We start from the raw sequence: 95,921 nt of genomic DNA, 5'->3' as shown, positions 1-95,921 counted from the left end.
TCCCTCTCAAGAGGGGAATTTGTCCCTACTAACAGAAGTCTATTAGGATTTAGAAAAGTATTTAGTATAAATAATTCATAAATCACACAACCCTAATCCCTCTCAAGAGGGGAATTTGTCCCTACTAACAGAAGTCTATTAGGATTTAGAAAAGTATTTAGTATAAATAATTCATAAATCACACAACCCTAGTCCCTCTCAAGAGGGGAATTTGTCCCTACTAACAGAAGTCTATTAGGATTTAGAAAAGTATTTAGTATAAATAATTCATAAATCACACAACCCTAGTCCCTCTCAAGAGGGGAATTTGTCCCTACTAACAGAAGTCTATTAGGATTTAGAAAAGTATTTAGTATAAATAATTCATAAATCACACAACCCTAGTCCCTCTCAAGAGGGGAATTTGTCCCTACTAACAGAAGTCTATTAGCATTTAGAAAAGTATTTAGTATAAATAATTCATAAATCACTCAACCCTAATCCCTCTCAAGAGGGGAATTTGTCCCTACTAACAGAAGTCTATTAGGATTTAGAAAAGTATTTAGTATAAATAATTCATAAATCACACAACCCTAGTCCCTCTCAAGAGGGGAATTTGTCCCTACTAACAGAAGTCTATTAGCATTTAGAAAAGTATTTAGTATAAATAATTCATAAATCACTCAACCCTAGCTCCTCTCAAGAGGGGAATTTGTCCCTACTAACAGAAGTCTATTAGGATTTAGAAATCAATTTCAGATATACTTTCGTAATTATTCCCCTCCTAACTCCCCTCTTGAGAGGGGTTGGGGGTGTGTCAAGAATTACAATCCTCCCAACTCAATTGTTCATCATTTGCGATATCCCTGATAGCCACTTTACCCAAAATAGTTTCAAAATGTTCTGCTAATATCGCTCCAGTTCCAGGACGCTTTACCCAGATATTTTCTTTAGTAAACTCTTCCCCTTTTTTGATTGGCGCAATCGTACAAACCGTGGCAAAAGCAAAATCTATGGTAACCTGCTCTTCTTTGGCGGGTTGTTTAGTACCACCGCGCATTTGCCAAATTTCATTCGAGTTTTGAATTAATTCCTTAGTAGCTTGTTCATCCATACTACACACAATATCAGGACCCGTTCGCTGCATATGGTCTGTAAAATGACGCTCTAAAATACTCGCACCAAGAGCTACAGCTCCCAAACAGGCATTATTATTCAGGGTATGATCTGATAAACCAAAAACTTTATCAGAAAAGGCATTGTGCATTTCCATCATGGCTCCCAAACGCACCAAAGGAATAGGGGTTGGGTATAAATTAGTAGTATGCAACAGCGCCACAGGTACTTTATGTTTATCAAATATGGCTACCGCTTTGCGAATGCTTTCTATGGTATTCATTCCCGTGCTCAAAATAACAGGTTTGCCAAAAGAAGCAATGTGTTCCAATAAAGGATAGTTATTGCATTCTCCCGAACCAATTTTGTAAGCTGGAATATCAAATTTTCGTAATCTTTCGGCAGCAGCACGAGAAAAAGGAGTCGATATAAATAGTATCCCTTTACTTTCGACATAATTTTTGAGTTCCAATTCATCGGCCTCATTGAGGGCACAACGCTCCATGATTTCATAAATAGAAACATCAGAATTGCCAGGGATTACTTTTTTGGCAGCACCACTCATCTCGTCTGCTACAATATGAGTTTGATGTTTGACTATTTCAACGCCTGCTCGATGAGCAGCATCGACCATTTCTTTGGCCACTTGCAAAGAGCCTTCGTGGTTAATACCAATTTCGACAATGACCAATGGTGGGTAATCGAGTCCTATTTTTCTGCCTGCTATTTCTATGTATGGGTTCATAAAAAAGTTATGAGTTATGAGTTATGAGCTTCCTTAATAAATACTCTGTATACTCCAAATCCTCCTGAGTATCGATATCAACATTAGCAAAAATAGAATTAACTTCATATGGAAAAGCTTTTTCTGAAATAATAATTTCTTGCAAAATCAAAGAGGCTTTAGTGATATACAGCAATCCATTTTCAAAAAATAAGGGTTCCAAATCTTGACTACGTTGTCCTATCGAATAATTAAAAGGATGAAACTTATTTTCTACTATTTTACCCAATTTTTGATGGTTTCTAGAAACCGTAAACAAACTATCATAGTTTCCTTTTTGATACATTTCAAAAGCTTGTTCCAACAAATTTTGTGGACGCAATGGATTGGTAGCTTGCAATAAAATCACATTTTCCACATCCGCTTCAATCGATTCTAAAACGTGCTTCAAAGCCGAAACGGTAGGCTCAAAATCTCCGGATAAATTTTCGGGTCTATCGATTACTTTTACTCCATATTGTAGAGCTATTTCTTTTATTTTTTCATCATCAGTCGATACATAAATTTCGTCAATAATAGTACTATCTTTCTGGGCATACAAAATACTATGAACAATCAATGGAATACCATGCAAGGGTAAAATATTCTTATTCGGTAATCTTTTCGAACCACCTCGAGCGGGAATAATAGCTATATTTTTCATATCAAAAAGTAAGATTTAAAAACTCCGACAATCCGCAAACGGTTACATTGGGCGCAATTTCATAAGAAACGGGAGCTGGAATTATCACATACGTTTTTTGCGGTTTTATAACTTCCAAAGCACGGTAAAAACCTTTGGTCAATTTGGGTGCTGTCGAAGCTTTACATTCAATAGCAATGCGTTGATTCCCTTTTTCAAGAATTAAATCCATTTCATCGCCAGTGGCGGTGCGATAAAAATAATAATTCCAATCGGGTTTGTTTACAATAATATTTTCAACCACTACACCTTCCCAAGAAGAGCCAAATACAGGATTCCCTAATAAGGAATTGAAATCTGGAATGGACAATAATTGATGCAACAAGCCTGAATCCCTAACAAATACTTTTGGCGACTTAACCAATCGTTTCTTCACATTAGTTTCATACGGAAGTACCGTTCGCAAAATAAAAGTTTGCTCCAACAAATCGATATATCTTCGAATGGTAGGATGTGTCAAGCCTAATGATTCACCCAATTTGGAATAATTAATCAGCTGCCCTTGATTGTGGGCGCACATTACCAATAACCGCTTGAGTTGCAAAGCTGGAATTTGAAAACCCAATTGCGGAATATCACGTTCGATGAAAGTTTTGATAAAATTAGTGCGCCAAATTTCGCTAAACCCATCATTATCGGACAAATAACTATCCGGAAAACCACCTCGAAGCCAAAATGTATTCAAACAAAACCCTTCTAATTGATTCAATTCGTTTATGGTAAAAGGCGCTAAATACACCAACCCGATTCTACCCGCCAAGCTTTCAGAGGTTTGCTGAATCAAATCTCGAGAGGCAGAACCCAGCAAAATAAATTTTCCGTTTTGGCGATTTCTGTCCACCACGCTTCTCAAAACTGAAAATAATTGAGGCACCAATTGAATTTCGTCTAAGCATATTATTTTATCGGCATTGGATTCAAAGAAAAAACTGGGCTGATCTAATTTACTCAAATCTATATCGTACTGCAAGTCCAAAAACAAGGAATCGCCCCAATTTTGACACAATCGTTTTACCAAAGTCGATTTTCCGCACTGCCTAGGTCCCAAAACCGCAACAACCGGAAATATTTTAAGATACTGTTTTATAGTATCCTCTATCGTTCTTTGAATAAAATCGTGCATATTGTAAATTACATTTTCAATTTGCATCAAAATTACAAATAATAAGTCAAAAAAAACAATATTTTAGCGAATATTTGTGATATAAATGCACTTTTAAAAAAAAAATATTCTTTAAATTTAATATAATACATTTAAAATAAGCACTTTATATGGTATAAAATCAAAAAACGTGCAAATTGAAAATCTAATTTTCAATTTGCACGTTTTTTTAAATCGATATGCCTATTTGTCAGGCTGCCAATACAATTTGGTTTCTGGTAGTTGATTGTAGCTTTAGTGTTCTCTTTCCGTTATATGGTTGCTGCTTTTTTTTTTAAAATTCGTAACCATATACTAACAAACCAAAAATAATAGACATAAATATTTATTCTTTTACTTTCCATTTACAATCCATTTCCCACCAACTCTCTTCTACTTCTATATATTCACCATCTTTTAATACACCCCAACCTTTTGCAGCCAAATAATAATTTTCATCCAACAATTCTTTAAATCCTGACTCGCTATTATCTCCAAGTTCATATATGTTTTGATAACTATCTTTTGAAGTTTCACAAGTTATACTTCCTATTTTTTTATTTTTAATCCAATAAGATAACGTTTTAAGAACAGTCAAGTCATTACCTTGAATATCGGAACAATAAGTGTCAATAAAATCAATCTTTCTTTCATCCAAAAAATCAGAAAGTCTTACAGCTGGTACTTCTATAGTATATAACATTTTTATATCATTTGGCCAATTTTGTTTAAATTCACCTATAGATGACGAGCGACCATTATTGCTGCTAATATTAAACTTAATTACTCCATTATAATCAGTTACAGCAGCATTAATTATATGTACATTTCTATAGAATCTATACTTTTTTATTAAATTTTTGTACAATTCAGGATTAGCTTCAAATCCATAACAAAATTTATGTGAACTAATTAACTGATCAAAACTTGAGCCTTTATGTAAACCTAAATAGATTAATATTCTATTTTCTTTTGGTAAAAAACAGTGTTTTAAAGGTTGTAGTAATTTTAAATTGAGCGCATTCCAAATGCGGCATACTAATTTTTTCATTGTTAAATATTAAATTAATTTAGTTTTTTAGAAAATTTAAAGAAAAATATTCATTTTTCAGGCTTCCAATACAACTTAGTTTCCGGAAGTGCATTGTAGGTTTCATACTCTTTTTGAGTCAATCGGTTGCTGTTTTTTATAATTCGAGGTATATTCCCAACCAAATCTAACAACGCCAAACCTATGGCCAGCAAAGTTTTGAAATCACCTTGAAATACTTTGAGTTTGAATTGCATCCAAAGCGAATACGCCATTTTTCTGGGTATTTCGCGATAAGGGTAAAACAAGAAAAACAAATACCAACCCGAACGCAACGAACGACGCTGTCTTTCTATATAATCCTTGTGTTGTTTCCTCGCTTTGATATCGACCCGATGATGCACCAAAACCTCAGCCAAATAGTGAATTTCCCAATTCTTTTTGAATAATTGATAGGAAGCAAAATTTTCCTCGCCATAAAAAATAAACCAAGCTGGATAATCAGGAATATCACGCCAAGTCTGCATTCGCCAAACATGAGCACAGCCTACAAATCCTTGTACTTGATGCGGTTTTTCTGTTGAAATAATAGACCTCGGCTCTTCCAATCCCCAAAAAATGCGAAAACCAAGCAAGCCGCAATTCTTATTATCTTCAAAATAGTTGCGTATAGATTCTAACGGGTTTTCCGAAAGAAAATGTGCATCGTCATCAATAGAAATAGCAAACTCGGTGGTGACTAAACCCATCAATCGATTCCTGCTGTAAATCAAGCCCTGACTTTTGGGGTTCTGAATCAAACGGATTTCAGGATAATTGGTTTGTAAATACAGTGCTGTCCCATCAGTAGAGCCATCATCACAAATAAGGCAAACCACATTCTTATTGTCTAATAAATATTGAATTTTATCCAACGTAAAAGCCAAATCAGTTAGGCGGTTTTTGGTGGTGATGAGGATGGAGAAAGTGGGGTTTGACATTTTGGAAGATTGCTTTTACACTAGCCTTTTAGAATAGATTCTTTTACTAAAAACAGCTGAAATTGACGAACAGTTTTTATAAAAAAAGGAGCTAATTCTAGGGCTTCCTGATACAATTCTTGAAAAGCAACAGCCGAATATTCATGAACAGCTTGGTTTCTAAAACTTTTTAGAACCATCAATTGATCTACATTATCAATAACTCCCATTTTTTCTAACATATTCAAACGATCAATGAACATTAGTCCATCTTCTCCTTTCAATTTAAAATAAGCCTTTACTATTTGTTGAAAAAAAACATCTGAATTTCGGGTAAGCTTTATAATCAATGCGTCAAAAGCTTCTGTTTCCTCAAAAGCATAGTTACTTTTTATACCAATACTGGTACAATGTTCCAGCGATTTGGTTAATCCATTCATCGCTGTTTCAAAATTCGAAAACGATTCTATATAGGCTTCTAAAAATAATTTATTCATGGTCTAAAAGTGTAGCATAACTCATTATATATCTTTTAAAAGCAGTATCTTGGGATTTTTCAAAATTTACAATATCCATTTTTTGCTTGCCAAATTTTGAAAAGAACAATTGTTTCATTTTATACAAATCGCTATGATGAAGCTTATTTTCAGTCAAAACTAAAATATCTATATCGCCTCCTCGAAGGGTATCGTTTACCCTTGAACCAAACAAATAAACTTGGTTAAAAGGTGATTTCGATTTCCAATACTCATAAATAAATTTTTTTTGTTCTGTTGCTAATCTCATCGTAAATCGGTTTAAAACAGCTTAGATAAGCTACTATCTAGACAAAAATACTACTTAAAAAATGATTTTTTAGAAAATAGCATCTAAAATTAAATAAAATGGTAAAAAACCATCATAGAAAAAAACCACAAAAATGATGGTTAACCCGTAAATTGTTCAGGCGGTTTTTGGTGGTGATACCGATGGAGAAAGTGGCTTGTGTCATTGCCTAATTATTTTTTTATACGCTGTCGTTGTAGGATTCGTTTTCGACATACCCCTTTGGGTTTTCCAAAAAATTAATGATTTCAATCCCAGTTTTAGTTCTTGTTTGAGGGGCAACTTGGCTTGCCTTTTGTATTTAGCCAGAAGATATTCAAAATACATTGAGGGCGAATAACGCTTTTTTTTCAAAAAACATTTTCGTAAAACATCGGCTTCTAAATCGATGAGATACTGATTGAACTTTTTAGATTCAAAAAAACCAGAAGCATTGGCTATTTCTAATTTCTTTTGTATTTGTTTGAAAATCTTGAGGTCATTGAATGATAGAACTTCGGTTTTGCCAAATTGCCGCTCCAGAAATTCAAATTCACTATTATTCCATTGCACCTCTAAATACTGCAACAGTTGAAATTTTGTTGCAATGTCATTCTTTTTCTGCTCATCGGCTCTTTTTCGTGACACTTGATTGGAGTACAATCGGTATTCCAATAGCACTTCTTGTAGGTTGTGCAGCTTTCCTAAGGATAGTATTCGAACCCACATATCATAATCTTCGGCGGGTTCTTTGGAGGTGTCGTATTGAATTGAATATTGGTCTAGTACTTTTTTTCTAATCATTACTGATGGATGTGAAATACAATTCCCCCATAATAAACTTATTTTTATAGCCTCGTGATGTTCTGGAAGCGTAATTCGTTTGTCGTTGCCCATAATTTTATAAGTTGTACCACAAACCACCACCTCGGGATGAGTTTCTAAATAGGCTATTTGTTTAGCAAATCGCTCGGGATAGCTGATGTCGTCGCCGTCCATCCGAGCAATGTAATCCCCCTTGGCTAATTTTATTCCTGAATTCAAACTATTGGTATAGCCTGAATTTACTGGCTTTTGTATCAATTGAATCCGTGAATCTTCAATTTTTTGGATAATAGCAACCGTAGCATCTGTCGAAGCATCGTCAATAATCAAGAGTTCAAAATCAGTAAATGTTTGATTCAGGATACTTTCAACCGCCGTTTGTATGTACAATTCGCAATTGTACACGGGTAATATAACGGTGATTTTTGGAGTAGAAACCATAAAAATATTGAAATGTTTATTCTGTTTTAGAATTCAAAGCTATAAACTCAAATGTGTAAAAACTCGTTTCTGTATTTTAGAGCAAAACAAATTAAAGCCGTGTAAATACCGAAGCCATCGAACTGCCATTGGCTTTTTATTTTCTTCAACAATTTTACTAATTATTTCTAAAACTTGCTGGTGTTCTTCATTATGGGTCATTTTGGCGGGACTAAAAGGGGGTTGCTGAATCATATCAATTGCCGAATCCTCATTTTGATTTATTTCCAAAATTTTTTCAATCAAATCTTCTTCTGATTTAAATTGATTGTAATCTAAAAATCGCTGCGAATTAAAATCCCGGTCTACGAGTTTATTCCCCCAATAAATAGGAATACAATCTTTAAGAATAGGCTCCATTATTTTTTCGGTTGTATAACCATCTTGGTCACTATTTTCAAAGGAAATAACAAATTTATACTCCTTGATAAAGGCTGCTTTATCAGCCACTCTGCCTCCAACATTATTCAAAACACTTCCTCCTGAATCTACTAGTTTGTATTTTGACAAATGCTTGAAAAATTCAATTCTTTTGGCGCAATTTGGGTTTGAAACAACCATGCAACAAAACTTGGTTTTTCCCTTCCAAATTTGTGTTGCCTCTTCTCTTGTTTTTTTATATTCCAATTGGGGCAACATATTGTGATGGTCAATATATATAGAATACAGAGGCAATCTAAAATGCTTCTTATTTGAAATAAAATCAAAGCTAAAAGCAAAATCACAGGCTGAAAAATCAGGTCGTTTATTTTCACCCGTATAAAATATGCGAGTACATTTATAGTTCAAATAGTCGTGACCAAAACTAGAATAAAACAACAAATCTGGGTTTTCATCAATAACTAAATCATAATGAGAACTCAACAAATTATAAAAATAATTGTCCGTCTTGTCAAAATTAGGCCAAAAATCGGTAAAATTAATTTTAAGTTCTTTCATCCTATTACTTATTCAACATTCAAACAGAATATATTCCCATACAAATATCATCTCATTAACTTTTTTACGAATCGCAAAGGACGCAATATAGCTGTTCCGATTTTAAATTCCAGTTTATTTTTAACTTTTAAATACTCTCTTTTTTCTGATACAATGGAATCTAAAAAGTGATTAACCATATCTTCATAATGAGGCAAATATAAATCTTTATGTTTGGTGTAAATAAATGCCATATTATCTTTATACTGCCTATTCATTGTTGTTCTTCTAGAAACTAAATGTTGTCGATAAAAAAACAAAAACTCTTCAATAATCTTAACTTTCCAACCTAATTTACAAACACCAAGATAGAACTCCCAATCTTCATACCCATTCCTTGGATCAGTATCATACCCCCCTGATTTTTCCCAACATTCTCTTCTAAAAAGTGAAGACCCCATATGAAGTCCATTACCAAACAAAAAATCGGAAACAGAATGAGCTTTAGATTTAAATTCTTGCAAGGGTTTACCGTTTGTTAAATACCTTCTTCCCCAACTGCTTACAATTCCTATCTCTGCATTATTCACTAACACGGCCAAAGCCTTTTCTAGAAAAGTGGCTTCGTACTTATCATCGGCATCCAAAGTTAGAATAAATTCTGCCTTAGCATGTTCAATACCACAATTTCTGGCTCTACTCACACCTCCATTATTTTTATAAACATAAACAAAACGAGCATCTTTAGCTACCCATCCATTGGCAACTGCCTCAGTATGATCTGAACTTCCATCATTTACAATAATACATTCCCAATTAGTGTGTGTTTGATTATAGATACATTGTAATGCTTCGTCCAAGAATTGGGCTTGGTTATAACAGGGAACAACTATAGAGACAAATGATTTCATATGTATTTATATCTTTCTATAAGCATAAATGATACCTGTAATAGGGGTTAAAGTCCTTGAAAAATAGTCAAATCCCGATGTATTCAGTATTTCAGTTAGACGTTCAGAGCCTTTGTCATGCCATTCGAGCATAAACACATCTACTTTATGGATCACTCCAGATTCAAAAATATTTTCAAAAATTTCATATTCAGCGCCTTCACAATCCATCTTGACAATGATTTTCTTGTCTTTATTTTCATCGATGATTTTAGTAAACTCTTGGGATGCCTCCCTGATTTGAACTTGTATTTCCGTAACATTTTGATTATCCATATAACTTGGACTCAATGTCCCACGAATTCCTGTATTGCCTTTAACGAGCTTATTGAAGATAAAAGTTTCCTTTCTGTCATTTTTTCCGAGTCCAAAATTTTGGAAGCTATGCACTTTATGTCTTTTCTTGTTTAACGACAAATTATACTTTGCTTGGTCAAAAGTGTCGTTTACAGGCTCGAAAGCATATATTTTATCAACATAGTCTAAGGTAGAGAAATACAGCGAGGATATGCCAATATTAGCACCAATGTCAATGATAACCGCTTTTGAATTGGAGCTAAAATTATAATCTCCCTCACAAAACACCTCATGTAGGATAAAAAACTCATCGTAACTTTCGACATAAAATGTCAAATTTGAAAAACTAACCAAAAAGCCATCCTTATGACTCTCTATTTTTAGATTTTCAAATTTGTTGTCTAAAGCTAAAATATACTTTCTTGAACTAAAAAGTAATTCAAAATTATTCTTGACGTTGAACTTCTTTAAATAATTAATTTCCTTTTCGTTTATCTTTCTTTTATTTTCTATCCTAAAACCTAATTTATTAATTAGTAAGTGGACTATTTTTTTCATATGTAGATAATATTTTTTTTAAGGAATATGTAATTCGCATATATCTTTATAGGTATTTGCATCACATTCCCGTTATGCTCATTTCATATCCTATTTTTATTAAAATCTTTGTCAATCTAGTTCTGCAACTTTATTCTATAAATCTAATAACGCATTCAAGAATCTCTTATGAATGGCCACTTGAGTCAAACAAAACAGCATCTAACAGTTTTTTAAAATTTTCCTCACTAAAATAATCCCCAAAAGGAAATACTGCTGCATCAGAATTCAATCGATCAACTATCAAGATTTCCAGTTTTTGTTTTATTTCTTCCTTATCATTGCAATTGGCAATATATTTAGGGTCCGTAATTATCCTTTGCATTTCACTTCTTTCAGGAGAAATGGAGAGAATTGGTTTCTGCGTTGCTGCCAGAAAGGGTGCTTTACCAACCAAAACATTACAATACAAAGGGCCATTCTCCAAAATGATGTTAATATCGGCTTGATGCATTTGCTCATTACAAGAATCAGAAAAACTGGCAAAATCCAAGATTTTAATGTTGGAACATTTTGAATATTTGACTACCAATTTCTTCTTATCTATCCCTTTTAATCGCAAAACAAACTCCGTATTTTCAATGTACAGCAGATTATTTTCTAACAATTCTTGATAAGCGTCTAAAAGAATTTCCACATTTCTACCAAACTGAATCGCCCCTTGATAAGAAATCATGATTTTTTTATTCTTTTTATAAACATTTTCCATCTTCGATAAATCAAAAACACTCTCGTCGTATTGATGGGGCAAATTGTAAAATTTCTTTCTCGAACCATATAAATATTGCAAATCTTCAGACAAAATTTCAGTAGCCATACAAGATTTTGCTTGATTGACCACTTCAAACATTTCCTTTACTTTAAAAAGCTCTAAATTTGTCAATGGACTGATTGAACCTGTACACCAAAATGTAGGATAAGGCTCATTGAAAGTAATAATAGATTTTTTAAGGATGGATAAATCTTTAGCGCCCAAGATGGTTTCACAATCCAATCCTGCACTTCGAATAAAAATATGGTCGTATTGCTGATAGTCAATCTTCGTAATATAGGATCCGAATACTTTGTGAATGTTATTTCTAATCAATGAAACATGAAAAAAACGCCAATAAAATTTATTGAACAACTTGGTATAAAAAGGAATTTTCAAATCTAAAACATACGTCTTAATAGAATTAACTGGCAATAAATCCAGACAGTCTTCACTTTCACTTTGCTTTAAATACACTACGTCAATAATCGATTGGGGATAGGCTTTTCTTAATTTTGCCAAAAAAGAACGGGATATAATCCCTTGACTGGTCCCCCAAACTCTTAAATCCTGTTCAATTACTAAAAATTTCATTATAATCTATTTGTTTTGAATATGCAATCATTCAATTTGCTTATGAAAATTCGAAATAGTTTGAAGCTAAAAATACCATTTATAACTTCAAAACCGCAACCAAAATTAGGCATTCTTTTTATTTTCTAACCAAGTTTCTTCTAGTTTAATAATTTTAAAGTCTCAAGAATTAGTTAAATTTACGACTTATACTTTTAAAAATTTTTTGAAGATTTATTATTACAGTTAAAATTCTTGAATTCTGATACGGTAATAATTGTTCCAATAAACGAAAGTCTGTCATCAAATTTGGCAGTAACTCGTTTTCTATTCTTTGATACTCTTGTCCCCAAGTACTTGTTTGTGAAATTCCATTCAATTGAAAAATCGCAATTGGAGTCGTATAACTTTTTGAAGTTGTAGTGGAGTTTAGAAAACTACGAATCCAAAACTCATGATCGCCGGCAATCATATAGCTTTCATTGTAAAGTCCAACTTTTTGGAATAAACTTCGTTTTATATATGTACTTTGGTGTTTAAACCCCTTTTTGTACACATAAAATAATGTGGGATTTTCGATATGGGTTCTTCTTCCGGTAATCGCATTGTCTTTTTCTAAAAAACAGTCAAAAGCAACAATATCTTCTTTTAATTTTTCGCTACAAATTTTCAAAATAGTGGCATCGTCAACTAGTACATCCCCACTATTCATAAACAATAAATAGTCCCCAATAGCACTATTTATTCCTTTATTCATCGCATTATAAATCCCTTTATCAGGTTCACTAACCCAATAAGTCAATTGATCTTGATATTTTAGGATTACTTCTTTACTTCCATCAGTAGAATTACCATCTATGACAATATATTCAAAATCGGAATAGGTCTGATTTAATACCGACACAATGGTTTTTTCTAAACCAATAGCATCGTTATAATTTACCGTTATGATGGATATTTTAGGCACAGTTACTTCTTTATATTTTTTAAATTCATAGAATATCCAAATTTTTCTATAATAGGCTTGTAGAATTTTAAATCATATTTCCACCAAGCATGACTTCCAAATGGCAATTGATTATTATTCAAATTATATAATTTTTTTGGTTGCATTTCAAACGAAAAAGAAGCAGCAAGTGGTGCATCAGGAATAGTAAATCCCTTAATTCTTTTACCAGCTAAACAAAACATTTTATCTTCATTGTCCAATCGGTTTCTATGCAAATTTTTAAATGAATAAGATCTATAATATTGCTTAAATGCGTCAAGCCAATATAATGTAACTTTTGTTTTTTTACATTGCAAAATAAATTCTTTGAAACTTCTTATTTTTTTTCTGCTTTTTAAAACCCTAATGCTGTCTTTAATATTTCGCAATGAGAACCCTCCGTTACCCACTCCAAAAAATTCATTTACGGAATCATCATTTGAATTACCAAGAAACCATGGAGCACCTACATAAGAGTATCCTTTGTTTACCCAAAACATCAATTCATCCTTGAATACAAAACTATCTAATTGATAAATTAAAATATAATTATAATTAATAAAATGAGAATAAAACCAAACTGATAACATCATTTGATTATAAGTAATTAAAGACTCAAAATTATCATCATCAAAAAAAAGAAATTTAGCCTTATTAGAGTAATCCTGATGAAATGAACCCAACTCCATTTTTTTTGGACAAATAAAAACAATCGGGTAATTCCCTAAAACAGCAAAACATTGTTGCAATGAAATGGTTTCAAATGGAGACATTTCGTTTTTATAAACCGGAATCACTATGGCAACTGTTGACATTATCTTTTTACGATTTTATTTTAAAAAAGTTGGAAACCTAAAAGTACTTTGAAAAGATTTTCACTTTGAGTACATTTTTTAATATTTTTTTTGACATTTTCAATACCCCTAATTTATACAAACTTTTTTTTATCATATTTCCAACCCTATATCTATTCGATTTTTGAATATTAATAAGACTAAATTTTAAATAACTCGTATAATTAATATACCTAACAAATAAAATTTCAGACAATTTATTAAATTCTTCTTCTGAAAGAATTAATCTAAAAATATTATGTGCTTTAATTATATCCTGTGTCATATCTTTATGAGTTAGACCATCAATATTTATCCTATATAATGCTAATACTTCATTAATATGAACAGCTTTACAATCTTTATAAAACAAACTTACCCACATAATCCAGTCTTCTTTTGCCCCTAACTCTTCAGGAAATTTAAAATTTTGAAATAATGTTTTTTCAAATAAACCACAATGAATTGGTATTGTAAAAGTATCATCCCATTTATAAAGTATGCTGTCAAAATTAAAGAATTCGTCTTTTAAGATTCCAGAATTAAGCATAGGCTCTTCAACTTTATTAATAAACCTTCTAAAATTAGATATTGCTATTTTTACATTATTATCAAATGCTTCCTGAAGCATATTTATCGATAATTCTAATTTGGTATTAGCAATCCAATCATCCGAATCCAAAAACTGGATATACTCCCCTTTTACTGCTTCTAAACCCGCATTCCTAGCACTACTCAACCCGCCATTTTCTTTTTTCAAACAAACAAATCGACTGTCTTTTGATACCCATCTTTGGGCCACCTCTTCCGTATGGTCTGTACTGCCGTCATTGACGATGATGCATTCCCAATCAATGTAGGTCTGGTCTAAAACCGATTGCAAAGCCTCATCCAAAAATTGAGCTTGGTTATAGCAGGGAACGATGATGGAGACTTTAGGCATTTAACAAATGATTTAAAAACTTCTTGGTTATTTTCGTTCCAAGAAAATAGTTGATAATTTTATAAAAAGGGGCATAGAATCGCTTATCCAAATAACGACAATTTTCATTTATAACAAAATAAAAATCTGATTTTGTATAAATTCTTCCATTATACTGTTTTCTGAATACTTTCTTTATAGCGCTTAAAAGTATTGGTTTTGCTTCAGAATTATTTTGTAGCAAATCAAAAAAGACCTCAGGGAGTTGTTTATTGGCTAATTTATCTTGACTAGTAGAAGATTCTCCGTGAACTCTATAAGAAGCTAATATTTTACCAGAACCGTAAAAAACGAAACCACTAATTAACATCTTTAACCACAAATGATAGTCTTCGGCAAGAGGAATTTCTTTTTTTTCAGTAAAGCCATTAACAAATTTTATCCTTTCCTTTTTAACTAATACAGTAAGGGTAGGAATTCTATTGCCATCAAGAAAATGTTTCAATGCTTCCTCACCTCTAAAAATTTGGTTAAGAGTATTCATCTTTCTACTTCTATCGAAAACATTATCATTATTAAAAATATAAGAATCTGAAAAAACTAAATCTACATTTTCCTCTTTGATTTCTTGCAATTGAATTTCTAATTTTTCTGGTAACCATAAATCATCAGCATCCAAAAATGCTATATACGAACCACTTGCTTTAGTGATTCCTAAATTTCTTGCTTTACCTTGTTTTCCGTTTTCTTGGTAAAAACTCTTTATACGACCCTCTTGATTGCTATTGTTTGCTATTATGGATGAAGTTGCATCAGTAGAACCATCATCAACAATAATCAATTCCCAGTCAGTATATGTTTGTGCAATTACAGAATTGATAGCCTCCTGAATGTAATTCGAAGCATTGTAAGCAGGCATAATGACCGAAACTACTGGTGCATTTATAATTTTATCCATTCTTCAGGCAATAATGTTTGAGTGTTCAAATCTTTTGTTTCAAACCATTTTTTTGGTGCAATTACTGTTTTATCAGAATTTATATTCAACCAAGCTGACCACCAACTAAATGAACTATTGGCAATGATATTATGATGGCAAGAACTCATCAACAGCATATCTTTCCAACTATCTTCTCCTTTATTATGTTCAACAACTATTTTTGGATAAGGCAAATCATTAAATTGTTCTTTGACCCAATCGCTATCGTCCGAGAAGAACACTAAAGTAAAATCTTTGTTTTTTGAAGCCATTAGTTTTATAGCTTCCAAATAATAGTCTAAACCACAACTTCCGTGATATTCTGCAGTCATTTTATCATTCACATAATCACCTCTTCTAATGTGAATTGCAATTGAATTGAAGTTCTTAATTTTTATTAGTAATTCTTTATTAATTTCGTCTAATGTATCAACAGGAAAAGAAAATAGTTCCCTTATAAAATTCTCATAACCTATAAGGTATTTACAACTCTGAAAATATCCTTTTAGATAAACAGGAGATTTAATTGACAAAGCATCCGTTTGAAAACCAAACGAAGGTTCATTATATATTTTAGGATAATTTAAACCTATTTTTTTTTTTGCCTTATTTATTTTAGATAAATGATGGAACGAAATAACATCTGATTCTGAAACCCTATCATACTGATTATCAAAAATGAACAATTCAAATTTTCTAGGTGTAAATCCAGGAGTTTTTTCAACCCGTTCAAAGATACTACCCTCTATTACAACCTTTGTTTTATTCTTTTGGGCAAGAATACTTGCAAATGCATATTGAAACATTTGATTGCCTAGACCTCCTTGTAATTTTATAATCAGCATTATATATCTTTTCGCTCGGCCAAATAATTTGTAGTAGTAAAGGCCTCGTACATCTCTCTATAATTATTGATTTTATGTAAACCATCTTTTACAATTCGATAGATATAAAAATCTTTACTTAATAAATAATAAAAGTCTTGAAAGTAGGTTCTGGAATCTATGTTGCAGCCTCCAAATTCAAATTGTATAAAATCTATTTTATGGCTATTTAGCATTTTTACAGCACCATTTAAAACACTTAATTCGTGACCCTCAACATCAAGTTTTAAAAAATTAATATGAACAATATTATTTTCTTCACAAAATGAATCGATAGTCTTGATTTCAATTTCTTCCTTTAAATCCATTTTAATATTAAAATGATCTAATCTTCTTTCGTAAACACTTGCCAAACCAGATTCTTCTTGGTTGTAATAAAGTGTTAAAAAAGTGTTTGAATTTCCAAATCCAAAATTATACAAATTTGTTTTTTTAATATGACTTGTGTTTATACTTAACTTGTTAAATGTTTTTTTTGAAGGTTCAAATGAAAGAATTTTTGAATGTTCACTAAACACTTCATTTAACAAAATCGTATATAACCCAATATTTGAGCCAACATCAAAAATCACTAATTGATTCGATTTTTTCAACTTATTTTTTATATAAAACAAGGCGTTTTTTTCACCAGAAGTATCTGTTTCAGAACCTCCTCCAATATTCATGCCATGCAAAGAGATGGAATAAAAACTTTCAAACAAATTTTGATATTGTTTTTGACCAATTCTTTTTTTTAAAATTGTTTTAGTAAGTTTTATAATAAATCTTTCAATAAATCTTTTAAGTCTCATCAGAAGTTTTTATTTGGATAATAATTAAATTAAAAATAGTTTACTTTATTTTTTTAAATAAAATTGAAGTCGTCTGTTAAAAAGTGAGATGATTTTGTAATATTTTTTATTTAAATAAAACTGATCCCCAACCTGACAATCAATTTCTGATTTCACCAGATTAAATCCATTTGAATCCATGAAGTTTTCAATATCCTTCCTCAAAGGTTGATTTTTGTATAGTTCAATATCTGCAACTTCCAACCAAATTGCTTTAGTTTCTTTAATAAAATCATTAGCTCCTGTTAAAACTTTTAATTCCGCTCCTTGAACATCCATATGAATAAAATCTACATTATTAATTTTATTATTAGCCAAAAATGAATTCAATGTAATTGTTTTAACATTAATTGTGTCATTAAAATTAAGCCATTTGTGGGGATTAAATTCTGGAGTAAGAAGAGAACTAGATTTGTTCCCAAAATCCCAGTCCAAATCCTTGGGTTGATTTTCTGGATGACCAGATGAAACATAAAATTGAGAAATCCCTTCTTCATCAGAAACTGCAAATGGGATAAGTGCCACATTTTCAACTTTATATTTTATTATGTTTTCCGCAACGAGTTTTTGATTATCAGGCAATGGCTCAAAAACATAGATAGAAGAAAAAGGAAAAATTCTAGAATATCGGATAGACTCTTCACCTTCACAACCACCAATATCTAAAATAGTCAATTTATCATTCTTCTTAAATAATTTTAAAAGATCTTTTTTTAATGGTGAATCGGTTAAAATATAATTATCCCTGTTGTAAATAGTCATACTTAGTAAATTTGTTCAATTTTTGTTTTCATTTGATCAACTATTAATCCACTTTTATTATTGACAATAGACTCCTCTTGTTCATAAACTACATCGGAGATAGTTAAAACAATGTCTTTATCTATATAATCAATCGACTCTGAACCTCTTGAAATCCCTACAATCAATTTATATTGCCCACTATTAAATTTAATTTTTTCTTCTGTAAATGAGGCAAAATAATTCCCTGGATCATAATCAGTGGGCATCGCCCAAGAGGTTCTGATAGGTGTATCTATCATATCTGCCATTCCAAGTCCAATAACTAAATTTTTTGTTTTTTCACTTACCGTGAAATGAATTTTAACTCTCCAAGGTTTACCTATTGGTATTTCATTCATTAAATTCCCATAACTATCTTCAATAGTTAACTTGGTGGCATAAGCTAATTTTGATCCAGACAATTTAGTATTAAATACATATTCAGAATCATTTAAAACAGACTGGCTCAAATAGAAGTTTATAACATCCTCTGTCTTTCCTTCCATAATAAATTTTCCGTTCTGTAACAAAATACATTTGGTACATAACTTTTGAATTGCCGCCATATTATGACTCACAAATAAAACTGTTCTCCCTCCTTGTTTGGAAATATCCTGCATCTTGCCAATGGCTTTTTTCTGGAACTCGGCATCGCCCACAGCAAGAACCTCATCGATCACCAAAATCTCTGGTTCCAGAAAAGCAGCAACAGCAAAAGCCAATCGTACCGTCATTCCGCTGCTGTAGCGTTTTACAGGTGTGTCAATGTAGCGTTGGCAACCCGAGAATTCAATTATTTCGTCTAGCTTGGAGTCAATTTCTTTTTTGGTCATTCCCAAAATGGCTCCGTTCAGGAAGATGTTTTCACGTCCCGTCATTTCTCCATTAAATCCTGTTCCTACTTCGAGCAAAGAAGCAATACGCCCTCTACATTTGATACTCCCAGTGGTAGGTGCAGTAACCTTAGATAATATTTTCAGCAAGGTCGATTTTCCCGCTCCGTTCTTGCCTATAATACCCAATACTTCGCCTCGTTTTACTTCAAAATTGATGTCTTGCAGTGCCCAAACATAATCGCTTTCGCCTTTGGTACTTCGGTCATTGGTATCACCAATCTTGAGGTATGGATCTTCTTTGCCCCGCAACTGATGCCACCAACGATTCAGGTCGTGACTGAGCGTGCCAGTCCCCACCTGCCCAAGGCGGTATTGTTTAGAGATGTTTTCGGCTTTGAGGATAATGTCTTTCAAGGGTAGAAGTGGGAGATTAGAAGTTAGAAGTTGGGAGTTAGAAGTTGTTTAAGAGTTTAATATTAGGAATTGAAAGTGCCATTGAAAGTGTTTTTTCTCAGTGAAACAATTAACCGATTAAACTATATACTTAAGGTTTTATTCTTACGATTTTATCTTCTTTAAGAATCACTAATTCACTATTCATTTTCTTTTTGAATTCAATCAGCTTTTCATAAACTTTATCCATTCCTTCAATTATTTTAGTTTGATTGGGCGTTCTTTTATACGTACTCATGGTATTGTTTTTTTAATTTATTGAATTTCAATTCATTCACAATAGTAATTTCCGATTCTAAGGTTTTCTCTGCAATTAATTCTGGTTTTCCTCCTGAATTATCATAAATCAGTACTTCATCAACCACCGAAAGATAAATTGCAAAGAGATTCCTTATTCCGTTTATATATCTTCGCCTTATAACTTCTGTTTCAATATTGTGACCCCCTTCATTCACTCTTGTTTTGACCCTTTCAATAGCTAAATCCACATTTTGCAACCAAAAAAATAATAAAGTTACAGTATAATTTTTCTTTTGAGCAACTATCACTTTAGATTTATAACTTTTGGTAGCTAAAGTAGTTTCAAAAGCAAAATTCTTATTAATTTCTAGGAGTTCATTTATCCTATTAATCATTATTCGCCCCGCTTCAAAGGAAACTTTTTCGGGCTGAAAGGGAGACAATCCTTTTGCAATCTCATCAGCATTTACAAATTCTTTGCAATTTAAAATTTCTGGCAATATAGTGAAAGAGGCCGTTGTCTTTCCTGCTCCATTACATCCTGCAATTATGTAAAGATTTTTATTCATTGTGACAAAGATAACAAAATCTTTTTTTTTATAAATGGTATGGTGCCAGAGCTATTTTCGGCTTTGAGGATAATATCTTTCAAGGGTAGAAGTGGGAGGTTAGAAGTTAGAAGTTGGGAGTTAGAAGTTGGGAGTTAGAGGTTGTTTAAGAGTTTAAAGGTTTAATGTTAGGGATTGATATTTAATTTTTTGATTCTCGTTTAGATTATGTGATTAACCATTTTAAACTTTAAACATTTCACCACAACGTACAAAGTTATTTATTTTTCTCAAATGAACTAATATGTGATTAGATGGTTTGCTGTTTTTTAATGGAAAGTAGGGTTTTACATTTTTAATTAATAGGTTAATAGAAAACTTCGTAAATCGGTAGCTAGTATTCCCTCATTTGTATTGCCATCAAATTTATCAAGGGTTATGACCACTTTTGGGAAATTATCATTAATCTTTTTTAAATTACCAAATTCTCTTTCCATTGTTTGGGGTTCGTTAATGGATAATGCCACTTGCACATACAGTTTTTCGCCTGCACGTTGGGCAACAAAATCAATTTCTAAAGCCCCTAAATTGCCTACCTGAACCTGATAGCCTCGAAATAGTAAATGATTATACACCACATTCTCCATGATTTTAGCCCGGTCTTCCAGACGATATCCCCACAAAGAATTGCGAATACCCAGATTCTCAAAATAATATTTTTCTCCTGTTTCAAAAATTCGCTTTCCTATTAAATCGTATCTACTGACTCGGTGTATCAAAAAAGCATTGACCAAATAGTCACTATAGGTTTGCACCTGATTAGAAGCCATATTGATATGCTGGGATTTTAAGAAATCACTGATTTTTTTTGCCGAAAAAAGACTCCCTATATTGCTAGCCAAAAACAAAACCAATTGTTCTAAGAACAAAACATTACGAATAGGAAACCGATTTATTATGTCCCGATACACAATGGTGTTGTAAATATTTTTGAGATATTCAAAAACTACAGCCTCCTCTAATACTAAATTTTTCAAATAAGGAAGTCCACCGTATTTGAAGTACATTTCCAACGTTTGCACACTCTCTTTCAAAGAATGAAAAACTAAAAACTCGGGATAAGACAAACTATACACCACAATTTCGATAGCTCTACCACTCAAATATCCCGCAATATCTCCTGACAATAAATTGGCATTGCTACCTGTACAATACAAATCTAAATCGTCGTGAAGCAACAAAGAACGCAAAGCGGTTTCAAAATTTTCAATATCTTGAATCTCGTCTATAAAAACATAGGTCATAGCGGAATTTGACTTTTGCTGCAAAACATAATCGTGTAAATCTTGGGCTGTTTTTAGTGCAGAAAAAGCAATATCTTCTTTATTCACATAAACAATGGCTGCTTGACTATCTTGCTCCAATAAATAATTCATAATTTGAAACAACAAATAGCTCTTTCCCACACGGCGTTGCCCTGTAAAAACCTTTATCAAATTCTTGCCAATATAAGGAAGCACCCTCTTGATGTAGTCCTCTCTTTTTACAATAGTACTTGGTATTTTAAAAGGCATTAGTTTTCGTTACGTTTAAATTATTTACAAATATAATAAAAGTTTTAAATATATATTAAATTTTATTGATATTAAAAAAAGATTAAAGTATGTCTAAAACTTTATGTTTATTACTGGAAAGGAAGCTGGGAGTTGGGAGTAATTGTTAAAAAGTTCAATGTTAGGGTTTGAAATTGATATTGATATTGATTTTTTTCTCAGTTAAACGATTATCCTTTACTACTGACAAACAACAAACCCTTCATACACCCCCTTCGGGGGCTGGGGGGACTAAACCGTATCAATAAAACTCTTCTCGGTCTTGTTAAAAACTAGTAAACCTACAAAAAACACAATAACGGTAATGCAAACGGTATAAACCAATCCCCAAACAGAAACCATTCCGACTCCTAAGAGGATATAACGGGTCGTTTCTATAATATAAGCCAAGGGGTTGTACTGCACCAACCAAGCGTAGTCGGGCATTTTGTCTCCTATCAAAGCCATAGGATACATCACTGCCGAAAGGTACATTAGTAATTGTACACCAAAACTAATTAAATAGCTCAAATCCCTATATTTAGTGACCATAGAAGAAATCAACATCCCTAAACCCAATCCGAGTATGCCCATCAAAAGGATTAAAAAAGGAAAAAATAAAACGTGTACATTTAGGCTCAAAGGAGCGCCTTGGATAAAATAGAAAAGGTAAAAAGCAACAAAAATAAAAAATTGAATGCCAAATTTGATTAAATTGGAGATTACGACGGACAATGGTGTAATGATTCTAGGAAAGTAAACCTTTCCAAAAATACTAGCATTAGCTTTGAACGTATCAGAAGTGCCACTGAGACAGGCTGTAAAATAATTCCAGACCATAATACCCGCCAAATTGAATAAAAAAGGGGGAATGGTTCCCGTATCGATTCCCGCTACTGTATTAAAAATAATAGTAAAAGTCACCGAGGTAAACAAAGGCTGAATTAAATACCACAATGGTCCCAATACGGTTTGTTTGTAAACCGTCACCACGTCTCGTTTGACGAATAGCATCAGCAAATCGCGATATTGCCAAACTTCTTTGAGATTGAGCGTGAAAAACTTATTCTTGGGTGTTATTTCAAACAACCACTCTTTTTCGATATTTTCTGTACTGTTCATGGGTAAGTATAAATTCAATCTATGGAACAAAAAAGGAATTCTTATCACCATCAAAACCTATAATCCCTAGCACTGTTCGAAAGCAAATATAATACTTTATAGATTAGAAGTAAAGTAAGGCATTCGCTTTTACAATAAAATCCAGCTGTAAAGAATAAATGCCACAGATTATAAACAATAAAAATTGGTTTTAACACTATAGTTTTAAGAGTTTTTAAACCCAAGTATCCATTTCATAAATTGATTTCTCTTTAAAATCTGTGAATCTGTGGCTTACTTTTTAAAAGCGAATGCTATGAAGTAAAGGACAAAAAATGGATCTATGAAAATTAAGATACAATACAACCCACTTCACCATTTAGGGGGTCAACTTATTTTGAAATTGCCATAGATATTGATATTGCCTTTTTTTTCTGAATTAACCGATTAACCAGTTATACCATTTTGAAATTGCCATTGCCATTGCCATTGATGTTGCTGTTTTTTTGTTTCTATTAAACTTTAAACATTTAAACTCTAACCAAAAAACAAATTTAAACTCAAAAACAATAAACCACAAACAACAAACCATAATCAACATTTTTCGTAACTTTACAAAATGCTATCATTTTTCAAATCAAAACCGCTTCTTAAAGATCTAATTCCTGATAATTATATCGATATTCATTCCCATCTTTTACCCGGAATTGACGATGGTGCCCAAACGTTTGAGGATAGCTTGCACCTCATAAATGCGCTTCAAGGACTTGGAACTACACAAATCATTACCACTCCTCATATCTTCCAAAACTTTTGGGAAAACAACAGCCAAAATATTAAAGCAAATGAAGAAGTGACTCGTAAGGAATTGAATAAAAACAACATTCACATTCCTTTTCGCGCTGCTGCAGAATATATGATGGACGATTCTTTTGTAAAGCTATTTCAATCAGTGGAATTGTTAACACTCAAAGACAATTATGTTTTAGTCGAAATGTCCTATATCAATGCACCGATTCAGTTGTATTCTATTCTGTTTGATTTGCAAGTAGCGGGCTATATTCCCGTTTTGGCTCACCCGGAACGGTATGTATTTTATCACAATAATTTTGAAGAATATAAAAAACTAATCAATGCAGGCTGTCTTTTGCAATTGAACCTACTGTCTGTAGTAGGATATTATGGCGAAGGAATTGCTAAAATTGCAGAAAAATTACTCCAAAAAGGAATGTATAGCTTCGTAGGCTCTGATGTGCATCACAACAATCATATGGCAGCATTCCAACAAAAAATTAGGATAAAAGAGACAATACCTCTAAAAGAGGTGATTGCCAACAATCAGTTTTTTAGAATAGATTAAAAAAAAATCCAAATCCCAATTTAAATAGAAAGAATCAATTATTGTCGTATTTAAACAGTTACACATTTAATCTTACCATATAAGGCATATAAGTTCACATAAGCGATTCAATCAAAAACTTAAATGTTCCTATATGCCTTATATGGTAAAAAAAAAGACACTATTTTGTTCTCATTACTTACATTGGAATTTGGATTTTTTGTATTGATTTTAAATTATTATTTATCCAATACCTGAAAAGTAGAATTCATACTGATAAATTCAGGCACTATCTTTTTCATTTTAGCAACAATATCATCATTGTCAAAGAAGGCTGCAATACCTATAAGTTCTTCAATACTGACGTGCAAGTCTGAAAATTCATCTTGAATTTCCTGAGCAATCATGATTTTATCGTGATAGGTAGGTAACGTTTTAGAGGTATCGTTGAGTAACTCTTCGTATAATTTTTCGCCAGGTCGCAACCCTACAATTTTAATTTTGACATCTCGATCTGGAACATAACCCGCCAACTTAATCATCTTTTTGGCCAAATCGATAATCTTAACTGGTTTTCCCATATCAAAAATATAAATCTCACCTCCATTACCCATAGAACCCGCTTCTAAAACCAATTGGCAAGCCTCAGGTATGGTCATAAAATACCGAATAATATCGGGATGCGTAATGGTAATAGGACCGCCTTCGGCAATTTGTTTCGAAAATAAAGGTACCACTGAACCATTAGACCCTAAAACATTTCCAAATCGTGTCGTTATAAATTTAGTGGAATATAACTTTTTATTTTCTTGGCATTTTAAGTGAAGCGATTGTACATATTTTTCGGCAATTCTTTTACTGGCACCCATAACATTACTAGGGTTAACCGCCTTATCAGTAGAAATCATCACAAATTTCTCTACACCATACTCACAAGATAAATCAGCAAGATTCTTAGTTCCATTCACATTGGTAAGAATAGCCTGGGAGGGATTACATTCCATCAAAGGCACGTGTTTATAGGCCGCAGCATGGTAAACCATATCAGGTTTATACAATTTAAAAACCCTTTCTATAGCGGTTCTATCCCGAACGTCAGCAATTATCGAATGAATAATAACATTTTCTTTTAAGGCCTCAACCTCAAGACCTATATGATGCAATGGCGTTTCTGCCTGATCCATTATAATTACTTTTCTGGGCTGAAAACTCAATACCTGCCTTACAATTTCACTTCCTATTGACCCTGCGGCTCCCGTTATCAAAATAGTTTTACCTTTCAACTGTTTTGAAATCGATATCGTATCCAATACAATAGGATCTCTTTCGAGTAAATCCTCAATTTCAATGTTTTTAACTTTTTGGGAAATCTCTTTTTGATTTTCCCAGTCTAAAATGGTAGGTATTGAAAATACTTTAAAATTGAATTCTATACATTGATCTATGATGGCAATTTGTTCTTCTTTAGACAAACTTTTGTCAGCGATTACTAGGCCTTCGGCACCAACAGATCGCAATAAAGAAGGGAGTTTTTTTCGGAGAATTAAAATGGGTAAATCCAACATTCGCTTCGAAGCGTTTTGATTGTTTTTATCAACAAATCCTATAATTTTAAAACGCGATGGGGTTTCAAATTTTAAAGCATTGGCAATGGAGATAGCATTCGCATCAGTACCATAAATAATAGTTTTGATTAATTTAGCATTGTTCTTTTCAACAAAATAAAGCTCAAAAGTTTGCTTAACAACGACGCGATACAAAAACAACCCACAAAAAGAAAGTACTATATTGATAAAAAAAGCAGTGTTCAAAAATGCTTTTTGGCGAAAGTACAATTCAAACAAAAAATTAAAAAAAAGGAAGAAAACCAATACAGCAGTTTGAGAAAATAAAAGCTTAACAGCATCTATATAAGAGGAATGCCTGATTATTCCGGCATAAGTTCTAAACAACCAAAAGAAAAATATATTGACCCCAAACAAAAAACATACAAATACAAAAGAATGAGAAGTTACTATATAATCAAGTCCTGTTCCTTCAAAAATTAAAAAGGTAAAAAAGAAAGATAGAAGTAATACTGAAAAATCAATTAATACAATAATCCATCTTGGTAAATAACTCAAATTATGAATGTTGAACCTGATATTATCTTTTGAAAAGTAACTCTTAGTACTATCTATTCCCATCTTAAATAAAGTATTTTTTATTTTTTCGTTGGCATCAATCGCATTTTAACAATCTACTATTTTTATAAGCTGCTTCGAAAAAAAATTGGTCAATCAAACAACCAACTAATTAAACGAATTTCAGCCTAACTCAATTCACATATTAATGTTAAACAAAACAAAAATACAAATTAATCCAATAGGTTTTTAAATTATTAGACAAAAGGATTAAAAGGCAGATGAACTACGCACTCCAAAATGGAGCAGAATAACCCCCCTAGAATAATTTAATTTATATTTTTTTTTAAACCCTGAAGCACCATTCCAATGCGCTAGAATTTGGTAAATAATTTTCCATCAATAGCCCCATTTAGCCTCTTAATAGACTGATAATCGAACGAAATGATTCTACGCGAGACTTTTATAACTTGAATATTTGCAAAAAACACAATTAGATATGATTATAAATGGGATTTCTTTAAATTTCCTAATACAATCATCAGCAAAAAGTGGAAATGATTCAGCAAAGTATTAACAATCTTTCACAAAAAAGTTTCAACTTTTATTAAAAAAGTCAAACTTGGTATTTTGTTAACTTTTCTGCTTATCTGGCTAGTATTATTTCTTTTTTGACTTTTTCCTTTTATCCTCTTTTTTCTTTTTATATAAATACTTTTGGTTTGAATACCTAAAAACAAACAACAAATACTGTCAATAAAGAAGACGGAACTGAGTCCATTCAAACTGTTTTGATGTAGTTTTTAAAAGTATAGTTTCTGTAAAATCTCAGTTGATTTATTTTTATAAAATTGGAAATTAGTAATTTCAGGAAACATTCATTAAATTTTCTTATTCAGCACTTTTTATACTGGCGTTCAACTACAGTTATTTATCTAAAGCGAATGATAATCCAAAAGTAGCGGAATACATATGCCCTTCCGTATTATTACTTACTTCGGAATGTTTACCGTTCCAAGTTAAATTTTGTCCATAATTACTATAAGAACTTACATCAAAAAAAATGGATGTTTTTTTTGAAATTCTTACTGTCGGTGTGATGCCTATAACAACTCCAGCATAATTATCTCCATTACTGACTTTATTATTGTAATCTGCTGCAATAGGTTTCAGTATAGCAAGATGTAATCCCCCACGAAATAATAAATTAAATCTTGATACATAATTTACAGATTTGATAAAACTATTAAGATTGAATACAGCTTGAATAGAAGTTCTATATTGAGCTACTTCAAATGGTTTGCTCTTAGTCTCTTTACTATTAATAAACCGATCAAAAGCAACATCCATTTTTACACCAACAATTTCAGAAAAATTATACTTGACTCCAACCATATAATTGTTAAATATAAAACCATTAAATAATTGATTGTTGATACTCTTATAATATCCATCTGAGTAGGGTCTGGTACCATTACTTATTCCTGTCCCAATATCAATGGACCATTTATGAGGAGTCACTTTAGCGATTGCAGAATCTTTGACAATAGCAGTAGAATCTTTAGTTATTTTAGAGTCTAAATTCTCTTGTGAAAATACAATATTACATACAAATATAAATAGAATAAAAAGCGTGTTGGTTTTCATATAAATAAAATCAGTTGAGACTATTTCGCAAATATATTTAATTAATTTCTTAATAATTCAGTGACAAAGTATATATAACGATTTCTAAACATTCAATTATATTTTAACAGTTTATTTAAAGGATTAAAAGGTTGTTTTATCAAAAAAAAACCGCTTTAATTCATTTATAATATTATATATCAATTAGTTATAAAACAATTAACGATACGATGGGCACTTAGAGTTATTAATCATAAATTGTTAATTTTAAGTTAACCTTCGTTGTTGGTTTTTGCATTTATTTTGCGATTATAATATAAAATTATGAACATGAAGTTTATTTACACATTTGCTCTTTTAATGATTTCACACCTTTTTTTTGGTCAGAATAGCTCCATAAGTGGATCTGTCGTAGATGAATCTAATGGTGGGGCTTTACCGGGAGTAAATGTTATTATTAAAGATAAAAAATTGAGCACGACGACAGATTCAGACGGAAAATTTGTTTTTAGGAATGTAGCATCTGGAAGTTATGATGTAGAGTTTTCATACATAGGGTACGTACCCAAAATTATCTCTGAAGTGATTACGAAAACTAATGAAATCACCTATTTAAATACTACTATTGCAGAAAGTAAAAATGAGCTTAACGAAGTAGTCATTACAAGAACTAAAGCAAAAGCTGAATCAATTAAATCCTTGTTGGTCGCGCAAAAAAATAGCATAACCGTTTCCGATGGTATCTCAGCCGAATCAATAAAAAGAACACCGGATAGAACAACCTCTGATGTTTTAAAAAGAGTAAGCGGCGTTAGTATTCAAGACAATAAATTTGTCATTATTAGGGGATTGAATGATAGATACAACACAGCCTTAATCAATGGCGCTCCTTTACCAAGTTCCGAACCGGACAGAAAAGCCTTTTCTTTTGACATTTTCCCTGCAAATATGCTGGATAATTTAGTGATTACTAAAACGGCCTCTCCAGATTTACCTGGTGAATTTGTTGGAGGTGTCATTCAAATCAATACAAAATCGGTTCCCGATAAGAATTTTCAATCTATTACTATTGGTTCTGGTTACAATTCTATTACCACTTTCAAAAGTAAAAAAGAGTATGAGGGCAGTAGTACTGACTGGTTGGGTTTCGATAATGGAGCCAGAAATTTACCATCTACAATTCCTAGTACTAAGGATTTTGAAGCATTGAACGGTAAGCCAGAAGCAGCGGCTATAGCAAAATCATTTGAGTCCGATTGGGCTATTAATGAAACTAAATTTAAACCAAATACTGGTTTTCAATATTCTATAGGCCACCATTTTGATTTTGGAGAAAAAGTGTTTGGAGTACTCTTCTCTGTATCACACAGTATAACCAATAATTTAAATGAAATAGCTCGAAATAAATGGGATGATTCAAATCAAAGTTTGCCTTCTGTATTGCTAGAAACGAAAAATGACATCAATTATAGTCAGCAAGTGCTAACGGGATCATTGGCAAATTTCACCATGAAGTTTGATGAAAATAATAGTATTTTTTTAAAAAATATTTTGAGTATCAATTCAAATGACCTAGTAGTGGAGAGAACTGGAAAAAACGATGTAAACGATGCACGGGTAATCAACTCGAATGTGAGATGGTTCACTAGCAATATGATTTATTCTGGACAATTAAATGGAGAACATTATTTTACGAAACCTAAAATTAAAGTGTTTTGGTCCGGTTTTTACAGTAATATTCAAAGGACAATCCCAAATTTGAGAAGAAACGTTTATATCATTGCGGATCCTAATAGCACTGACCCAAAGGAGTCTTCTCCACGTGCTATTATTGGTGCTCCTGGCAATAGTTCTGATTATGGTGGTGGTATGTTTTTTTCGGAAAATAAAGAATCAATTTCTGGAGGCAAATTTGATGTGTCTAAAAAATTTGACATTGGAAAAGTACTCAACAATGAAATAAAGTTAGGTGGTTATATTCAAAATCGAGAAAGGGATTTCTTTGCAAGACAATTTTTTTACAGTCAGTATCAAAGTATCGGCGGAATATATGATCGAGATTTGGAGTATCTAACCGATGAATTCATTTTTAAAAATGAAAATATGGGAATGCTTTCTTCAGGTAAAAATGGTTTTACTTTGTATGAATATACGAAAAAAGAAGATAGTTATGTTGCAGGTTCGAAATTGAATGCTGCCTATGTGATGCTAGACAACCGTTACAAGAAATTTAGATTAATTTGGGGAGTTCGCGTAGAAGATTTTGTGCAAACTCTAAATGCTGATACCCAAACAGAAGGTGTAGTTGATCTTAATGTCAAAAAAACTGATTATTTGCCTTCAGCTAATTTAATATTTTCAATAAATAGCAAGCAAAACCTCCGTTTTAGTTATTCAAAAACTTTGAATAGACCGGAATATAGAGAATTAGCTCCCTTTGGATTTTATGATTTTACAACACAGTTTTTCACCCAAGGAAATCCAGATTTAAAAAGAGCTTCTGTGCAAAATTATGATTTTCGATATGAGTTTTATCCTTCAAAAGGGCAGCTCTTTACTATATCCTATTTTATTAAAAAATTTAAAGATCCAATCGAAATCATCCAACAAGCCATAAACAACACGATTAGCTACGCCAATGCGAATAGTGCTGTAAATAATGGCATTGAACTGGAATTTAGGGTATTACTAAGTTCGATATTCACATCCGAAAACACTACTGTATTTGATGATTTTACTCTGTTTTCGAATCTAGCAATAATTAAATCGAAAGCGGATGTTAAAGGAATCAACGGTGCAAATCCAGAAATTAGCAGAACTATGCAAGGCCAATCTCCTTATGTATTTAATGCCGGTTTGCAATATATGAACAAAGAAAACGGTTTGATTATTTCAGCCAATATCAATAGGGCTGGAAACAGAATAGCATATGCGTCTAGTGAAAATGATCCTGCAATATGGGAAAAAGGTAGAACTTTCCTAGACATACAAGTTGCTAAATCTTTCAATAAAAACAAACTAGAATTAAAGTTCAATATCCAAAATATATTAGCTCAAGATTTGATTTTTTATCAAAATAATTATAAGAATACTGCTGAATACGGTTCGTTAGAAACTTTAGCTAACAATATTTTCACAGGAGACTTCCATTACGAGGATGGCTACAATTCAACAGATGATGACCTTTTTTGGAATCAGAAATTTGGAAGATCTTTTTCTTTATCAGCTACTTATAATTTTTAATTGTTTTAGATGATTTTAGAAAATTTAAAAACGAATGTAATACTATTGAATAAGAACGACTTTGGGAACGATTTGTTTTTAGGGAGCTCGTCATATTACAAAGAAAACAGTATAAATAATAAAGAAAAGAGCCTTTTGTTAAAAAAGGTCAATTATTTTAATACAAATGATAGTTCTTTTTACAAGTCGGAATTAATAAAATACAAACAAGATATTGAGTTAATTAAACAAGCAGGGGTTCTCCATTTTAGATTCTCTTTGTCTTGGTCTAGAATAATTCCAGATGGGATTGGTGAAATCAATATTGAAGCTATTCATTTTTATAATGATATACTTGATATTTGTATAGAAAATAGGATTGAACCTATGGTCTCTCTTTTTGACTCATGTCTTCCAACAGCATTAAAAAATAACGGGGGTTGGTCTAATCGAGAAAGCCTAAATTGGTTTGAAGATTATGTAGCGATTTGTGTGAATGCTTTTAAAGGGAAAGTAACCTATTGGATAGTTTTTAATGAACCTTCTGTTTTCACTGGTGCCAGTAGTCTTTTTGAAATTTATCCCTCTGGTAAAAATAAAATAAAAATTTTTCTATCCGTTTTACACCATGTTTTACTTTGCCAATCCATTGGTTTTAAAAAAATTAAGAAAATAGTAAAGACTGCGCATGTTGGCTCTTTTTTTTCCTATAATTACTGTATTCCTATGACGTTTTCTGAAAAAGATTTAAAAGCAGCCGAGCGAATAGATACTTTATTAAATCGAATATTTATTGAACCTCTTTTAGGTTTAGGGTATCCAATAAAATCATTGCCTTTTTTAAAAAATAGTACGAAAAATTATATCGCTGGTGATAATGATTTAATTAAAGTTGATTTTGATTTTATCGGTTTGCAAAATTGTACCCAAGAAATAGTATGCCATAATTCATTCGTTCCGTATTTCAATGCTAAAATCCTAAATTATGACAAACTCAGAGTCAAAAAAAATCATTTAAGTCTGGAAAATTATCACGAGTTAATATCTCATATTATAAAAAAATACAGTGAATACGATGGGATTAAAAAAATCATAGTAGACGAAAATAATCTCACTTCCATTCCCAACCAACCCAATTTGAATGACTCATTTGCGATTAAAAGCAATTAAAATGTTCAGACTTTTTAAAGCAAGTAGAGATTTATTTCAAGAAGAAGAAAAGGCAATGGATATTTTCTGAATCGCAAATTAAATCAAAAAGTTGGTGTCATTTACTGAAACTTTTTGACAACTAGACTTCCGGTAGATGTAGATAATTATTTTAGATTAAAAAAATGCAATCCAACTAACTAATTGTTCCAAAGAAGGCTGCAGTTTAATCTTTTCTAAAGTATCTTTTTTTGTCTTTTTTAAACATTCTCAACATTATAAAAAGCGCTTAAAAAATGTAGTTTACCATTTGTTAAATTTGGTAACAATCAATTTACCCAAACGTTTTATTTATTTAATTTTTAGTTGGCATTCAGTTTCATTGTTACACATAAATTTGTCCTGTTTAACAAAAAAAACAATCTAGACAATGAAAAAAAATTATTTAATTGTAATGCTTGCATTGGTTTGCAACTTTGCGATGGCACAAATTCAACAGACCTCATACAGAGGTGCTTTTGCTCCAGCTCCTACAGCAATGTGGACAAATGGTTGGGCAAATTTCGATCCTATTAATACTGTTTACAGCAGTATCGCACCGACCCTAGTAACAGGAGATATTACATCTAATGTTACGTGGACAAAAGATAAGGTTTATGAATTGACAGGTCTTATTACAGTAAGAAACAATGCGACCTTAACAATCCAAGCGGGTACTGTTATTAGAAGCAACGCTACTGCATCTGCTTTGGTCATCACAAGAGGTGCTAAATTAATTGCTAACGGGACTGCTGCAGAGCCTATCGTTTTCACTTCTAAAAACGCTGCTGGTTCTAGACAAAGAGGAGACTGGGGAGGAATTGTTATGCTAGGAAAAGCAAGATACAACCTTAACAATGGAGTAAATTACATTGAAGGTTTATCTCAGAATGTGAACACTGAATTTGGTGGAGGAACATCTCCTATTAACAATGACAATTCAGGATCATTACAATATGTAAGAATTGAGTTCGCTGGTTTCGTTTTTGCTCCTAACAACGAACTTAATGGTTTGACTATGGGTGCTGTAGGTAGTGGAACTACAATTGATTACGTGCAAGTATCCTATTCTAATGATGACTCCTTCGAATGGTTTGGAGGTTCAGTAAACTGTAAGCACCTAATTGCTTTCAATGGTTTAGATGATGATTTCGATACAGACAACGGATACAAAGGGATTGTTCAATTTGGATTGTCTATTAAAGATCCACTTGCTGCCGATATTTCAACTTCAGAATGTTTCGAGTCTGACAACAATGCATCAGGTTCAGACACTACTAGCGCTCAGCCTTACGGTGATTTTACTTCTGCTATTTTTACCAACTTTACTTGTATTGGAGCAAATGCACGTCCAAATGGCGCAGGTTTTGTATCTCCAAATTCTTTACATGACAAAGGGTTGCGTTTAAGAAGAGCTTCACAATTGAAAATCTTCAACTCTATCTTCTTAGATTTCAAAAAAGGTTTAGTAATCGAAAGTCTTTCTTCAAATGCTGCAGCTGTTGCTGATGTTTTGAAATTTAAAAACAATTTAATTGTTTCTCCAGCAGTATTTTCAACTGTAAATACTACTAGCTCTTCTACACCTACAACTGCTAATGTAACTGCTTGGTTTGCTGCTAGTGGTAATACTACTTTTGCTACAAACACAAGTTTGTTAACTCGTCCTTACGATTTAACTAGTGCTACAAACTATAAAACTATTACGGACAATGCTGACACAGTTAATATTGATTATAGACCATCAAGTGCTGATGCTACAACTGGTGCTTCTTTTACTGATGCTTCTTTGTCTGGACTACTTACAGTAGGTGCTGCTCCTGGAGTTATTAGTCCTTTAAATTACTGTAAAGGGATTGTTGCTCCTGCGTTAGCAGCAAATTTAACTGGAACTGGTGTTTCTCTAAGATGGTACACAAGTGAAACGATAGCTACTTTCAGCACTACTGCCCCAGTTCCTGCTACAACAGTTGTTGGTTCTAAAACATACTATGTTGCCGAAGTTGATGGTTCAGGTACAGTAAGCAATAGAGCACCAATTGTGGTTACTATTGCTGCAGCTCCTCTTGTGGCTTTGGGTACAATCACTAGCACAGTTGGTGGTGTAGCGGCTACTGCAGCTGTAGGTCCTTATGTAGGAACTACAACTCCATTAACATATACTGTTCCAGCATCATCTGAAGGAGGTGTAGCTTCTTACTTATGGTCAGTGCCATTAGGAGTAAACATTATTTCTGGTCAAGGAACAAATACTATAGTTGTTAATTATAACAATGTAGTTGCTGGTTTGCTTAAAATCGGGAATATTGCTGTTCAAGCTAGAAATACTGCTTTATGTGGTGGCGCTATAAAAACCTTAGCAATAACTGCCGTTTTACCTGCAGCTCCATCTGCTTTGAAAATGACAGATGCTTTATTGCCAATACCAGTTTCTGGAACACCAACTGCCGTAACTAGTTTTGCTCAGTATATGGGTACTAATACTCCATTAGTATTAACAGCTACTCCTGTTGCAGCTGCTTCATCTTATGTATGGGAATTGCCTACTGGGGTTAACTTGGTACTTACTGGTGCTCCTACTGTAACAACATTATATTATAATGTTTTCCCTTTTACAGTTGGATCAGCTTCTGCTCCAACAACTGCAGGTAATGTTTACTATAAAATTGATAAAACCTCTTATTCTGATGGAACTTCAATTTCTACTGGTAGAATTATAAGAATTGCTAGAGCTGCTACTGGTTCACTTCCTGCAATTACTGCATTCAATAACGAATTAACAAATCTTAATAACGAAGGCGTTGCAATAAATCCTGCTTACCCTATCGTTGCTACTACTCCATCAAATGTTATTACTGTGAATTTTGCGGGTGTAACTAGTGCAAATACTTTCAATTATTCTACAACTGCTGCAACTCCTGTATCAACTAATGTATTGAGAATTGGTGTAAAAGCTAGAAATGGTGTAGGTGCTTCAGTAACTGCTAACGCAACTGCTGTTAACCCTGCAACTACATCTACTGCTAAATTGTTGACATTAAAAGCGATTTTACCTAAAGCTCCAGCAACATTAAAATTAACAAACGCTGCTGCAGTAGACCCTTTATTAGGAGTAACTATCATCAGTAAATTTGTTGGTACTACTACTCCATTCACATTAACTGCTGCTACATCTGCAACTGCATCTTCTTACCAATGGGAATTACCAGCTGGTGTTACTCAATTATCTGGTGGTACGTCTAATGTAATCACAGTTGACTTCGCTGGTGTTGCTTCCGGAACAACATCTTTGTACCTTGGTGTAAAAGGTGTAAATGGTATCGGTGTTTCTGCAACTAGTAACGTATTACTAACTCCTGCAACATCTTCAACAGCTAAATTGTTAAAATTAACGACTTCAGTTCCTGCAGTTGTTGCTACTGTAGCTGGTCAAATAGCTGGTGTTTGTGGAGAGTCATCTTACAACTACACGATTACTCCTTCTCTTTTAGCTACTTCTTATGTTGTTACTGCTCCTGCTGGATCAGTTGTAACTTCTGCAAGTAACTTAACTAATACTTCTGAAGTATTAGCTACAACTGACTTGACTTTTACAGTTACTTACCCTGCAGGTTTTGTAGCGTCTGCTTCTGCTGCTAAATCAATTGCAATTGCTGCTGTAAACGGAGTTGGAACTAGCGCTACTAACAAAGTAGTAGCTCTTTCAACCGCTATGCCTGCTATTGGTATTGCTACTGGCGGAACTACTTTCCAAAGAACAACTCCTCAAGTAATTGGTGTTCCTGCTGTTCTTGGAGCAACTAACTATACTTGGGTAGCTATTGATGGTGCAGTAATCACTGACGGTCAAGGAACTAACTTAGTTACAGTTGATTTCTCTGCAGTTTCTTCATCGAAAACTACAAACAAATTGACAGTTGTTGCTACAAATGCTTGTGGTGCTTCTAGTGCTATTAAATCTATAACTTTAGCAAGTAGTACTCCTGGTGCAAGAATGCGTCAAGTTGCTCTTGCTGTAAATGTAACTGAGGTTTATCCTAATCCAGTATCTAGTGATTTCAATATCGATGTTACTGCTTCTAAAGCAGGTGTTCTTGAAATCTCAATCTATTCTTTAGATGGAACAATGGTAGTAAGTCCTAAATCAGTACAATTACAAGAAGGTACTAACACAATCAACGAAAATATTTCTTCTTTAAAAAGTGGAATTTACATCGTTCAATTAGTAAACTCCTCGAACAACGAAGTAATTACTAAAAAATTGATCAAAGAATAACTTTCAAGTTATCACTTAAGCTTTAATTAGGCCGCCAATTTGGCGGCCTTTTTATTTTATTTTAGATGTAGCATTGGTTATGTTTTAATGTCAGCTATTACTAGGATTTCAGTTATTTTAAGGAGTGTTATCAAATGATTAACTTTAAATTTTCTGCAATTTTTTTTAGCAGTAATTATATATTTTTACATCTCAATTTATTTTGCAATCTATTTAACTATTTTTTAATCTTTACAAGTTGAACCACCAAAAAAAAATATATTTATCATCTCCACATATGGGAGGAAATGAACAAAAGTTTATTAAAGAAGCTTTTGATACCAATTGGGTTGCACCCATGGGGACCAATGTTGATTTATTTGAAATGGATTTAAAAACATATTTGAGTAATAACGTACACGTGACTGCATTATCTTCAGGTACGGCAGCAATTCACTTAGGGTTGATTCTTTTGGGTATAAAAGCAGGAGATGAAGTGATTTGTCAGTCTTTGACATTTACCGCTACAGCCAATCCAATTTTATATTTAAAAGCCATTCCTGTTTTTATCGATAGTGAAATTGAAACCTGGAACCTTTGCCCAATAGCGCTTGAAGAAGCAATTATTGATAGAATTAAATTGGGTAATAAACCAAAGGCAATAATTACAGTTCACTTGTATGGCAATCCATATAAAATAGAAGAAATAAGAGCAGTTGCAGACAAATATCAAATTCCAATTCTTGAAGATGCTGCAGAAGCCTTAGGAAGTTCCTATAAAGGTCAAAAATGTGGTGTTTTTGGTGATTTATGCGTTTTGTCGTTTAACGGGAATAAAATCATTACCACCTCTGGCGGTGGTGCTCTAGTAAGTCATTCGCAAAACATTAAATCCAGAGCCATTTTCTTGGCTACACAATCTAAAGACAAAGCCATTCATTATGAACATTCGGAAGTCGGCTACAATTATCGATTGAGTAATATTAGTGCGTCGATTGGTCGGGGTCAGATGGAAAAATTAGATGAGTTTGTAAATTTGAGAAGGAAAATGCAAAACTTTTATAAACAACTGTTTGAGAATGTGAAAGGTGTTTCTGTATTTGAGGTGCCAAATGAAGATTACTTTTCTAACCATTGGTTGTCGGTAATAACAATTAATCCATCCGAAACTAATGGAATAGATTGTGATGATTTGCGCTTGGCATTGGAATCTGAAAACATAGAGTCAAGATTCTTATGGAAACCGTTGCACATGCAACCCTTACACAAAGATTTTCCTTATTATGGTGGTAATATCGCTGAGAGTTTATTTGCAAAAGGGCTGTGCCTACCTTCAGGATCAAACACTACCGAAGAAGAAAAAGCAAGAATCCAAAATGTTATTAAGTGCCTATTTAAAAATAAAATCAAAAAGAAAATCAAAGTTAAGTCTCTTTTCCCCAAAAGACAAAGACTCTTTGAAGACAATATGCTCGTTAATTTTTTCACAAAAAACAGGTTGGAAACCTCCTAAATTATTTTATTGATATACAATACAATTGCTAAAGTTGAAGTGGAACTCTTTTTTTTATTGATAAATTGTTTTGGCTGAAGTTTGCTGCCAAAAATGGGATTTACACAAGCCAAGCTATTGTTTCTATCAATAAAAATGATTTTTTTATAAAAAAATCATTTTTAATTACAGTCTTTTACCATTAACCACTGGTGATAGTTAGTGTAAACTGCGAATAGCACAAAAAATATATAGTTTTGATTCCCATTATGAATAAAAAAATACTGGTATTAGGTCTTGGACAAAATAATTTTCTGTCTTTTTTATATGCTTCATTAAAAAGTTTTGATACTCAATTCAGTATTACTGCACCTTTTTATGTTGAAATAAATAAAGAATCTATCAATGAAACTTGGATGTATGACAATGCAACTATTAGCAAAAGAATTTCAGCTTTGTCAATGTTTCGGGCATTTTTCTGTTGCTTTTTCTCAAGACACTTCTATACTACCTGCTTTTTTATTCTTTTTGTAGAAGGTAAAATTCCAAAAGTATTTCATTTTGTCATCAAACAAATTCAAGCGCAAGCCTTTTTTATTCAAAATAAAAATTTTGAAGACTTTAATACTTTTCATTTTCATTTTATGCAATACAGTTATTTAAGAGAACTTTTCTTGGTGCCAAAAAATAAAAAAATAGTATGCTCTTTTTGGGGTTCCGATTTATTAAGAACCAACGATATTCTGAATTTTTATTTTGTAAAAAAAGCCCTTAACAAAGCTACTACTATCACTTGCCAATCGCTAGAATTAAGAGAAATAATCTTATCTAAATTTGGACGGGATCTATTTGATAAAATTCAAATTGCTATGTTTCCAATCGAGGAAAAAATCTATACTCAAATGGATTTGAATTACGAAAATAAAAAAAAAATAGCTGTATTTAAAGAAAAATTTAGGTATGCCCCAGATAAAATAAATATACTTATAGGACACAGCGGAAGCACTTATAACAATCATTTAAATATAATTACTGCTTTAAAAGAGTGCCGCAATAAAGATAAATTTCATTTAATTATCAACTTAAACTACGCTATAAGTAAATCTACTAAAAAGAAATACACAAAAGAACTAAATAAAGTATTGCCAACAATAGGTTGTTCGTATGTTATATTAGAAAAGTTTTTTACAAATGAAGAATTGGCTGTTTCTAGATTAGCCTCCGATATTTTTATTCACACCCCAGTTTCTGATGCTTTGAGCAGCACTTTGCTTGAATTATTATACGCCTCAAATGTCGTCATTACAGGTTCTTGGTTGCCTTATAAAACCTTCAAAAAAGCAAAATTAAACTACCACGAGATAGACAGTTTTGCTGAACTAAGCACAAAAACTGACTTAGTTATAGAGAATTTTAAATCTGAAAAAGAACTATCCAGAAGAAATAAATTGGCAATTCAAGACTATTTTTTTAATGATACTACTATAAAAAAATGGTCACAAATATTGAATTAATAAACCCAAATAAATCACATTGAAAATAGAAATGACTTTTAAAAACAAAGTAAAAAACGGTTTGAAATGGGCTTTTATGGACCAGATTTTATCGCAAGTTCTCTTGTTGTTCTTTGGAGTTTTTCTTGCTAGAATTTTGCCTCCCTCTGCTTTTGGGTTAGTAGCAATGGTGACTATGTTTACTAATTTTGCTGCTTTGTTTATTGATTTAGGTTTTGGAGTGGCACTAGTTCAAAAAATAGATGCAGACGAAGAACACTTTTCTTCCGTGTTTTGGCTAAATTTAATAATTGGACTGTTTTTATATGTTTTCTTTTTTTTTACAGCACCATTTATCAGCTATTTTTTTAACCAACCTGATATCAACATTTTAATTCGTGTAATTTCCCTCTCTTTTATTATTAGCTCGTTAACTTCGGTTCAATCTAATTTGCTAATTCGTGAATTAAAGTTCAAACAAAAAGTAATTTTCAATTGGATTGCAATAATTTTGGGATACACTCTAGCTTTTTATTTAGCCTATAATGGGTTTGGAGTTTGGTCTATTGTTTGGATGACTTTAGTCACCTCAGCCACTAATTCAATATTGTACTGGTTTGCATCAAATTGGCATCCTTCATTTGTTTTCAATAAAGTTAAAATAAAAGAACTCTCTAGTTTTGGTTTGAATGTGCTCGGGGACACATCGGTAAACTATTGGTCCCGAAATTTTGATAATTTTATTATTGCTCGCCTTCTAGGAAGTACCGAATTAGGCTTATATTCAAGGGCTTATTCCTTAATGTTATTACCATTGCGCAATATTTCCTCGGTAATTACCAAAGTGATGTTTCCTGCCTTTTCAAAAAAACAGAATGATGTAGCAACTATAAAGCGATACTATCTTCGAATTATAAAGTATATTGCTTTACTTACCTTCCCAGCTATGATTGGCCTTTCCTTAGTTTCAAAAGAATTTATTCTGCTGCTTTTTGGAACAAATTGGGCAGGAATGATTCCAGTACTTACTCTATTAAGCTTGGTGGGAGCGGTTCAGTCTATTTTTTCATTAAACGGAATGATCTATAATTCGTTAGGGAAAGCGAATATCGCTTTTAAAGTTTCATTGCTAGTCAATTTTGTACTAATAATAGCTTTTAGTATTGGAGTCAACTATGGGATTCTTGGAATAGCTTGGAGTTATTTAATTGCAAGTATGCTTTTGTTTTTTCCTATTTACAATACTGCAATTAAACAATTAAATACTAAATTATCAGAAGTGTTTTATACACTCAAAGGAGTCCTTTTTGCGTCTCTTGGAATGGCTCTGGCAATTGTATTGGTTAGCTATAGTATCGATACAACGCTGTTAGTAGCCATTAGCATTAAGATAGTTTTTGGCGGTCTTTTTTATACTATAATAATCTATTATTTCGAAAAAGAGTTGGTAATTACTATCAAGAATAAATTTATGGGATTTACAAAGAGGAATACTATTTTACTTTCAACTAACGTATTGTAATAAAAACATGAAAATAGTAAGACTTACTACATTACTTGATTTTGGCGGACAAGAAAGAAAATTCATTTCTTTTGCACAAGATGCTGATTTGCTTCATAATGACTATTATTTTGCTGCCATTGGCTATGGTGGTCATGCTGAAAAAACACTTCTATCAAGAGGTTTTAATGTTACTATTTTTAACCAAAAACCAAATATTTCCAATCTTAAAAATATTTGGATTTTATACAAATGGTTCAAAAAACTCAAACCCGATCTAGTTCATACCGCAGCTGCCGAAGCCAATTTTCACGGAACTATTGCCGCTAAACTTGCGGGTGTAAAAGTAGTTATTGCCGAGGAAATAGGATTTCCTAAACATTCTAAAAAGGCTCGGTTTGTTTTTAGACAAGTGTACAAATTGTGTCATAAAGTAATTTGCGTCTCTAAAGCAGTAAAAATAAAATTAATGGAGATCAAAGAAATACAAAACGATAAAGGAGAAGTGATTTACAATCCTGTGGGAATTCAGACTCTAACAAAAAGGTCAATCCCCACTGATTTTACTATTGTCTGTGTCGGCAGGTTGGAAAAAGTAAAAAATCAGCAAGCATTAATAAGAACCTTTTCGAAATTAGAAATCCCTAATGCCAGACTAATTTTGGTTGGAGAAGGAAGAGAAAGAGAAAACTTGGAGAAACTGATTAAAGATTTGAATTGTCAGCACAAAGTGGAGATAGTGGGTTTTTCAGCCGAACCCGAAAAATATTTGTCACAAGCCACACTTTTTGTACTGCCTTCTCTGTCAGAAGGTTTTGGAATTGCAGTGCTAGAAGCGATGCAGCAAGGATTGCCTTGTTTGTGTTCAAATGTTGGTGGAATCCCAGAGTTTGTTGAAGAAGACAAAACAGGTTGGCTTTTTAACCCCAATAATGAGAATGAACTTTTTGAAAAATTATCTCAAATTTGCCAAATGCCGGAAGAAAAGCGCTCTGAAATAGGAGCAAATGCTAAAGCCTATGTCGCAAACAGATTCTCAGAAATCGACTATGTCAAGAACCTAGAAAATCTTTATCAGAAATACTATGATTAGAGTGCTCAATATTATCGAAACCATAAGTTCTGGCGGCGTGGAACGAAGAAGGTTGTCTATGGCTAAGCTATTAGATAAATCGACCTTTGAGCTCAAAATTATTTGCACTAACTCTTACGGATCGTTTGCTGATGAAATTAGAAAACATGGTGTTGAAGTTATTGAAATAGGTAGTCTAACTAATTTTTTAGATGTAAAACAACATTTAAAAGTGCAGAAAATTATAGCCAATTTTAAGCCACATATCATTCACGGAGCTATTTTTGAAGGCGTAACTATGGCTGCAATCAACGGTTTTTGGAAGCGTGTTCCCATAATTATTCTGGAAGAAACCTCAGACCCACAAACGCGATCTTGGAAAGGAAATCTATTAATGAAAGCACTTACTCTTTTGGCACATAAGGTAATTGGAGTTTCACCAGCAGCTACCAATTATTTGATTAATACACTGAAAATAGGCAAGAATAAAGTAGCACTTATTACAAACGGTATCGCAACACCAAGAACAGTCTCCTTGGATGAAACTATAATGCTAAAAAAACAGCTGAATATTTCAGAGCATGAAATTGTTATTGGATCTATAGGTCGAATGACAGATGACGCTAACAAACGTTTTTCAGATTTGATAAATGCTTTTGCAATACTGGTCAAAAAACAATTACCTGTCAAGTTAATTCTAGTGGGCGATGGCGTAGAAAAAAAGAAATACATCCAACAAGTTCAGAATTTAGGGCTTCAAAAACAAGTTTTTTTTGCGGGCTATCAAGCTGATACTTCATTGTATTATAGCATTTTTGATGTTTTTTCGTTAGTATCATCTCATGAATCTTTTGGTTTAGTATTAGCCGAAGCGATGTTTCATAAATTGCCCATAGTAGCGACAAAAGTTGGGGGTATGAAATACATCGTTGATGATAAAGAGACTGGTTTTTTAGTCGAAAAATACGATGTTAAATCCATAGCAAGCAAATTAGAAACACTTTGTGAAAACAAACAATTACGTCAGGAATTCGGACAAAAAGGGTTTCTTAAAGCTACACAAAATTATACCGAAGAAAGATATGTAAATACTATTAAGGAGTTATATAGTAATTTAGTTACTCGCCATTTTAGAACGGTACAACCTGATAAAATAAATAAAACAACCCAACAATAATTAAAAAAAATCTTTCCATGAAAAAAAAGATAGATTACTTTCTTAGAAAATTTTTCCTGCATAAAAACGAGGAACTTCCTGCTTTTTTAATTCAAAAATTATACCATCAAGGGAGTTATTTGCCCTTTACAACTTCCTCATTAAAATTTCGATTTTTGGCCTGTTTGGCAAATGATATAGTGGTAAATAGTAGAACATCTGTATTAGAATTTGGCTCAGGAATTTCAACTATTATAGTGGCTCGATTAATTAAAATGAATAATCTAGACTGCACCATTACCACAGTTGATGAAAGTGCAGAATGGCAAGAAATTATCAAGAAAATTTTGAAAGAAGAAAATTTACTTAATTATGTGAATTTTGTATGTGCTCCAACAGTTAAAAGCACTGATATAGAACTTTCCTTCGAATACAATAATTCGATTGTTTTTGAGGCTATCGGCGATAAAAAATTTGATTTAGTATTATCGGATGGCCCTTCGGCTTGGCAAAAAACAAATGTGATGAGTAGAGCCACTAATTTGAAATTCATCAAGAATAATATGGCTGATAATTTTACCATTTTTGTCGATAATTCGGATCGCCCGGGTGAGACAGAACTAGTTACAAGAATTGCTTCTGAATTTAATGTTAAACCAATCTTGCTTGACCCCACTTTCTTAACTTTTTCAAAAGGGCACCATTTTAACTATGTTATATAATTCGGAAAGACAATTTTTAATTTAGAATGAGTGTATGAATGATAAAATTTACCTCCCAGGATTAAACGGCATCCGAGCCATTGCAGCACTTTCGGTAGTTTTTAGTCATATAAACAATCGATTGGACTATTATAAATTACCAAAAAGTGAGTTATTGGATTTGGCAAATTTTGGAGTGACAATGTTTTTTACGTTAAGTGGATTTTTAATCACCTATCTATTATTAAAAGAGATAGAAAAAACTGGCACTATCGATATAAAGAAATTTTATATGCGGAGAGTATTAAGAATTTGGCCTCTGTACTACCTGTACCTTTTTATTGTTGTTTTTCTAAATGGCATAGAGAATCTTCAATGGCCTATTTTGTTTTATATTTTTATCCTTCCCAATTTCAAAAATTCTTTCGTTGGTGTTTTTGCAACAGTTGTTGGAAGTAAAAATCTGGTATTTATGATTGGGCATTATTGGTCACTAGGCGTTGAAGAACAATTTTATGCTTTTTGGCCGTGGATGGTTAGAAAAACCAAAATTTTATTTCGCTTTTTGGTAATCTTTCCAATATTTTACATAGTACTTAAAATAAGTTTAAAACTGCTTGGGGTACCATATGGTGTACTAACCTTTTTTCATTACACACGATTTGGCTGCTTAACCATAGGAGCATTGGGTGCCTATTTGTTTTATCACAATAGTCCAAAAATCAAATGGATCATCGGTAAATGGTGGATAGAAGCTATGGCTTGGATGGTACTTTTGATCGTGGCATTAAACAAATTTCATTTAGCTTCAGTAATTGATCATGAAATTATTTCAATAGTCACTTTGATTATAATTTTTAACCAAATCGCAAATCCAAAACGATTAATTTCCTTGGAAAATAAAACGTTTGATTATTTAGGTAAAATTTCATTCGGACTCTATGTTTACAATCCATTGGTGATTTATGGCATGTCCTTTTTGCTGAATAAATTGGATATCGAAAATCAAATGCTAAAGCAAATAATGATATATGTTTCGGTAGTTGTAGCAATAGTTTTAGTAGCACACCTTTCGTATTATTATTTTGAAAAACGTTTCTTAAAAATAAAACTTAATTATACTACGGTGCATAGTGCCGCAAGTAAATCAGAATCACTAACCTAATTATGGAAAACGTACTCTTCATAACCTGGGATGGACCACAAACCACTTATATGGAAGGGTTATTTATGCCTATATTGAGCCAAGTGCAATCACAATCACAGTATAAATTTCACATTGTACAATTTACTTGGGGAACAGCTGAAAGAATTGAAATAACCCAAAAATCAGCCCAAGATTTGAATCTTATTTATACATCTAAAGCGATTGTTAGAAAACCCTTTGCAATTTTAGGAACCCTATTCACACTGTACAAAGGCATACTTTTTTTAAAAAAATACATCAAAAAAAACAACATTACCATAGTTATGCCAAGAAGCACGATGCCGGCTCTTATGGTCAATCGAATGTCAAAACAAAATTTCAAAGTAGTTTTTGACGCCGATGGATTACCATTAGAAGAGCGTATTGATTTTTCAGGATTATCACCTAATAGCAAACAATATCAATTTTTAAAGAAAGAAGAATCTAAAATGCTGCAACGAGCTGATGGGGTTTTGACACGTTCTCACAAAGCCATAAATATCCATTCTCAAACAGTAGGGTATAAGAATTCAAATAAATTTTCGGTGGTGCTCAATGGTAGAAATACTGATTTCTTTAAACCCAATTCCGCCAAAAGAGAAAATATGAGAAAGGAATTGCGTGTTCCGAATCAAACCAAAGTTTTGATCTATTGTGGTTCGCTTGGTGGCCAATATGGTTGGGACGAAATGATGGCTATTTTTAGACAATATCAAGAAAAAAAAGCGAATGCCATTTTTTTAATTTTAACCGTAAACAAAGAGTTTGCTAATGAAAGAATACCCGATGATTTAGCAGTATCCATTATTGTAAAAACAGTTCCTTTTACAGAAATCCCTAATTATCTTTCTGCTGCCGATATAGCCTTTGCTATTAGAGAACCCCAATTTAGTATGCAAGGAATTGCGCCAATCAAATTGGGAGAATACCTATTAATGGGAATACCAACCATCGCCTCGGTCGGGATTGGTGATACAGAACAAATTCTAAATAGTGTTCCAAACTGTCTTTTATACGACCATCAAAATCCCAATCGCATTAATCTCGCAGTGAATTTTATTGAAAGTTTAGGTGAAACAAACTTTAAGGAAATACGAAAACAGGCTATTCCCTTTTTTTCCATAAAAAAAAGTGCAGAGAGTTATTGCAACGCTTTAGATAAATTAAGATGAAAGTACTCTATTTAACAAAATACAGCCGGAACGGAGCGAGTAGTCGATTGCGGAGTTACCAATATTTCCCTTTTTTGGAAGCAAAAGGAATCTCGGTCAGTGTTAGCCCCTTTTTTGATGAGGATTATTTAATTAACCTGTATTCTGGTAAACGAATAGCAAAACGAAAGCTTCTAAAATTCTATCTAACCCGATTTATAATACTGTTTTCTATTTATAAATTTGATAAAATCATTATTGAGAAAGAACTTTTCCCCTATTTTTTTAGTTGGTTCGAAAAGGCGTTACATCTCTTAAAGGTAAAATACATAGTCGATTATGATGACGCCATCTTTCATAATTATGATTTAAGTACAAATAAATTAATCGCATTTTGTTTAAAAAACAAAATTAATAAAGTGATGAAATACAGCGGTTGTGTTGTAGTAGGAAATAGTTATTTGGCTGAAAGAGCCAAAGTTTCTGGAGCAAAAAAGATAGTGCTACTTCCAACGGTTATCAATACCGATTTATACACAGCCAAAAAAAAATATGCTAGTTCTAAAGTAATTATTGGTTGGATTGGATCTCCATCCACATTTAAATATATCAAAAATAGAACTGTTCTTTTTTCGAAAATACTGGACACAGATAATGTCGAATTGCATATAGTTGGTTCAACCCAAGATTTGGGATTGGGAGACAAAGTTAAATACCTGAAATGGACCGAAGATACTGAAGTAGCATCGATTTCTAATTTTGACATTGGAATTATGCCACTCGAAAATACCCCTTGGGAATTAGGAAAATGTGCCTACAAATTAATTCAATATATGGGCTGTGGAGTTCCTGTAGTGGCCTCAGCAGTTGGGATGAATATAGACGTGATTGATGAGGGTGTAAATGGGTTTTTAGTTCACGAAGAAGCGCAATGGTTGGTGAGAATAAACCAACTAATTGAAGATAGTACATTGAGAGAAACATTAGGAAAAAAAGGCAGAATTAAGGCGGAGTTAGAGTTTAGCATTCAAAAAAAACATGCAGTTGTCCTATCAGTTTTAGCCAATGAATAGCGTGCCAAAAAATCAATATCTAGATATCTTACAGCTATTTAGGGGCACAGCCGCTTTGATGGTGGTATTGCATCATACCATTGGCTCCATAAAATATTATCATAAAATACAATATCCTTTTCTGGACTATATCGCTTATCTAGGGAAATCTGGAGTGGATTTCTTCTTTGTATTGTCCGGATTTATAATAACGTATTCGGCTTATAATAAGTATAACGAACCCAATTCTTTCAGCAATTATCTCAAAAACAGACTCGTGCGAATTTATGTTCCCTATCTTCCCGTTGGGATTTTTATGTTGCTACTTTATACCTTTTTACCCGGATTTTCTAATAGCAACAGAGACATTAGCACCCTAACTTCATTGACCCTGATTCCCCACGGAAATCCAGCGCTATCGGTTGCTTGGACGCTTTCCTTTGAACTCTTATTTTATCTTTTGTTTAGCATCTCATTTTATTCGAAAAAGGGTTGGAATTGGTTTGTTTTAATATGGACCTCAGCAATAATTATCTTTACATACACACCTTTCGCTTCCTTACAATTTTTGAAGATTCCTCTTTTTAGAACGTTATTTTCGCCTTACAATATCGAATTTATTTTAGGTTTTGTTCTAGCAGAAGTAGTGGTTAGAAAAATTAAAATAAATATACGCCTTTTATTTTTGATGCTTATTTTAGCGTTTTTGTCTTTCTTCTATTGTACATTTAACAATTTAAAATTCTTTACTCATGACGCAAATATATTGTTTTCAATAGTGGCTTTTTTAAGTATTTTTATAGCAATACGCATTCCTGATTTCAAAATTAGTAAAGCGTCTGTGATGATGATGGTGGGCAATGCAACGTATTCCATTTATTTAATACACAATTTTTTGCAAATGATTTTAATACGATTCTTTCCAAAAATTACAACAATTGTAGGAGTAATAACTGCATTGGTTCTAGTATTGATTCTTTCTTGTTTTGTCGGGTATGGGTATTATTTAGTTTTTGAAAAAAAGGCAATTCAACTCATAAAATCTAAATTAATTAAGTAAAATATGAATATTTTAATTTTAGCTTTAATATTTGTAGTAGGGTATTTATTTATTCAAAGTTTTGCAGCAAAAATCTCGGTAGAGAATTTGAAGACGCTAAAAAAATTGTTTCTTTTTCATATACTTTTTGGAATTTATTTTTGTTTTTTTGTTCAGGGTGATGCAATTGGCTATTGGAAACAAGCTAAATTGATGTCTTACACTGATTTTATCTATTCATTAACCCAAGATCAGGGAACATATTTTATTTTTGCCTTAAATTATTATCCATCCAATGTTTTAGATTTATCCTATTTTACAGGGACGATGCTATACAGTTTAATTGGTTTCATTGGATTGGCCTATTTTTATGTGATGGCGGTTGAATTGATTCCAAATGACCCAAAATATAAAGAGTATTATTTATTTCCGCTTTTGTTTTTCCTTCCTAATTTGCATTTTTGGAGTTGTGGTGTTGGTAAAGACACTTTGCTTTTTTTCTGTATTGCAATCTTTATTTATGGATTAATTCAGCCTATCAAGAGAATGCCAATGATTGTTTTGGGATTAGCGTTGTCCTATTTTATTAGACCCCACATCACATTGTTTATGCTTTTAGGATTTGGTATCGCTTATTTTTCAGGACGAAATATTTCATTGGTACAACGTGTTTTATTTTTTGGGGTGATGATTGCTATTGCCATAGCCATTGTTCCAAAGGTATTGGAGTTTGCTAAAATTGAAGAAGCCTCTTTGGATAGTTTTGATAAATTTTCACAAGAAAAAGGAGCTTTGTTGAGTAGGTCTCACACCGGTTCTTCTGTCGATATTTCCTCCTATCCTTTTCCTCTTAAGGTTTTTACTTTTCTCTACCGTCCTTTCTTTTTTGACATTAATGGAATTCCTGCCCTTTTAGCATCGTTTGAAAATTTACTATTATTAATATTATCTTTTTCGGTGCTTAAAAACAAACCTTTGCAGACTTTTAAAAGTGCACCATTTGTTATTCAAGGAATGGTTTATTTTTTAATCATTGGTACGCTTGCCTTTTCTCAAACTTTGGGAAATTTAGGTATTATTATTCGAATGCGAAATATGTTTTTACCCGGTTTGATTATTTATATCTTTTGGCATTTTTCATACCGTCAATCGCTAGAATCCGAGGCATAAATCATTGTTATTTCTTAACAATTTATACGGTTTTTAATAGCATAATCCATCTCCGTTTTAAATTATTGTAAAGGTTTTTAATAGAGTATATATACCTCGAATATTGGTATTAATTTTATTAAAAAGTAGCCTTGCCGTTGCATTTATGCCAGATTTAAATTAATGTTTTTATTATTTTTTTAAATGTAGCAATGAGTGTAATGCCTCTAATAAATAGTATCGGATCACCGTATATGGATATAAAAAAAATGGATAATAAATTAATACGAATCACTACCGTGCCTCTCTCATTAGATTTATTGTTATCCGGCCAATTAAATTATATGAATTCCTTTTATGAAGTGACCGCAGTAGCTTCAGAAGAGGACTATTTAAAAAAAATCGGAAATAAAGAAAGTGTGAAAACATTTACTATTGAAATGTCACGCAAAATAACACCCATTCGTGATGCAATAGCAGTTGTAAAATTGTATTTATTTCTAAAAAGAGAAAATCCATTAATCGTTCATTCACACACCCCAAAAGCAGGAATACTAGCAATGATTGCATCAAAATGTGCCGGTGTACCAATTAGATTGCACACGGTAGCCGGATTGCCATTGATGGAAGCAAAAGGAATGAAACGCAATCTATTAGAAAGGGTTGAAAAACTTACTTATAAATGTGCTACTAGGGTATATCCTAACTCAAAAGGGTTGTATGATTTTATTGTGGCAAACCAATTTACCAACCCTATAAAATTGAAAATCATTGGTAATGGGAGTTCAAACGGAATCGACACAAAACATTTTTCGCCAGAACAAGTTTCACAAACCAGACAAAAATTCTTAAAAATAGAGTTGGGTATTGAAGAGGAAGATTTTGTTTATGTTTTTTTAGGACGTTTAGTTGGGGATAAAGGAATTAACGAAGTTGTTCTAGCTTTCAAAAAAATAATACAACAAAATTCAAGGGTAAAACTCCTTTTGGTGGGCATGGAAGAAAAGGATTTAGATCCGCTTGATATCTCCACCCAAGAAGAGATAGAAGCAAACAAAAACATTCTTTTTGTAGGGTATCAAAATGATATTAGATCCTATCTGGCTATTAGTAAAGCATTAGTTTTTGCTAGTTATAGAGAAGGATTTCCTAATGTTGTCCTGCAAGCTGGTGCTATGGGCTTACCCTCCATTGTAACTGATATAAATGGGTGCAACGAAATTATAATAGATGGAAAAAACGGGATTATAATTCCTGTAAAAAATAGTGAAGCAATTGTAAAAGCTGTTTTTAAATTAATTGATGAAAAAGATTTTTTTGATGTGCTACAATCGAATGCTAGAGAAATGATAATCTCTCGATACGAACAAAAAAAAATGTGGAATGCTATTTTGGAAGAATACAAACAAGTAGAGATAAAACAGAAAAACAAGAAAAAATGGAGTATCTATAGAAAGTGTCTCAAACCTTTTTTGGATTTTAATTTTGCGTTTTTTGGATTAATTGCATTATCCCCATTATTTTGTATGGTTTTTATCTTTTTATTTTTTGCTAATAGGGGGTCTGTATTTTTCTTTCAAAAACGTCCAGGAATTGGAGGGAAATTATTCACAATAATGAAGTTCAAAACGATGAACGATAAAAAAGATGCAAATGGCCATTTACTACCAGACGCGAAAAGACTGACAACAATAGGAAAATGGATTCGCAATGCCTCACTAGATGAACTTCCACAATTGGTAAATGTAATTAAAGGAGATATGAGCCTAGTGGGTCCAAGACCCCTATTACCGGAATATTTGAACTTCTATACGGAACCCCAAAAAAAAAGACACAATGTAAAACCAGGAATTACAGGTTGGGCACAAATTAATGGAAGAAATGCAATAGGTTGGGATACTAAGTTAAAATATGACCTTTGGTATATTGAACAGCAATCCTTAGGTTTAGACATTAAAATTATTTTTAAGACCCTACAAAAAGTGTTTAATGTTGAAGATATTAACGCCACAAACAGCACAATAATAGAGCCCTTTTATGGAAGAAAATAGAAAGCTATATGTTTTTGGCGCCAGTGGCCACGGTAAGGCAGTTACAGAATTGGTATTAAATACTAATTGTAAAATTGAAGCACTTATTGATGATGCACCAAAAAGTGATAATCTTGGCTATATACCGATAGTTAACGCTACCGGTATAGTAAAACCAGCGCCCGATGTAGCTTTGATTATAGCCATTGGAAACAATCTAACAAGAAAAAATATTAGTTTGAGATTTAGTGATTATAATTTTTTTAGCAGCATACACCAAACGGCTTTTGTTTCACCATCTGCAACAGTAGGATTTGGATCTGTGATTATGCTACGGGCGATTATCAATGCCGATGCAAAAATTGGAAATCACGTGATTATTAACACAGCAGCTATAATAGAACACGAGTGTTGTATAGACGATTTTGTCCATATTTCACCAAATGTTACTTTGTCAGGAAACGTTAGCATTGGCTTAGGATCCCATTTAGGCGCGGGAGTCATTGTAATTCCTGGGATAAAAATCGGTAAATGGTGTACCGTAGGAGCTGGTACGGTAGTCATAAATGATATTCCTGACAGAGCAACAGTTGTTGGCAATCCAGGAAAAATTATTAAGTATAATAACCTTGTTGAAACAGCAGCAAAAAATGAAAAGATTTTGAAAAAAAATAAAGTAATCAAAATCAATAGTGGAAATCTAAAGTTTAAAACGTACTAACTCTAATTTAGTAGTCTCTAGTAGGAATCAATTCCATTGAAAAAAGCATTTATCAATTAAGCAAACTTCATTTTTTTATGAATTGAACTAAGAATAAAAAAGCAAAGACGGAGTCTTTGCTTTTTTTATGTTGAATGAATTAAACTTCAATTAACTACTTTTTAAAACACTCCTAAACCATTTCTTTATTTTATATTGTAAAGATGTGTTAACAATTGGGTCATTATCATAGCCATATCCATACCCATAATTATAAGAATAACCGTATCCGTACCCTTTATTTTGTCCTACATTATTTAGAATAATACCCATATTTTTAATCGTGTTTAACGTCTTTAAATTGGAGATAAATTTAAGAAGCTTTTTTTCGGTAAAATTCGCACGAGTAACATAAAGTACCGTATCGGCTAAATGTGTAATTAGAGTCGTGTCGGCAACTAATAAGGTGGGAGCAGTATCAACAATAATATAATCATAGTCGTTTTTTATTTCATTCAATAACAATTCAAATCGACCATTTGATAATAATTCAGCAGGATTTGGGGGGATATTACCTGAAAAAATGATGTCAAAATTAATATTAGTATCTGGTAAATGACTCGCTTTTATATCATCTATTTTTATACTTGTATCATATAAATAATTAGTAATCCCTTTTAGGTTTGGTCGTTCAAGATCTAATTTTCGATGTAATTGTGGGTTTCTTAAATCAGCTCCAATTAAAATTACTTTTTTACCAAGTGTTGAAAGTGTAATTGCTAAATTTAAGGAGACGAATGTCTTTCCTTCTCCTTTTATCGTTGAAGTAACGAATATTATAGAACCTCGGTCTGTTTTAGGGTTAATATAATTGAGGTTATTTCGTAGGATTCTAAAAGATTCAGATAATATGGATCGATCCAAAAACCGTATTGTTTTGTTTTCTGTTTCAATAAAAGGGATTTCTGCAATTACTGGAACACCGGGTAGTAATAACTCTAAATCTTCCTTATTATTTATTTTAGTATCTAATGAATAGTAAACAAAAATGAACCCAATAGGAACTAATAAACCCAAAAGAAGTGCTGCAATAAAAATTAAGCTTCGGTCTGGTGCGATGGGGCTTGTAGAAAAAATTGCAAAATCAACAACTTTAATAGAGGGGTTTGTTATAGCTAAATTTATGGCTGCTTCTTCTCTTTTTTGCAGCAATAAAATGTACAAAGATTCTTTTATGGCTTGCTGCCTTTGGATGGAATGAATGCCTTTCTCATTAAAAGGAACCAAACTGTAATTTTCCTTTTCAACACCACTAATTCTTATGGATTCCTTTTCGTTGAATTTCAATACATTTTGATAGCCAATCAGGGAGGCCCTTAGGTTATTTTTTATTTGTAAAGCCAAACTTGTTGTTTCCTTAACTATAGGATTTGATTCTCCCCCGCCAGCAAGTATTTGCTTATTGCGTTTTAAAATTTGTTCGTTGTAATTTGTAACCAATCCATTTACTTCACCGTTTTCTATTCCAATATTAGAGGGTAATAATTCTAAACCTTTGTTTTTATTCAAAGCATCCATCATCAATTTTGCTAATACTATTTGTGTATTAGAAAAGAGCACTTTTGCTTTCGAATCATTATTGTTTTGCATTAAAACAGTAGCATCGGATTCAATATAGCTAAACCCTTTTTCCTTTTTAAAATTGGCTTTAGAGGTTTCTATTGAATCCAGTTCCCTAAATAGATAATTAAATCGATCATCAACAAATTCGATAGTTTTTTTGGATACAAGTTGTCGGTCCTGAATACCATCTTGATTAAATACATCAATTAAAGTATTGACAATAGCACTAATTTTTTCTTTGTTTGATCCATTTAGAGTAAGGCTTAAGATGTCGCTTTGTTTAGCTACATAATCAATGACAATAGTACTCGATATAGATTGGATAACACTTTTTCTTGTTTTTAAAGCTATTTGGTATTCATTTCCATTGGTTCTATTTAATAATTCCTTGTTTTTAAGCATTATTTTGAAGGGAATGGCAGCACTAAAATTGGTCTGCCCAAATTTATATTCTACACCACTTCCTTTTATCACATAGCCACTTTTTGTCAACACAATTTGAAGCAAAATCTGTTTTTTAGACAAGGAATCATTTTCTTTAGCCCAAATTACGCTAAAGGGTACATTTTTCCATTTTTCGATAGATTTAATTCTTCCTACACTATAAATTTCTGTTGTCAAGTTCAAACGATCAACAACAGCACCTATTATTCGGGAAGATTTCATTATTACGATTTCATTTCCTTTGCTAATCTCATTATTTCCAAAAATAGAAATATTATCTGTTGGTAATTTAAAAGCCGTATTTGAGTTATCTAGGATTTTAATTTTGGCGCTGGTTTGATATACATCGTTGGCATACCTTAAATAAAAAAAACTGATGGCTATTGCCATAAATACCGACAAAAGAATCCATTTCCAATAAGAAAGGTATTTTAATATTTCTTGCTGAATGTTGAAATTGTTTTTTTTACTTTCCAATGGAATGATTTATTTTGTTAGTAATATAACGGTCGTAATAGCAATTGAAACAACTGCAAGTAAATTGGTCAAATTAGGCACATAACCTGATGTAGTTACTTTTGGCCCATTAGGATTGACATAGATGACATCATTTGGCTTGATGTAATAATATGGAGAGTCAAACCACTTTTTTGAGGTCAAATCAATAGTCGTGTAAGTTCGCTTATTGTTCTCCTCTCTAATTATTAATACATCCTGCCTTTGTCCATTAATAGTCAAATCACCGGCATAGCCTAACGCCTGAAGAAGGCTAATGTTTTGTTCATTAAAAGTAAAAGTACCTGGGTTTTTTACTTCACCTAGAATGGTAAACTTTGCATTTGTTAATCGCACAGTAACTGTTGCATTGGATAAGTGATTTTCAGCAATCAATTTTTGAACTAAAAGATTCTCAAGTTCCAATAATGTTAGGTCCTTTACTTTAATTTTTCCTAAAATAGGAAGAGTAATTGCACCTTCGATTGTTACTAGATAACCATTAATAGTGGATAAAGCGGGCTGATTTGTATTATAAATGGAAGCTAATTCCGGAGAACTTGAAGATATAACTATACTTAAAATATCATTTGCTTGAATTTTTCCATCAGAAAAAACAGTTTCATCTTGCTCTTTCAAATTGATATCATTAAAGTATAAAACATCTTTTTTTGAAGCACATGAACTCAATAATAAAAGCCCTACAATGAGTATCAGGATTTTTTTTTGTGGTTGAATCATCTTATTTAAATTGTCGGTATGGTTTGCTTTGATTTTCATTAAATTTCCTGGTCATTAGTGTTTGGATATGAGGTTTTTGAATATAAATAATCACTGACCTTGATAGAAGTTTTTTTGTAAATTGGCATTTAATAGATAGAATTTAGAAAGAGGAAAATAAATTTTATTTGTTTTATTTAAAATTATCAAAATTCATTTTATTATAATCGATAGGTTGGTTAAAATGCTTTTATTTAAATGTACAATGAGTGTACTGTCTAATTTTTCAACAGCCAGTTTTTTTATAAAATTGGGATAAAAAAGATTGTATATTTTAAATGAGCCTATTTTGTATTTATGTAATCTTAAAATTCCATATTCGATATCGTTTAAAGATAAAAGATAACAAGAAAATTTAATCCTTTTTATTTTGAAAATTTTTTCATTTTGTATTTGCTCTTGAGTCATTATTAGGAGGTAGGCATTGTAAATATTGACCCAAAAAAATTTCTTTAATTCATCGGTATTTATTTTTCCTTCCAAACTACTAACTCTTATATAATATAGTTCTTTTCTTAGAGAAGTGGTATCCTCCTCTAATTTTGCTCTTTTAAGAATTCGTTCGGATAAGTCAATATAATAGTTAAACATAGTAAATTTGCTTATGGTTAGCCTCAATAATTAGTAATAATAAACCAAAATAATTTTAATCAAACAACACAAATTCTTTAGAATTATTTGGGAACAAATATTCAATCTTTATTTGTTTTAAACTTGTGGGCAGTGTTAATTTTTACTTCTCAAAATTAAATTTATGTTAACTCACAATGATAATCGTATGCGCCTTTTCGATTAATAAAAGAGACTATAATATCTAAAGGTTCAGCCTAGTCTGGATGTATCCGATTTTAATTTTGAAATCATTTCTTATAAAATGATTTGTATGGATGACTTTGGGTTTTTAATTAGGGAAGAAAATTATTGCTTAATAACAATTGGCCTCTTTTTTAGATAGTAAAAATCATTATTTCTCTGATTGTCAATATTTTTTCAAAATTATTCCTTTATGAATTTGGAAGTTGCACTCCCTTTGTCTGAATTTATTTTGATAAAGTAGAGACCAGCCCTAAGCTGTGATACATCAATTGCTGACGTAGTATTAGCTGTATTTATAAAAGTTTGAACTAATTGTCCAAGTGTGTTGTAAATAGTTATGGAACTAATTTCGGTTTTATATTCATCCACAATAGTCAAAATATTTCTTACTGGGTTAGGGTAAATGGTGAAAAAATTAGCCAAATCATGCTCTTGTATTTGCAAAGCCCGAACACTAGTTGCTGCTATATTTGTAGCAACGGGTTGATAATAATCGAAATAGATACTTGCTGAATTGGTTATTTCATCCCCGTTTACAAGAGCAGGTAAAGTTTTGATTTTGAATGCAACATAACCTGCATTGTTACCTGCATCAAAAGGTAAATTGATGTTTTGAAAAATAAATTCTACGGTAGTATTGTCTGAAATTTTTGTTGTAAATACGTGGCTTCCGTTTAAAGGTTCAAGTGTTGTAATGTCAAATTTCGTAGGGTCAATGAGATCTTTTAAAACTATATTTTGAACATTGGTTGACCCAGAATTTTCAAATCGAATCATATAATGCAAATAATCACCCACTTTTGTAGGCGAAATGGTATTGCCATCTAAACAAATTTTGTCATTAGAATTTAAGGAATTTACCACAACTTGACTTAAATTGGCACTATTATCATTTGGCGTTTCATCGGTGGTGTACGTAATAGCTACATTAAAATTTAATAAATAGCCCTTATCAACAGAGGGTTTTACTTTGAAGGTTACAAGAATAGTTCTAGTTTCTTGTGGTAGTATATTGGTGAAATTCCAATTCAAATTGCTTGTATTTTGTAAAGAAACACTAGGATTTGCAGTGACCAAATTAGAAGCATCTGCATCAAATGTTAGATTTACTACTCCAGATTGAGTTACGGTTCCTTTGTTCTTATAGACAATTTTATACGTGCTGTCAAAATTACTCCTTGCATTCTCTAAAGATAAAATAGTGATTTCTAAATCCGTATGGTTGCCATTTGGGGTGATACAAAAAGGGGCTTGAAAAGGACTTGCTTCACTAGGAAAAGTTACTGAGGTACTGGCTGGTGAAATAGAATAATAACTTGGATTTTCAAGCACAGGCACTATTATATAAGAACCTCCTTTTACACTATAGGAATAAATTCCTGTCGAATCTGGAATAAAAGTAGTGGTGGTTGCATCATCAGCAAAAGTCAATTTAAGATTCGGAAAATTTACATCCAAGACATCACAACCGTTAGCATTATTATCCAGTTTGTTATGACCTTCGATGGTGTAATAATTTCCACCTGGCCCAAAAGAACAATAACTATTTACAAAACAATTCGAATAACCACTGTTCGTGATTTCTTCTTGAACAAATGCTATTTCTGACTCGTCGGCACAAATATAATTAAGATTTGGATTTCCTGAAAAAATTAAAGAACTTTCACTACTGCTATTTTTTATAAAAAGACTATTGAGTAGATTGTCATATACAAATAAAAATTGCAATGCTATTTGGTTAGTTGCGTCTAATGTAACCAGCTTGTTATTGTTGCAATACAAATATTGAAGAGTAGTTAATCCGTTGATGTCTAAAGTTGAAATTTGATTTTTAGAAACATCTAAAACTTTAAGACTCATAAGTCCTTTTATTTGTATGGATTGCAAATTATTATTGTTACAATATAAAAAAGTAATAGCACTCAAAGTATTCACATTTAATGCAGTAAGCAGATTATAATTACAATTTAAGGAAGAAAGCCGTGTCAATCCATCAACTTTTAAAGATATTAATTGATTATTTGTACAGTCTAAACTGGTAATATCTAGCAAAGTACTAACATCTAGAGTCGAAAGTCGATTGTAATTGCAGTTTAAACTTGTGATATTGCTTATCGTACTTAAATCAAGCGACGTAAGCATATTTCTACTACATTCAAGCGTTAACAGACTAATTAAGTCTTTTAAATTTAGTGTAGAAATGGAATTGCTATTGCAAATCAAAGATTGAAGATTAGTAACATTAGTTAAATTCAACATAGTCAACTGATTATAACTACAATCTAGTGTTACTAAATTGGTTAAATTAGTTACATTCAATAATGTTAGTTTATTAGATTGACAATATAAATTTTCGAGATTGACGGCGCTAGTCAAACTGAGCGTATTTATAATATTGTTATTGCAATTCAAGTCTGTTATTTTTGTTAAATTGTCAATATTCAAATTACTAATCTGATTGTTGCTGCATTGTAAAGAAATAAGGTTGGTGAAGTTTTCAATTCCAATTAAGGAGCTAATAGAGGAACCTTCTATATTTAAATGGGCAACTTGTAATGCTTCGGTAATTTCTATTTCACCATTATTATTAACATCAATTGCGAAATAATCGTCAGATAAATTTCTCGCAATTGTTGAGCCTGCCTCTGATTGCAATAATTTTGCTTTGAAAGCAGCATCCGAAAAAACTATCGTCTGCGCAGCTAAAACACTGTTAAACAGAACCAATAGCGCTATAAAATATTGTTTTTTCATCTTTTGTGAATTTTGAAAGCAATTTAGATTTCTGTATTAAGATTCTTTTTTTAATAGGTGTTATGTTTTCGTTATGTTTTAAACAAGGAGGTATTGAAAAAGTGTAAGGTATTTAGAATTCTTAGGTACAAGCCTAAGCTCTGAATCAAAAATTGGCTAATTTGCAATTTTTAATAAATAATTCTCAGACTATCCCATTTATACTAGTTGTAATTCTTAGAATTTGAATAAGCAACCTTAGTTAGCCCAAAAACGAATTTGATTAAAAATTGAAATAGCAACTTTATTACCTTCATTTCATTTTTTAAAATTTCAATTCCTTTAAAGATTATCTCCAATTTTAACTTAACATTATCTTTACTTTAATATAAATTCATTTTTAAACTCGTTGCATATTATAAATATATTTTTGCTTGAAAAATATAAATAGAGCTATGAGAAATGTATTTTTAGGAATTGTGATACTATTATTAATTGGATGCTCAAAGGAAGAGAACACTTCAGAAGTCCCTGACAATGTTCCTGTTATTGATGTTGATGGGAATGTTTATAATCCTGTTGTCATTGGAAAACAAACTTGGTTTAAAGAAAATCTAAAAGTTTCAAAGTATAGTGATGGCACAATAATTCCTGAAGTAAATGATCCAGCCGTATGGTCAACCTTGAACACAGGTGCTTGGTGTTATTACAGCAAAAACACCTCTTTTGGGATAGAATTTGGTAAATTATACAATTGGTATGCTATTGCTGGAATATACGATGTTGCATCGTTTAATGACACCGCTTTAAGAAAGAAAATTGTTCCAAAGGGGTATCATATTCCCACTGATGGGGAATGGACTATTTTAACAAATAGTTTAGGTTCAAATACAGGAGGAAAAATGAAAGAAATAGGTGCTACACATTGGGCAGATACGAGTCCCGAAACGACCAACAGCAGTTTATTTACTGCTCTCCCTGCTGGAATACGCATCGGCTATGGAACTTTTTATTTTATTGGTGAATACGGTTATTGGTGGAGTGCTACTAGTATCGATTCGGATATCGCTTGGTATAGAAGCTTAGGATACAATTCCAATAATGTTTGCAGAAGCTATGATGATAAAAACTATGGTTTCTCTGTGAGATTTATTAAAGATTAAATAAATACCTAGTACAAAATAAAAATTAATTCAAAAGATGTAAGATATAAAATAGTTGATTTACTTCGATTTTCAACTAAAGGGACAAATCGATTATCAATTTTTTTATTAAATTAACGATGATTATGAAAACATTAAAATTAATAGTAATTATTCTTGTTTTTTCAGCTGTTAAGGGATTTGCTCAAAATCCTACAATCGAAAATGCAACAATTTGCAGCAAAACAGGAGAGTCTATATATATCTCAGTAGCAAACGTTTCTCCAACAGATAGTTTTATTTGGCAACTAAAAACACCTACTGCAGATTGGACAACAATAAATAATTTAAATGCAGCTAATGTCTATAGTGATTATTCTATGGCTACTTTATATATTGTCAAAACGGCTACTTTGCCTGTTAATGCAACTCTATATAGAGTTGTGGTTACTAATGGGTCTAGTAGTTTGACTTCAAATACTGCAACATTAACCGTCAGCCCTTTGTCTGTTTCTTCAACAATTACAGGAGCATCTCCGCTTTGTTTTGGAGGAAATAAGACACTTACATACGGAACAGACTCGATAGGAGATATACAATGGCAATTCTCGACAACTTCGAGTACTGCTGATTTTTATGATATTGATTTTGAGAATAAAAAAACTTATAACGCAGTCAATATTCAAGAAACGACTTGGTATAGAGTAAGAAATACTAGTGGCGCCTGCAATCCTAGTTATAGTCCAGCTGTTCAAGTAGTCGTAAATCCATTTCCAATTGCCGGATATATTGATGGTGGGGATATCAATGTTTGTAAAAGCTCAAATACAACAGAATTGATTTTGATTGATTATGAAGGAAAAATTCAATGGCAAAAATCTATTGATATTGCTGGCCCTTTTGCATCAATACCAAATGCCACTGCTGCAACATACAAAGCAAATTCTTTAGCTGTTACTACTTATTTTAAAGCAGTTGTAACCAGCGGAGATTGCTTGTCAGAAAGTACTGATCCAGTCGTCATTATTGTTGATCCAACACCCATTTCAAAATTAATTACTGGAGCTACTACGGTTTGTTTTGGTGACAATATAAAACTTACCTATGGTTCAGATTCTATCGGAGACATTCAATGGCAGTCTTCTACAACATCAAGCACCGATGATTTTTATGATATTGATAATGAAATTGGATTAGTATTTACAGCAACTAATTTGCAGGAATCAACTTGGTTTAGGGTAATGAATTCCAGTGGAGGATGCAATTCTGTATTTAGCCCTGCTGTAAAAGTTTTGGTCAATCCGCTACCCATTGCTGGTAATATTGAAGGTGGCGGCGATACAGTTTGCAAATCTCTAAATTCCACTGTATTGTCTTTAAACAACCAAGAAGGCACTATTAAATGGCAAAAAGCCCCAGATGTTAATGGCTCTTCTGGTACTTTTGTAGATATCCCTTCGGCTACCAAAGAAACTTATACGGCAGCGTCATTAACCGCTACTACTCATTTCAGAGCTGTTTTATCAAGTAGTGCTTGTGCATCTGAAATGACAGATTCAGTTGTGATTTTTGTCAGTCCTACACCTGTTGCAAAATTAATTACTGGCGCATCACCAGCCTGTAAAGGAAGTAGTAAAGTACTTGTTTATGGCGAGGGTTCTTTAGGAGATATTCAATGGCAATTTTCGACTACCTCAGCATCTAGTGGCTTTAATGATATTCCTGGCGAAATAGGACACCTTTTTTTAGCTTCTGATTTACAAGAGACTACATGGATTAGAGTATCAAACAGTATAGACAGTTGTAATGCTGTTTATAGCCCAGTAGTTCAAATTACTATAAATCCTCCTCCCGTTTCAGGATTCATTGAAGGGGGGAATAAAAACGTTTCAAAAAAACTAAATGCAACAGAATTGACATTAAAAGGGTACAAAGGGACAAGTTTTCAATGGCAAAAAGCCGCTTCATTAACAGATAATTTTACCGACATTCCTTTCTCTTCATCCTCAAAATATATAGCAACTGGGTTAACAGATAATGCCTATTTTAGAGTAATTATATCTAGTGACATTTGCACTAAAATTGCCTCTGAACCCGTGTTTATAAATGTTAATTCTGATTTTGAAATTACAACTTTTCCAAATCCATTTGATTCAGAATTCAATGTAAATCTAACTCCCTTGACCTTGGACCCAATTGAATTAAAAGTATATGACATATCTGGAAGAATTATTGAAAATCTAAACATCAATTCATCTGAAATCAATTCCAAGCGATTAGGTGGCAATTATTTGCCTGGTGTATACCTAATGATTATCAAACAAGGATCTCTGGAGAAAAGTAGTAAAGTAATTAAAAAATAATACTTTCTGATCCTTTTTTTTAAGAATCTATTGAAAATTTAAAAGACATAGTATAGTCTTTTTGCGTACGCTTTAAATAGCAAGTTTCTTGTAATGATTCCATAGGATACTTTTTTGTGTATCGCTATTTCAGGACTTTACATTTTTAACAAAAAAATCCCGTTAGCCTAATAACTAACGGGATTTAAATAGGATTCTGGATTAAAATAGCGAACACAAAATCTAGTTCAGCTGAATTCTATTTTTTATGTTTCAACAATTGTAGTAAATAGGTTCCATAACCCGATTTTACAAGGGGTTCAGCCAATTCCTTAAGCTGTTCATCACTAATAAACCCTTGACGCCAAGCGATCTCTTCTATACATCCAATTTTTAATCCTTGACGTTCTTCGATAACCTGTACAAACTGTCCAGCCTGCATCAAACTGTTGAAGGTACCCGTGTCTAACCAAGCAGTTCCTCGATTTAAAATCCCCACTTTTAAAGCTCCTTTTTCAAGATAGACCTTATTTACATCGGTAATTTCATATTCTCCTCTCGGACTGGGTTGAATATTTTTGGCGATTTCCACAACCGAATTGTCATAAAAATACAAACCCGGAACAGCATAGTTCGATTTGGGTACTAATGGTTTTTCTTCAATTGAAAGCGCTTTATTGTTGTTATCAAATTCAACCACTCCATAACGCTCAGGATCTGAAACGTGGTAAGCAAATACTACGCCTCCTTTGGGTTGTGTATTCGATTGTAATAATTCACCCATATTGGCTCCAAAGAAAATGTTATCCCCCAAAACCAAAGCCACACTATCTTGTCCAATAAAATCGGCTCCTATAACAAAAGCTTGCGCCAAACCATTCGGAATAGCTTGCTCGGCATAACTAAATTGACAGCCAATCGACTTACCGTCACCCAATAACTTCTCAAAATGAGGCAAGTCATGTGGAGTCGAAATAATCAATATTTCGTGAATCCCCGCCATCATCAAAGTGGACAAAGGATAATATATCATCGGTTTGTCATAAACGGGCATCATTTGTTTACTCATGGCCAAAGTCAAAGGATGCAATCGGGTTCCGGATCCACCGGCTAAAATAATTCCTTTCATAGTATTTAGGATTATGAATTAAGGGTTAAGGGTTATGAAATTAATATTGGATTTGATATAAAAAACAACTACTTCTAACTTCTAATCTAGCCTCTCCATCATTTTTTTTAAACTGATTTTATAATCTACAGCCTCAATGCCATAAACCGCTTTAATCTTGGATTTATCCAATAAAGAATAAGCGGGTCTTTCGGCAGGAGTCGGATAATTTGAGGCAGGAATTCCTGTGATTTTACAAGTTTTTTGAGCTATTTCTTTGATGTCTTGTGCAAAATCAAACCAACTGATTTCGCCAGCATTCGAATAATGATAAATACCCGATTCCCATGTAGCACTATCTAAAATAGTTAAGATGACTTGAGCCAAATCGGCCGCATAAGTAGGCGAACCCACTTGATCATCAACGACGCTCAAAGAGTCTCTTTCGCTCATCAATCGCAACATCGTTTTGACAAAATTGTTTCCAAATTCCGAATATACCCAAGCAGTTCTGATGATAATACTGTCTGGAAAATTTTTTAAGCAAGCGATTTCTCCGGCCAATTTGGTGACTCCATAAACACTCTTTGGATTCGGCTGATCGTCTTCTTTATAGGCTACTGGCGAAGTGCCGTCAAAAACATAATCGGTCGAAATATGTACCAGTTTTGCTCCTGATTCAGAACACAAACTAGCCAAAGTAGCAATGGCCAAATGATTGATGGCATCGGCAACTACAGTATCTTGCTCCGCTTTATCCACAGCAGTGTAAGCAGCGCAATTGATAACTATATCGGGTTGAATGCGATTGAAATTGGAAATAATCACCTCCGACTGGTCTAAAGGAAAATCGTCAATATCAGTGAAAATAAAATCGAACTGCGGATAATGAAGTGCTAACATTTTGATTTCAGAACCCAATTGTCCATTGGCTCCTGTTACAAGTATTTTTTGCATTAGAATTGGGAATTACAGTTTTTAAAATCAGGCAAAATCAGGTCTTTTTCTGAAACTATGGCAGTGGCTAAATCCATTCCCCAATCAATGTTCAAACTGGCATCATCAAACCGAATACCGCCTTCGCTTGGTTTGTTATAATATTGGTCGCATTTATAGGAAACCACAGCCGTTTCACTCAAAACCGAAAAACCATGAGCAAACCCTTGTGGAACCAATAATTGTTTTTTGTTTTCAGCCGATAATACAAGTCCAAAACACTTTCCATAAGTGGGAGAATCCTTCCTTAAATCTACGGCTACATCCATAATTTCCCCTTGAAGCACTCGAACCAATTTGGTTTGGGCAAATGGGGGATTTTGATAATGCAATCCTCTCAAGGTTCCTCTCTTTGAAAAGGATTGATTGTCTTGCACGAAATCGATCTGGATTCCTAAATCAAGCATTTTACTTTTGCTGTAGGACTCAAAGAAATAGCCTCTTTCATCCTCAAAAACAGCGGGTGTGAGGACAACTAAATCATTTATAAAGGTCTGTTCTAAATTCATGGTATGTTTGTGTTGTGCACAAGTTTAATTAATTTTTAATAAAGTTCCTATTTTAAAGGATTCAAATAAAATATTTTTATAGGGAATCATTTTACATTTATAATCTTTATCTATATCCATCTTCAAAGTATAAATAAAAATAGACACATAATAAATCATAAAACCGCTGCACAACCATACCCTAAGTTCTTTAGTTCTTAAAAAAATAAAATCGGCAATGACTAGTATTTCAAAAATTTTAAAATAATAAGCAATCCGAGTTAGATCCCCATATAAACTAAAAAAATTAGTGATTATTACAGACAGAAAAAACAAAACCATCAGGTATTTTTGGTTGGAATATTTTCTTTTCATTTCCTCAAAATAAAATAACATGAAAATTGCCACTCCATTTAAAATAATTAATTTCAATGGGTTTACGGGAATTTTCATTGTAGTAAAGTAGGCTATATATCTTGAATCTTTAAAAAACCAACTAAAATAATGTACTAGTCCAAGTTGTGAAAATAACAAAGAACCTACCAAAACTAGTAAAATATGGCTAACTTTAATTTTGTCAGCAAATCTATAAACAAGGAAGAATAAAATGAATGGAATAATTACCGTGCTGTGTATGGATACTCCCAAAAACATTAAGAGAAGATAGTGCAAATACTTTTTATTGATCAAATAATAAAAGGCGTAAAAACATATAGAAACCACAAATGACTGCCTCATGGTATTCAATGATAACAAAAACATACTGGGGATCAGTAAAAAGATAAAAATAGCAAGGTTTTGATTTTGAGTATATTTTTTAACTCCTAAAAATAAAAATAAGTAAGTAAAAAATGCAATGAAAAAGAAAAGTGCCGTATAACCTAAGTTTAGTGTTCTGAAAACATTCATTAATGCGAGATAACCAACCGCAAAGTCTTGATCCCTTACTTTCGAATTATACCAAATTACATAGTCTCCAAAGTCAGCACCGACAAAATCTCTAAATCCTACAACACCAACAATCAATAGAAAGGTTACTATCTGAAATATTTTATTTTTTTCAGGCAATAAATAGCCCATTAGTAAAAGTGAGCTTGCAATCAATAGGAATAGGAGATAAAATAGCATCGGACTAGTTAGTTAAATAATAAAATTATATATTCTTTATTTTTTTCTTAAAAACAAAAAGAACTGTTTCGGATATTCTTTTTCTATCCTCATCTGAAAGGTTAGAGCCTGATGGCAAACACAATCCTTTTTCGAATAAAGTCTCTGCAACTTTTTCTCCATAATAAGGATAGCTTTCGAAAATAGGTTGCAAATGCATAGGTTTCCATAAGGGCCTGCTTTCTATATTTTCAACTTCTAATGCGGCTCTTAAAGTCTCCCTCGTAATCCCTCCATTTTTAGTTTCATCTACAAGTATAGCGGTCAACCAAAAATTAGAAAAGAAATCGTCTGAAGGTTCTTTAAAAACCAAAACACCAATTATGTTTTCAAATAAATCAACATAAAATTGGTGCATTTCCCGGCGTAAACTAATGTGACTTTCTAAAACTTCCATTTGTCCGCGACCAATACCTGCGCAAATATTACTCATTCTATAATTATAACCTACTTCACTATGCTGATAATGAGCTGCATTGTCACGGGCCTGAGTAGCTAGAAAAATAGCTCTATTTTTATTTTCCAATGTCTTGGTGACAATGACTCCACCACCTGATGTGGTAATAATTTTATTTCCGTTGAAAGAAAGAATTCCGATTTCACCGAGAGTGCCACATTTTTTCCCTTTGTAAGAACTCCCTAATGCTTCTGCACTATCTTCCAAAATTGGAATATCATATTTAAGAGATAATGCTAGTATTGCATCAACTTTAAAAGGCATACCATAAAGATGAACAGCTATGATAGCCTTGGGCTTTTTGCCGAGATAAATTCGATCCTCAATGGCTTTTTCTAGAGCAATTGGGCATATATTTAGCGTTTCTGATTCACTATCTACAAAAATGGGCGTCGCACCAAGATACAGAATTGGATTGGCGGAAGCCGAGAAAGTCATGGTTTGACAAATTACTTCATCACCCGCTTTTACCCCTAATAATATAAGACCTAAATGCACTGCCGCTGTGCCAGAATTCAGAGCTCCAACCTGAACTCCTTCCTTTAAATAATCTTCTAAATCACTTTCGAATCCAACAATATTGGGTCCCTCAGTAGCAATCCAATTATCCTTGAATACTTTTTTTATAAAAAATAACTCTCTACCTCCTTTATGAGCTTCAGATATAAAAATTCTCTTTTTTTTCATTTTTATCTACTTATAGAATGACTATTTTTAAAAATTAAATTAATCAAAAAAACAATTAGTGTTTTTCTGTTTTGATTTTCTCATCATTTTTCAAAAAATAAAACTTGGTCAGATACAATCCAATTAATGGTATTAAGACCATAGACCATATCGTTGTTTGGGGTGTTGTTTTATAAAAAACAACCACACCAATTCCTATTAAAAACTGTAGGAATGCATAAATAAAAGAGGTCAACTGATGAGGGAACTTATATGTATTGCTTAATAATTGGTAGAAATGCCATGAATGCGCTTCAAAAATATTCTCTTTTAGATAAAGGCGATGCAAGATAGTAAAACTAGTTTCAATACCATAGACTGCTAAAAAAAGCAGCCATAAATAAGAATTTGAAGCTAGAATCAATTTGATTAATAAATAAATAATCCAAAATGCAATTGAAATACTACCGACGTCCCCTGCAAAACATTTTGCTTTTTTCCTAAAATTAAAATACAAGAACACGACACTTGCCAACATGGGATAAAGAATAAAATCATTGTCTATAAAATCATATAAATAAGTATTAACATATAGAAATGATCCTAATACAACTAGTGTATATAGACCCGTTATTCCATTTATCCCATCCATAAAATTATAAGCATTTAAAATACCTATGGCTAAAATATAAAATACCAGAGTAATCAAAAAGCCATAAGTATTGACTAATTGTAGATCATAAAAAACCAAGGCAAAAGCAACAAAATGCGCTGCTAATCTAATTTTATTTGGTAGACTTTGAATGTCATCCCAAAAACTAACAATACTCAAAATAGTAATTCCTATAAAAAACAAATAGTTTTCAGTAGAATTCTGAATGAAATAAAATAATGCCGCAAACCAAAAAATGACCCCTCCTCCTCTTAAGGTAATATCTACGTGAGCACTTCTAAAATTAGGTTTGTCAACAATATTGTATTTATTGGCTACTTTAAAATAAATCAATAATAGTATAAAAAAACCAAGTAATACTGAAATATATTCCATAACTATTTGTTGAAACTTTTTAGTGTATTTAGCAACCCTTCTCTTGCGCAAACTGGTAATTCTTTGCCCATGGCATGTTTGATTTTGGCATTATCCACAAGGTAGCTTTCAGTCAATTTTTCCAATCGTTTTGAATGGAGTGGAAGTGCTAAAAAATCGCCTACCCGAGCAATTATTTTTATGTAAGAAACTGGTATTTTCCAAATAACAGTTTTTTTATTTAAGCTATTTCCCATAATTTGAATTAATTCATTGGTTGAAATAGCATCATCATCAGCAAGATTATAAATACCCGAGGGAATGTCTGTTCGATTTAATAGTTCTTTAATGACATAGCAAAGATTTTCAACACTCAAAAAGGAACGTTTATTTTCAAAACTACCCAAGGGCCATGGAAATCCTTTTGAGACTATTTTAAACAAAAGATTTAAATTGCCTTTATTGCCTTTCCCGTGAATCATACATGGTCTCAGAATAAAAACTTGTTTACCTTCAGGAATTATATGACTTTGAATGTAATCTTCTGCCAATTTCTTTGACTTCCCATAAGAAGTTAAAGGATGAGCCCTAGATTCCTCTGTCAATAACCCAGCTACTTTGTCAGTAACGGCTTTAACAGAACTAATAAAAATAAATGTTTTGGAATTGGACCCTAGAAAAGCATCAAACAATTGCTTAGTCAATTCATAATTGGCTTTATAATAGGCTGAATCATCTAGAGAATGCTTTAATTCATGTGCTTTTCCCGCTGCATGAATGATATGATCCGCATTCAATTCAATAATTTGATTTTTTTTATACCGAACAGATAAAGGTAGGACAACGAAATCATTAGCTAAATAGCTTTGAAGATTGGACCCTACAAAACCTGATGCACCACTAATCTGACAAGTCTCCATCAAGCTAATTTATTTTTATAATAGTTTAACCATTCTAGCGATATCAATTCCGCCGAAAAATTATGCAACACATATGCTCTTCCGTTTTTTCCCATCGTTTCTCGTACTTCTTGATCCATCAATTTTTCCATTTGCTCAAAAATCGAATCTAAATCTTTTACTTTGTGTCGAAATCCTGTTTCATTCTCTATTATGGCATCTTTTACCCCATAAGTATCACTGCAAATTATTGGCTTTTCGAGCAAAGAAGCCTCTATAATACTAGACCCAAAACCTTCTCTGTAACTTGGCAAACAAAATACATCGGCCATTTGTAAAACATCTTGAGGAGCTGTAGTAGCACCACTAAATACTATAGAAGGGCATTTACTTCCAATTTTTTCTATCTTTTGTTGCATCATTTCCTCATCTGGACCAACAAATACTAATCTTGTGTTTGGATATTTAGAGTTCAACTTTAAAAAGGCAGCTGCTAGGTCTAAGAGCCCTTTGTCAATATTTAACCTGCCTAAAAACATAAAAACAAACTCATCCTTAAAATTGAATTTTTTTCTATAGACAGCAGCGATTTCGGAATTGGGAATAAATTTCTCAACATCTACACCACTAATGGATCCCTTACCTAAAACTTGAGAATTACTTTCTTTGATAATCCCATTATCAATTAAAAATTGTCTCTGAGATAGCCCATCTACGAGAATATCTGTAGCGCAAAATACTATAAATCGGTCAATGTTTTTTAGCAACATTTTAAACCACCCCTGTTTTGTATACCAAACTTGTCCTGTAAAAATATGAGTTCGAATTTTTATTCCAGCTAATTTAGCTGCCAAAACGCCTATTAAACCCGCTTTTGGAGTAGCCGAATGAATGGCATCAAATTGAATTTCTTTAAAATATCTTCGCAAAGAATTAAGAGCTTTTACATCTTTAAAAATGGAAATTTTGCGCTCAAAATCCAAATCTTTGACTCCTTTTATAAATGTAAAAGAGGAATAAAATGAACTATATCCCTTAAAATTAGAAACCAAATAGATATCGTAATCTTTTGATAAATATTCAAAATGTTTCTTTAGATAGATGTTTGCAAAATTGGGAGTAGCTACTATAAAACAAATCTTTTTCCTCATTGACCTTTTTTTAAAACTTCTTCAATGGTTAGTTTATCTACATTAATAGCATTTCTTCGACTAACCAAAATACTTTCTTTCCCCACTAAATTAAATAAACAATAAACTACTCCTGCAATAGAATATTGTATTCCAAATTTCAAAAAATCTAGATTATAATGGTGTTTTTTTAAGGCATACAACAAGTATTTAAATCCTTTAAAATATTTTTTATAATAATCATTGCCAAACTCTCTATAAAAAAATAAAGGTTCTGTCAAAATTTGAAAATTATATTTCTTGTGGGTTCTAAACCATAACTCCTTATCATCAATTCTTTCAATTTTTATGTCATAGGGATTGGCAATAAACCAAGCGGTTTTAGCAATAATAGTGGGATGAATAAAAGTATTTACTTTACTTAATTCTTCTCCTTTTGGAAATTTTAATCTAATTCCTTCCACGATACTGTTTTCATTTATGGAATAGGCATTGGTACCTAAAACATCAATTTCAGGATGAGATTCCAATAGTTGTATTTGTTTTTCTATTTTTTTAGGATGCATAATGTCATCAGCATCCATTCTGGCTAAGTATTTTGTGGTCACTATTTTGGAAAACTCATTCAATCGAAAACTCATGTTTTTATTTTGTCCATCAGAATAAATAGTTACCCTCGGGTCGTTTTCATATTTACGAGCAATCGCTAAAGAAGCGTCTGTAGAACCATCGTTTATCAATAATAATCTCCAATTTTGATACGTCTGATCAATTATGGATTGGATGGCTAGATCTAAATATTTTTCGGTATTATAAAATGGTATAGCTATCGAAACTAGAACTTCTTGATTATTGAACATATAAAAAAAATATTTTAATTTCTTTACTCATTAAAGTCTTTTCCATTCTGGCGGGATTAAATCTAAGGTTAATTCATTCATTTTTCCTTTATACCATTTTTTTGGTGCAATCACCTTCTTTTCGGGCGAGGAATTCAACCAAGCGCCCCACCAACTAAAGGTACTGTTAGCGATAATATGGTGCTTACAAATTGACATTAAATGCAAATCGGCTAGAGTAGCATTTTCAATTGTAGTGTTGTTAACATAAACAAACTGTAGGTCTTTTGGCATTTTTAAATTATTTTTAACCCAATCTATATCATTTGAAAAAACATAAAATTGGGGCGCCACTAATTCTTTCGAAAAATAACCAATGGCTTCTTCATAATACGCCATTGAAACGTTTTCATAAATTGCTGCATTCTTCCCCTTGAGATAATCTCCTCTTCGAATATGAAGACTAACGGAATTAACATTTTTAATTTCTGTATATAAATCCAAGCCTGTAAATTCAATTCCCTCAAAGACAAACTGCTCCTTAAGCTTTTGTTCGATGGGTTGAAGGTATTTATAGGATTGCCAATAGCCATCAAATAAAGAATAAGTATCCAAAATATCAGGTCTATAGGCCGACACATTTTCTACTAATATCTTCTTATTCAAAAAAGGCAACTTTTGAAATAATTTCCTTTTGAACCTGTATAAAAAGTAGTTTTGAACATCATAGCCATTTTTCTTTAAGGCTTCAGTTGAAAGGTACGCAATAGAAACCTTAAAATAATCAATAGCTAAAACATTTTCCTTATTGATCTCTGTAAAAAAAAAAGGTTTTTCGCGTCTTTTTTTCGATAAATAAAGTCCAAAGGCGTATTGAAACATTTGATTGCCTAATCCTCCCCATATTTTTACTCCAATCATAGGTTAATAAATAATTTGTTTCAAAAGCACTTCAATTTTTTTAAAGAAAACATAAAGCATTGAATTGAAAGTATTTAGTCCGCAATATTTTTTAAAATAATATAGTTCACTCTCCCGCTTGTATTTTTCCATTTGCACATTTAACTGCTGTACCGAACTTTTGGTTGACATTCCTTGCAAATGTTGTAAAGACGTTTTGCCATTAAGGAGACAGGTTCCGCCTGCATCCAAAATTTGTCTGCCCAAAATGACTTCCTCGAAAAACAAGAAGGTCCCTTCGTCTAAATAATTATTTTTCTTCATAAAATTAGCCTCTATAATAAAAGCGGCTCCATTGATACTGTCACAAGCTAAATAATTATTGATATAAGGCATTTCATGTTTGTAGACATACTTTGCAAATGATTTTTTTGTAACTAATTTAAAAATAGTGCAGCACACAAAAAACAATTGAAAAGTAGGCAAAACTCTTCTGACTTGGATTTGCTTTTCAAGAGGTAATTTTGTGGATAAAGTATTGACCAAGGGTGATATTGCAATAACTTTTTTGGGTCCAACCCAATTAAATGAGGCAACAAGTTGCTCTAATAAGAAATCATCTTCAATGATTACGTCATTGTTTAAAACAAAAAAATAATCGGGTTCAACGGCTATTTTTATTCTCATGCCTAAATTATTACCGATGGAATACCCCGAATTTGTATCGGCATAAATACACAAAATGCTTTTTGGCAAATTGGCTTTCAAGAGTTGTCTTTCTGATTCTTTACTAGCATTGTCCACAACTACAATCTCATAATTTTTATAAGATTGCGTTTCAAGATTTTTTATAATGTCTAATGTATATTGGGAACTATTATAGTTTAATATGACTATTCTAATAAATTTCATTTCAAGTGGTAAGGGTTGGCATTTCAAATTTGAACCGAATTAAAAATTTAATTATAAAAATCTTTACAATAAATAAAACAAATGTAAATCGTATGTATTCATTATTCATAAATATAAAAGAAGCAAAGTAACATATTGTAGAATATAATATCAAATCAAAAATACTCTGATTTCTATAATATCGTAAATATATTATTTTGCTAATATAACCTAGTATATAAGAACCCAAAAAAGCCCCCATAAACCCAAAATCTAAAGTAAAACAATCAAGGTAAGTGTAAACGTTTGTGGGCAAATCCTGATCATACTCTCGAACTAAATCAGGATAGGATTTGATAATCCGAAACGTTTTTAAAATATAATTTATAAAATCAAAACTATAATAACTACTATCAAACACATCATAAGTGAAATATTTACCATTTAAAAGATTTTGATAAGCCGTAATTCCGCCATACAAATAAAGATTAATAGCCGAATTGGTATCGACAGCCCCTTGACTAACTTCCCCTATAAAATAGGAAGATACCGCAAATAACAAAACCAGCACAGTAAAAGAAGTTAAAATAAGTTTATAAGGAACTCTTTTAGCTTGATAGGTAAAAAACACAATCGAAATAATGATCAAATACAACATGGGAGCTCTAGTAAAAGCAGCCACAGCAATCAATATAGAAACTAAATAAACGACTATAAGCACCAACGAATTTATTTTCTTTTCCATGAAAAGATAAATCGCTAAAGGCAAATAAATGTTGGAAGTGTTGCCAAAAACTGTATAAAAATAATTACCGTCTCTGTAGTCTGAAAATGCCTGATCATTCCTCATTTTAGCCCAAACTTCAAACGAAGAAAAATTAAAAAAAACATCCTTAAGGATGGTTAAATTGGCAAAAAAAGACAAAACAACTAAAACATAGCAAGCAATTTTTATTTTTTCAATATCTAATATTTTAACAACTATAGAATCAATATTGATCTCGCTTTCACTGAGATAAGATCCAAACAAGTAAAAATACCATGACAAATACACGACTACCAATGTATTCAATTGAAAAACAACATATCCTGATAGCTGGGAACCTAAAATTATAAACAACCAAACAGAGGTAAATATACTAACATGATTAATCACACTCGAATATCTCTTATTAATCATTAAAAAAAGATGAATCCCAAAAAATAGAAATAAAATATTTACAATAATATTGACCATTCTAATGCTATTTTGTTTTTAGTTCTTTAATAAAAACAACAATATGAACTATCTCTTTTTTCATCAAAATTAAATACAGTACATAAAAAAATAAAAAAATAAAAAAACCCATTATAGGATCCAATACAATCATTACATAGCAAAACAGTATTGATAAAAATAAATTATATGCTATCTTTTTAACCATCGACAAACTGTATAATTTTGAGAGATACACCTCTACTATTATAGACCTAATGGCTACAGCTATAGTCATAGAAAAAATAACAAAATTGAGATTGTTCAACAAAACTCCTACAATAGAAAATACAGAAACAATTACTAAAGAAATGACATTAAATAGTAGTAGTAATTTTTCTTTTCTCAATAGCTTCATGTAGGTACTAAAAAGAATTTGCATCTTCCCATCAAACAAACACAAAGGCAGAAGTATAACAAAATAATAAATACTATCAATGTAAGATGGTAACCAGATTTTGATAAATAGTGCAACAATAGGGAAAAAGAGATATACTCCGTTCAAAACGATGTTCAAGAAATCCAACCCTACGACATAAACCCTCTTTTGCTGCTCGCTGCCCCGTTGAATCAATAAGGGAAATAAAACAATACTAACTTGGCTAATAAACAATAAGAAAAAAGCAGTTAACGATATAGAAAATGAAATTTTACCAAATAGTACAATCCCCCATGTTTTTTCAATTAAATACCGACCTACTCCCAAAATGAGCATTCCTGCAATATTAGACAACATCAATAAGGAGCCAACCGATAGGTTTTCTTTAAATTCAATCAGACTTTTTTTGAATTCTAATGCCTTTGCAAATACGATTACTCTTCCGTGATAAATCGAGTAAATCAATCCAAACAATCGGGCAATAACATAAAAAAAAATATAATATTCAGAATTCTTTACTTGGAACGAGAATAAAAAAAATAAGAAAACTAAAAAAACAACTTTATCAATAACAGCTGAAATTGAAAACAACTTCATTCTATTAAAAGCCTGAAAAACAGTTCCAAAAAAAGTAGATAGATTGGAAAGAATCAAATATATGGAGGCAAAAATAAGAATACTCTTTTTTTGAGGATCGATGGAATAAAATAGGGCAAATAAGACAACAAAGAGTCCAACAATCAATTCTATAACAAATAGAATTTTGAACTGAGAGTTTAATAAGGTATTGTCTACCTCCGAAAAAGACTTTCCCCCATATCGAAGATAAATCCCGTCTAATAACCCTAAATGAAAAAAACCAACATAGGAACTCAAAAACAAAAAAAATTGCCAGTAGCCAAACTCTTCAATGCCTAGTATTTTAGGTATAATAAAAGACATGGATATACTCAAAATAAGTGAGAACCCTTGCGATATAAAAACGTAGGAAAAATTTAGGATAGCCTCTTTAGCCGATTGTTTCATTTATATAATTAGGAATGAACTCATAGATCTGCAAAAAATGGAAGTTAAGTTGTTGCTAAAAATTGGAGCTTCTTAAAATTTTGTTTTCTTAAAATTAACAAACACCAAAACTATTTAGCCATTAGTTGTTTCAATCTGATTCTTCCAGCCATAAATACCATTACAGAAAAACCACCCATAAAACCACCCATAATCAACCCTTTCAATTTTCTAAATTTTTCCATTTTCAAAGGGTATATGGGCCTATCTAAAACTTGTATTAATGGAGTTTCTCGCCTAACTGTAACTTTGGCCAATTCTGTTTGTTTCACTAGCTCAGTGAGTATGGCTGCATTTGCCTGAACGTCAACTTGTTTTCGTGACGATGGCACCCTACGGGCATTTAATGCAGGATTCAAATTAAAAGTATTGTCATTTGCTGTTGCCACTCCTGAAATAGCACTATTCAATTCTCTCCTAATGGAATCGGTTTGTCTTTCCAGAATTTCCATATTGGTTCTTGCTTTTTTGCTTTTAGTTGTGATATAAAACAGCCCTACTTGCCCTGCTAATGCTTCGCAAAATTCTTTAGAAAACTGTTCGTTTCCGGATGTAAACTCCATAGTGATAATATCTACTTTTTTATCTTTTTGGCCAACGGACAAACAATTTTTAGACAAATCTCCACAAATCAACCCCAAAATACTATCATGTGCTCTTGTGAAATACTTTCTTTTGGTGTTGGGTGGAAATTGAATTTTAGCATCCTTGGGTTCCTTATTCCATTTCTCCCTCCATTTCTTATTCTGAATGTACATCTCGGCAAAGGAAATAGCTTTCCCTTTATAAAAAACAGGCATCATAAGAGTTTGTTCCACCATATTTCGAGATTTAAATAACTCACTTAAATTAGCGCCTTCAAAAATACCTCCACCGCTACCCCCCAAACTCAAACCAAATTGACTGGCTAAGCTTAAGACCCCACCAGAACTTCCAGATTTATCTCCTTCAAGTGCAAATGTAAGGGTTGCTGTATATACTGGTTTTTTGGTGAGTGAATATCCCAATCCTAAGATTCCTCCAATAATACCAGCCAAAACAATAATTTTCCATTTAGAAAGAAAAAAATAATACCATGTGGCATACTTATCGAACAATCCTTTTAATGTTATTTCGTCCTTGACTATAGGTTCTTTTGTTGTCATTCCATTATCTGTTTAGGTTTTTTCTTATCCTTTGCTGCTACTCACAAACTATCTGGACTGCTTTCTGTCCTCCTGTCTTAATACTTCTATCTTAATACTAAACTATAAATCGCTATTTAAATGCCGTTACAATCAATAAAGCAAGACTCGTTATGACACTACCTACACTAACCCATTCCCCTGTACTCATCTTTCTGGTCTCAGGCTTTTCAGGCACAACAATCTGCGAACCTGGCAATACCTTTGGGTACGAACGGATAAAAAAGAAGGAACTCGAAACGGCCGCTTTCCCATTAGGATAAATAATATAGGCTTTCTTTTTCCAACCTTTGGCATCAGTTCCACCAACGGACTCTAAATAATAATTAATCCCCCTACCCTTGTTAAAAGGAATCTCAGAAGTCAAGAGAACATTTCCTGTTACTTTCACGCTCTCGTTGTAAACAGAAACCTCAATTTCATCTCCCGGAAATAGGGTGACATTGGTCTTGTCAGTAGTATCTTTAACTATTTCTCTCCAATCAACTGGAATGATAGCATATTTTAAATCCTCTTTCAATTTTTTAGTCAGTTTATTTTGAATAGAGTCCTGCTTCCCTAAATTCAAGTTTACATTTTCTATAGCTTCAATTTGTTTGGCTTGAATAGGACGTTTGATTTTTACACCATCAATATTAGCAACAGCAGTCAATCCGCCAGCACGTTGAATCACATCGTATATTTTTTCTTTTTTGTTGGCCAAAACATATTTACCAGTATAATTTACGGCACCGCTCACGGTTACCATTTCTGGTTTTTCATAAACAGCCATTCTACGAATATTCACAACATCAAAAGGAGCCAACTCAAAGTTTTTGATTTGCTCATTGTTCTCTGCCAAAATTTCTAAATTAAACAATTGTACTCTTTTAGGATTCACATCGTTTATTTCATCCGATTTGATCATTCTGGCAATTTCTACTCTTTTGGATGCAGAACCAGTTAAACCACCCGCTTGAACTAATAAATCATTCAATGTCAGATTCTCGTGAAACTCATAAACTCCTGGTTTTTTGATCTCACCATCAATCGTAATTTTATAATCTTCCTTGAAGTCTAAAATAGAATATACAGTAACAACATCTTCTTTTTGTAAAAGGATATTGGCTTCGACATCTCCTGCCAAAGCCTTGTCTAAATTGACATTCGTTACCTCAGTAGTCAAATCCGCTTTGGAACGAACTATTGTCGCTCTATTGGTATAGGCATCTTCTTTTAACCCATCGGCTTGAGCAACTAAATCTGAAACACGCATTCCCTCATAAAAAGAATAAATTTCAGGTCGAAATACCGCCCCTTCAATTTTGATACGGTTCTCAAATCGATTCAAAATCTTAGAAATTCTAAAAACATCACCAGCCAATGGTTTGTAACTGCCGTATTCTGAGGAGGAGATGTCTTTTACTTTAAAGTCTTTAGACGTTTTTTGCAATACATTAACCGAGGCCGTATAAGCAAATTCATTAAAGCCAGAGGCGAATGACAATAAATCTTTAAAAGTTTCTCCCGATTTCATCTCGAAGATTCCTGGGCGTTTTACCTGTCCTTCTAAAGTAACCCTTTGGGAATAAGCAGGAATGCGAATCACATCATTATCCTTTAAACCTACATTATCCGATTGATTCCCATTGACTAAAAAATTATAAATGTCAATTTTCTTATAGACTTTATTATTTCTCAAGAGCTCAATATTACGATAAGTGCCATTTTTTGCGGGTCCACCTCCCAAAAACAAAGCATTATAGACGGTTGCCAAAGAAGAAATAGAATAATTCCCTGGCTGTCTGCTGCCTATAATAGTTACTTTGATCGTCCGAATGCGGCTCAAACTAATACCGACTTGGGATTGCCCGGAAACAACTGTACTGTAAACTCTGGAAATGGCTCCTTTTATTTTTTGTGTGGCGGCTTCAATGGTCATACCCGAAACTGGAATTTGCCCCACATATTGAATGTTAACCTTGCCCTCCATCGTAACTGGAACGCTTGCGCTATATTCCTGAACGCCGTAAACACTAACTTGCAATTCATCACCTGGTCCCAAAACATAATTAACAGGTGTGGCCAATTTTAAATTAGGTTCAAAATTTAAATCGGGATTATCAAACAATTCCGATCCAAAAACTAGTGAATTTAAAGTGTCTTTAACTTTTTTGTTGACTATTTTTTCTTGCAGCCGACTTGGTTCGCCTTTTTTTTCATCGAAAGCATCTGTATTGGAAACAGCGGTTGGTGCAGTGGCCAATTGGGATCCCAACCTAACTTTCAATTTAGCATATTCCGAAGCGGTCATTCCTTTGGCCAACACCAAGGGCTCCACTTGTTCGATAGTGGTATTGTTGCTCACCAATTGCGCTTTTATTTTGGCGATATCACTATCCGATAAATAATCAACTTTAACAGCGCTTAAATCCGTCCCCTTTAACAAATCCTGAGCCATCAAAGCTTCGGATTGAAAAACCGCAAATACTAGAAATAGGACAATAATTATTTTTTTCATAATGAAAAGTTAATTTTAAATTTTTATAAAGAAAACGCAATCCCACAATTTTTAGTATAACCTAGGCAAATAGCCCAACAACATATTTTAGATTTTAGATTGCAGATTGCAGATTGCAGCTAATCTCTTTATTGAAACTTCTAATCCCTAACCTCTAACTTCCCTCTTCCAACGGCTTCGCCACAGCAACTCCCATCAGGCACTACTATTTTATCAAACGTTTGCAAATTTATATTAAATTAAAAAAATAGCACCTATTTTACAGAAAGAAAACACCCAGTTGAAACGGCTAAAATAAATCATTTTATTGACCTCTTATTTTACTAACAACAAACCACTTACTTCTTAAATTTGTACTTAGCAAGTATTTATTTAAATTATTAATTTTTTAAACAAAGATTATGACTCTTTTTTATTCACTTTAAGAACACATCCTAAAGATTCTAAAATCAAAATATAATGGTTTTGCTTGACTTCTCGAATTACGGCCGACTGACTTACAAAAGGCCCCGATTCCAGCACAATTTTATCCCCTTTTTTCCAATGATCTACAGCTACTTCAAATTCCTCAGGAACCGAAAGCCAATTCTTGATAATTTCTATTTCCGAATCTTTAACTAAGGCCGGTTTTCCCAACCAAAATAAATATCGAATAGCACCTGTTACTTCAAAAATTTCATTTCGTTTTTTTTCATCAATCTGAACAAAAATATAGGAATTGAATAAAGGCACACTTACTATTTTCTTTCGGTCTGACCATTGACTTACTTTGGTAATCAGCGGACAATAAGTAACAATACCAATGGTATTCAATCGCTCGGCTACTTTCTTTTCCCACTTGGGTTTAGTATACACAACATACCAATTCATAGTTTTCCTATTATCTGTTTTGGGTTATTTATTCTTAAACTTAATGCGTTACTCCTTGAACTCAAGTCTTACTTCTTAATTCTTTGTACTTAATACTAACTTCTAACTCACCACTTCTAACTTCTAACTCCTAACTTCCCTCTTCTAACCTCCACCTTCTAAGAATACATCTTCAAATAATACTTCTCATAATCGCCTGAAGTCACATTATTAAGCCATCCCTCATTATTCAAATACCAATCGATGGTAATTTCTAATCCTTGCTCGAAAGTCACTGAGGGCTTCCATCCCAATTCTTGGTTTATTTTATTGGCATCGATAGCATAACGCAAATCATGTCCCGGTCTGTCTTTGACATAAGTAATTAGTTTTTCCGACTCACCGGCAGTTCTTCCCAATTTAGCGTCCATAATTTGACACAATACTTTAACCAAATCGATGTTTTTCCATTCGTTAAAACCGCCAATATTATAGGTTTCGTGATTCCTGCCTTGGTGAAAAACCAAATCAATGGCTACGGCATGATCGATAACAAACAACCAGTCGCGGGTGTAATTTCCGTCACCATAAACCGGTAAAGGTTTGTTATTAATAATATTATTGATAAACAACGGAATTAATTTTTCAGGAAAATGATTGGGTCCATAATTGTTAGAACAATTGGTCAAGACAAAAGGCAATCCATAAGTTTCACCATAGGCTCTTACAAAATGGTCAGAACTAGCTTTAGAAGCTGAATAGGGTGAATTGGGATCATATGGAGTCGTTTCGGTAAACAAGCCTTCGGCACCCAAGGAACCATAAACCTCATCCGTGCTCACGTGATAAAAACGTTTGCCTTCGCTGTTATTTGCCCATTGTTTTCTGGCAGCATTTAGTAAATTGACAGTTCCTATCACATTGGTTTTTACAAAAGCCATAGGATCTTCGATAGACCGATCGACATGCGATTCGGCTGCCAAATGGATGACACCATCAAACAAATGGTCTTGAAACAACTGATCAATAAGAAATTCATCTGTAATATCTCCTTTTACAAAAGTGTAATTAGACTGTTTTTCGATATCGGTAATATTTTCCAAATTACCTGCATAAGTAAGTGCATCCAAATTAAAAATTTGGTACTCTGGATAGTGCTTTACAAAACGGCGAACTACATGCGATCCAATAAATCCAGCACCACCTGTTATAAGTATTTTTTTCATTTTATTTATCTTTTCTCTTTCTACTTTTATCCTAAACCAGCCTTCGGCAACCTGCTACCTAGAAACTACAACTTCCCATCAGCTTTATCTCCTAAAATTCCTTTTACATCATAAACAACACTGTTCGTATTCCTGAGGCTATCAATATCCAAATCTAAAAATTCTTTGTGAGCCACCCCCAAAATTATAGCATCAAAAGTAGCTGTCGGTGCTTGATTATTGTTTGTTAATCCATATTCGTGTTGAACCTCTGCTGAATTAGCCCAAGGATCATATAGACTTATTTTTATACCATAATCTTCTAATGCCCGAATGACATCTACAATTTTGGTGTTGCGAACATCGGGACAATTTTCCTTGAAGGTAATCCCTAACATCAACAAACTCGCTCCGTTAATGGTAATTCCTTTTTTGATCATCAGCTTGACCACCTGCGAAGCCACATACTCACCCATACTGTCGTTTAAACGACGTCCGGCCAAAATTATTTCAGGATGATACCCATTTTGCTGTGCTTTTTGTGCCAAATAATAAGGGTCAACACCGATGCAGTGTCCGCCAACCAATCCCGGTTTAAAGGGAAGAAAATTCCATTTCGTTCCTGCAGCTTCCAAAACAGCATGAGTATCAATTTCTAAAATATTGAAGATTTTGGCCAATTCATTAACAAAGGCAATATTGATATCGCGTTGCGAATTCTCGATAACTTTAGCCGCTTCGGCTACTTTTATTGAAGCCGCAAGATAGGTTCCTGCAGTGATAACGGATTGGTACAAGGCATTGACTTTCTGTCCTATTGCCGGAGTAGAACCCGAGGTAACTTTTAGTATTTTATCTACCGTATGCTCTTTGTCTCCTGGGTTGATTCTTTCAGGAGAATATCCCGCAAAAAAATCAACATTGAATGTTAATCCTGAAACTTTTTCTAATACCGGAACACATTCCTCTTCAGTAACTCCCGGATACACCGTAGATTCATAAATGACAATATCGCCTTTTTTCAAAACTTGGCCAACGGTTTCGCTGGATTTGTATAATGGGGTCAAATCGGGACGATTGTTTTTGTCCACAGGGGTGGGAACCGTAACGATATAATAAGTACAATCGGCCATTTCAGCCAGGGTCGAAGTACAATACAAACCATTATTCGTAGTCGAAGTCTCCACTAATACTTGCTGTAAACTTTCATAATCAATCTCAAGTGTACTGTCGATTCCCCGTTTAAGGGAATCAATTCGGGACTGATTGATATCAAATCCCACCACTGAATATTGGGTGGCAAACAATCGAGCCAAGGGCAAACCTACATATCCCAAACCGATAACGGCTATTTTAATTTTTGATTCCATTATTTATATTTTATAGTTTCCTGTAGTAGAAACCTAATTTTAACCTCTTCTTTTAACCTCCCCATTAGGGTGTTAAATTCTCCCAATACCAATTCACAGCCTCCTTCAATCCTTCCTGCAAAGAATATTTCGGCTCATATCCCAACAATACTTTAGCTTTATCGATACTCGCCAACGAATGCGGAATATCTCCTACTCGATTCGGACCGTAGGCTATGGCAACATCAGCAATTTTCGGATTGAATTCGGATAGATAGTCTTTTAAATAGTCAACCAAATTATTCAGGGTATTTCGGTCGCCATACGCGGTATTATAAACAGTATTTACGGCTGCTGGGTTTTGGGTGGTCATCGCCAATTCATTCATTTGAATCACATTATCAATATAAGTGAAATCCCGCGAATAATTACCGTCTCCGTTTATTTTCGGACTTTCGAGTTGCATCAACTGCATCACAAATTTTGGAATAACAGCGGCATAAGCCCCTTTAGGATCTTGCTTTCTTCCAAAAACATTAAAATACCGCAAACCAATGGTTTCCAACCCATAGGTTCTACTGAATATTTCCGCATACAATTCGTTGACATATTTAGTGATGGCATAGGGCGAAAGCGGCTTCCCTATAACCTCTTCCACTTTCGGCAATCCTTCTGAATCCCCATAAGTCGAAGAACTGGCCGCATAAACAAATCGTTTTATATTGGCATCACGCGAAGCCACGAGCATATTCAAAAAACCCGAAACATTGACATCATTGGTAGTAATGGGATCATTAATAGAACGAGGCACAGAACCCAAAGCCGCCTGATGCAAAACATAATCCACGCCTTTCACAGCATTCTGACAATCTACCAAATTCCGAATATCCCCCTCTATCAAACGAAAGTTTTTATTATTGATAAAATCTTTTAGATTGTGTCGATGCCCGGTAGCAAAATTATCCAAACAAATCACCTGATGCCCTTTGGATAAAAAATAATCACACAAATTAGAACCGATAAATCCAGCTCCTCCTGTTATTAATATAGTTTTTTCTGCTTCTTTCATTCGATTGTATATAAGGGCAAGCCTCTTTTTTAAATTATGATTTTCTTAATTTGCTGAGCGCTTTTTCAAGAATATTTCTAGGTTTATCATCCTCATTGTATCCGCTTGAGTAGGTTGTAGTACCATATCCGTAACCATATCCGTAACCATATCCGGCTCCGTACTTGGCTTTGTTTTGGAAGCCATTCAAAATAATACTGGTATTGTGTAGCTCGCCTCTTTTTACCCTGTTGTTGAGCAAAGTAATCATATCTTTTTTGGTAAAATTCTGTCTCACGATGTACAAAGTAACATCACAATATTGAGCTAATTCCAGTGCATCAGAAACCAAACCGACAGGGGGCGTATCTAATATTATATAATCGTATTTTGTCTTCAACTCTTCTATCATTTCTCTCATTCCATCGCTCATAATCATCTCAGCAGGATTTGGAGGTATGGGACCCGATAAAATAACATCAAGAAAAGGAATGTTAGTAGGATTAATAATTTCATCAATTGTTTTTTGCTTGATAAGATAATTGACAACTCCCACCTCATTCGATAAATTAAATTCCTCAAACAATTTGGGTTTACGCAAATCTAAACCAATGATTACGGTCTTTTTTTCGCTTAAGGCAAACACTGTAGCAATATTTAAAGAACAAAATGTTTTCCCTTCACCGCTGACAGAGGACGTTATCATCAACGTTTTTGCGCCTGAAACATGTTGTTTTTTGTATAAATATTGTAGTGACGATCGAATGGCGCGAAATGATTCGGACAAGGCTGATTTGGGTTTGGAATAAACAGCTAAATTATTAGAATCTTTGCTCAATCCTATAACTCCTATCAACGGTATTTGGGTCAACCTACTAATATCATCTGTGTTTTGAATGGAATTGTTAATAAAGAAAATTCCAAAAACTAAGAGCAAGGGAAAAAGCAAACCTAGAAAAAAAGCCAAAACATAATTGACAGATGTTTTAGGCCCAATAAGTCCTCCACCTATGTCTTTTGCAGGATCGATAAAATGGATGTCCGACAAATTTGCTGCTTTTACGATATCGGCTTCGCTTCTTTTTTGAAGAAAAGAATTATAAATATTATCGCTTAAATCGTATTTTCTTTTAATTTTGATTAACTCTTGCTGCTCTTCGGGCAACTGCTTGATTGTACTTTCAGCTTCATTGATTTTACTTTCTACTAACGCTAAGTCGTATTGTAAGGCAGATTTTGCTGTAGTAATATTTTCCATCAATACCTTCTTGATGGCTTCCATCTGATTGTCGAAATCTTTGAAAATCTTCTCACTTTTAACAGCATAAGCCATCTCTGATCGTTGGGTCGAAAGCGAAATTAGTTTCGACACATTCACCACAACATTGGGGTCATCTATTCCCGCCACTGATGGTGCTGGAAGTTTGGAATAATCAACACTACTTTTCAGATACGATTTTAGAGAATTATAGTAGGCTATCTTGCGACCAATTTCATCTTTCTTGACATCATATTCCAACATTTTATCCGAAAATTTAGCACCGTCACCCTCAATATCATAAATATTTTTGCCTTGTCTAAAGGATTTGAGCTCGTTGGTGGTTTCTTTCAATTGTGACTCCATCGCCACAAGAGTGCTGTCGATGAAGCGGATGGTATTAGTAGCAAATTGATTTTTACCGTCTAGTTGTCTTTTGATGAGCATTTTTACGGTCGCATTCAAATATTCGACCATTCGAGCTTTATTAGTTCCCGTCATACCAAGCGTTATGACAGAACCTCCTTTATCATCCGTCTTCACATTGATTCCTCGATACCCAGAAACCGTACCATCAAAATTATTAAATTGAACAAAATATTCGTTCCCTTTGTATAATCCAGGATTGTCTTTTATTTGCAGTTTCCAATTCAAAAACGGTAAAGAAACTACCTCGCCCACTTTGTATCGTTTAACAAAATCGCCAATTTCTACCGAAGTGGTACTGTAAGAATTATCGGAATAGGTAATCAATGAAGCCGCATTTCCTGTAAATGGAATTCGGATTTCATATTCACTTTCACTCAAAAATTTAACTTTTATGAGTGCCCCTGAAAGCTGAGCTCTGGATTTGTCGATAGTGACATAAAAAGGCGCAGCTCCATAAGCATCTACAAGATTGTATTTGCCCTGTGCAAAATAACTTATATAATATTGTAGTTTATCGACAACCAACTCATTATGAGAACGAGATTGAAGGGTTGTGCCAATAGTTTGAACCTGATCGGATGTTCCTCCCCAATTGAAAACCAAACTGGTATTAGACGTAAATAGTGGATTTGTTTCTTCCTTTACGGAGATTACAGTTTCCATACTATAAATCTTTTCTTTTCGGATATTAACTTGATATGCAATGGTGAAAGTAATAGCCAAACTCAGCAAAAACCATTTCCAATAACTTCCAATTTTAATTAGAAATCCTTTAAAATCAAATCCCGTTTCGGCTTCAAAAATTGAAAAATCCTTTATATCTAACATTTTTTGATTTTATTTATAATTTCAATATAACTAAAGCTGTGGTAACTAAAGAAATAAGGGTAATAATAGTGGAAAGCGATTCAATCCCTGTTTTTCCTGTTCCCCAAGTTTTTTGTTTGAGTGGTTTTACGTATATGTAATCGTTGGGTTGCAAATTATAATAGGGAGATTGCATCACATTAATGTCGGTAAGATCGATGTCGTGCATTTCTGTTCCAGAAGGAGATTGACGAATTATGGTCACCGATTTTCGATCTCCAGTTATAGTGATATCACCTGAATTGGCGATAGCTTCCATAATGTTGACGTGATCCTGAAAAAGAAACTTTGTCCCCATGCTTCCTACCTCACCATTGATAGTATATTTGAATCCACCCAAACGTACAATAACAAAAATATTAGCTTCTTTTTTGAAATACTCATCCAGAAGTTGTTTCTCAATACTTAATCTTAATTCTTCCACAGTATAGCCAATGGCTGTTACTTCGCCCAAAACTGGAATACGAATTACTCCATGATCATCTACCGTATAACCCGAAAAGTACAAAGAGGAATTACTGTTACCCGTTTCTCCACTATTTGTAGTGTTAAAAATGGTTACTAATTTTGGATCATCTGCTTTGATAGTAATACTCAAAACGTCATTCACCTGAAGTCGGTAAGGCTTTAACATCACCTCAGAAATAGGAACATCAGTTGAAGTACCCTTTTTATTCTGAAGATAGACAAGGTCTTTAATAGGGATGCAAGAAGTATAAAAAATACTAATTCCCAGTAATATACAGAGTATAGATTTGTTCATTATTCTATTTTAGGTAACAAATATAGGGTTTCATTTAATAATTTAAAAATATAGCCATTCATTAAACCAATTTATTGTTAATAGCTTATTTTCATAAAAAACATATTTTATATAATAGACACTTAAAGAAACAGATTAAAAGAATCGTTCAAGTGTTTATTCCCCTCAAAACAGCTACGAAATCTGTTTGTATCCGTGTTTTATCAAAGCAAATCAGCATTCCTCAGTTTCCCAAATCAATTATTCTTAAAAGACTTTTCAAACGGCACACGTTGCAAAATACTTCTTCCCAAAGTTACCTCATCGGCATATTCCAATTCATCTCCAACCGATATTCCTCGGGCAATCGTAGTGGTTACAACATCAAAATCTTGTATTTGTCTAAAAATATAAAAATTGGTTGTATCGCCTTCCATAGTTGAACTTAGGGCAAAAATAATCTCCTTGACTTCCCCTAATTTTACCTTATCGACCAGAGAATTGATATTCAACTGGCTGGGTCCTACTCCGTCTATAGGCGATATCTTACCACCTAAAACGTGATAAATCCCTCTAAATTGCCCTGTGTTTTCAATGGCCATCACATCGCGAATGTCTTCTACCACGCAAATAATTTGGCGGTCTCGCTTAGCATTGGAACAAATATCACAAATAGCAGCATCCGAAATATTATGACAACTTTCACAAAATTGAACTTCCTCCCTCATATTGGTCAGGGCTTGTGATAAAAAGGTTGTTTGTTCTTTAGGCTGTTTCAATAAATGCAACACTAATCGCAAGGCAGTTCGCTTGCCAATACCGGGCAATTGAGACATCTCATTAACCGCTTTCTCTAAAAGTTTTGATGAAAATTCCATAAGGGCAAAGATACTAATTTGTGTAAAAAATGGGTAATCGCTTAAAAAGGGTAATCTATCAAAACAAATAAACCACAACCGACAACAGTTAACCGACAACCAGTTAATTAAAAAAAGAGGCTTTCGCCTCCTTAATTATCTATTAAAAATCTTCTTATACCAAGGTTTTTTTTCTTGGGTAACCCCATAGCCATAATTCCCGTAACCATAGCCATAACCACCATAACCGTATCCTTTGGCAACTTCAGTATCATTAAGAATAAAGGCCATATTAGGCAGTTTATTTTCTTTATGTAAAATATCAGGAATAGTAAGGGTGCGTTTATCTAAATAATTGGCTCGTACCACATATACAAAAGTATCCGCATGTTTTGCTACAATTAAAGTATCCGAAACCAAACTCACGGGAGCGGTATCTACCACTATATAATCATATTCCTTTTTGAATTGAGCAAACAGTTCATCTACTTTTTTACTCATTAACATTTCGGTTGGATTTGGAGGAATAATGCCTCCCAAAAGAACATCAAAAGCATCATACCCTTTCATCGGACTAATATAATTCGTGATGGGTACATTTTTAGCTGATAAATAATCTGTTAATCCTTTAGGGTCAGAAATACCCACATATTCATTCAATTTTGGTTTTCTAATGTCCATTCCAATCAAAATTACTTTTTTTCCTGAATGAGCAAAAATGCTAGCTAAATTAACCGACAAAAAGGTTTTCCCTTCACCAGGAATGGTAGAAGTAACAAAGATACTCTTGGCTCTATCATCTGGAACTTGTGTTAACATATATTCTAAATTTGCCCTAACAATCCGAAGGGCTTCGGCTGTACTCGTTCGACTAGTTGTATCAACAATCTCGTTAGGTGACATCGATTTGGGAACGTCTCCTAAAAATGGAATGTTTAATTTATCGGTAATATCAAAGCGGTTTTTTACTTTGGTATCAAATAAATCCAAAACGTATAAAATACCAAAAGGAATCAGGAGTCCCATCAATATAGCCCCTAGATAAATGATATTTTTCTTAGGTGAAACGGGTATTTTCGAAGCTTTAGCAACATCAATCACCCTCGCATTAGGTGCTGTTGCAGCAAGCGAAATAGCAGTTTCCTCTCTTTTTTGAAGTAAATACAAATACAATTCTTCCTTAACCTTTTGTTGCCTGGCAATCACTCTAAACTGTCGCTCTTGAACAGGTATCTTTCCAATTTTAGAATCTAAAAGCCCTTCCTGACCTTTTAAATTCCTTTTCTGAATAGTCAAATTGGATTGCATTCGAGTTAAACTCTCAGCCACATTCGCTTTCAATGAAGTAATTTGTTCTTCTAATTTCACTACTGACGGATTAGAAAGAGTAGCTGATTTCAATATTCGGTTACGATTTAAAACTAATTGATTATAGCTATTAATCAACGCAGAAGCATCGGTCTGACCTGATATAATATTAGAAGGCAACAAATCCCCATTCGTGCTTTTCTTCATAAAATCCAACAAAGAAGATACCACATTCAATTGGATTTCATTCTCAACGCTTTTCTTATTATACTCACTCGAACCTTCGATAAAGAGCTTGGCTTCCGATTCAATATCGGTAAGACTATTCGACGTTTTAAAACTTTCAACATCTTTCTCTACACCATCCAACTCCTGAGTAATCAAAATCAATCGACTAGAGATAAACTTTGAGGTATTTTCGGATATAAAATTCTTATCGGCAGCAGCATCATCATTATAAATCTGAATAAGATTATCCAGAAAAACCTCTGCACGTTTGAAAATAGGATCGGTCAAACTGATGGCTACAACACTACTGGTTTTGCTGATTGGGTCGACAACCAAACGCTTCTGATAACTAGCCACAATCTTATCAAAAGGAGTAACAACAATAAAAATGGATTTGTCTTCTAATTTTTTTAAATATTTAAATTCAAAATTTTTTGTAACAATTAAATCCCCATTTAGAGTGGGTATAATTTCCCCATACCGGAATTCTTTTTTTTTGGTTAACAATACCGGAATCTCTTCCTCAAAAGTGCTTACTAATTCAAATGTATTCGATGATAATTTCACATATTCCCAATTCATTCCTTCAGTGTAAAAACTAGGTTGTACATTCGTAAAATGAACCTCGATAGGGGCATCTTTATACAGCTCTCTGGTGTTTACCCTACCCATTTCAAATATAGAAATATTCAATTCCTGCTTTTTAACTGTGCTTTCAATCAAACTTCTCGACCTTAATATTTCTACTTCATTATCCAAATTACTCTTCAGACCACTACCCAAGCCCATGTCGGCAAAAGCAGATAATTCTGAAAGCATTCCTCCTTTTTTTTCGTCTTTGACTAATATGGTGGTGCTAGCTTGATATTGTGGAGTTGTGTACCGCAAATAAAGAAAAGCAATACTAAAACAAAGAAAAACACCTAAGACAAACCATTTCCAATGGGTGAGATACTTCTCTAAAACATCCCTTAAATGAATACTATCTTCTTGGTTTTCGTCGGACATAAAATAATCTTTCATAGGTAGCTATTTTTTTTATCGGTCATACCTGCTTGCACACAAGTATTTGGATTTTATTCGCCTGTTTGCTATCGCTTGATATGTATAACTTTTAAGATTTTACAAGCAATTTACAGCTTTGCGATTTTTATAATAAATTTTTAATTGGTTGAAGTAACGATAAAGGTGATAACAGTAATCAACAAGGATGTAATAGATATGATTACCCCGGTATTGGAACCAACGGCGGCTCCATTTATTTTAGTTTTGTTAGGCTCAACATAAACCACATCATTCTGAGCTAAATAATAAAAAGGAGAATTAATAAAATCGGCCTTAGTAATATCTACTCGATTGTACGATTTAACTCCATTTCCCTCTCTAATAATTAAAATGTTATCTCTTTTCCCATAAATAGTCAAATCCTTGGCCATACTAAGAGCTTCAATCAGTGTTACCCGATCCGAATTGATAGAATAAGTTCCTGGTAAAGTCACTTCGCCTTGAACTGAAACTTTAAAATTCATAAGACGAATATTGATAATTGGATTTTTGATGTATTTAGAAATCTGGGATTTCAATAGTTGTAGCAATTCTAAACGGGATAATCCTCCCACTTTCAATGTTCCCAAAATAGGAAAATCAATAGCGCCAGAGAGATCTACTAAATAGGATTGCATTGATTCCTGACCTCGTAAATATATGCTCGAAACACCAGTAGAAGGCACACTAATAGTGTTCAAATTAAAAGGGATTGCGGATTCAGGATCTTCGGCAGAAACAATAATGAGCAACAAATCATCAGGTTGAATTTTAATCTCATATGTATTTGATTTTTCAGGTGCTGCTAACCCATCTATATTCTGATAATAAACTAATTCCTCTCTAGGTTTACAAGAAAACATAAGTACAATAAAAAGGAATGGGATTGTTTTTTTTAATAAAAAAAAATACTTCATAAAATTTCGACTTTAAATTTTGCAAATATAAACAATACACATCATGTATTGTCGGTTTTTATTGATTTTTTCGCCTTTACCAGCACTCATGACTACTTCTAGAATTAGACTCCGCCACACACAAAACAATTATAAAAAGGGTGTCAATTAGCTAGTTAGAAAAAGGGGGGAAGTCGATAAACCAGTTAAACAATTAACCGATTAACCTCCACCTAAAACGCATTCTTTTCCCCTTGAAAAACATTAACAACCGTCAACCATATAATTTTGATATCCAAAAGAAAACTCCAGTTTTCGATATACCAAATATCGTGCTCTACACGATTCTCCATATCAGCTAACTCTTTGGTTTCTCCACGGAAGCCATTCACCTGTGCCCATCCGGTAATGCCGGGTTTAGCATAATGACGTACCAAAAAGTTATTAATTAATTCAGAATATTGTTCGGTATGCGACAACATATGCGGACGTGGGCCCACTACTGACATATTGCCCACCAATACATTCAAGAATTGGGGCAACTCATCCATACTGGTTCGACGCAAAAAAGCCCCCACTCTGGTAATACGAGCATCGTTTTGTCTGGCTTGCACTTCATTCGCAGCATCATTTACATACATGGTTCGAAATTTATAACAATTAAACGACTGATTATCCCTACCCGAACGCTTTTGTACAAAAAAAATAGGCCCAGGCGAGTTTACCTTAATCAGCACGATCAGAATAGGAAACAACCATGGAAAGATAAATAAAATGACAAATAAGCAAAAACAAAAATCAAAGAACTCCTTTATAATGCGATAAAGCGGAATTTCCAGAGGTTCCTTTCGCAACATCAAAACAGGAACGTTCCCATTTCCATAAAAAGTGATTTGAACCCTATTGGATTTTGTATATTGTTGAAAATCGGGTATGTACTTAATACGAACCATATGGCGCTCACAAAGAGCTGTAAGACGATTAATTTCCTCAATTTTTTCGATATGAAGCGCAACATACATTTCGTCAATTTTTTCAGAGCTTAAATAGTTTTCGATATCTCCAAACCCACCCAAAATAGGGATTTCTAGCACGGTATCTGAATCGATTTCATCATCAAAATAGCCCATCACACGATAGCCGTAGGTAAGGTCTTTAGATAAAATTCGATTCATACGCTCTCCTGTGGCATTAGCACCCACAATGACAACTTTTCTAAAATTGTAGCCCTGAGCCCGAACATGTTTCAAAATTTGCATAAAGAATATCCGGAAACTCACTAACAGAACAAAGAAAGTTGTGTAAAAATAAACCATCCTCAAACGAGAAACTTCATCATATTTTAATACAAGGATGAATACTGCAATAATAGCTACGTGAATCAATAGCATTCGAATAGTCCGATACAGAATGGCTTCTATTCGTTCCGTTCTAATAATCCTATAAGAATCTTTGTATAACAATAATGTAATCCAGAATATATTAGTCAATAAGGAAACAGCCTTAACCTCCTTAATATCCACAATATGAAAGTATTCATAGCGAAACAAAAAAGAAAGTGCTATAGACGTATTTAGCAACACCACATCCCAAACCAAAAAACAAATCTTGTAGTAACGCGAAAAACGGTAAGTAGAGAGTGTTTTTAAAATTGACATAAGGACTTCAGTGTTTATTGTTAATATTTTTTTGTACAAATAGAATACAAGTAGAGACTCATATTGTTTGTTTTTAAATTAGCACAAAATTAGATTATTTTAATAAAATGAGAATAAGGTTTCTACTTATAAAAAAAAACTTTTTAACAATTATAAGCTACTAGCAGCAGAAATAAATCAAAAGAAATATCGATATTATTTATCCTAAACTTAGAATATTATAGAGAATCAATTATAGTCTTATATTCACTTGAAATCCTCTCCCAATTATATTCTTTACTAGCTATTTCAAACATTTTTTCTTTATTTGATTCTAAATCTTGTAAAGAAACTTTTTTTAATTCATCATTTAAAGAAGTAGCAGAAGAAAAAAAGATAGCTTTATTTTGTGTAGTTTCTCTATTAGTAGGGGCATCATAAGAAATAATTGCATTTCTCAAACACATAGCCTCTACTAGGGAGGGAGATGTTCCACATCTTGAATGAGAATGTATGTAAACTAAAGCATTCCCTCTTAAATAATCCAATTCCTCTTTGTCATAAATAGCATCTAAAAGAATCATATTAGGATGGTTACTATATTTTTCTTTTAAATCGATACCATATTTTGAAATATTCCAATTCGAAATTAGGACAACTTTGTAATCATTAAAACTCTCAAATGCTTCTAAAACTAAGTGGATATTATTATCTAATTGGGCTCTAGAAACACTTACTGCATAAGTGTTTTTTACAAATGGGTATTTTTTTATAAAATCAATACTCTTTGAGTCAATTGTATTTACATGGTCTCCACCATACCGAATAACTATGGAATTAGCTTTAAAAATATCTTTTAAACTTTTTTGATACAATAGATTATCGGCAATATTAATATCTGCAAATTTTGCAGCTACCCAATGATTAAACTTGGCCCAAAGTTTTTCAACTGTGCTCAATTTTTCTCTTTCCCATTCATTTAGTCCACCGTGATTAACAATAACTTTTTTTCTCGTCAGGTATTTTAGAGGAGTCATAAATCCTGACCCTACGGGACTAAGGTATAGAATGACATCGGCATTAAACAATGCTTGAACATAAGTAATTAAATCATAAAAAATTCCCTTAAAGCCATTGGCTTCTAATTTGAGATATTTTAGTTTAGCACCATAATATTCTTTCTCTTTATCTGGATATTTATGTGTATTACAGTACACTGTCAGTTCATAATCATCTTTCAAATATTGACAAAGAAAATCTGCTAAAGTTTCAAACCCTCCATATTTTGCAGGAACACCATGTGTACCAACTATATGGATTTTTTTTTTGTATGCCATTTTATTATTCTAAATATCCTTGATAATAATTTTCAATATATTCTTTTAATGAAACTTTCCAATCACGCATAGCATTTACTTTACGCAATTCTAATTTCTTAGTTAGCAGTCTTTCTGAAGCGGGACGTTCTGCATAATAAACGTCTTTAAAATAATCTGATTCTACTTCGTTAATTTTTACAGTTTCAGATAAACCCAATAGATTAACTAATTCTGTAGCTACTTCTAAACGACCTGTTTGTCCACCGCAAACACAATTATACAGTCCCCAATATTCTTTTTGAATCAATTCTTTTACTGTTTTGGCAAAATCGTGAGTATAGGTAGGTGTACCATCTTTATCATTAACTATAAAAAGCTCCTTTTTGCCATCTTTGATTTGCTTCATCAATTTCTGAATGAATTTTTTATCCTTTTTAGGACCAGAACCCATCATCCATCCAGCACGACAAACTAAAAATCGTTTGGCATTTTCTACAACAAATCGTTCTCCCATATATTTCGAACGGGCATAAACACCCAATGGATTTGGTATATCCCAATCGTCATACAAATCCTTTTTCCCATCAAAAATCCCCGCAGTGCTAATATACAACATAGGAATATCCAAGTAATTAGCTAAATAAACGGCATTTTCTACAGACAATGTATTGGTCATATAAGTATCATCAGAATGTTCTTCACAGAACTCCAAATCAGTGTAAGCACCCAAGTGAAAAAGATAATCTGGCGCAAAATCTTCAACATCTTTTTTATACGCTTCAAAATCACGAAAATCTAAAAATGACAACCAATCTTCATTCACATCTTTGTCTGTACATTTAATTTCGTAATCATCTTTAAATTGAGCATAAAATGCCTCCCCTAACATCCCTCCACTTCCTGCGATATAAATTCTTTTTTTCATTTTTTATATTGAATTTTTTTTTGGTTTTTTTTATTAATAATTGTAAAATTTAAATGTGTTCTATATATATATATATATTTATTGATACCTGCAAATACGTAAAATTTTAATTTTTTTTAATCATCTGCTTTTAGTCATAACCCTGTAATGCTTGCTATTAGTAGCCTGTCGAATAATTTTTCCTCAAAACACCTTCTATTAAGCTTGTAAAAGAACTCGTTTAGGTATAATTGGAGATAATTTCCTTTTATTTTGTAGAAATTTCCTAAAAAATTCCTTTTAGA

Annotated in this window: 76 protein-coding genes and 2 pseudogenes; 20 read left to right on the top strand and 58 right to left on the bottom strand. The window is 32.8% G+C overall.

The annotated features are described in order from the left end of the window. Window positions 1–796: 796 nt before the first annotated feature. The 24 genes from neuB to FNW17_RS09560 all read right to left on the bottom strand — a co-directional run bounded on the left by neuB (window position 797) and on the right by FNW17_RS09560 (window position 22,896). Entirely contained in the window at window positions 797–1,840 is a 1,044-nt protein-coding gene (gene neuB / locus FNW17_RS09670; RefSeq protein ID WP_144071518.1) for an N-acetylneuraminate synthase, read from the bottom strand. 7 nt (window positions 1,841–1,847) lie between these two features. Then, a complete protein-coding gene (locus tag FNW17_RS09665; protein WP_143391456.1) occupies window positions 1,848–2,522 on the bottom strand; it encodes an acylneuraminate cytidylyltransferase family protein in 675 nt (224 codons plus the stop codon). Between the two features lies 1 nt (window position 2,523). Beyond that, window positions 2,524–3,684 (bottom strand): ATP-binding protein, encoded by a 1,161-nt coding sequence (locus FNW17_RS09660; protein ID WP_144071517.1) that lies wholly within the window; start codon window positions 3,682–3,684, stop codon window positions 2,524–2,526. Window positions 3,685–4,048: 364 nt separating this feature from the next. Further along, a complete protein-coding gene (locus FNW17_RS09655) occupies window positions 4,049–4,753 on the bottom strand; it encodes an FkbM family methyltransferase (protein WP_143391455.1) in 705 nt (234 codons plus the stop codon). Window positions 4,754–4,803: 50 nt separating this feature from the next. Then, window positions 4,804–5,712: a glycosyltransferase family 2 protein gene (locus tag FNW17_RS09650; protein ID WP_143391737.1), complete on the bottom strand. Its 909-nt coding sequence runs from the start codon at window positions 5,710–5,712 to the stop codon at window positions 4,804–4,806. Between the two features lie 20 nt (window positions 5,713–5,732). Further along, a complete protein-coding gene (locus tag FNW17_RS09645; protein WP_143391738.1) occupies window positions 5,733–6,188 on the bottom strand; it encodes a hypothetical protein in 456 nt (151 codons plus the stop codon). After that, entirely contained in the window at window positions 6,181–6,477 is a 297-nt protein-coding gene (locus tag FNW17_RS09640; RefSeq protein ID WP_143391739.1) for a nucleotidyltransferase domain-containing protein, read from the bottom strand. The genes FNW17_RS09645 and FNW17_RS09640 overlap by 8 nt, the downstream gene beginning before the upstream one ends. A gap of 201 nt (window positions 6,478–6,678) precedes the next feature. Further along, complete coding sequence (locus FNW17_RS09635) at window positions 6,679–7,761, bottom strand: glycosyltransferase family 2 protein (RefSeq protein WP_143391740.1); 1,083 nt, start codon at window positions 7,759–7,761, stop codon at window positions 6,679–6,681. Between the two features lie 39 nt (window positions 7,762–7,800). Further along, the gene (locus FNW17_RS09630) at window positions 7,801–8,739 is read right to left on the bottom strand and encodes a glycosyltransferase family 10 domain-containing protein (protein WP_143391741.1); all 939 of its coding nucleotides are present in this window, start codon (window positions 8,737–8,739) and stop codon (window positions 7,801–7,803) included. 47 nt (window positions 8,740–8,786) lie between these two features. Then, window positions 8,787–9,629, bottom strand: a complete 843-nt coding sequence (locus FNW17_RS09625) for a glycosyltransferase family 2 protein (protein ID WP_143391742.1) — start codon at window positions 9,627–9,629, stop codon at window positions 8,787–8,789. A 6-nt stretch (window positions 9,630–9,635) separates the two neighbouring features. Then, complete coding sequence (locus FNW17_RS09620; RefSeq protein WP_143391743.1) at window positions 9,636–10,523, bottom strand: FkbM family methyltransferase; 888 nt, start codon at window positions 10,521–10,523, stop codon at window positions 9,636–9,638. 166 nt (window positions 10,524–10,689) lie between these two features. Beyond that, window positions 10,690–11,907 carry a glycosyltransferase family protein gene (locus FNW17_RS09615; protein WP_143391744.1) on the bottom strand — a complete coding sequence of 406 codons (1,218 nt, stop codon included), beginning with the start codon at window positions 11,905–11,907 and terminating at the stop codon, window positions 10,690–10,692. Window positions 11,908–12,076: 169 nt separating this feature from the next. Beyond that, window positions 12,077–12,853, bottom strand: a complete 777-nt coding sequence (locus FNW17_RS09610) for a glycosyltransferase family 2 protein (protein ID WP_185964849.1) — start codon at window positions 12,851–12,853, stop codon at window positions 12,077–12,079. 2 nt (window positions 12,854–12,855) lie between these two features. Further along, window positions 12,856–13,689 (bottom strand): DUF5672 family protein, encoded by an 834-nt coding sequence (locus tag FNW17_RS09605; RefSeq protein ID WP_143391746.1) that lies wholly within the window; start codon window positions 13,687–13,689, stop codon window positions 12,856–12,858. A gap of 37 nt (window positions 13,690–13,726) precedes the next feature. Next, window positions 13,727–14,650 carry a glycosyltransferase family 2 protein gene (locus FNW17_RS09600; RefSeq protein ID WP_143391747.1) on the bottom strand — a complete coding sequence of 308 codons (924 nt, stop codon included), beginning with the start codon at window positions 14,648–14,650 and terminating at the stop codon, window positions 13,727–13,729. Beyond that, window positions 14,643–15,587, bottom strand: a complete 945-nt coding sequence (locus FNW17_RS09595; RefSeq protein WP_143391748.1) for a glycosyltransferase family 2 protein — start codon at window positions 15,585–15,587, stop codon at window positions 14,643–14,645. The genes FNW17_RS09600 and FNW17_RS09595 overlap by 8 nt, the downstream gene beginning before the upstream one ends. Beyond that, entirely contained in the window at window positions 15,572–16,453 is an 882-nt protein-coding gene (locus tag FNW17_RS09590) for an alpha-1,2-fucosyltransferase (RefSeq protein ID WP_143391749.1), read from the bottom strand. Before FNW17_RS09590 ends, FNW17_RS09595 begins: the two co-directional genes overlap by 16 nt. Then, window positions 16,453–17,283: an FkbM family methyltransferase gene (locus tag FNW17_RS09585; protein WP_143391750.1), complete on the bottom strand. Its 831-nt coding sequence runs from the start codon at window positions 17,281–17,283 to the stop codon at window positions 16,453–16,455. Before FNW17_RS09585 ends, FNW17_RS09590 begins: the two co-directional genes overlap by 1 nt. Before the next feature lie 45 nt (window positions 17,284–17,328). Then, window positions 17,329–18,084 (bottom strand): FkbM family methyltransferase, encoded by a 756-nt coding sequence (locus FNW17_RS09580; protein WP_143391751.1) that lies wholly within the window; start codon window positions 18,082–18,084, stop codon window positions 17,329–17,331. A gap of 2 nt (window positions 18,085–18,086) precedes the next feature. Next, on the bottom strand, window positions 18,087–19,355 hold the full coding sequence (locus FNW17_RS16530; RefSeq protein WP_143391752.1) for an ABC transporter ATP-binding protein: 1,269 nt from the start codon (window positions 19,353–19,355) through the stop codon (window positions 18,087–18,089). Window positions 19,356–19,485: 130 nt separating this feature from the next. Next, a complete protein-coding gene (locus FNW17_RS16325) occupies window positions 19,486–19,632 on the bottom strand; it encodes a hypothetical protein (RefSeq protein WP_185964850.1) in 147 nt (48 codons plus the stop codon). After that, window positions 19,619–20,203, bottom strand: coding sequence for a zeta toxin family protein (locus FNW17_RS09570; protein ID WP_143391753.1), 585 nt, complete (start codon window positions 20,201–20,203; stop codon window positions 19,619–19,621). Before FNW17_RS09570 ends, FNW17_RS16325 begins: the two co-directional genes overlap by 14 nt. 338 nt (window positions 20,204–20,541) lie before the next feature. After that, a complete protein-coding gene (locus FNW17_RS09565) occupies window positions 20,542–21,756 on the bottom strand; it encodes an ATP-binding protein (protein WP_143391754.1) in 1,215 nt (404 codons plus the stop codon). A gap of 270 nt (window positions 21,757–22,026) precedes the next feature. Beyond that, window positions 22,027–22,896 carry an ABC transporter permease gene (locus FNW17_RS09560; RefSeq protein WP_143391755.1) on the bottom strand — a complete coding sequence of 290 codons (870 nt, stop codon included), beginning with the start codon at window positions 22,894–22,896 and terminating at the stop codon, window positions 22,027–22,029. Between the two features lie 598 nt (window positions 22,897–23,494). Between FNW17_RS09560 and FNW17_RS09555 the strand changes: the two genes are divergently transcribed. Further along, window positions 23,495–24,235, top strand: coding sequence for a tyrosine-protein phosphatase (locus FNW17_RS09555; protein ID WP_143391756.1), 741 nt, complete (start codon window positions 23,495–23,497; stop codon window positions 24,233–24,235). A gap of 218 nt (window positions 24,236–24,453) precedes the next feature. Here the strand turns inward: FNW17_RS09555 and FNW17_RS09550 are convergent, their stop codons facing one another. Together FNW17_RS09550 and FNW17_RS09545 are read right to left on the bottom strand one after the other, a co-directional pair. Next, complete coding sequence (locus FNW17_RS09550; protein WP_143391757.1) at window positions 24,454–26,400, bottom strand: polysaccharide biosynthesis protein; 1,947 nt, start codon at window positions 26,398–26,400, stop codon at window positions 24,454–24,456. Between the two features lie 864 nt (window positions 26,401–27,264). Continuing rightward, entirely contained in the window at window positions 27,265–27,984 is a 720-nt protein-coding gene (locus FNW17_RS09545) for a hypothetical protein (protein WP_143391758.1), read from the bottom strand. A 309-nt stretch (window positions 27,985–28,293) separates the two neighbouring features. On the opposite strand from FNW17_RS09545, the gene FNW17_RS09540 reads away from it, so the two are divergent. The 17 genes and pseudogenes from FNW17_RS09540 to FNW17_RS09465 all read left to right on the top strand — a co-directional run bounded on the left by FNW17_RS09540 (window position 28,294) and on the right by FNW17_RS09465 (window position 52,371). Further along, window positions 28,294–31,206: a TonB-dependent receptor gene (locus FNW17_RS09540; RefSeq protein WP_185965290.1), complete on the top strand. Its 2,913-nt coding sequence runs from the start codon at window positions 28,294–28,296 to the stop codon at window positions 31,204–31,206. 9 nt (window positions 31,207–31,215) lie between these two features. Beyond that, on the top strand, window positions 31,216–32,355 hold the full coding sequence (locus tag FNW17_RS09535; protein WP_144071515.1) for a family 1 glycosylhydrolase: 1,140 nt from the start codon (window positions 31,216–31,218) through the stop codon (window positions 32,353–32,355). A 409-nt stretch (window positions 32,356–32,764) separates the two neighbouring features. Next, on the top strand, window positions 32,765–36,649 hold the full coding sequence (locus tag FNW17_RS09530) for a T9SS type A sorting domain-containing protein (protein ID WP_144071514.1): 3,885 nt from the start codon (window positions 32,765–32,767) through the stop codon (window positions 36,647–36,649). Window positions 36,650–36,926: 277 nt separating this feature from the next. Next, entirely contained in the window at window positions 36,927–38,141 is a 1,215-nt protein-coding gene (locus FNW17_RS09525; protein WP_144071549.1) for a DegT/DnrJ/EryC1/StrS family aminotransferase, read from the top strand. Between the two features lie 248 nt (window positions 38,142–38,389). Continuing rightward, entirely contained in the window at window positions 38,390–39,634 is a 1,245-nt protein-coding gene (locus tag FNW17_RS09520) for a hypothetical protein (protein ID WP_143391762.1), read from the top strand. A 19-nt stretch (window positions 39,635–39,653) separates the two neighbouring features. Beyond that, on the top strand, window positions 39,654–41,135 hold the full coding sequence (locus FNW17_RS09515; protein ID WP_143391763.1) for an MOP flippase family protein: 1,482 nt from the start codon (window positions 39,654–39,656) through the stop codon (window positions 41,133–41,135). Between the two features lie 7 nt (window positions 41,136–41,142). Continuing rightward, window positions 41,143–42,207: a glycosyltransferase gene (locus tag FNW17_RS09510; protein WP_143391764.1), complete on the top strand. Its 1,065-nt coding sequence runs from the start codon at window positions 41,143–41,145 to the stop codon at window positions 42,205–42,207. Then, entirely contained in the window at window positions 42,200–43,363 is a 1,164-nt protein-coding gene (locus FNW17_RS09505; protein ID WP_144071513.1) for a glycosyltransferase, read from the top strand. The genes FNW17_RS09510 and FNW17_RS09505 overlap by 8 nt, the downstream gene beginning before the upstream one ends. Window positions 43,364–43,380: 17 nt before the next feature. Continuing rightward, entirely contained in the window at window positions 43,381–44,064 is a 684-nt protein-coding gene (locus FNW17_RS09500; protein ID WP_144071512.1) for an O-methyltransferase, read from the top strand. Window positions 44,065–44,098: 34 nt separating this feature from the next. Then, the gene (locus FNW17_RS09495; RefSeq protein ID WP_143391767.1) at window positions 44,099–45,208 is read left to right on the top strand and encodes an acyltransferase family protein; all 1,110 of its coding nucleotides are present in this window, start codon (window positions 44,099–44,101) and stop codon (window positions 45,206–45,208) included. Window positions 45,209–45,210: 2 nt separating this feature from the next. Continuing rightward, window positions 45,211–46,401 carry a glycosyltransferase gene (locus tag FNW17_RS09490; RefSeq protein ID WP_144071511.1) on the top strand — a complete coding sequence of 397 codons (1,191 nt, stop codon included), beginning with the start codon at window positions 45,211–45,213 and terminating at the stop codon, window positions 46,399–46,401. Then, window positions 46,398–47,453: a glycosyltransferase family 4 protein gene (locus FNW17_RS09485; RefSeq protein WP_144071510.1), complete on the top strand. Its 1,056-nt coding sequence runs from the start codon at window positions 46,398–46,400 to the stop codon at window positions 47,451–47,453. The genes FNW17_RS09490 and FNW17_RS09485 overlap by 4 nt, the downstream gene beginning before the upstream one ends. Continuing rightward, the gene (locus FNW17_RS09480) at window positions 47,446–48,492 is read left to right on the top strand and encodes an acyltransferase family protein (RefSeq protein ID WP_143391770.1); all 1,047 of its coding nucleotides are present in this window, start codon (window positions 47,446–47,448) and stop codon (window positions 48,490–48,492) included. Before FNW17_RS09485 ends, FNW17_RS09480 begins: the two co-directional genes overlap by 8 nt. 3 nt (window positions 48,493–48,495) lie before the next feature. Then, window positions 48,496–49,641, top strand: a complete 1,146-nt coding sequence (locus tag FNW17_RS09475; protein ID WP_144071509.1) for a hypothetical protein — start codon at window positions 48,496–48,498, stop codon at window positions 49,639–49,641. Between the two features lie 191 nt (window positions 49,642–49,832). Then, window positions 49,833–50,954 (top strand): annotated as a pseudogene (locus FNW17_RS09470) (glycosyltransferase family 4 protein); the annotation flags it as partial. A gap of 111 nt (window positions 50,955–51,065) precedes the next feature. Continuing rightward, complete coding sequence (locus FNW17_RS16525; RefSeq protein ID WP_262710849.1) at window positions 51,066–51,671, top strand: sugar transferase; 606 nt, start codon at window positions 51,066–51,068, stop codon at window positions 51,669–51,671. Then, a complete protein-coding gene (locus FNW17_RS09465; RefSeq protein WP_143391772.1) occupies window positions 51,658–52,371 on the top strand; it encodes an acetyltransferase in 714 nt (237 codons plus the stop codon). The genes FNW17_RS16525 and FNW17_RS09465 overlap by 14 nt, the downstream gene beginning before the upstream one ends. A gap of 150 nt (window positions 52,372–52,521) precedes the next feature. On the opposite strand, the gene FNW17_RS09460 is transcribed toward FNW17_RS09465, so the two are convergent. The 4 genes from FNW17_RS09460 to FNW17_RS09445 form a co-directional block, all read right to left on the bottom strand. Further along, window positions 52,522–54,894 carry a GumC family protein gene (locus FNW17_RS09460; RefSeq protein ID WP_143389634.1) on the bottom strand — a complete coding sequence of 791 codons (2,373 nt, stop codon included), beginning with the start codon at window positions 54,892–54,894 and terminating at the stop codon, window positions 52,522–52,524. A gap of 9 nt (window positions 54,895–54,903) precedes the next feature. Further along, window positions 54,904–55,653 (bottom strand): polysaccharide biosynthesis/export family protein, encoded by a 750-nt coding sequence (locus tag FNW17_RS09455; RefSeq protein ID WP_235893264.1) that lies wholly within the window; start codon window positions 55,651–55,653, stop codon window positions 54,904–54,906. A 192-nt stretch (window positions 55,654–55,845) separates the two neighbouring features. Then, window positions 55,846–56,283 (bottom strand): DUF547 domain-containing protein, encoded by a 438-nt coding sequence (locus FNW17_RS09450; protein WP_143389633.1) that lies wholly within the window; start codon window positions 56,281–56,283, stop codon window positions 55,846–55,848. Between the two features lie 405 nt (window positions 56,284–56,688). Continuing rightward, window positions 56,689–59,262, bottom strand: coding sequence for a DUF7619 domain-containing protein (locus tag FNW17_RS09445; protein WP_144071507.1), 2,574 nt, complete (start codon window positions 59,260–59,262; stop codon window positions 56,689–56,691). Between the two features lie 434 nt (window positions 59,263–59,696). On the opposite strand from FNW17_RS09445, the gene FNW17_RS09440 reads away from it, so the two are divergent. Both FNW17_RS09440 and FNW17_RS09435 read left to right on the top strand, forming a co-directional pair. After that, window positions 59,697–60,404 (top strand): fibrobacter succinogenes major paralogous domain-containing protein, encoded by a 708-nt coding sequence (locus FNW17_RS09440; protein WP_144071506.1) that lies wholly within the window; start codon window positions 59,697–59,699, stop codon window positions 60,402–60,404. A gap of 125 nt (window positions 60,405–60,529) precedes the next feature. Then, window positions 60,530–62,746, top strand: a complete 2,217-nt coding sequence (locus tag FNW17_RS09435; protein WP_185965289.1) for a T9SS type A sorting domain-containing protein — start codon at window positions 60,530–60,532, stop codon at window positions 62,744–62,746. 238 nt (window positions 62,747–62,984) lie between these two features. Here FNW17_RS09435 and rfbA read toward each other — a convergent pair whose 3' ends face one another. The 28 genes and pseudogenes from rfbA to FNW17_RS09295 form a co-directional block, all read right to left on the bottom strand. Continuing rightward, entirely contained in the window at window positions 62,985–63,854 is an 870-nt protein-coding gene (rfbA, locus tag FNW17_RS09430) for a glucose-1-phosphate thymidylyltransferase RfbA (protein WP_143389629.1), read from the bottom strand. A gap of 81 nt (window positions 63,855–63,935) precedes the next feature. Then, entirely contained in the window at window positions 63,936–64,790 is an 855-nt protein-coding gene (rfbD, locus tag FNW17_RS09425) for a dTDP-4-dehydrorhamnose reductase (protein WP_144071504.1), read from the bottom strand. Then, window positions 64,790–65,338, bottom strand: coding sequence for a dTDP-4-dehydrorhamnose 3,5-epimerase (rfbC, locus tag FNW17_RS09420; protein ID WP_144071503.1), 549 nt, complete (start codon window positions 65,336–65,338; stop codon window positions 64,790–64,792). Before rfbC ends, rfbD begins: the two co-directional genes overlap by 1 nt. A gap of 24 nt (window positions 65,339–65,362) precedes the next feature. Next, window positions 65,363–66,445, bottom strand: a complete 1,083-nt coding sequence (locus FNW17_RS09415) for an EpsG family protein (RefSeq protein WP_143389626.1) — start codon at window positions 66,443–66,445, stop codon at window positions 65,363–65,365. 25 nt (window positions 66,446–66,470) lie between these two features. Next, window positions 66,471–67,628, bottom strand: a complete 1,158-nt coding sequence (locus FNW17_RS09410) for a DegT/DnrJ/EryC1/StrS family aminotransferase (protein WP_143389625.1) — start codon at window positions 67,626–67,628, stop codon at window positions 66,471–66,473. A 55-nt stretch (window positions 67,629–67,683) separates the two neighbouring features. Next, a complete protein-coding gene (locus tag FNW17_RS09405) occupies window positions 67,684–68,655 on the bottom strand; it encodes an MraY family glycosyltransferase (protein WP_143389624.1) in 972 nt (323 codons plus the stop codon). 2 nt (window positions 68,656–68,657) lie between these two features. Then, complete coding sequence (locus FNW17_RS09400; protein ID WP_143389623.1) at window positions 68,658–69,554, bottom strand: NAD-dependent epimerase/dehydratase family protein; 897 nt, start codon at window positions 69,552–69,554, stop codon at window positions 68,658–68,660. Beyond that, window positions 69,554–70,684, bottom strand: coding sequence for a glycosyltransferase family 4 protein (locus FNW17_RS09395; RefSeq protein ID WP_143389622.1), 1,131 nt, complete (start codon window positions 70,682–70,684; stop codon window positions 69,554–69,556). Before FNW17_RS09395 ends, FNW17_RS09400 begins: the two co-directional genes overlap by 1 nt. Then, window positions 70,681–71,523, bottom strand: coding sequence for a glycosyltransferase family 2 protein (locus FNW17_RS09390; RefSeq protein ID WP_144071502.1), 843 nt, complete (start codon window positions 71,521–71,523; stop codon window positions 70,681–70,683). The genes FNW17_RS09395 and FNW17_RS09390 overlap by 4 nt, the downstream gene beginning before the upstream one ends. A gap of 30 nt (window positions 71,524–71,553) precedes the next feature. Continuing rightward, a complete protein-coding gene (locus FNW17_RS09385; protein ID WP_144071501.1) occupies window positions 71,554–72,423 on the bottom strand; it encodes an alpha-1,2-fucosyltransferase in 870 nt (289 codons plus the stop codon). 3 nt (window positions 72,424–72,426) lie between these two features. After that, window positions 72,427–73,314, bottom strand: coding sequence for a glycosyltransferase family 2 protein (locus tag FNW17_RS09380; RefSeq protein ID WP_143389619.1), 888 nt, complete (start codon window positions 73,312–73,314; stop codon window positions 72,427–72,429). Window position 73,315: 1 nt separating this feature from the next. Next, window positions 73,316–74,473 carry an O-antigen polymerase gene (locus FNW17_RS09375; protein ID WP_185964771.1) on the bottom strand — a complete coding sequence of 386 codons (1,158 nt, stop codon included), beginning with the start codon at window positions 74,471–74,473 and terminating at the stop codon, window positions 73,316–73,318. A 64-nt stretch (window positions 74,474–74,537) separates the two neighbouring features. Continuing rightward, on the bottom strand, window positions 74,538–75,953 hold the full coding sequence (locus tag FNW17_RS09370) for an oligosaccharide flippase family protein (RefSeq protein ID WP_144071500.1): 1,416 nt from the start codon (window positions 75,951–75,953) through the stop codon (window positions 74,538–74,540). A gap of 110 nt (window positions 75,954–76,063) precedes the next feature. Then, window positions 76,064–77,137, bottom strand: a complete 1,074-nt coding sequence (locus FNW17_RS09365) for a lipopolysaccharide biosynthesis protein (protein ID WP_143389616.1) — start codon at window positions 77,135–77,137, stop codon at window positions 76,064–76,066. A gap of 112 nt (window positions 77,138–77,249) precedes the next feature. Further along, complete coding sequence (locus FNW17_RS09360) at window positions 77,250–79,676, bottom strand: SLBB domain-containing protein (RefSeq protein ID WP_143389615.1); 2,427 nt, start codon at window positions 79,674–79,676, stop codon at window positions 77,250–77,252. 399 nt (window positions 79,677–80,075) lie between these two features. Then, window positions 80,076–80,546, bottom strand: coding sequence for a UpxY family transcription antiterminator (locus tag FNW17_RS09355; protein WP_144071499.1), 471 nt, complete (start codon window positions 80,544–80,546; stop codon window positions 80,076–80,078). A gap of 158 nt (window positions 80,547–80,704) precedes the next feature. Next, on the bottom strand, window positions 80,705–81,751 hold the full coding sequence (rfbB, locus tag FNW17_RS09350; RefSeq protein ID WP_144071498.1) for a dTDP-glucose 4,6-dehydratase: 1,047 nt from the start codon (window positions 81,749–81,751) through the stop codon (window positions 80,705–80,707). A 65-nt stretch (window positions 81,752–81,816) separates the two neighbouring features. Further along, a complete protein-coding gene (locus tag FNW17_RS09345) occupies window positions 81,817–83,100 on the bottom strand; it encodes a nucleotide sugar dehydrogenase (RefSeq protein WP_185965288.1) in 1,284 nt (427 codons plus the stop codon). 64 nt (window positions 83,101–83,164) lie between these two features. After that, window positions 83,165–84,148 (bottom strand): SDR family oxidoreductase, encoded by a 984-nt coding sequence (locus tag FNW17_RS09340; protein WP_144071497.1) that lies wholly within the window; start codon window positions 84,146–84,148, stop codon window positions 83,165–83,167. A gap of 34 nt (window positions 84,149–84,182) precedes the next feature. Beyond that, entirely contained in the window at window positions 84,183–86,642 is a 2,460-nt protein-coding gene (locus tag FNW17_RS09335; protein WP_143389611.1) for a polysaccharide biosynthesis tyrosine autokinase, read from the bottom strand. A 13-nt stretch (window positions 86,643–86,655) separates the two neighbouring features. After that, window positions 86,656–87,444: a polysaccharide biosynthesis/export family protein gene (locus FNW17_RS09330; protein ID WP_143389610.1), complete on the bottom strand. Its 789-nt coding sequence runs from the start codon at window positions 87,442–87,444 to the stop codon at window positions 86,656–86,658. A gap of 236 nt (window positions 87,445–87,680) precedes the next feature. Beyond that, window positions 87,681–88,301: a recombination mediator RecR gene (gene recR / locus FNW17_RS09325; RefSeq protein ID WP_143389609.1), complete on the bottom strand. Its 621-nt coding sequence runs from the start codon at window positions 88,299–88,301 to the stop codon at window positions 87,681–87,683. Window positions 88,302–88,436: 135 nt separating this feature from the next. Next, on the bottom strand, window positions 88,437–90,839 hold the full coding sequence (locus tag FNW17_RS09320) for a GumC family protein (protein ID WP_144071496.1): 2,403 nt from the start codon (window positions 90,837–90,839) through the stop codon (window positions 88,437–88,439). A gap of 140 nt (window positions 90,840–90,979) precedes the next feature. Continuing rightward, on the bottom strand, window positions 90,980–91,777 hold the full coding sequence (locus FNW17_RS09315) for a polysaccharide biosynthesis/export family protein (RefSeq protein ID WP_144071495.1): 798 nt from the start codon (window positions 91,775–91,777) through the stop codon (window positions 90,980–90,982). A gap of 212 nt (window positions 91,778–91,989) precedes the next feature. Continuing rightward, window positions 91,990–93,414 (bottom strand): undecaprenyl-phosphate glucose phosphotransferase, encoded by a 1,425-nt coding sequence (locus tag FNW17_RS09310; protein ID WP_143389606.1) that lies wholly within the window; start codon window positions 93,412–93,414, stop codon window positions 91,990–91,992. 218 nt (window positions 93,415–93,632) lie between these two features. Continuing rightward, on the bottom strand, window positions 93,633–94,730 hold the full coding sequence (locus tag FNW17_RS09305) for a DUF1972 domain-containing protein (protein ID WP_144071494.1): 1,098 nt from the start codon (window positions 94,728–94,730) through the stop codon (window positions 93,633–93,635). Window positions 94,731–94,734: 4 nt separating this feature from the next. Then, window positions 94,735–95,637: an SDR family oxidoreductase gene (locus FNW17_RS09300; RefSeq protein WP_144071493.1), complete on the bottom strand. Its 903-nt coding sequence runs from the start codon at window positions 95,635–95,637 to the stop codon at window positions 94,735–94,737. Window positions 95,638–95,771: 134 nt separating this feature from the next. After that, a pseudogene (locus tag FNW17_RS09295) lies at window positions 95,772–95,921 on the bottom strand (IS1595 family transposase); the annotation flags it as partial.

The sequence above is a fragment of the Flavobacterium franklandianum genome (assembly GCF_007097365.1).
Taxonomy (GTDB): Bacteria; Bacteroidota; Bacteroidia; order Flavobacteriales; family Flavobacteriaceae; genus Flavobacterium; species Flavobacterium franklandianum.
The sequence above is the reverse complement of the archived record's forward strand: the minus strand, read 5'-3'. Positions and strand labels throughout refer to the sequence as shown.

Excerpts from the sequence above, each read along its gene's own strand:
- FNW17_RS09435 (WP_185965289.1), top strand. The coding sequence starts at position 60,530 with ATGAAAACATTAAAATTAATAGTAATTATTCTTGTTTTTTCAGCTGTT.
- FNW17_RS09540 (WP_185965290.1), top strand. The coding sequence starts at position 28,294 with ATGAAGTTTATTTACACATTTGCTCTTTTAATGATTTCACACCTTTTT.
- FNW17_RS09375 (WP_185964771.1), bottom strand. The coding sequence starts at position 74,473 with ATGATTAATAAGAGATATTCGAGTGTGATTAATCATGTTAGTATATTT.
- FNW17_RS09495 (WP_143391767.1), top strand. The coding sequence starts at position 44,099 with ATGAATGATAAAATTTACCTCCCAGGATTAAACGGCATCCGAGCCATT.
- FNW17_RS09630 (WP_143391741.1), bottom strand. The coding sequence starts at position 8,739 with ATGAAAGAACTTAAAATTAATTTTACCGATTTTTGGCCTAATTTTGAC.
- FNW17_RS09545 (WP_143391758.1), bottom strand. The coding sequence starts at position 27,984 with ATGAAAACCAACACGCTTTTTATTCTATTTATATTTGTATGTAATATT.
- FNW17_RS09405 (WP_143389624.1), bottom strand. The coding sequence starts at position 68,655 with ATGGAATATATTTCAGTATTACTTGGTTTTTTTATACTATTATTGATT.
- FNW17_RS09315 (WP_144071495.1), bottom strand. The coding sequence starts at position 91,777 with ATGAAGTATTTTTTTTTATTAAAAAAAACAATCCCATTCCTTTTTATT.
- FNW17_RS09535 (WP_144071515.1), top strand. The coding sequence starts at position 31,216 with ATGATTTTAGAAAATTTAAAAACGAATGTAATACTATTGAATAAGAAC.
- FNW17_RS09400 (WP_143389623.1), bottom strand. The coding sequence starts at position 69,554 with ATGGAGACTTGTCAGATTAGTGGTGCATCAGGTTTTGTAGGGTCCAAT.
- FNW17_RS09320 (WP_144071496.1), bottom strand. The coding sequence starts at position 90,839 with ATGAAAGATTATTTTATGTCCGACGAAAACCAAGAAGATAGTATTCAT.
- FNW17_RS09505 (WP_144071513.1), top strand. The coding sequence starts at position 42,200 with ATGATTAGAGTGCTCAATATTATCGAAACCATAAGTTCTGGCGGCGTG.
- rfbD (WP_144071504.1), bottom strand. The coding sequence starts at position 64,790 with ATGCAAAAAATACTTGTAACAGGAGCCAATGGACAATTGGGTTCTGAA.
- FNW17_RS09650 (WP_143391737.1), bottom strand. The coding sequence starts at position 5,712 with ATGTCAAACCCCACTTTCTCCATCCTCATCACCACCAAAAACCGCCTA.
- FNW17_RS09635 (WP_143391740.1), bottom strand. The coding sequence starts at position 7,761 with ATGGTTTCTACTCCAAAAATCACCGTTATATTACCCGTGTACAATTGC.
- FNW17_RS09475 (WP_144071509.1), top strand. The coding sequence starts at position 48,496 with ATGAATATTTTAATTTTAGCTTTAATATTTGTAGTAGGGTATTTATTT.
- FNW17_RS09570 (WP_143391753.1), bottom strand. The coding sequence starts at position 20,203 with ATGAATAAAAATCTTTACATAATTGCAGGATGTAATGGAGCAGGAAAG.
- FNW17_RS09660 (WP_144071517.1), bottom strand. The coding sequence starts at position 3,684 with ATGCACGATTTTATTCAAAGAACGATAGAGGATACTATAAAACAGTAT.
- FNW17_RS09385 (WP_144071501.1), bottom strand. The coding sequence starts at position 72,423 with ATGATTGGAGTAAAAATATGGGGAGGATTAGGCAATCAAATGTTTCAA.
- neuB (WP_144071518.1), bottom strand. The coding sequence starts at position 1,840 with ATGAACCCATACATAGAAATAGCAGGCAGAAAAATAGGACTCGATTAC.
- FNW17_RS09380 (WP_143389619.1), bottom strand. The coding sequence starts at position 73,314 with ATGAAATTTATTAGAATAGTCATATTAAACTATAATAGTTCCCAATAT.
- FNW17_RS09600 (WP_143391747.1), bottom strand. The coding sequence starts at position 14,650 with ATGCCTAAAGTCTCCATCATCGTTCCCTGCTATAACCAAGCTCAATTT.
- rfbC (WP_144071503.1), bottom strand. The coding sequence starts at position 65,338 with ATGAATTTAGAACAGACCTTTATAAATGATTTAGTTGTCCTCACACCC.
- FNW17_RS09585 (WP_143391750.1), bottom strand. The coding sequence starts at position 17,283 with ATGAGACTTAAAAGATTTATTGAAAGATTTATTATAAAACTTACTAAA.
- FNW17_RS09640 (WP_143391739.1), bottom strand. The coding sequence starts at position 6,477 with ATGAGATTAGCAACAGAACAAAAAAAATTTATTTATGAGTATTGGAAA.
- FNW17_RS09330 (WP_143389610.1), bottom strand. The coding sequence starts at position 87,444 with ATGAACAAATCTATACTCTGTATATTACTGGGAATTAGTATTTTTTAT.
- FNW17_RS09520 (WP_143391762.1), top strand. The coding sequence starts at position 38,390 with ATGAATAAAAAAATACTGGTATTAGGTCTTGGACAAAATAATTTTCTG.
- FNW17_RS09555 (WP_143391756.1), top strand. The coding sequence starts at position 23,495 with ATGCTATCATTTTTCAAATCAAAACCGCTTCTTAAAGATCTAATTCCT.
- FNW17_RS09655 (WP_143391455.1), bottom strand. The coding sequence starts at position 4,753 with ATGAAAAAATTAGTATGCCGCATTTGGAATGCGCTCAATTTAAAATTA.
- FNW17_RS09355 (WP_144071499.1), bottom strand. The coding sequence starts at position 80,546 with ATGAATTGGTATGTTGTGTATACTAAACCCAAGTGGGAAAAGAAAGTA.
- FNW17_RS16325 (WP_185964850.1), bottom strand. The coding sequence starts at position 19,632 with ATGAGTACGTATAAAAGAACGCCCAATCAAACTAAAATAATTGAAGGA.
- FNW17_RS09665 (WP_143391456.1), bottom strand. The coding sequence starts at position 2,522 with ATGAAAAATATAGCTATTATTCCCGCTCGAGGTGGTTCGAAAAGATTA.
- FNW17_RS09620 (WP_143391743.1), bottom strand. The coding sequence starts at position 10,523 with ATGAAAAAAATAGTCCACTTACTAATTAATAAATTAGGTTTTAGGATA.
- recR (WP_143389609.1), bottom strand. The coding sequence starts at position 88,301 with ATGGAATTTTCATCAAAACTTTTAGAGAAAGCGGTTAATGAGATGTCT.
- FNW17_RS09625 (WP_143391742.1), bottom strand. The coding sequence starts at position 9,629 with ATGAAATCATTTGTCTCTATAGTTGTTCCCTGTTATAACCAAGCCCAA.
- FNW17_RS09510 (WP_143391764.1), top strand. The coding sequence starts at position 41,143 with ATGAAAATAGTAAGACTTACTACATTACTTGATTTTGGCGGACAAGAA.
- FNW17_RS09360 (WP_143389615.1), bottom strand. The coding sequence starts at position 79,676 with ATGAAAAAAATAATTATTGTCCTATTTCTAGTATTTGCGGTTTTTCAA.
- FNW17_RS09565 (WP_143391754.1), bottom strand. The coding sequence starts at position 21,756 with ATGCCTTTTAAAATACCAAGTACTATTGTAAAAAGAGAGGACTACATC.
- FNW17_RS09480 (WP_143391770.1), top strand. The coding sequence starts at position 47,446 with ATGAATAGCGTGCCAAAAAATCAATATCTAGATATCTTACAGCTATTT.
- FNW17_RS09395 (WP_143389622.1), bottom strand. The coding sequence starts at position 70,684 with ATGAGGAAAAAGATTTGTTTTATAGTAGCTACTCCCAATTTTGCAAAC.
- FNW17_RS09525 (WP_144071549.1), top strand. The coding sequence starts at position 36,927 with ATGGGAGGAAATGAACAAAAGTTTATTAAAGAAGCTTTTGATACCAAT.
- FNW17_RS09340 (WP_144071497.1), bottom strand. The coding sequence starts at position 84,148 with ATGAAAGAAGCAGAAAAAACTATATTAATAACAGGAGGAGCTGGATTT.
- FNW17_RS09445 (WP_144071507.1), bottom strand. The coding sequence starts at position 59,262 with ATGAAAAAACAATATTTTATAGCGCTATTGGTTCTGTTTAACAGTGTT.
- FNW17_RS09390 (WP_144071502.1), bottom strand. The coding sequence starts at position 71,523 with ATGTTCAATAATCAAGAAGTTCTAGTTTCGATAGCTATACCATTTTAT.
- FNW17_RS09465 (WP_143391772.1), top strand. The coding sequence starts at position 51,658 with ATGGAAGAAAATAGAAAGCTATATGTTTTTGGCGCCAGTGGCCACGGT.
- FNW17_RS09500 (WP_144071512.1), top strand. The coding sequence starts at position 43,381 with ATGAAAAAAAAGATAGATTACTTTCTTAGAAAATTTTTCCTGCATAAA.
- FNW17_RS09590 (WP_143391749.1), bottom strand. The coding sequence starts at position 16,453 with ATGCTGATTATAAAATTACAAGGAGGTCTAGGCAATCAAATGTTTCAA.
- FNW17_RS09305 (WP_144071494.1), bottom strand. The coding sequence starts at position 94,730 with ATGGCATACAAAAAAAAAATCCATATAGTTGGTACACATGGTGTTCCT.
- FNW17_RS09560 (WP_143391755.1), bottom strand. The coding sequence starts at position 22,896 with ATGAACAGTACAGAAAATATCGAAAAAGAGTGGTTGTTTGAAATAACA.
- FNW17_RS09615 (WP_143391744.1), bottom strand. The coding sequence starts at position 11,907 with ATGAAATTTTTAGTAATTGAACAGGATTTAAGAGTTTGGGGGACCAGT.
- FNW17_RS09455 (WP_235893264.1), bottom strand. The coding sequence starts at position 55,653 with ATGATTCAACCACAAAAAAAAATCCTGATACTCATTGTAGGGCTTTTA.
- FNW17_RS09605 (WP_143391746.1), bottom strand. The coding sequence starts at position 13,689 with ATGTCAACAGTTGCCATAGTGATTCCGGTTTATAAAAACGAAATGTCT.
- FNW17_RS09335 (WP_143389611.1), bottom strand. The coding sequence starts at position 86,642 with ATGTTAGATATAAAGGATTTTTCAATTTTTGAAGCCGAAACGGGATTT.
- FNW17_RS09450 (WP_143389633.1), bottom strand. The coding sequence starts at position 56,283 with ATGTTTAACTATTATATTGACTTATCCGAACGAATTCTTAAAAGAGCA.
- rfbB (WP_144071498.1), bottom strand. The coding sequence starts at position 81,751 with ATGAAAAAAATACTTATAACAGGTGGTGCTGGATTTATTGGATCGCAT.
- FNW17_RS09580 (WP_143391751.1), bottom strand. The coding sequence starts at position 18,084 with ATGACTATTTACAACAGGGATAATTATATTTTAACCGATTCACCATTA.
- FNW17_RS09415 (WP_143389626.1), bottom strand. The coding sequence starts at position 66,445 with ATGCTATTTTATCTCCTATTCCTATTGATTGCAAGCTCACTTTTACTA.
- FNW17_RS09345 (WP_185965288.1), bottom strand. The coding sequence starts at position 83,100 with ATGGAATCAAAAATTAAAATAGCCGTTATCGGTTTGGGATATGTAGGT.
- FNW17_RS09410 (WP_143389625.1), bottom strand. The coding sequence starts at position 67,628 with ATGAAAAAAAAGAGAATTTTTATATCTGAAGCTCATAAAGGAGGTAGA.
- FNW17_RS09370 (WP_144071500.1), bottom strand. The coding sequence starts at position 75,953 with ATGAAACAATCGGCTAAAGAGGCTATCCTAAATTTTTCCTACGTTTTT.
- FNW17_RS09550 (WP_143391757.1), bottom strand. The coding sequence starts at position 26,400 with ATGGGAATAGATAGTACTAAGAGTTACTTTTCAAAAGATAATATCAGG.
- FNW17_RS09365 (WP_143389616.1), bottom strand. The coding sequence starts at position 77,137 with ATGACAACAAAAGAACCTATAGTCAAGGACGAAATAACATTAAAAGGA.
- FNW17_RS09300 (WP_144071493.1), bottom strand. The coding sequence starts at position 95,637 with ATGAAAAAAAGAATTTATATCGCAGGAAGTGGAGGGATGTTAGGGGAG.
- FNW17_RS09645 (WP_143391738.1), bottom strand. The coding sequence starts at position 6,188 with ATGAATAAATTATTTTTAGAAGCCTATATAGAATCGTTTTCGAATTTT.
- FNW17_RS09310 (WP_143389606.1), bottom strand. The coding sequence starts at position 93,414 with ATGTCAATTTTAAAAACACTCTCTACTTACCGTTTTTCGCGTTACTAC.
- FNW17_RS09440 (WP_144071506.1), top strand. The coding sequence starts at position 59,697 with ATGAGAAATGTATTTTTAGGAATTGTGATACTATTATTAATTGGATGC.
- rfbA (WP_143389629.1), bottom strand. The coding sequence starts at position 63,854 with ATGAAAGGAATTATTTTAGCCGGTGGATCCGGAACCCGATTGCATCCT.
- FNW17_RS09595 (WP_143391748.1), bottom strand. The coding sequence starts at position 15,587 with ATGGATAAAATTATAAATGCACCAGTAGTTTCGGTCATTATGCCTGCT.
- FNW17_RS09490 (WP_144071511.1), top strand. The coding sequence starts at position 45,211 with ATGGAAAACGTACTCTTCATAACCTGGGATGGACCACAAACCACTTAT.
- FNW17_RS09530 (WP_144071514.1), top strand. The coding sequence starts at position 32,765 with ATGAAAAAAAATTATTTAATTGTAATGCTTGCATTGGTTTGCAACTTT.
- FNW17_RS09485 (WP_144071510.1), top strand. The coding sequence starts at position 46,398 with ATGAAAGTACTCTATTTAACAAAATACAGCCGGAACGGAGCGAGTAGT.